This window comes from Micromonospora sp. NPDC049282, from assembly GCF_043197045.1.
Classification (GTDB): domain Bacteria; phylum Actinomycetota; class Actinomycetes; order Mycobacteriales; family Micromonosporaceae; genus Micromonospora.
The window spans coordinates 113393-217613 of the sequence record NZ_JBICSL010000012.1 but is presented as its reverse complement, the minus strand read 5'-3'; the positions used below and the strand labels follow the sequence as shown (position 1 = coordinate 217613).

The 104221-nt window shown below is 73.2% G+C and carries 101 protein-coding genes, 2 tRNA genes and 1 pseudogene (1 of these 104 only partly in view); 59 read left to right on the top strand and 45 right to left on the bottom strand.

All coding sequences use genetic code 11. From position 1 onward, the window contains the following. Positions 1 to 599 precede the first annotated feature (599 nt). Positions 600 to 926: a TraR/DksA C4-type zinc finger protein gene (locus ACGFI2_RS20565; protein ID WP_154937180.1), complete on the top strand. Its 327-nt coding sequence runs from the start codon at positions 600 to 602 to the stop codon at positions 924 to 926. Between the two features lie 245 nt (positions 927 to 1171). Here ACGFI2_RS20565 and ACGFI2_RS20560 read toward each other — a convergent pair whose 3' ends face one another. The 3 genes from ACGFI2_RS20560 to ACGFI2_RS20550 all read right to left on the bottom strand — a co-directional run bounded on the left by ACGFI2_RS20560 (position 1172) and on the right by ACGFI2_RS20550 (position 3117). Continuing rightward, on the bottom strand, positions 1172 to 1582 hold the full coding sequence (locus tag ACGFI2_RS20560; protein WP_393519288.1) for a hypothetical protein: 411 nt from the start codon (positions 1580 to 1582) through the stop codon (positions 1172 to 1174). Between the two features lie 268 nt (positions 1583 to 1850). Next, entirely contained in the window at positions 1851 to 2171 is a 321-nt protein-coding gene (locus ACGFI2_RS20555) for a hypothetical protein (protein ID WP_393519286.1), read from the bottom strand. A gap of 52 nt (positions 2172 to 2223) precedes the next feature. Further along, complete coding sequence (locus ACGFI2_RS20550) at positions 2224 to 3117, bottom strand: NAD(P)H-binding protein (RefSeq protein WP_393519284.1); 894 nt, start codon at positions 3115 to 3117, stop codon at positions 2224 to 2226. Positions 3118 to 3174: 57 nt separating this feature from the next. Here ACGFI2_RS20550 and ACGFI2_RS20545 point away from each other — a divergent pair, with 57 nt between their 5' ends. The 5 genes from ACGFI2_RS20545 (at position 3175) to ACGFI2_RS20525 (ending at position 7177) form a co-directional block, all read left to right on the top strand. Next, the gene (locus tag ACGFI2_RS20545; protein ID WP_393519282.1) at positions 3175 to 3789 is read left to right on the top strand and encodes a TetR/AcrR family transcriptional regulator; all 615 of its coding nucleotides are present in this window, start codon (positions 3175 to 3177) and stop codon (positions 3787 to 3789) included. Positions 3790 to 3969: 180 nt separating this feature from the next. Beyond that, positions 3970 to 4488 carry a ribbon-helix-helix protein, CopG family gene (locus ACGFI2_RS20540; protein ID WP_393519280.1) on the top strand — a complete coding sequence of 173 codons (519 nt, stop codon included), beginning with the start codon at positions 3970 to 3972 and terminating at the stop codon, positions 4486 to 4488. 76 nt (positions 4489 to 4564) lie between these two features. Beyond that, positions 4565 to 5404, top strand: coding sequence for a DUF4097 domain-containing protein (locus ACGFI2_RS20535; RefSeq protein WP_393519278.1), 840 nt, complete (start codon positions 4565 to 4567; stop codon positions 5402 to 5404). A gap of 10 nt (positions 5405 to 5414) precedes the next feature. Beyond that, on the top strand, positions 5415 to 6362 hold the full coding sequence (locus ACGFI2_RS20530) for an ATP-binding cassette domain-containing protein (protein WP_393519276.1): 948 nt from the start codon (positions 5415 to 5417) through the stop codon (positions 6360 to 6362). Continuing rightward, positions 6359 to 7177, top strand: a complete 819-nt coding sequence (locus ACGFI2_RS20525; protein ID WP_393519273.1) for an ABC transporter permease — start codon at positions 6359 to 6361, stop codon at positions 7175 to 7177. Before ACGFI2_RS20530 ends, ACGFI2_RS20525 begins: the two co-directional genes overlap by 4 nt. 32 nt (positions 7178 to 7209) lie before the next feature. Here ACGFI2_RS20525 and ACGFI2_RS20520 read toward each other — a convergent pair whose 3' ends face one another. The 5 genes from ACGFI2_RS20520 to ACGFI2_RS20500 are packed head-to-tail and all read right to left on the bottom strand — an operon-like array spanning position 7210 to position 9941. Continuing rightward, complete coding sequence (locus ACGFI2_RS20520; RefSeq protein ID WP_393519270.1) at positions 7210 to 7704, bottom strand: GNAT family N-acetyltransferase; 495 nt, start codon at positions 7702 to 7704, stop codon at positions 7210 to 7212. Between the two features lie 11 nt (positions 7705 to 7715). Continuing rightward, positions 7716 to 8447 (bottom strand): class I SAM-dependent methyltransferase, encoded by a 732-nt coding sequence (locus tag ACGFI2_RS20515; protein ID WP_393519267.1) that lies wholly within the window; start codon positions 8445 to 8447, stop codon positions 7716 to 7718. A 51-nt stretch (positions 8448 to 8498) separates the two neighbouring features. Next, a complete protein-coding gene (locus ACGFI2_RS20510; RefSeq protein WP_393519264.1) occupies positions 8499 to 9215 on the bottom strand; it encodes a vancomycin high temperature exclusion protein in 717 nt (238 codons plus the stop codon). A gap of 22 nt (positions 9216 to 9237) precedes the next feature. Beyond that, on the bottom strand, positions 9238 to 9600 hold the full coding sequence (locus ACGFI2_RS20505) for a PH domain-containing protein (RefSeq protein ID WP_393519261.1): 363 nt from the start codon (positions 9598 to 9600) through the stop codon (positions 9238 to 9240). 32 nt (positions 9601 to 9632) lie between these two features. Further along, the gene (locus tag ACGFI2_RS20500; protein ID WP_393519259.1) at positions 9633 to 9941 is read right to left on the bottom strand and encodes a 4a-hydroxytetrahydrobiopterin dehydratase; all 309 of its coding nucleotides are present in this window, start codon (positions 9939 to 9941) and stop codon (positions 9633 to 9635) included. A gap of 238 nt (positions 9942 to 10179) precedes the next feature. On the opposite strand from ACGFI2_RS20500, the gene ACGFI2_RS20495 reads away from it, so the two are divergent. Further along, entirely contained in the window at positions 10180 to 10566 is a 387-nt protein-coding gene (locus tag ACGFI2_RS20495; RefSeq protein ID WP_393519256.1) for a (deoxy)nucleoside triphosphate pyrophosphohydrolase, read from the top strand. A gap of 101 nt (positions 10567 to 10667) precedes the next feature. Here ACGFI2_RS20495 and ACGFI2_RS20490 read toward each other — a convergent pair whose 3' ends face one another. From ACGFI2_RS20490 to ACGFI2_RS20465, 6 genes are all read right to left on the bottom strand, one after another. Next, on the bottom strand, positions 10668 to 11738 hold the full coding sequence (locus ACGFI2_RS20490) for a succinate dehydrogenase/fumarate reductase iron-sulfur subunit (RefSeq protein WP_393519253.1): 1071 nt from the start codon (positions 11736 to 11738) through the stop codon (positions 10668 to 10670). After that, entirely contained in the window at positions 11738 to 13651 is a 1914-nt protein-coding gene (locus ACGFI2_RS20485; RefSeq protein ID WP_393519250.1) for a fumarate reductase/succinate dehydrogenase flavoprotein subunit, read from the bottom strand. The genes ACGFI2_RS20490 and ACGFI2_RS20485 overlap by 1 nt, the downstream gene beginning before the upstream one ends. A 10-nt stretch (positions 13652 to 13661) precedes the next feature. After that, positions 13662 to 14468: a hypothetical protein gene (locus tag ACGFI2_RS20480; protein WP_393519247.1), complete on the bottom strand. Its 807-nt coding sequence runs from the start codon at positions 14466 to 14468 to the stop codon at positions 13662 to 13664. Positions 14469 to 14682: 214 nt separating this feature from the next. Further along, positions 14683 to 16107 carry a TldD/PmbA family protein gene (locus tag ACGFI2_RS20475; protein ID WP_393519318.1) on the bottom strand — a complete coding sequence of 475 codons (1425 nt, stop codon included), beginning with the start codon at positions 16105 to 16107 and terminating at the stop codon, positions 14683 to 14685. A gap of 92 nt (positions 16108 to 16199) precedes the next feature. After that, on the bottom strand, positions 16200 to 17633 hold the full coding sequence (locus ACGFI2_RS20470) for a TldD/PmbA family protein (RefSeq protein WP_393519244.1): 1434 nt from the start codon (positions 17631 to 17633) through the stop codon (positions 16200 to 16202). A 33-nt stretch (positions 17634 to 17666) separates the two neighbouring features. After that, on the bottom strand, positions 17667 to 18215 hold the full coding sequence (locus tag ACGFI2_RS20465) for a Uma2 family endonuclease (protein WP_393519241.1): 549 nt from the start codon (positions 18213 to 18215) through the stop codon (positions 17667 to 17669). A gap of 240 nt (positions 18216 to 18455) precedes the next feature. On the opposite strand from ACGFI2_RS20465, the gene ACGFI2_RS20460 reads away from it, so the two are divergent. From ACGFI2_RS20460 to ACGFI2_RS20440, 5 genes are all read left to right on the top strand, one after another. After that, positions 18456 to 19559 (top strand): ABC transporter ATP-binding protein, encoded by a 1104-nt coding sequence (locus ACGFI2_RS20460; RefSeq protein ID WP_393519238.1) that lies wholly within the window; start codon positions 18456 to 18458, stop codon positions 19557 to 19559. Further along, a complete protein-coding gene (locus ACGFI2_RS20455; RefSeq protein WP_393519235.1) occupies positions 19556 to 20632 on the top strand; it encodes an ABC transporter ATP-binding protein in 1077 nt (358 codons plus the stop codon). Before ACGFI2_RS20460 ends, ACGFI2_RS20455 begins: the two co-directional genes overlap by 4 nt. Next, a complete protein-coding gene (locus ACGFI2_RS20450; protein ID WP_393519232.1) occupies positions 20629 to 21633 on the top strand; it encodes an ABC transporter permease in 1005 nt (334 codons plus the stop codon). Before ACGFI2_RS20455 ends, ACGFI2_RS20450 begins: the two co-directional genes overlap by 4 nt. Positions 21634 to 21646: 13 nt before the next feature. Further along, positions 21647 to 22633, top strand: a complete 987-nt coding sequence (locus tag ACGFI2_RS20445; RefSeq protein WP_393519229.1) for an ABC transporter permease — start codon at positions 21647 to 21649, stop codon at positions 22631 to 22633. 91 nt (positions 22634 to 22724) lie between these two features. Further along, a complete protein-coding gene (locus tag ACGFI2_RS20440) occupies positions 22725 to 24470 on the top strand; it encodes an ABC transporter substrate-binding protein (protein ID WP_393519222.1) in 1746 nt (581 codons plus the stop codon). A 90-nt stretch (positions 24471 to 24560) separates the two neighbouring features. Here ACGFI2_RS20440 and ACGFI2_RS20435 read toward each other — a convergent pair whose 3' ends face one another. After that, a complete protein-coding gene (locus ACGFI2_RS20435; protein WP_393519219.1) occupies positions 24561 to 26705 on the bottom strand; it encodes a prolyl oligopeptidase family serine peptidase in 2145 nt (714 codons plus the stop codon). Positions 26706 to 26792: 87 nt separating this feature from the next. Between ACGFI2_RS20435 and mshB the strand changes: the two genes are divergently transcribed. From mshB to ACGFI2_RS20420, 3 genes are all read left to right on the top strand, one after another. Next, entirely contained in the window at positions 26793 to 27716 is a 924-nt protein-coding gene (mshB, locus tag ACGFI2_RS20430; protein ID WP_393519216.1) for an N-acetyl-1-D-myo-inositol-2-amino-2-deoxy-alpha-D-glucopyranoside deacetylase, read from the top strand. Continuing rightward, complete coding sequence (locus ACGFI2_RS20425; protein ID WP_393519213.1) at positions 27713 to 28207, top strand: hypothetical protein; 495 nt, start codon at positions 27713 to 27715, stop codon at positions 28205 to 28207. The genes mshB and ACGFI2_RS20425 overlap by 4 nt, the downstream gene beginning before the upstream one ends. 85 nt (positions 28208 to 28292) lie before the next feature. Then, positions 28293 to 28757: a hypothetical protein gene (locus tag ACGFI2_RS20420; RefSeq protein ID WP_393519210.1), complete on the top strand. Its 465-nt coding sequence runs from the start codon at positions 28293 to 28295 to the stop codon at positions 28755 to 28757. A gap of 2 nt (positions 28758 to 28759) precedes the next feature. On the opposite strand, the gene ACGFI2_RS20415 is transcribed toward ACGFI2_RS20420, so the two are convergent. After that, entirely contained in the window at positions 28760 to 29719 is a 960-nt protein-coding gene (locus ACGFI2_RS20415; RefSeq protein ID WP_393519207.1) for a GNAT family N-acetyltransferase, read from the bottom strand. 79 nt (positions 29720 to 29798) lie between these two features. On the opposite strand from ACGFI2_RS20415, the gene fdxA reads away from it, so the two are divergent. Both fdxA and dapC read left to right on the top strand, forming a co-directional pair. Beyond that, on the top strand, positions 29799 to 30125 hold the full coding sequence (gene fdxA, locus ACGFI2_RS20410) for a ferredoxin (protein WP_007464872.1): 327 nt from the start codon (positions 29799 to 29801) through the stop codon (positions 30123 to 30125). Beyond that, positions 30122 to 31231, top strand: coding sequence for a succinyldiaminopimelate transaminase (dapC, locus tag ACGFI2_RS20405; RefSeq protein ID WP_393519315.1), 1110 nt, complete (start codon positions 30122 to 30124; stop codon positions 31229 to 31231). Before fdxA ends, dapC begins: the two co-directional genes overlap by 4 nt. 44 nt (positions 31232 to 31275) lie before the next feature. Here dapC and ACGFI2_RS20400 read toward each other — a convergent pair whose 3' ends face one another. Further along, complete coding sequence (locus ACGFI2_RS20400) at positions 31276 to 33117, bottom strand: M48 family metallopeptidase (RefSeq protein WP_393519204.1); 1842 nt, start codon at positions 33115 to 33117, stop codon at positions 31276 to 31278. 302 nt (positions 33118 to 33419) lie between these two features. Between ACGFI2_RS20400 and ACGFI2_RS20395 the strand changes: the two genes are divergently transcribed. From ACGFI2_RS20395 to ACGFI2_RS20385, 3 genes are read left to right on the top strand one after another with little or no spacing between them, the layout of a single operon-like run. Further along, positions 33420 to 34445: a prephenate dehydrogenase gene (locus ACGFI2_RS20395; RefSeq protein WP_393519201.1), complete on the top strand. Its 1026-nt coding sequence runs from the start codon at positions 33420 to 33422 to the stop codon at positions 34443 to 34445. A gap of 5 nt (positions 34446 to 34450) precedes the next feature. After that, a complete protein-coding gene (locus tag ACGFI2_RS20390; RefSeq protein ID WP_393519198.1) occupies positions 34451 to 35092 on the top strand; it encodes an SIMPL domain-containing protein in 642 nt (213 codons plus the stop codon). Next, the gene (locus ACGFI2_RS20385; RefSeq protein WP_393519196.1) at positions 35092 to 35739 is read left to right on the top strand and encodes a nucleoside/nucleotide kinase family protein; all 648 of its coding nucleotides are present in this window, start codon (positions 35092 to 35094) and stop codon (positions 35737 to 35739) included. Before ACGFI2_RS20390 ends, ACGFI2_RS20385 begins: the two co-directional genes overlap by 1 nt. A 44-nt stretch (positions 35740 to 35783) precedes the next feature. Here ACGFI2_RS20385 and ACGFI2_RS20380 read toward each other — a convergent pair whose 3' ends face one another. Together ACGFI2_RS20380 and ACGFI2_RS20375 are read right to left on the bottom strand one after the other, a co-directional pair. Continuing rightward, positions 35784 to 38357 carry a hypothetical protein gene (locus ACGFI2_RS20380; RefSeq protein ID WP_393519193.1) on the bottom strand — a complete coding sequence of 858 codons (2574 nt, stop codon included), beginning with the start codon at positions 38355 to 38357 and terminating at the stop codon, positions 35784 to 35786. A 95-nt stretch (positions 38358 to 38452) separates the two neighbouring features. Beyond that, the gene (locus ACGFI2_RS20375; protein WP_393519190.1) at positions 38453 to 39010 is read right to left on the bottom strand and encodes a sugar O-acetyltransferase; all 558 of its coding nucleotides are present in this window, start codon (positions 39008 to 39010) and stop codon (positions 38453 to 38455) included. Between the two features lie 144 nt (positions 39011 to 39154). On the opposite strand from ACGFI2_RS20375, the gene ACGFI2_RS20370 reads away from it, so the two are divergent. Beyond that, positions 39155 to 42487, top strand: coding sequence for a S8 family serine peptidase (locus tag ACGFI2_RS20370; protein ID WP_393519187.1), 3333 nt, complete (start codon positions 39155 to 39157; stop codon positions 42485 to 42487). Between the two features lie 56 nt (positions 42488 to 42543). On the opposite strand, the gene dapD is transcribed toward ACGFI2_RS20370, so the two are convergent. Beyond that, positions 42544 to 43503: a 2,3,4,5-tetrahydropyridine-2,6-dicarboxylate N-succinyltransferase gene (gene dapD, locus ACGFI2_RS20365; protein WP_269690067.1), complete on the bottom strand. Its 960-nt coding sequence runs from the start codon at positions 43501 to 43503 to the stop codon at positions 42544 to 42546. A gap of 101 nt (positions 43504 to 43604) precedes the next feature. Between dapD and dapE the strand changes: the two genes are divergently transcribed. Beyond that, entirely contained in the window at positions 43605 to 44678 is a 1074-nt protein-coding gene (gene dapE, locus ACGFI2_RS20360) for a succinyl-diaminopimelate desuccinylase (protein WP_393519183.1), read from the top strand. 47 nt (positions 44679 to 44725) lie between these two features. On the opposite strand, the gene ACGFI2_RS20355 is transcribed toward dapE, so the two are convergent. After that, positions 44726 to 44887, bottom strand: a complete 162-nt coding sequence (locus ACGFI2_RS20355; protein WP_393519181.1) for a hypothetical protein — start codon at positions 44885 to 44887, stop codon at positions 44726 to 44728. A gap of 157 nt (positions 44888 to 45044) precedes the next feature. On the opposite strand from ACGFI2_RS20355, the gene ACGFI2_RS20350 reads away from it, so the two are divergent. From ACGFI2_RS20350 to ACGFI2_RS20320, 7 genes are all read left to right on the top strand, one after another. Next, on the top strand, positions 45045 to 45911 hold the full coding sequence (locus ACGFI2_RS20350) for a TIGR00730 family Rossman fold protein (RefSeq protein ID WP_393519178.1): 867 nt from the start codon (positions 45045 to 45047) through the stop codon (positions 45909 to 45911). A 1-nt stretch (position 45912) separates the two neighbouring features. Further along, positions 45913 to 46458, top strand: a complete 546-nt coding sequence (locus ACGFI2_RS20345; RefSeq protein ID WP_393519175.1) for a TIGR00730 family Rossman fold protein — start codon at positions 45913 to 45915, stop codon at positions 46456 to 46458. 269 nt (positions 46459 to 46727) lie between these two features. Next, a complete protein-coding gene (locus ACGFI2_RS20340) occupies positions 46728 to 50330 on the top strand; it encodes an ATP-dependent helicase (protein WP_393519313.1) in 3603 nt (1200 codons plus the stop codon). Between the two features lie 28 nt (positions 50331 to 50358). Then, positions 50359 to 53808, top strand: a complete 3450-nt coding sequence (locus ACGFI2_RS20335; RefSeq protein ID WP_393519172.1) for an ATP-dependent helicase — start codon at positions 50359 to 50361, stop codon at positions 53806 to 53808. Between the two features lie 228 nt (positions 53809 to 54036). Next, entirely contained in the window at positions 54037 to 54240 is a 204-nt protein-coding gene (locus ACGFI2_RS20330) for a cold-shock protein (RefSeq protein WP_013288421.1), read from the top strand. Between the two features lie 214 nt (positions 54241 to 54454). Further along, a complete protein-coding gene (locus ACGFI2_RS20325) occupies positions 54455 to 55708 on the top strand; it encodes a DEAD/DEAH box helicase (protein WP_393519169.1) in 1254 nt (417 codons plus the stop codon). A 188-nt stretch (positions 55709 to 55896) separates the two neighbouring features. Beyond that, positions 55897 to 56061 carry a hypothetical protein gene (locus ACGFI2_RS20320; RefSeq protein WP_393519166.1) on the top strand — a complete coding sequence of 55 codons (165 nt, stop codon included), beginning with the start codon at positions 55897 to 55899 and terminating at the stop codon, positions 56059 to 56061. Between the two features lie 359 nt (positions 56062 to 56420). Here the strand turns inward: ACGFI2_RS20320 and ACGFI2_RS20315 are convergent, their stop codons facing one another. Genes ACGFI2_RS20315 through ACGFI2_RS20300 form a run of 4 tightly spaced genes read right to left on the bottom strand, consistent with a single transcriptional unit; the run spans position 56421 to position 59589 of the window. Further along, the gene (locus ACGFI2_RS20315; RefSeq protein ID WP_393519163.1) at positions 56421 to 56876 is read right to left on the bottom strand and encodes an RrF2 family transcriptional regulator; all 456 of its coding nucleotides are present in this window, start codon (positions 56874 to 56876) and stop codon (positions 56421 to 56423) included. 4 nt (positions 56877 to 56880) lie between these two features. Further along, positions 56881 to 57765 carry an ABC transporter permease gene (locus ACGFI2_RS20310; RefSeq protein WP_393519161.1) on the bottom strand — a complete coding sequence of 295 codons (885 nt, stop codon included), beginning with the start codon at positions 57763 to 57765 and terminating at the stop codon, positions 56881 to 56883. Further along, a complete protein-coding gene (locus tag ACGFI2_RS20305) occupies positions 57755 to 58534 on the bottom strand; it encodes an ABC transporter ATP-binding protein (RefSeq protein ID WP_393519159.1) in 780 nt (259 codons plus the stop codon). The genes ACGFI2_RS20310 and ACGFI2_RS20305 overlap by 11 nt, the downstream gene beginning before the upstream one ends. Next, positions 58531 to 59589, bottom strand: a complete 1059-nt coding sequence (locus ACGFI2_RS20300; protein ID WP_393519156.1) for an ABC transporter substrate-binding protein — start codon at positions 59587 to 59589, stop codon at positions 58531 to 58533. The genes ACGFI2_RS20305 and ACGFI2_RS20300 overlap by 4 nt, the downstream gene beginning before the upstream one ends. A gap of 148 nt (positions 59590 to 59737) precedes the next feature. Here ACGFI2_RS20300 and ACGFI2_RS20295 point away from each other — a divergent pair, with 148 nt between their 5' ends. The 3 genes from ACGFI2_RS20295 to nudC all read left to right on the top strand — a co-directional run bounded on the left by ACGFI2_RS20295 (position 59738) and on the right by nudC (position 63458). After that, on the top strand, positions 59738 to 61051 hold the full coding sequence (locus tag ACGFI2_RS20295) for a M16 family metallopeptidase (protein WP_393519153.1): 1314 nt from the start codon (positions 59738 to 59740) through the stop codon (positions 61049 to 61051). A 114-nt stretch (positions 61052 to 61165) separates the two neighbouring features. Next, on the top strand, positions 61166 to 62497 hold the full coding sequence (locus tag ACGFI2_RS20290; protein WP_393519151.1) for a M16 family metallopeptidase: 1332 nt from the start codon (positions 61166 to 61168) through the stop codon (positions 62495 to 62497). A gap of 13 nt (positions 62498 to 62510) precedes the next feature. Further along, entirely contained in the window at positions 62511 to 63458 is a 948-nt protein-coding gene (gene nudC / locus ACGFI2_RS20285) for an NAD(+) diphosphatase (RefSeq protein ID WP_393519148.1), read from the top strand. Between the two features lie 141 nt (positions 63459 to 63599). On the opposite strand, the gene ACGFI2_RS20280 is transcribed toward nudC, so the two are convergent. The 3 genes from ACGFI2_RS20280 to ACGFI2_RS20270 all read right to left on the bottom strand — a co-directional run bounded on the left by ACGFI2_RS20280 (position 63600) and on the right by ACGFI2_RS20270 (position 65346). Then, entirely contained in the window at positions 63600 to 63866 is a 267-nt protein-coding gene (locus ACGFI2_RS20280) for a hypothetical protein (RefSeq protein WP_393519146.1), read from the bottom strand. Between the two features lie 197 nt (positions 63867 to 64063). Next, positions 64064 to 64303 (bottom strand): DUF397 domain-containing protein, encoded by a 240-nt coding sequence (locus tag ACGFI2_RS20275; RefSeq protein ID WP_393519143.1) that lies wholly within the window; start codon positions 64301 to 64303, stop codon positions 64064 to 64066. A gap of 71 nt (positions 64304 to 64374) precedes the next feature. Continuing rightward, the gene (locus ACGFI2_RS20270; protein WP_393519140.1) at positions 64375 to 65346 is read right to left on the bottom strand and encodes a helix-turn-helix domain-containing protein; all 972 of its coding nucleotides are present in this window, start codon (positions 65344 to 65346) and stop codon (positions 64375 to 64377) included. A gap of 202 nt (positions 65347 to 65548) precedes the next feature. Here ACGFI2_RS20270 and ACGFI2_RS20265 point away from each other — a divergent pair, with 202 nt between their 5' ends. Then, complete coding sequence (locus ACGFI2_RS20265; RefSeq protein WP_393519137.1) at positions 65549 to 66814, top strand: MFS transporter; 1266 nt, start codon at positions 65549 to 65551, stop codon at positions 66812 to 66814. A gap of 58 nt (positions 66815 to 66872) precedes the next feature. Here the strand turns inward: ACGFI2_RS20265 and ACGFI2_RS20260 are convergent, their stop codons facing one another. Continuing rightward, positions 66873 to 67115, bottom strand: coding sequence for a mycoredoxin (locus ACGFI2_RS20260; RefSeq protein WP_393519135.1), 243 nt, complete (start codon positions 67113 to 67115; stop codon positions 66873 to 66875). A 90-nt stretch (positions 67116 to 67205) separates the two neighbouring features. On the opposite strand from ACGFI2_RS20260, the gene ACGFI2_RS20255 reads away from it, so the two are divergent. From ACGFI2_RS20255 to ACGFI2_RS20245, 3 genes are all read left to right on the top strand, one after another. Beyond that, positions 67206 to 69353, top strand: coding sequence for an ATP-dependent DNA helicase UvrD2 (locus ACGFI2_RS20255; RefSeq protein ID WP_393519132.1), 2148 nt, complete (start codon positions 67206 to 67208; stop codon positions 69351 to 69353). 136 nt (positions 69354 to 69489) lie between these two features. Beyond that, the gene (locus tag ACGFI2_RS20250) at positions 69490 to 69741 is read left to right on the top strand and encodes a hypothetical protein (RefSeq protein ID WP_393519129.1); all 252 of its coding nucleotides are present in this window, start codon (positions 69490 to 69492) and stop codon (positions 69739 to 69741) included. A 133-nt stretch (positions 69742 to 69874) separates the two neighbouring features. Beyond that, positions 69875 to 70240, top strand: coding sequence for a WhiB family transcriptional regulator (locus tag ACGFI2_RS20245; RefSeq protein WP_393519127.1), 366 nt, complete (start codon positions 69875 to 69877; stop codon positions 70238 to 70240). 305 nt (positions 70241 to 70545) lie between these two features. On the opposite strand, the gene ACGFI2_RS20240 is transcribed toward ACGFI2_RS20245, so the two are convergent. From ACGFI2_RS20240 to ACGFI2_RS20230, 3 genes are all read right to left on the bottom strand, one after another. Continuing rightward, positions 70546 to 71892: an ABC1 kinase family protein gene (locus tag ACGFI2_RS20240; protein ID WP_393519124.1), complete on the bottom strand. Its 1347-nt coding sequence runs from the start codon at positions 71890 to 71892 to the stop codon at positions 70546 to 70548. Between the two features lie 10 nt (positions 71893 to 71902). Continuing rightward, complete coding sequence (locus ACGFI2_RS20235) at positions 71903 to 73015, bottom strand: TOMM precursor leader peptide-binding protein (RefSeq protein ID WP_393519123.1); 1113 nt, start codon at positions 73013 to 73015, stop codon at positions 71903 to 71905. A gap of 181 nt (positions 73016 to 73196) precedes the next feature. Next, positions 73197 to 73364, bottom strand: a complete 168-nt coding sequence (locus ACGFI2_RS20230; protein WP_007464795.1) for a DUF5679 domain-containing protein — start codon at positions 73362 to 73364, stop codon at positions 73197 to 73199. A gap of 474 nt (positions 73365 to 73838) precedes the next feature. Between ACGFI2_RS20230 and ACGFI2_RS20225 the strand changes: the two genes are divergently transcribed. Together ACGFI2_RS20225 and ACGFI2_RS20220 are read left to right on the top strand one after the other, a co-directional pair. Further along, positions 73839 to 74357: a M48 family metallopeptidase gene (locus ACGFI2_RS20225; RefSeq protein ID WP_393519120.1), complete on the top strand. Its 519-nt coding sequence runs from the start codon at positions 73839 to 73841 to the stop codon at positions 74355 to 74357. A gap of 125 nt (positions 74358 to 74482) precedes the next feature. After that, the gene (locus ACGFI2_RS20220; RefSeq protein ID WP_393519117.1) at positions 74483 to 75085 is read left to right on the top strand and encodes a hypothetical protein; all 603 of its coding nucleotides are present in this window, start codon (positions 74483 to 74485) and stop codon (positions 75083 to 75085) included. A 390-nt stretch (positions 75086 to 75475) separates the two neighbouring features. On the opposite strand, the gene ACGFI2_RS20215 is transcribed toward ACGFI2_RS20220, so the two are convergent. After that, on the bottom strand, positions 75476 to 76750 hold the full coding sequence (locus ACGFI2_RS20215) for a zinc-dependent metalloprotease (RefSeq protein ID WP_393519114.1): 1275 nt from the start codon (positions 76748 to 76750) through the stop codon (positions 75476 to 75478). A 115-nt stretch (positions 76751 to 76865) separates the two neighbouring features. On the opposite strand from ACGFI2_RS20215, the gene ACGFI2_RS20210 reads away from it, so the two are divergent. The 5 genes from ACGFI2_RS20210 to ACGFI2_RS20190 all read left to right on the top strand — a co-directional run bounded on the left by ACGFI2_RS20210 (position 76866) and on the right by ACGFI2_RS20190 (position 81720). Further along, a complete protein-coding gene (locus ACGFI2_RS20210; protein ID WP_393519111.1) occupies positions 76866 to 77879 on the top strand; it encodes a PDZ domain-containing protein in 1014 nt (337 codons plus the stop codon). A 126-nt stretch (positions 77880 to 78005) separates the two neighbouring features. After that, complete coding sequence (locus ACGFI2_RS20205; protein ID WP_393519108.1) at positions 78006 to 80990, top strand: UPF0182 family protein; 2985 nt, start codon at positions 78006 to 78008, stop codon at positions 80988 to 80990. 50 nt (positions 80991 to 81040) lie between these two features. Beyond that, a tRNA-Met gene (locus ACGFI2_RS20200) sits at positions 81041 to 81114 on the top strand. Between the two features lie 172 nt (positions 81115 to 81286). Further along, a tRNA-Met gene (locus ACGFI2_RS20195) sits at positions 81287 to 81360 on the top strand. A 108-nt stretch (positions 81361 to 81468) separates the two neighbouring features. Next, positions 81469 to 81720, top strand: a complete 252-nt coding sequence (locus ACGFI2_RS20190; protein ID WP_393519105.1) for a hypothetical protein — start codon at positions 81469 to 81471, stop codon at positions 81718 to 81720. A 67-nt stretch (positions 81721 to 81787) separates the two neighbouring features. Here ACGFI2_RS20190 and ACGFI2_RS20185 read toward each other — a convergent pair whose 3' ends face one another. Next, positions 81788 to 83125 (bottom strand): ABC transporter substrate-binding protein, encoded by a 1338-nt coding sequence (locus ACGFI2_RS20185; RefSeq protein WP_393519103.1) that lies wholly within the window; start codon positions 83123 to 83125, stop codon positions 81788 to 81790. Positions 83126 to 83248: 123 nt separating this feature from the next. Here ACGFI2_RS20185 and ACGFI2_RS20180 point away from each other — a divergent pair, with 123 nt between their 5' ends. The 5 genes and pseudogenes from ACGFI2_RS20180 to ACGFI2_RS20160 all read left to right on the top strand — a co-directional run bounded on the left by ACGFI2_RS20180 (position 83249) and on the right by ACGFI2_RS20160 (position 85894). Beyond that, positions 83249 to 84082: a phosphoribosylaminoimidazolesuccinocarboxamide synthase gene (locus ACGFI2_RS20180; protein ID WP_393519100.1), complete on the top strand. Its 834-nt coding sequence runs from the start codon at positions 83249 to 83251 to the stop codon at positions 84080 to 84082. Positions 84083 to 84251: 169 nt separating this feature from the next. Then, positions 84252 to 84359, top strand: a pseudogene (locus ACGFI2_RS20175) (helix-turn-helix domain-containing protein); the annotation flags it as partial. A gap of 21 nt (positions 84360 to 84380) precedes the next feature. After that, a complete protein-coding gene (locus ACGFI2_RS20170) occupies positions 84381 to 84959 on the top strand; it encodes a DUF5753 domain-containing protein (protein WP_393519311.1) in 579 nt (192 codons plus the stop codon). A 26-nt stretch (positions 84960 to 84985) separates the two neighbouring features. After that, positions 84986 to 85147, top strand: a complete 162-nt coding sequence (locus ACGFI2_RS20165) for a DUF397 domain-containing protein (RefSeq protein WP_393519097.1) — start codon at positions 84986 to 84988, stop codon at positions 85145 to 85147. A 9-nt stretch (positions 85148 to 85156) separates the two neighbouring features. Then, entirely contained in the window at positions 85157 to 85894 is a 738-nt protein-coding gene (locus ACGFI2_RS20160) for a VOC family protein (RefSeq protein ID WP_393519094.1), read from the top strand. Between the two features lie 115 nt (positions 85895 to 86009). Here the strand turns inward: ACGFI2_RS20160 and glpK are convergent, their stop codons facing one another. After that, positions 86010 to 87494, bottom strand: coding sequence for a glycerol kinase GlpK (gene glpK, locus ACGFI2_RS20155; RefSeq protein WP_393519091.1), 1485 nt, complete (start codon positions 87492 to 87494; stop codon positions 86010 to 86012). 65 nt (positions 87495 to 87559) lie between these two features. Between glpK and ACGFI2_RS20150 the strand changes: the two genes are divergently transcribed. Then, positions 87560 to 88498, top strand: coding sequence for a ribose-phosphate diphosphokinase (locus ACGFI2_RS20150; RefSeq protein WP_393519088.1), 939 nt, complete (start codon positions 87560 to 87562; stop codon positions 88496 to 88498). A 24-nt stretch (positions 88499 to 88522) separates the two neighbouring features. On the opposite strand, the gene ACGFI2_RS20145 is transcribed toward ACGFI2_RS20150, so the two are convergent. Then, the gene (locus ACGFI2_RS20145) at positions 88523 to 88990 is read right to left on the bottom strand and encodes an ATP-binding protein (RefSeq protein ID WP_393519085.1); all 468 of its coding nucleotides are present in this window, start codon (positions 88988 to 88990) and stop codon (positions 88523 to 88525) included. A 115-nt stretch (positions 88991 to 89105) separates the two neighbouring features. Here ACGFI2_RS20145 and macS point away from each other — a divergent pair, with 115 nt between their 5' ends. Further along, the gene (gene macS, locus ACGFI2_RS20140) at positions 89106 to 90230 is read left to right on the top strand and encodes a MacS family sensor histidine kinase (RefSeq protein WP_393519082.1); all 1125 of its coding nucleotides are present in this window, start codon (positions 89106 to 89108) and stop codon (positions 90228 to 90230) included. Positions 90231 to 90241: 11 nt separating this feature from the next. Beyond that, entirely contained in the window at positions 90242 to 90874 is a 633-nt protein-coding gene (locus ACGFI2_RS20135) for a response regulator (protein ID WP_393519309.1), read from the top strand. Position 90875: 1 nt separating this feature from the next. On the opposite strand, the gene ACGFI2_RS20130 is transcribed toward ACGFI2_RS20135, so the two are convergent. The 3 genes from ACGFI2_RS20130 to ACGFI2_RS20120 all read right to left on the bottom strand — a co-directional run bounded on the left by ACGFI2_RS20130 (position 90876) and on the right by ACGFI2_RS20120 (position 93267). Continuing rightward, complete coding sequence (locus ACGFI2_RS20130) at positions 90876 to 91448, bottom strand: DUF5709 domain-containing protein (protein WP_393519079.1); 573 nt, start codon at positions 91446 to 91448, stop codon at positions 90876 to 90878. A gap of 80 nt (positions 91449 to 91528) precedes the next feature. Then, complete coding sequence (locus ACGFI2_RS20125; protein ID WP_393519077.1) at positions 91529 to 92209, bottom strand: ATP-binding protein; 681 nt, start codon at positions 92207 to 92209, stop codon at positions 91529 to 91531. Between the two features lie 56 nt (positions 92210 to 92265). Beyond that, positions 92266 to 93267: an SDR family oxidoreductase gene (locus tag ACGFI2_RS20120; protein WP_393519074.1), complete on the bottom strand. Its 1002-nt coding sequence runs from the start codon at positions 93265 to 93267 to the stop codon at positions 92266 to 92268. A 192-nt stretch (positions 93268 to 93459) separates the two neighbouring features. Between ACGFI2_RS20120 and ACGFI2_RS20115 the strand changes: the two genes are divergently transcribed. Then, positions 93460 to 94713, top strand: a complete 1254-nt coding sequence (locus tag ACGFI2_RS20115) for a glycosyltransferase (RefSeq protein WP_393519071.1) — start codon at positions 93460 to 93462, stop codon at positions 94711 to 94713. On the opposite strand, the gene ACGFI2_RS20110 is transcribed toward ACGFI2_RS20115, so the two are convergent. The 4 genes from ACGFI2_RS20110 to aroA form a co-directional block, all read right to left on the bottom strand. Continuing rightward, on the bottom strand, positions 94611 to 95567 hold the full coding sequence (locus ACGFI2_RS20110) for a hypothetical protein (RefSeq protein WP_393519307.1): 957 nt from the start codon (positions 95565 to 95567) through the stop codon (positions 94611 to 94613). The genes ACGFI2_RS20115 and ACGFI2_RS20110 overlap by 103 nt on opposite strands. A 60-nt stretch (positions 95568 to 95627) precedes the next feature. Next, positions 95628 to 96446 (bottom strand): histidinol-phosphatase, encoded by an 819-nt coding sequence (hisN, locus tag ACGFI2_RS20105; RefSeq protein ID WP_393519068.1) that lies wholly within the window; start codon positions 96444 to 96446, stop codon positions 95628 to 95630. 60 nt (positions 96447 to 96506) lie between these two features. Continuing rightward, the gene (rsgA, locus tag ACGFI2_RS20100) at positions 96507 to 97406 is read right to left on the bottom strand and encodes a ribosome small subunit-dependent GTPase A (RefSeq protein WP_393519305.1); all 900 of its coding nucleotides are present in this window, start codon (positions 97404 to 97406) and stop codon (positions 96507 to 96509) included. Between the two features lie 204 nt (positions 97407 to 97610). Next, positions 97611 to 98912: a 3-phosphoshikimate 1-carboxyvinyltransferase gene (aroA, locus tag ACGFI2_RS20095; RefSeq protein WP_393519065.1), complete on the bottom strand. Its 1302-nt coding sequence runs from the start codon at positions 98910 to 98912 to the stop codon at positions 97611 to 97613. A gap of 103 nt (positions 98913 to 99015) precedes the next feature. On the opposite strand from aroA, the gene ACGFI2_RS20090 reads away from it, so the two are divergent. The 5 genes from ACGFI2_RS20090 to rsrA all read left to right on the top strand — a co-directional run bounded on the left by ACGFI2_RS20090 (position 99016) and on the right by rsrA (position 102633). Continuing rightward, positions 99016 to 99723 (top strand): SOS response-associated peptidase, encoded by a 708-nt coding sequence (locus ACGFI2_RS20090; protein ID WP_393519061.1) that lies wholly within the window; start codon positions 99016 to 99018, stop codon positions 99721 to 99723. Between the two features lie 212 nt (positions 99724 to 99935). Next, entirely contained in the window at positions 99936 to 100328 is a 393-nt protein-coding gene (locus tag ACGFI2_RS20085; RefSeq protein ID WP_091068696.1) for a WhiB family transcriptional regulator, read from the top strand. Positions 100329 to 100565: 237 nt separating this feature from the next. Then, the gene (locus tag ACGFI2_RS20080) at positions 100566 to 101177 is read left to right on the top strand and encodes an alpha/beta family hydrolase (RefSeq protein WP_393519057.1); all 612 of its coding nucleotides are present in this window, start codon (positions 100566 to 100568) and stop codon (positions 101175 to 101177) included. 359 nt (positions 101178 to 101536) lie between these two features. Further along, positions 101537 to 102343 (top strand): sigma-70 family RNA polymerase sigma factor, encoded by an 807-nt coding sequence (locus ACGFI2_RS20075; RefSeq protein WP_393519054.1) that lies wholly within the window; start codon positions 101537 to 101539, stop codon positions 102341 to 102343. A 2-nt stretch (positions 102344 to 102345) separates the two neighbouring features. Continuing rightward, positions 102346 to 102633, top strand: coding sequence for a mycothiol system anti-sigma-R factor (gene rsrA, locus ACGFI2_RS20070; RefSeq protein WP_393519052.1), 288 nt, complete (start codon positions 102346 to 102348; stop codon positions 102631 to 102633). 94 nt (positions 102634 to 102727) lie between these two features. Here rsrA and ACGFI2_RS20065 read toward each other — a convergent pair whose 3' ends face one another. Then, complete coding sequence (locus ACGFI2_RS20065; protein WP_370461611.1) at positions 102728 to 102802, bottom strand: 50S ribosomal protein bL37; 75 nt, start codon at positions 102800 to 102802, stop codon at positions 102728 to 102730. A gap of 223 nt (positions 102803 to 103025) precedes the next feature. Here ACGFI2_RS20065 and ACGFI2_RS20060 point away from each other — a divergent pair, with 223 nt between their 5' ends. Both ACGFI2_RS20060 and ACGFI2_RS20055 read left to right on the top strand, forming a co-directional pair. Continuing rightward, positions 103026 to 103241: a biotin/lipoyl-binding carrier protein gene (locus tag ACGFI2_RS20060; RefSeq protein ID WP_091068708.1), complete on the top strand. Its 216-nt coding sequence runs from the start codon at positions 103026 to 103028 to the stop codon at positions 103239 to 103241. After that, positions 103238 to 103750, top strand: coding sequence for a GNAT family N-acetyltransferase (locus ACGFI2_RS20055; protein ID WP_393519048.1), 513 nt, complete (start codon positions 103238 to 103240; stop codon positions 103748 to 103750). The genes ACGFI2_RS20060 and ACGFI2_RS20055 overlap by 4 nt, the downstream gene beginning before the upstream one ends. A gap of 22 nt (positions 103751 to 103772) precedes the next feature. Here the strand turns inward: ACGFI2_RS20055 and ACGFI2_RS20050 are convergent, their stop codons facing one another. Continuing rightward, positions 103773 to 104221, bottom strand: partial view of a TetR/AcrR family transcriptional regulator gene (locus ACGFI2_RS20050; protein WP_393519045.1) — the 3' portion only. 121 nt of this gene lie beyond the right edge of the window; only the last 449 of its 570 coding nucleotides appear in the window; its start codon lies off the right edge, out of view; it ends in the stop codon at positions 103773 to 103775.

Genomic DNA, 104221 nt, shown 5'->3' with positions numbered 1-104221 from the left:
CCCATCGACTGGTCGCTATCAATGGCGAATCTGCCGCAAGGCCACCAACCGGACGCAACGTATAGATCAGATCAAGTTACTGCGGACCGCCCTCTCAGGACCGGAAACATCCGCATCTGCCGCGCAGCGGGCGCGCCGGAAACAGGAGCTTCCGTCACTCTCCGTAGACGTTTGGCGTGTGCATCGGCTCGATCCCCGTGCACGCACGTGCCGATGCGAGGATGTTTGGGTAGCCGACACTCGGACTCGTTGCGGGCCGGTGCAGCACGGTCGTGTCCGGGCGTTTCCCCTTACAGGCAGCTCGCGTTCGCGCTCGGTGACCCCGGTCAACCTGCGGTGGAACGTGCGGCCGGCGTTCCGTTCTTCTTCCCGCACCAACTCGCCGCGTATCAACGGCAACCTACGCTGATCAGCGCCGCCTACGCGCTGTTCCTCGCCGGCACCATCGCACTCTGGCCGGGCGTCGGCCCTCTGGGGCGGCAGTCTGGTGATCTTCGGCCTGTTCGCCCGCGCTTTCCACTACGGCGTCAACACGCTGCAGATACTGTGGGTCGTTCTTCTACTCCCGTGCTGCGGGCTGAGGCCGTTAGGCTACAAATATGGTCCGGGATGAACTGCTGCGGCTGCGAGCGAGGGCGGAGGCGGAGGCGGCGACGCTGGCCCAGGATCTGGAGGCGCTGTTCCTGGCATCGCGGGATTCGAATGCCGACGACGAGCACGACCCGGAGGGCGCCACCATCGGCTTCGAACGCGCCCAGTTGACCGCGCTGCTGGCCGGGGCGCGGGAGCGGATCGCCGACGTTGACGACGCGCTGCGTCGGGTGGACGCGGCGACCTACGGCGTCTGCGAACGATGCGGGCAGCCGATCGGCGATGAACGGCTAGCCGCGCGGCCGTTCGCCCGCTTCTGCATGGCGTGCGCGTAGAGCAGCAAGGAAAGTTCCGCGGGCCACGACCAGAGATGCGCTCAACTGCCGCGATGCGCGCGTCCCTGTCGCGGACCGTGAGGGCCCCCGCGATCCGCCTTGAGGATCATGTCAAGCATCAGGTGGGACGCGACTGTCAAGCTTGTCCCGTGACGGGACAAGCCGGCAGCCGGCGATGCCTGGTCTCGCATGATGGTTGACGAAACGGCGTCGCAGGATGCTTGACGCCGGAGTGGAGATCGGGTTCAGGACTGTGAGCCATGCACCGAACGCCACCAGGCAATGTCGATAACGATCTGTTCCGTTTCGAGGACATCACGCTCGAACGCTTCCACGTCGACGGGCGCGGGCGGCTGATCCATCAGCGCGGTGACCTCATCGGGTAGTCGCACGTTGTGCGCGTCGATGTAGTGCGCGAGCCCTTCTGGCCACACGAAGTGCCTGCCGTCGGTCAGTTCGGTGGATCCGTTGCGGGTGCCGCACAGCCGACACAGTGAGTGGCCCGCCGTGGCCACGAAACAGGTGCCACCACGCAGGTAGTCGCTTACCCGTCGCTGGGTCGCCGGATCGGCTTCGCGGTCCACGAGCAGCGCGGGGTCGGGCCAGTAGCCGATCAGTCGCAATGTCTGGGTGTTGTCTGGCTCGCTGCTCGACACGGGCACCATCGTCGCACGATCGGAGACACCGCCGAGCGTCAAGGATCAGCCGAGGCCGCCGCGTCAACCATCAACCGGAGTCGGACAGATGCCTGGTCTCGCATGATGGTTGACGAAACGGCGTCGCAGGACGCTTGACGCCAGGTCGTGATCGAATACAGGTTGCGCCTTTGGCGTGCCGTCGATCGTAGGGGCTGCGTGGCGCTGGGTGCACCTCGCAATGCTGGAGTCAGCTCGGCCGAGCTTGGTCCGGATGTCTGATGGTGTGTCAGGGATGGCGAAGCAGATCAAGCACGCGTGCTTGCAGTGCTGGTTGCACGCCGCGTTCGGCCATTGCTTTCTGAACGAGTTGAAGATCAGAGCCGTGCACCCGCATGTGGTCGATCAACGGCATGTAGCGGTCCGGGCGATCCCGATAGAGTTCGGAGACTAACCGGAGCTCTGGCCGGACCGCGGGAACCATGTGCTTGCCGCATTGGACTTGAACGTAGTGCTGCCACGGGCCGGCCCCGATGCATTCGAGCGTGTCGGTATCGGCCGGCCGCTCGACGGTGCTTGCCGGCTCGGTCACGCCGTAGTCCTCGATCAACTCTCGCCGGCTGGGCAGCTTGGCGTCGGGCGGGAACTCGTCGCGGGCGGATTCAGGTAACCGGGGGAGGGACTTCCGTGAACGACGTGGCGTGGTCGATGGCCCACTGGCGAAACGTTCGCGCCGGCCTTCCGAGCAGGTCGGAAACCGTGGAGGTGACGTAGGCCGGGCGTCCCGTCGCGGCGTTCCATGCGGCCAGCAGCATGTCCACGGCCGGGCGTGAGGCTTCCGGCATCGTGCGCCGGAACTGGTCGGGCGATAGGTCCTCGAACGTGAGCCGGCGGTCCAGCGCCTCTCCGAGGATGCGCACCTGATCGGCCTGGGTGAGTGACTCGGGGCCGGTCAGGACGTAGTCGCCGCCGACGTGCCCGCCTTCGTGCAGGATCCGCGCGACGACCTCGGCCACGTCCCGATCGTCGACCGGGGCCGTCTCGGCCGCGCCGTACGGCCACCGGATCACGTCGCCGGCGCGGATCGTGGCGGCCCACCACATCAGGGCGTTCGACGCGAACATCCCCGGTCGGATGATCGTCGAGTCGAGTCCGGTGGCCACGATGAGCCGCTCGATCTCGGCGTGCAGCGCCGCCATCGGGTTAGGTTGCTGGAAGAACGGGTGCGGGGTCCGGTGTGGTGCGGACAGGTAGACGACTCGCTGTGCGTGGGTGGCCAGCCGGTCGACGATGGCCGGCGCGGTCTGCGGCGGGGCGGTCCAGACGAGAAAGACCGTGCTGACGGCGTGTAGCGCGGCGTCGAGAGATTCGGGCACCGTGAGATCGCCGGTGACGATCTCGACGTTGGTGGGCAGGGTCGCTGCCGATTCGGCGCGCCGCACGAGGGCGCGGACCGGCGCACCCGCCTCGGTCAGCAGGTCGACCACGGCGCGTCCGACTCGCCCGGTGGCCCCGGTGACGAGGACCGTACGGCTGTCTGTCTCTTTCATGGCCATCATTTAAGCGTTACCGAGTTAAAAAAGCAACCGGGTAACGAATGTTACGGTGACGATGTGAGTGAACCTGTCGGGCTGCGCGCCCGCAAGAAGGTACGAACCCGGGACGCGATTGCTGACGCGGCGATCTCGCTGTTCCTGGCGCGCGGATTCGAGCAGGTGTCGGTATCTGACATCGCCGCGACGGCGGAGGTGTCGAAGCCGACCCTGTTCCGCTACTTCGCCACCAAGGAAGACCTGATCCTGCACCGCTTCGCGGACCACAACGGTGAGGCCGCACGTGTGGTCCGCGACCGGCAAGTTGATGTCGCACCGATGGTGGCGCTGCACCGGCATTTCCGGGCCGGTCTTGAACGCTTCGAGCCGGTGACCGGCCTCAACGATCATCCCGAGGTGGTGGCGTTTCATCGGCTGGTGTTCACCACCCCGAGCCTGGCGGGACGGCTTCTGCGGTACATGCTCGCCGATGAGGAGGCGTTGGCCGGCGTCCTCGCCCCGGGCGTCCGGGGCCGACTGCAAGCCGCCCAGGTGATCGCGGTTCAACGGGTGCTGGCGCGGACCAACTGGCAGAAGATCGCCGACGGGCGGACAGCGCGCGACGTACAACCCGAGGCGTTCGCCGACGCAGATCAGGCATTCTCCCAGCTATGCCACGGAACGGGCAGCTCCTAACCGTCCCGGTCGGACGACCCCGCCGGAGGTCGTGAGGTCATCCACGGCGAGATGGCGCCATGCTGATGCCATCGCTGATCACGGCTCTACCACGGGCTATGTGCTCCATTCCCAGGGATGGTGCCAAGATGATGCCATTCTGGCTTGCGGCGGTGCCAATACGTGTGCCACAGTAGTGCCATGGACTTGACCTCGTATGTGAGCAACCTCGGGCGGGAGTTCGCCGCCCTCGCCGAAGCCGGCGGTGAAGAATCGCGTGCGCTGGTCGAGCGCCTGACCGGGCCGCTGGAGTCGGCGATCCGGATGACCCTGCTGGACGCGCTGTCGGCCGCCGCCGACGAGATCACCCGGGAACTGGCCCCGGGATCGGTGGAGCTGCGGCTGCGCGGTCGCGACCCGGACTTCGTCGTGACGGCGCCGTCCGCCGAGCCGCTCCCTGCCGCGCCCGAGGCGGCCACGGCGCCCGACCTCGACCTGCCGCTCACCGAGGACGGCCCGGTCGCCCGGATCAACGTACGCATGCCCGAGCAGCTCAAGGCCGCGGTGGAGGAGGCCGCGGCCGCCGAGGGGCGTTCGGTCAACGCCTGGCTGGTCCGGGCCGCCGCCGCCGGCCTGCGCGGCGGCGACCGGGAGCCGCGTCCCGAGCCGCCGCACGTCGGGAAGCGGTCCCAGCAACGGTTCACCGGCTGGGTGCACTGACCGCACCGCACCACTTTCCTCTCACGTCCCCCTGACCTGCGGGGACGACCCACCCACCCAGGATGCGGGGACAACCATGCCTGTTTTCGACACGCCCGAATCGATCTCCGTCACGATGGAGCTCGGCGTCGCCTCCGTGCTGATCGCCGCGAGCGACCGCGCCGACACCGTGGTCGAGGTCCGCCCGAGCAACGGCGACGACGAGTCCGACGTGCAGGCCGCCGCGCAGGTACGCGTCGACCTCACCAACGGCACGCTCCAGGTCACCGGCCCGAGGCGCTCCTTCGACTTCTCGAAGAAGAGCAGGTCGGTGGACGTTTCCATCGAACTGCCCAGCGACTCCCGACTCTCCGCCCACCTGCTGATGGGCGACGTCAGCGCCGCCGGCCGGCTCGGTGAGACCCGGGTCAGGACCACCGGCAACGTCCGGCTGGAGCAGACCGGGCCGCTGCGCCTGCACACCGGCGTCGGTCGCATCACCGTCGACGGTGTCACCGGCGACGCGGAGATCTCCACCGGCTCCGGCACGGTGCGGGTCGGCGCCGTCGAGGGCGCCGTGGCGGTCAAGAACTCCAACGGCGACACCACGATCGACGCGGCCACCGGCGACGTACGGGTGCGCAACGCCAACGGCGGCATCGAGGTGGCCCGCGCCGGCGCGGGCGTCGACGCGAAGACCTCCAACGGCGGCATCCGGATCGGCGAGGTGGTGCGCGGCTCGGTCGTGCTCGGCACGGCCATGGGCGACCTGGACATCGGCGTCGCCCAGGGCACCGCCGCGTGGCTGGAGGTCAACACCAGCTTCGGCCAGGTGCACAACCTGCTGGAGAGCACCGCCCGGCCCGGCGGGACCGAGCAGACCGTCGAGGTGCGCGGCCGCACCTCCTACGGCGACATCACCATCCACCGGTCCTGAGGAGGGCACCATGACCACGAATCAGATCGCCGTGACCGGGCTCCGGAAGTCGTTCGGCGACCACGTCGTGCTCGACGGCATCGACCTGCGCGTACCCGAGGGAACGGTCTTCTCGCTGCTCGGCGCGAACGGCGCGGGGAAGACCACCACCGTGAAGATCCTGTCCACCCTGCTCGCCGCCGACGCCGGCGAGGTGCGGGTCGCCGGGCACGACCTCGCCCGCGAGCCGGACGCGGTACGCGCCGCGATCGGCGTCACCGGGCAGTTCTCCGCGGTGGACAAGCTGCTCACCGGCGCGGAGAACCTGCGGCTGATGGCGGACCTGCACCACCTGCCCCGGGAGGAGGGCCGACGCCGCGCCGCCGGGCTGCTCGAACGGTTCGGCCTGACCGAGGCGGCCGGCAAGCCGGCGTCGACCTACTCCGGCGGCATGCTGCGGCGGCTCGACCTGGCGATGACCCTGGTCGGCAGCCCGCGCGTGATCTTCCTGGACGAGCCGACCACCGGGCTGGACCCGCGCAGCCGCCGCGACATGTGGCAGATCGTGCGCGACCTGGTGGCCGGCGGCGTCACCATCTTCCTGACCACGCAATACCTGGAGGAGGCGGACGAGCTGGCCGACCGGGTCGCGGTCCTGGACCACGGCCGGGTGGTCGCCGAGGGCACGCCCGAGGAGTTGAAGCGACGCGTCCCCGGCGGGCACGTCCGGCTGCGGTTCGCCGACCCGCAGGCCCTCGACGCGGCCGTACGGGTGCTCGACCGGGCCACCCGTGACACCGACGCGCTCGCCCTGCGGGTGCCCGGCGACGGCAGCCTGCGCTCGTTGAGGGCGCTGATCGGCGACCTCGACGACCGGGGCGTCGAGGTCGACGAGCTGTCCGTGCACACCCCCGACCTCGACGACGTCTTCCTCGCCCTCACCGGCGACCCCACCGACGAGAAGGTGACCACGCCATGAGCATCTCCGCCCCCGCCGACCTCCGCTTCCACCCGCTGCGCGACTCGGTGACGATGCTGCGCCGCAACCTCAGGCGCATGCTGCGCTATCCGTCGATGACCGTGATGCTCGTCGGAATGCCGGTGGTGTTCCTGCTGCTCTTCGTCTACGTGCTGGGCGGCACGCTGGGCGCCGGGCTCGGGGGCGGCGGCGTGGCCGGCGCGGGTACGCGCGCCGCGTACGCCAACTACGTGGCGCCCGCGATCATCCTGATGACCGTGGCGGCCACGGTCCAGGGCACCGCGATCTCGATCGCCATGGACATGACCGAGGGCATCATCGCCCGGTTCCGCACCATGCACATCGCCCGGGTCTCGGTGCTGACCGGACACGTGCTCGGCAGCATGATCCAGGCGGCGATCAGCCTGGCCGTGGTGATCGGCGTGGCGCTGCTGGTCGGCTTCCGGCCCACCGCCGGGCCGGCCGGCTGGCTGGGCGCGGTCGGTCTCCTCGCGGCGGTGACGTTCGCGCTGGTCTGGCTGGCCGTCGCGCTCGGCCAGGTGAGCGAGAGCGTCGAGACCGCGAGCAACCTGCCCATGCCGTTGATCCTGCTGCCGTTCCTCGGCAGCGGGTTCGTGCCCACCGACTCGATGCCGGCCGGCCTGCGCTGGTTCGCCGAGTACCAGCCGTTCACCCCGATCATCGAGAGCCTGCGCGGCCTGCTGATGAGGGAGCCGATCGGGAACGACGGCTGGATCGCGCTCGGCTGGTGTGCGGTGATCGCGCTCGGCGGGTACCTCTGGTCCCGGCGGCTGTTCAACCGTGAGTCGCGCTAGCCGCCCGGACCCGCGCGAACCCCCGGACCGCGTCAGCGGATCCGGGGGCTGCGCCGTTCGATCAGCGTGACGTCCCGCCAGACGTCGTGGTGACGCCCGATCCGCTCCCGGGTGCCGACGACCCGGAACCCGCGGGCCGCGTGCAGGGCCAGGCTCGCGGTGTTCTCCGGGAACACACCGGACTGGATGGTCCAGACGCCGGCCGCCTCGGTGGAGGCGATCAACGCGTCCAGCAGGGCCCCGCCGACGCCGCGTCCCCGCGCCTCGGGGTGCACGTAGACGGAGTGCTCGACCACCCCGGCGTAGACGCAGCGGTCGGAGACCGCCGAGCAGGCCACCCAGCCCAGCACCCGCCGCGCCGGGTCGAGCGCCACCCACCGGTGCCCGGGCAGGCGGGTGGCGGTGAACCGGGTCCAGCCGGGCGGCTCGGTCTCGAACGTGGCGTTCCCCTCGGCGATGCCGAGGCGGTAGATCTCCAGCACGGCGTCGGCGTGCGTGTCGTCCATCGCGGCAATGGTCACTGTCATCGGAGGGAACGTTATCCGAGGCGGTAGACGGAGATGTGCGCACGGCTCGCCGCGTCGAACGGCGTCCGGTCCCAGTCGGCGTACCGCTCGGCGAGGCGCAGGCCGGCCCGCTCCGCCATCTCGTCGATCTGCTCCGGCCAGGCGTAGCGCATGGCGAACGGCTTGAGGTGCACGCCGTCGGCGTCGAACGTGATCGTCTGCCGCACGAACGTCTGCGCCGCCCGGTCGTACCGGTGCACCCGGATGGTGGCCGAGTCCTCGGTCACCTCGCGGACCTGGACCTGCTCGTCCCGGTCGAAGTCGGCCGGGTCGGGCACGAACGTCTCGATCACGAACGCCCCGCCGGGGGCCAGCACCCGGGCGACGTTGCGCAGGCACGCCGCCTGGCGCTCCGCGTCGACCAGGTTGAACAGCGTGTTGAAGACCAGGAAGACCAGACGGTACGGCCCGGACACCGGGACGTCCGCCATGTCGCCGATGGTGACCGGCATGTTCTCGCCGCCCGGCTTGGCGCGCAGGTGCGCCACCATCTCCGGGGACGCCTCGACGCCCTCCACGGTCAGCCCTCGGGCGGCCAGCGGCAGGGCCACCCGGCCGGTGCCGACGGCCAGTTCGAGCACCGGACCGCCCTCGGCCAGGGGCGCGAGGAAATCGACGGCCGGTGCGGGGTCGGGATTGCCGGGGCCGTCGTAGTTCGCGGCCCAGAGCCGGCCGAAGAGGCCGGGATCGTCGAAGACGGACATCGCGCCAGCAGACCAGCCACCGTCCCCCGTGGACAACCGGATTATCGCCCCTCAGCCGGCCCGCAGGGCGTCGTCCACCCCGGTCTCCCGGCGGCCGAGGTGCACCGGGTCACGGCGGGACAGCACGTCCACCGCGGCCTTCACACCGGCGCCGTACTCCCGGGTGGTGCTGATCCGCCACTGCTCGGCGAACCGGCGGACGGTGTCGTCACCGACGCCGTTGGTCTCGATGCCGGCCTGCCGGCAGAGCGCCACCGCGCGGGGCAGGTGGAACGACTGGGTGACCACGGTGGCCTGCCGTACGCCGAAGACCCGCCGGGCCCGGGCGCACGAGTCGTAGGTGTCGAAGCCGGCGTGGTCGAGCACCACCTTCTCCGCCGGCACGCCCCGGTCGACCAGCCAGCGGCGCATCGCGTCCGGCTCGTCGTAGTCCCAGTTCATGTGGTCGCCGGAGACCAGGACCACCCTGACCTTGCCGCTCGTCCAGAGCTGTCGCGCGATCTCCAGCCGGGCGGCCAGGAACGGCGACGGCGTGCCGTCGGCCTCCACCTTGGCGCCGAGCACCAGCGCCACCGGCGCGTCCGGCACCTCGGCGGCGGAGAACACGTGCCCCCGGGCGTCGCCGCGGATCCAGGCCACGCTCGCCGCGGTCACCACGGCCAGCAGCACCACGCCGGCCGCGGCGACCAGGACCAGCCGGCGGAGCAGGCGTACGGCTCGCCGGTGGGTGGCCCGCCAGGCGCGCCAGCGTGCGATCAGCCCTCGCATGGCGGCGATTGTGCCAGGCCGCTCAGGAGATGTGGTGCAGGATCACGTTGTGCACGTGGTGGGCCTTGTCCGCGCCCCGGAACTCCACCTCGTAGCTGTGCGTGCCGACGTGCACGGCGATCGCCCCGGTGGAGAAGAACGAGCCGCCCCAGGACTTGTTGCTCACCACGCTCACGCTGGTGATCTTCGAGTACGGGATGCTCGTGATGGCGTACCGCTTGCCGACGAACGAGCGGTCCTGGACGATCACCCGCCGGTCGGTCAGGCCGATGAACCCGGTGCCGGTGCCGATCGCGTCGTAGACGGCGATGATCTGTTCACCGGGCAGCAGGCCGCTCTGGATCTGCTGGAACTGTTCCTTGCGGTCGTACGTCGGGCCAGACATGCCCACGACGGTAGGACAGCCGCGCCAGCCGGTCAGCGCTCGGTGACCGCCCGGACCGCGTCCTCGATGCGTGCCGCGAGCAGCACCTCGCCCTCGGTGAGCGGCTCGCCGTCGTCGTGCCCCAGCCGGATCTGGGTCCGGCCGGCCCGGCGGCTGATCTCGGGGCGCAGCCGCAGCGCGTCGGCCACCACGGCCACCCGCTCGGTGAGCGCGGCGTGCTGGGTGTCGTCGAGGACGAGCGTCCGGCGGATCTGCTCACCCTCCCGCGTCCATCCGGACAGCAGAGCGAGCGCGTCGCTGAGGTAGTCGTGCTTCGCCCGGCTGCTGAACAGCACGCGCATCACCGCACCTCCCAGGCGTCGTTGCCGGCTTGTGGCCAAATCGTCGCCATCCCGTGCCCCAGTCGACGCCCTCTAGTCTGTCGTCGCACAGAAGGTGTGTCCACGCCCACACTTCCGTGTTCTGCTGGCCTGATGGCCGACTCAGCTACCCAAACCGCCGATTGATCTGGCACGCTGGTGGTCCGTGCGGACCGAACGGTTTAGCGAGAGTGGGCAGGCCGACCGGCGGGAGCCGAAAGTGGTCGTCGGAGCGGCGATCATCGTGGCCGGCCGGGTCCTCGCCTGCGAACGCTCGGCGCCCCCCGAGGTGGCGGGACGCTGGGAGTTTCCCGGCGGCAAGGTCGAGCCGGGGGAGACCGAGACCGACGCGCTGGCCCGGGAGTGTGCCGAGGAGCTGGGGGTCCGGGTCGAGGTCGGCGCGCGGGTCGGGCGGGACGTCCGGATGGCACACGGCCGGTCCGTCCTGCGGGTCTACGCGGCCCGCCTGCTCCACGGCGACCAGCCGACGGCCCTGGAGCACGCCGAGCTGCGCTGGCTCTCCGCGACCGAGCTGGACACCGTCGACTGGTTGCCGGCCGACGTGCCGATCGTGCCCGCGCTGCGCCCGCTGCTCGCCGGCTGCTGAGCCGCGCGAGACCGGACCCGCGCCGAACCGGACAGCCGGCCCGAAACGGGACGGGGGCCGGCGGCGTGTGCCGCTGGCCCCCGTCATCGTCGCGCCTCCGCTCAGTGCTTCGGCTGGTCCTGCTGCGGGTGGGCGAAGTTGAGATGCTCGGCCGGCAGCGGGAACTCCACGTCGTCGCCGAACGGCGACGGCGCGGCGGCCCGGTCGAAGGTCAACTCCGTCAGCGGCAGCTTGCCGCTGGAGTCGACCGCCGGCGCCGTCGGGTGCGGCACCTCGCGCTGCCAGTTGACGCCCTGCTGGGCCTGGCGCTCGGCGCCGCTGTCGTGCGAGCCGCCGGCGTGGGAGTGCACCCCGCCCTGGGCCGCGCCGGTGGTCACCGCACCGCTGGAATGCCCGCTGGTCGTGCTGGTCTGAGGCACCTGACCCCTCCGGAAGATCTTGTTACCGAGCCACACAAGGGGATCGTACCTGCGGTCCACGACCCGTTCCTTCATGGGGATGATCCCGTTGTCGGTGATCTTGATGTGCTCGGGGCAGACCTCGGTGCAGCACTTGGTGATGTTGCAGAAGCCGAGCCCCATCTCGGACTGCGCGTACTCCTTGCGGTCGGTACGCGCGTCGAGCGGGTGCATGTCCAGCTCGGAGGCCCGGATGAAGAACCGGGGACCGGAGAACGCCGGCTTGTTCTCGTCGTGGTCACGGATCACGTGGCAGACGTTCTGGCACAGGAAGCACTCGATGCACTTGCGGAACTCCTGCGACCGCTCGACGTCGATCTGCTGCATCCGGTAGTCGCCGGGCGCCACGTCGGCCGGGGGTGCGAACGCCGGGGTCTCCCGGGCCTTCTCGTAGTTGAACGAGACGTCGGTGACCAGGTCCCGGATCACCGGGAACGTACGAAGCGGGGTGACCGTGACGGTCTCCGCCTCCTCGAACGTCGACATCCGCGTCATGCACCCCAGCCGCGGCTTGCCGTTGATCTCCATCGAGCAGGAGCCGCACTTGCCGGCCTTGCAGTTCCACCGGCACGCCAGGTCCGGCGCCTCGGTGGCCTGGAGGCGGTGGATGACGTCGAGGACGACCTCGCCCTCGTTCACCTCGACCGTGTAGTCCTGCAGGTCGCCGCCGGTCTCGTCACCCCGCCAGATGCGGAACTGCCGCTTACTTCCCATCAGTTGCTCGCCTCCTCGGTGAGAGCGTCGAACTCGGCGAGCTCCTCATCGGTCAGGTACTTGGACAGCTCGGCCCGGTCGAACAGCCCGATCAACTCCGGCCGCATCGTCGGCAGCGGCTTGTGGGTCAGCCGGACGGTGTCCCCGTCCAGCGCGCAGACCAGGTTGACCCGCCGCCACTTCGGGTCCATCGCCGGGTAGTCCTCCCGGGTGTGCCCGCCGCGCGACTCCTGCCGCTCCAGCGCCGCCTTCGCGGTGCACTCCGAGACCACCAGCATGTTGCGCAGGTCGAGCGCCAGGTGCCAGCCCGGGTTGTAGCGTCGGCCGCCGACCGCGCTCACCTTCGCCACCCGCTCCCGCAGCTCGGCCAGCCGGCCGAGCGCGTCGGCCAGCTCGCCCTCCCGCCGGATGATTCCGACCAGATCGCCCATCACCACCTGCAGGTCCTGCTGGAGCTGGTAGGGGCTCTCCCCGGTGTCGCGCTGCAACGGCGCCAGCGCCGCCTCCACCGCGGCCTCCACCGCCGCCACCGACACCGCCGGGCGTGCGCCGAGCTGATCGGCGTACGTCGCGGCGTGGCCGCCCGCCCGCTTGCCGAAGACCAGCAGGTCGGACAGGGAGTTGCCGCCGAGCCGGTTGGAGCCGTGCATGCCACCGGAGACCTCGCCGGCGGCGAAGAGCCCGCGTACCGTGCCCGCCGCCGCGCCGGAGTCAGGGTCCACCTCGACGCCGCCCATCACGTAGTGACAGGTCGGGCCGACCTCCATCGGCTCCTTCGTGATGTCGACGTCGGCCAGCTCCTTGAACTGGTGGTACATCGACGGCAGCCGGCGACGGATCTCCTCGGCCGACCTCCGGGACGCGATGTCCAGGTAGACGCCGCCGGCCGGCGTACCCCGACCGGCCTTGACCTCGCTGTTGATCGCGCGGGCGACCTCGTCGCGGGGCAGCAGCTCCGGCGGACGCCGGTTGTTGTCCGGGTCGGTGTACCAGCGGTCCGCCTCCTCCTCCGTCTCCGCGTACTGCTTGCGGAAGACGTCGGGGACGTAGTCGAACATGAACCGCTTGCCGTCGGAGTTCTTCAGCACACCGCCGTCGCCGCGTACCGACTCGGTGACCAGGATGCCCTTCACCGAGGGCGGCCAGACCATGCCGGTCGGGTGGAACTGGAGGAACTCCATGTTGATCAGCGTGGCCCCGGCGCGCAGCGCCAGCGCGTGACCGTCCCCGGTGTACTCCCAGGAGTTCGAGGTGACCTTGTAGGACCGGCCGACACCGCCGGTGGCCAGCACCACGGCCGGCGCCTCGAAGAGGATGAACTCGCCGGACTCCCGGTAGTAGCCGAACGCCCCGGCCACCCGGTCACCGTCCAGCAGCAGCTCGGTGATCGTGGTCTCCGAGAAGACCCGGATCCGGGCGTCGTAGCTGCCGAACTCGCGCTTGTCCTCCTGCTGGAGGGAGACGATCTTCTGCTGGAGCGTGCGGATCAGCTCCAGGCCGGTCCGGTCGCCGACGTGCGCCAGGCGCGGGTACTCGTGGCCGCCGAAGTTGCGCTGCGAGATCTTGCCGTCCTTGGTGCGGTCGAAGAGCGCACCGTACGTCTCCAGCTCCCAGATCCGCTGCGGCGACTCCTTGGCGTGCAGCTCGGCCATCCGGAAGTTGTTGAGGAACTTGCCGCCGCGCATGGTGTCCCGGAAGTGCACCTGCCAGTTGTCCCGGGAGTTCACGTTGCCCATCGCGGCCGCCGCGCCGCCCTCGGCCATCACGGTGTGCGCCTTGCCGAACAGCGACTTCGAGATGATCGCGGTCTTCTTGCCGGCCAGCCGGGCCTCGATCGCCGCGCGCAGGCCGGCGCCGCCGGCCCCGATGACGACGACGTCGTAGTGGTGTCGTTCGATTCGCGTCTCAGTCATGTCCAGGCTCTCAGTTGATGAACCGCAGGTCGTTGAACCAGCCGGCCGCCACCGCCATGACGTAGAAGTCGGTCAACGCCAGGGTGCCGAGGGTGATCCAGGCGAGCTGCATGTGCCGGACGTTCAGCCAGGAGATCCCGGTCCACGCCCGGTAGCGCAGCGGGTGCTTGGAGAAGTGCTTGAGCCGCCCGCCGATGATGTGCCGGCAGGAGTGGCAGGAGATCGTGTACGCCCAGAGCATCACGATGTTGACCAGCAGGACGATGTTGCCCAGCCCGAAGCCGAAGCCCTTGGGCGAGTGGAACGCGTAGATGGCGTCGTAGGTGTTGATCAGCGAGATGATCACGGCGGCGTAGAAGAAGTAGCGGTGCAGGTTCTGCCCGAGCAGCGGGAACCGGGTTTCGCCGCTGTAGCTCTGGTGCCCGTCCGGCACCGCGCAGGCCGGCGGCGACAGCCAGAACGACCGGTAGTAGGCCTTGCGGTAGTAGTAGCAGGTCAGCCGGAACAGCAGCAGGAACGGCAGGGTCAGCGCCGCGTCCGGGATGATCCACCAGCCGGGCAGGAAGCTGCCGAAGTGCGAGGAGCCCTCGACGCACCGCTCGGTCACGCAGGGGGAGTAGAACGGCGTCAGGTAGTGGTATTGATCGACCCAGTACCACTTGTGCATGAACACCCGTACGGTCGCGTAGATGACCCAGGCGCTGAGCCCGACCACGGTGACCAGTGGAGCGAGCCACCAGCGGTCGGTCCGCAACGTCTTCGCCGCGATGGCGGCACGCGCCCGCGCACCCCGCGGCCTCGTTGCCGTTGATGTCATTCGAGTCTCCCTGACGTCACTACCCCGTCATTGCGCACGCACGACCACGCCGCGAACCGGCGCGGTCAAGTGACACACGTTACGCCGATCTTCACGGCCCGGCCGCGCAACGCAGTGTCCCGTGTGTCCCGCTGGTTGGAAAGACCCGGGTCATGATCAATACGCGTGACGCGGCGAGCGGCGCGCCGACCGGTCACCTGCACGAGCCGACCGGTCAGCCGGACGCGCCGCCGGTGAAGTTCCACGAGGACAGCCGCACTGCCGGCGCCTCCCACCAGGACCCGTCGACCCGGTCCGGCTGGCGGACCGGATACCGGCCCAGGCCGCGCACCCGCCCCGGGCCCAGCGCGCGCGGGTAGGACTCGGTGAACCGGAAGTCCCGCACCGCCCGGGTGGGCACGCCGTCCTCGACCAGCCAGACGCCGTTACGGGTCAGCCCGGTGACCACCAACTGCTTCGGATCCAGCACCCGCGTGTACCAGAAGTCGCTGACCAGCAGCCCACGCCGCACGCCGGCGACCAGGGCCGCGGTGTCCGGGTCGCCCACCGCGCCGGTCACCCCCGCGACCATCGTCCCGGCCGGACCGCCGACGGTCGCGTCCGCCGCCCGGTCCGCCGGCAGCAGGCGTACGTTGCGCGGGATCGGACCGAAGGTCGACCCGCCGGGCATGCCGTGCCCGGTGGACCCGGCGCCCGCCTCGGCGCCGCTGCGCCGGTCGTACGCCACCGCCCCGGTGGTGCCCGCCTCCACCAGGGTCAACGCCCGCCGGGCCGTGCCCTCCAGGTCGAACGGCAGCGTCGAGGCGTGCAGCGGGTCGTCCACCAGCGTCACCGCCGGGTCGAACTGCGCCGCGCCCGGCTCGGCGAAGGACTGGCGTTCGGCGTACCGCTTGCCGTTGAAGCCGTACCAGGCGAGGTTCTGCAGCAGGTCGGCCACGGCAGCCGGCTCCAGCACCACCTCGTAGCGCCCCGGCGGCAGTTCGACCGGGTCGGCCGCGGCCCGTGCCTTGGCCGCCGCGCGGGCGCCGAGCGCGGCGCCGTCCAGCTCGGCGAGGCGGTCGACGCAGTGCCGGGCCACCCCGTCCGCACCGCCGGTGCGGGCGATGCCGTCCATGGCCGCCTCGGCCGCCCGCCCCACCGCCGAGTGCCCGGCCGAGTTGGCGAACGCGCCGGACCGGTAGGAGGTGCGGCAGTAGCCGGCCGCCTCCAACCCCTCGACCGCGTCCACGAACGCGCGTACCCGGGCGGCCCGCTCGTCGGGCGACGCGAACGCGGTCGCTTCGTCGACGGCCGGGCCGGCGGGCGTCGGGGCCGGCCCGGTCAGCCCCGGCCAGGCCGGGTCGGGCGGGGCGAGCCGGGCCGCCGCCCGGGTCCGCTCGACCAGCGCGGCCAGCCCGTCCGGGTCGACCCGGCTGCCGCCGCCCGCGGCGGTCCGGCCGTCCACGTGCAGCCGCAGCTGCACGGCGGTGCCGGTCTCGGCCACGTTCTGGTGGATGAACGAGTTGGCGAACCGGGTCAGGGCCAGCTCGGAGCGGGTCACCAGCACCTCCGCCTCGGCGGCCGGACCGGCCACCCGGCGGACCAGCTCCACCACCCGGGCGGCGAGGTCCCGCTCGCTCATGCGGTGCCGACTGGGCATGCCCTCACGGCCCTCGCTCCGCTCGGTGCGTTCGGTCATGCGGTGCCGACCGGGCATGCCCTCACGGCCCTCGCTCCGCTCGGTGCGTTCGGTCATGCGCGCACCCCCACCCGGACGCCGCGGAACCGGGCCGGCGCGGCCGGGTGACCGGTGTGCCCGATCTGGCCGGGCTGCCCCTTGCCGCAGTTGGGCGTGCCCCAGGCGACCGTCTCCGAGGAGAGCATGTCCATCGAGCGCCAGAAGACCGGCCCGATGCCGGTGTAGGTCGGGTTGCGCAGCATCCGCCCCCGGCGGCCGTTGCGCACCTCCCAGCCGACCTCGCAGCCGAACTGGAAGTTGAGCCGCTTGTCGTCGATCGACCAGGAGCGGTTGATGTCCATCAGCACCCCGTCGTCGGTGGCCGCGATGATCTCGTCGAGCGTGTGCGGGCCCGGTTCCAGGCCCACGTTCGTCATCCGCACCATCGGCAGCCGGGCCCAGCCGTCGGCGCGTACGCTGCCGCCGTGTCCCAGGCCGGCGACGGCGGCCGAGTCCCGGCCGGCGAGCACGCCGACCCACCGCCCCTCGCGGACCGCGTCCCGGCGGACCGCCGGGGAGCCCTCGTCGTCGAAGCCGAAGCTGCCCAGCGCGCCGGGGATGGTCGGGTCGATGGTCACGTTCATCAGTTCGGAGCCGTAACGCAGCGAGCCGAGGCGGGTCAGGTCGAGCCAGGAGGTGCCGGCGAAGGCCGCCTCCCAGCCGAGGATGCGGTCCAGCTCGATGGCGTGCCCGACCGACTCGTGGATCTGCAGCGCGAGCTGCTCGCCGCCGAGGATCAGATCGGTCTCGCCGGCCGGGCACTCCGGGGCGGTGAGCAGCTCGCGGGACTCCTCGGCGATCCGGGCGGCGTGCGCGGCCAGGTCGAGCGAGGTGACCAGCTCCCAGCCGGTGGTGCCGTACTGCCCGCGGTAGCTCGGGTAGGACCGGCGCTGCGTCTCGCCGTCGCCGATCGAGGTGGCCGAGATGCCGCCGCCGCACTCCCGGATGTGCTGGTCGATCCGGTGGCCCTCGCTGGAGACGAACCACTTCGTGGTGTCCCAGATCTGGTAGATCCCCTCGGCCAGGTCGGCGCCGTGCTCGCGCATCGTGGCCGTGGCGCCGACCAGCAGGTCACCCTTGTCCGACAGCGGCACCCCGAGCGGATCGACCGCGCACTCGGAGGCCCAGCTCGCCACCGCCGCGTCGACCGGCACGAGGTCGATCGGCGGACCCGGGACCCGCGCGCTCGCGGTGGCGATCGCCGCGGCGCGCCGGCCGGCGTCGCGGGCCGCCGCGTCGGACAGCTCGGGTACGGCGTGGAAGCCCCAGCCGGAGCCGACCAGGGCACGCACCCCCAGCCCGATGCTCTCGTGCTGGGCCAGCTCCTCGACGTCGCCGTTGCGCGCCGACATCGACTCGTAGCGACGGTGCATCACCCGGGCGTCCGCGTATCGGGCTCCCGCGTCGAGGGCGGCCTGGACGGCGGCGGTCGCCGCGTCGAATCCCATGCGCCCGACCCTAGGCGAGCGCACCGACATCCGTCAGGGGACGAGGTCCGCGGGCCGGATCGTGGCCCGGACGGGTTCGGTCAGCTCCAGGATGTCGCCGGGCTTGGTCACCGACACCTCCCGGTAGTGCCGCCCCTGCCGTCGGTAGAGGTGCAGTGTGCCGTTCTCCTGCTCGACAAGCAGATACCACTCGATGTCGGCCGCGGCGTAGTAGTGCATCTTGAGCACCTTGTCGGTCGCCGCGTTGCCCGGTGAGACGACCTCACAGACGAGCCGCACGTCCCGCGCCTCGATCATCGGCTCGTCGAAGTCGATCGGCTCGGTGACGACCAGGTCGGGGATGGGGATCCGGCCAGGCTTGAGCCGGACGTTCACCGTCTCCAGCAGTTCCAGGCCCGCGCGCCGGGCCGCGGCTTCGAGCAGGTTGCCGAGGTTCCGCTGGATCCGCTGGTGCCGCGGAGTCGGTGCCGGTGTCACGTGGAGGCTCCCGTCGAAGAGTTCGACGCGTTGTTGCGTCTCGCCGAGAGAGAGGTACTCCTCTTCGGTCCACGGGCCGTCGTGGCCGAACACCGCCGCCGTCATGGCAAACCTCCACCTCGTGTCGGTCGGGATCGTCAACCGCTCACCAGGGACATCGTCGCACCTGCCCTGCGATCGGCATGTCACCACGGTGAGTCACGACTCGCGAACGTCCAGGTGAGGGCTGTTCAGGTCGGAAACCCAGTCGTTACGCTCTGACCGCTGACAGCCCGAGCTTTGTAGCTTATTTTCGCCTCCAGAGGTTTGCTGTAGGTTCTCTTCATCACTGAGGGGGAGGCGGTCATGGGCAGGTCGGAGGCAGTGCCGTCCGGGAAACCGGACCGCCCCGTGGCGCCGGAGCAGCGCTCCGGCGACGACCCCTATCTCCGGGTCCGGGATCTGCGGGTGCGGTTCGACACCGAGGACGGCGTGGTGCGGGCCGTGGACGGGGTGTCGTTCGCCGTGGAGCGGGGTCGCACACTGGGGATCGTGGGCGAGTCCGGCTCCGGCAAGAGCGTCACGTCGTTGGCGATCCTCGGCCTGCACGACTCGAAGCGGGCGGCCGTGTCGGGGGAGATCTCCGTCGGCGGGCGTCAGCTGGTGGGTCTGCCGGACGAGGAGATTCGTCGGTTGCGGGGCCGGGACATGGCGATGATCTTTCAGGACCCGTTGTCGGCCCTGCATCCGTACTACAGCGTCGGTAGGCAGATCGCGGAGGCGTACCGGGTGCATCACCCGAAGGCCGGTCGGCGGGAGGCCCGCACGCGGGCGGTGGACATGTTGGGCCGGGTGGGGATTCCGCAGCCGGAGCGGCGGTTCGATCAGTTTCCGCACGAGTTCTCGGGTGGGATGCGGCAGCGGGCGATGATCGCGATGGCGTTGGTGAACGACCCGGATCTGGTGATCGCTGACGAACCGACCACGGCGTTGGACGTGACGGTGCAGGCGCAGATCCTGGACCTCCTCGCGGATCTGCAGGCGGAGTTCCGGTCGGCGATCATCCTGATCACGCACGACCTGGGTGTGGTCAGCCAGGTGGCCGATGACGTGTTGGTGATGTACGGGGGGCGCGCGGTCGAGCACGGGAGTGTGGCGCGGGTGTTGCGGGCGCCGCAGCATCCGTACACCTGGGGGTTGCTCTCCAGCGTGCCGTCGTTGCACGGCGACGCGGACGCGGACCTGGTGCCGATCCCGGGCAACCCGCCGAGTCTGATCAATCTGCCGTCGGGGTGTGCGTTCCACCCGCGGTGCCGCTACGCCGACGTCAACGGTGACCGCTCGCGGGTCGAGGTGCCCGAGTTGCGCGACGCCGGGCAGCCCGGTCATCTGGTGGCCTGTCACCTGTCGGCGCAGGACCGCACCCGCATCTACCAGCAGGACGTCGCCCAGACGGGAGTGGCGCGATGAACCCCGAGCAGAGTGTGGGCGAGGCGGCCGCGTCCACGCCCGCCACGGTGTCGGCGGCAGCGGCGGAGCCGCTGCTGTCGGTGCGCGGACTGACCAAGCATTTCCCAGTGCGTGACGGGCTGCGGGGGAAGGGTGCGGTGCGGGCGGTCGACGGCCTGGACTTCGACGTGCGCCCCGGCGAGACCCTCGGCCTGGTGGGGGAGTCGGGGTGTGGGAAGACCACGACCGGGCGGATGCTGGTGCGGCTGCTGGAACCCACCGCCGGCACGATCACCTTCGCCGGCCGCGACATCACCCACGCCGGGCGCCGTGACCTACGCGGCCTGCGCCAGGACCTGCAGATCATCTTCCAGGACCCGTACGCGTCGCTGAACCCCCGCCACACCGTCGGGCGGATCGTGGCCATGCCGTTGCAGGTCAACAACATCACCCCACCCGGCGGGGTGAAGAAACGCGTGCAGGAACTCCTCGAACTGGTCGGGCTCAACCCGGAGCACTACAACCGCTACCCGCACGAGTTCTCCGGCGGGCAACGCCAACGCATCGGCATCGCCCGCGCGCTGGCGCTGAAACCGAGACTCATCGTCGCCGACGAACCCGTCTCCGCGTTGGACGTCTCCATCCAGGCCCAGGTCATCAACCTGCTGCGCGACCTGCAACGCGACCTCGACCTGGCCTTCGTGTTCATCGCCCACGACCTCGCCGTGATCCGCCACTTCTGCCACCGCGTCGCCGTCATGTACCTCGGCAAAATCGTCGAGATCGGCGACCGCGACACCATCTACACCCGGCCGCAGCACCCCTACACCCGCGCGCTGCTCTCCGCCATCCCCGACGTCACCACCCTCGGCCCCGCCGGCCGCATCCGCCTCACCGGCGACGTCCCCACCCCGCTCAACCCACCCTCGGGCTGCCGCTTCCGCACCCGCTGCTGGAAAGCCACCGACCGCTGCGCCACCGAGGAACCCGCCCTCACCACCCGCGACGGCGGCACCCAACACACCGCCTGCCACTACCCGGAGAACGGCCCGGTCGGCGTCCCGGCCGGCGAGCCCGTGGAGGTGTCGAAATGAGCCTGTCGCCGGTCGAAGGTGTGGCGCTGGCCGAGATCGAGTCCACCGGTCAGAAGCCGGACGAGGAGAAGCGGCTCGTCGGACGATCCCCGGGCCAACTCGTCTGGGCCCGGCTGCGCCGGGACCGCACCGCCATGATCAGCGGCATCGTGCTGGCGGTGTTCATCCTGGCCGCGCTCGGCGCGCCGTTGCTGCAACGGCTCTACGGCATGTCACCGAACCAGCAGTTCGGCGACATGCTCGACTCCACCGGCATGCCGCTCGGCTACGTCGGCGGGGTCAGCGGTGACCACTGGTTCGGGCTCGAACCCGGCCTCGGCCGGGACATCTTCATCCGGATGATCTACGGCATCCGGACCTCGCTGCTGATCGCGCTCGGCGCCGCGCTGGTCACCACGACCATCGGCGTGGTGCTCGGGATCGTCGCCGGCTTCCTGGGCGGCGTGGTCGACTCCGTGATCGGCTGGATCACCGACGTGGCACTGGCGATGCCGTTCCTCATCTTCGCGCTGGCCGTGGTGCCGACGTTCGCACTGCGCTTCTACGGCCCCCGCGACGCGGTGCCGACCTGGTTCGCGGTCACCACGCTCGTCGTGGTCTTCGCCGCGTTCGGCTGGACCGGCACCGCCCGACTCGTCCGCGGCCAGGTGGTGTCGCTGCGCGAGCGGGAGTTCGTGGAGGCGGCGCGGGCCAGTGGCGCGGGGCTCGGTCACATGCTCTTCCGTCAGCTGCTGCCGAACATCTGGGCCCCGATCCTGGTGGCGTTCTCCCTCGCCGTGCCGTCGTACGTGACCGGCGAGGCGGCGCTGTCGTTCCTCGGCGTCGGGCTGCCCGAGTCGGTGCCGAGCTTCGGCCGGATGATCTACCGCAGCATCGACTACCTGCAGACCGACCCGGCGTACGTCTTCTTCCCTGGCGTCACCATCTTCGCGCTCGTGCTGGCGTTCAACCTCTTCGGCGACGCGCTGCGCGACGCGCTCGACCCGAAGTCGTCACGGTAGGGGGTACGGCGCCATGGTGCGGTTTCTGCTGAAGCGGCTGCTGCTGGCGGTCTCGGTGCTGCTCGCGGTGAGCATCGTCAGCTTCCTGATGTTCTTCGCGTTGCCCCGCGACCCGGTGACCGGCATGTGCCCCAAGAACTGCAACGCGGAACGGCTGGAACGGGTCCGCACCGAGCTGGGGCTCAACGACCCGAAGCCGACGCAGTACGTCAACTACATGAAGGGCATCTTCGTCGGCCGTGACCTGGGCAGCGCGCAGGGCGGCAAGTGCGAGGCGCCCTGCCTCGGCTACTCCTACGTCAACAGCGAGTCGGTGACCGACACCTTCGCCCGGGTGCTGCCGGTGACGTTGAACATCGTGCTCCCGGCGGCGGTGCTCTGGCTGGCGCTCGGGGTGGGGCTCGGGATGATATCCGCGCTCCGGCGGGGGTCGCTGCTCGACCGCATCTCGATCGGGCTCACCCTGACGTTCGCGTCGCTGCAGCTCTACTTCGTCGGCGCGCTGCTGCTGCTGGTCTTCGTGTACTCGCTGCGGATCCTGCCGACGCCGAGGTACGTGCCGTTCCTGGAGAACCCGCTGGAATGGGTGCGCGGCCTGGTGCTGGCCTGGGTGACGCTGGCGTTGCTCTTCTCCGCCATCTACGCCCGGCTGTCCCGGGCCCAGATGCTGGAGACGCTCTCCGAGGACTTCGTCCGGACCGCGCGGGCCAAGGGCGTGGCGAAACGAAAGGTGTACGGACGGCACGCGTTGCGGGCCGCGATCACCCCGATCGTGACCATCGCCGGACTCGACGTGGGTGCGGCGCTCGGCGGCACCGTCATCACCGAGACGACGTTCGGCATCCAGGGGTTGGGGCGTACCGCGGTGGAGGCGGTCCGCCAGGGTGACCTGCCGACCATCATGGCCACGGTGCTGGTTTCGGCGCTCTTCGTGGTGGTGGCGAACATCGTGGTCGACCTGCTCTACGCGTTCATCGACCCGCGGGTGCGGCTCGGCTGACGCCGATCGTTGTGGCCCCGTTATCCGCTCGAAATTTACCGCAGGTCAAAGCTAAGCGAAGCTTTTCTTCATCGGATCCGGAGGAGTGAATATGCGAGCAAGACTCGCCACCGCCATGGGCGGTGCGATGGCACTGGTGGTCGCCCTCAGTGCGTGCAGCAAGAACACCGGCGACAACGGCGACAGCGTGGACAACAACAAGCCCCGCAGCGGCGCCATCGCCACCGACCCGAAGGACTCGCTCGGCCCGGCGGCCGACGTGCCCGGCGCGGCCAAGGGTGGGACCTTCTACATCCTGCGGGAGAGCAAGATCTCGCACTTGGACCCGCAGCGGGTCTACTCGTTCGCCGGCCTGATGGGCAGCCAGCTCTACGCCCGCTTCCTCACCACCTTCAAGGACGACGGCAAGGGCAACGTCACCCTGGTCGGCGACCTGGCCGAGACGCCCGGCAAGAACGTGAACAACGACTGCAAGGTCTGGGAATTCAAGATCAAGCAGGGCGTCAAGTTCGAGGACGGACGGCCGATCACCTCCAAGGAGATCGCGTACGGCATCGCCCGCTCGTTCGACCCGGACCTCACCGGCGGCCCCACCTACCTGCAGGAGTGGCTGGCCGACAGCCCGCAGTACGACACCAAGTGGAACTTCAAGCAGAACAAGACCTCGCTGCCGCCCGGCCTGACCACGCCGGACCCGCAGATGCTGCGTTTCGAGTTCGACAAGCCCCGCTGCGACCTGCCGTTCGCGGTCTCGCTGCCGGCCACCGCGCCGCTGCCGGCGGACAAGGACACCGGCGTCAACCTGGACAACCAGCCGTTCTCGTCCGGGCCGTACCGGTTCACCAAGATCCAGCCCGGCGTGGAGATGGTGCTGGAGCGCAACCCGAACTGGGACCCGGCCACCGACCCGGTGCGGCACGCGTACCCGGACAAGTTCGTCTGGTCCCTCGGCGCGGACAACGCCACCCAGACCAACCGGGTCCTCGCCGGCACCGGCACCGACGCGGCGGCGGTGGCCAGCGGCGGCGTGCCGTCCGAGCTGATCGCGAAGGTCACCGCCGACCCGGCCCTCAAGGCGCGGATGATCGTCGCGGCGACGCCGAACGCCTACCGGCTGAGCATCAACACCACGCGGGTCACCGACGTGTCCGTGCGGCAGGCGATCAACTACGCGATCGACCGCAGCAGCATCACCAAGAACCTCGGCGGCCCGTACGGCGCGGTGCCGCTGACCACGCTGCTGCCCCCGACCACGCTCGGCTACCGGAAGTTCGACGCCTACCCGGCCGGTGAGACCGGTAACCCGGAGAAGGCGAAGGAGGCGCTCGGCGGCAAGGCGGTGAACCTGGTGCTCGGCACCTCGGACGACACCCCGTCGCAGGAGACCGCGACCCAGATCAAGAACGCCCTGGAGAAGGCCGGCTTCACCGTCACCGTCAAGCCGATCCCCGAGGACGGCTACCTCGACTTCGTGAAGAAGAAGAGCAACCCGTGGGACATCTGGGTCGACTCGTGGGCGGCCGACTGGCCCAGCGGCGCCTCGATCCTGCCGGTGCTCTTCGACGGCCGCAGCCTCAAGGCCGAGGGCAACAGCAACACGTCGCAGCTCAACAACGACACCGTCAACGCCGAGTTCGACCGGGTGCTCGCCCTCGACCCGGCCAAGCAGGCCGACGAGTGGAGCAAGCTGGACGAGAAGCTGATGAAGGAGTCGGCGCCCGCGGTGCCGCTCTACAACGAGGTGGTCTCCGTCGCCCACGGTGAGAAGGCCGGCGGCCTCTTCATCGGCAGCATCTTCGGTTGGCCCAGCTTCGTGAACGCCTACGTCAAGCAGTAACCGCTCGGATGTAAGGAGGGGCCCCCTTTCGACACTCAGGTGTTGAGAGGGGGCCCCTTCTCTACGCCAGGCGTTAACGAGGGGTCCTCCTTACATGTGGCGGCGGAGGAAGTCGAGCTCCAGGCGGAGCAGGCGCTCGGACACGCCGCCGGCGGCCAGGTGGCTGGCGCCGGTCAACGGCAGCACCGCGTGCGGGCGGCCGGTGGACAGCAGCGCGGCGGAGAGTCGCAGCGTGTGCGCGGCCAGCACGTTGTCGTCGACCAGGCCGTGCACCAGCAGCATCGGCCGGGCCTCGGCCGGGTCGCCGACCGGTTCGGCGGCCAGCTCGACCAGCGAGTGGTGGGCGTAGACGTCCATGCCGTCCTCCGGCAGGCCCAGGTAACGCTCGCTGTAGGCGGTGTCGTACAGCGCCCAGTCGGTGACCGGCGCGCCCACGATCGCGCACGTGTACAGCTCCGGGTGGCGCAGCACCGCCAGCCCGGCCAGCCAGCCGCCGAACGACCAGCCGCGCACCGCCACCCGGCCCAGGTCCAGGTCGGGGTGCTTGCCGGCGAGCGCGGTCAGCGCGTCCACCTGGTCGGTCAGGATCACGTCCGCCACCCGGCGGTGGATCGCCTTCTCGAACGAGGGCGCGATGCCCGGCGTACCCCGGTTGTCGACGGTCACCACCGCGAAGCCCTGGTCGGCCCACCACTGCCGCTCCAGCCAGGCGCCGCGAGCCGCGATCACCTCCTGGTGGCCGGGCCCGCCGTAGATGTCCACCAGCACCGGCAGCCGGGTGCCCTTGACGTGCTCGGCGGGGTAGAGCACCGCGCTGGGCAGCCGCCGGTCGGTCACCCGCACCAGCGTCGGCCGCGGGGCGTACGAGCTGGTGGCGGCGAGCGAGCGCAACTCGGCCACCTCGCGGTCGTCGTGCCACACCCGCCAGCGGACCCCGGCGTGCTCCAGCGAGGCGACGCCCACCGCCAGCGTGGCCCCGCCGATCGCGGCGGTGTGCCAGCCCGGGTCGCTGCCCATCCGGCGGGCGTCCATCCCGCCGCCGATGGCGGTCCGCACCCGGTAGAGGTGACGCTGGCTGGGTTCCCCCTCGCTCGCCTCCACCAGCAGGTCGGCCGCCGTGCCGGGGCCGGCCGGCAGCCGCCCGACCACCCGCCGCACGTACAGCGAGGGCGGGGTGAGCAGCGTGCCGTCGGCGAACAGGCAGCGGGCGTCGTACCCGTCGTGGGCCAGCTCGCCGCCGACCAGCACCCGCCCGTCGGGCAGGTGCGCCGGGGTGCCCGGAATCGGTTCCACCCAGCGCGGGTCGGCCAGCTCGGCGTGCACCTGCGTCTCCCCGGTGCGCGGGTCCACCGCGAGCACCAGGCCGTGCTGCTGCGAGCGGCGCAGCACCGTGATCAGCGGCCCGCCGTCGGCCCACTCGACCGAGCTGAGGTAGGGGTAGGTCTCCCGGTCCCAGTGCACGTCGACCCAGCCGTCGTCGAGGTCGAGCAGGTGCAGGCTCACCTCCGCGTTCGGCCCGCCCGCCACCGGGTACGCCAGCGACGTCGGCGGGTTCGCCGGCTCGGCCGGGTCGTGCAGGTACCAGCGCGGCAGGCGGGACTCGTCCACCCGGGCGGCCAGCACCGAGCGCCCGTCCGGTGCCCACCAGTAGCCCCGGTAGCGGTGGAACTCCTCGGCCGCGATGTGCTCGGCCAAGCCCCAGGTCACGCCGCTGTCCTCGCCGGCGAGCAGGTTGTCCGTGCCGTCCGGCTCGACCACCCGGAGCTGGCCCCGGCGGACACCCTCGGCGGTGTCGGTGACGTAGGCCAGCCGCTCGCCGGTCGGGTCGGGGCGGGGATCGATCACCGGCCCGACGGCGGCCACCTCGACCACGTCGCCGTGCACGAGGTCGGCCCGGAACAGCCGCCCGGCCAGCGCGAACGCGGCCACCCGCCCGGCGGCGTCGAGCGCGTACGAGCCGATGCCGCCGGAGCTGAGCCGCAGCCGTTCGCGCAGCGCGCGCTCGCCCGGCGCCAGGCGGGCCGGCTCGGCGTCCGTACCCAGCAGCACCGCCGGGTCGGCGACCAGTTGCTCCGCGCCGGTGTCGACGTCGAGCAGCCAGAGCGCGTCGGCCGGGTCCTCCGGTCCCGCCGAGCGCAGGAAGAGCACCCGGGAGCCGTCACCCGCGACGGTCACGGCGCGCGGCGCCCCGTGGCTGAACCGACGGGTACGGGCGGCCAGCTCGGGAAAGTCCACGCCTGCAGATCGTAGGCGGGCTCCGGGCGTGATGTGGCCGACCTGGGTGGACGCATGACCGCCGGACCGGCAGGACCGCCGGTTAGAGTGACGGGCGTGACGACGCTGCCCGACCGACGCCTCCTGCTGGTCCACGCGCACCCCGACGACGAGTCGATCGGCACCGGCTCGACGATGGCGCACTACGCCGCCGCCGGCGCCCACGTCACGCTGGTGACCTGCACGCTGGGCGAGGAAGGCGAGATCCACGTGCCGGAGCTGGCCGGGCTCGCCGCGGCCGAGGCCGACCAGCTCGGTGGCTACCGGATCGCGGAGCTGGCCTCGGCCTGCGCCGCGCTCGGCGTCACCGACCACCGGTTCCTCGGCGGCGCGGGCCGCTACCGCGACTCCGGGATGATGGGGCTGGCCACCAACGACCACCCGCGGGCGTTCTGGCGGGCCGACCTCGACGCCGCCGCCGGGCACCTGCTGGAGGTCATCCGCGAGGTCCGACCCCAGGTCGTGATCACGTACGACCCGAACGGCTTCTACGGCCACCCCGACCACATCCAGGCGCACCGGGTGGCCATGCGCGGGGTGGAGCTGGCCGCGGCCGAGGGGATCGCCCCGGCGAAGGTCTACTGGACGGCCATGCCGCGCAGCGTGCTGGACGCCGGCCTGGAGGCGTTCACCGAGTCGTCGGACAATCCCTTCGCCGGCATCGAGGACGTGGCGGAGCTGCCGTTCGGCACGCCGGACGCGCAGATCGCGGCGCGGATCGACGCCACCGAGCAGCACGCGGCGAAGGAGGCGGCGATGCGCGCCCACGCCACCCAGATCCCGGCCAACTCGTGGCTCTACTCGATCGCCGGCAACTTCGGCGCCGAGTTCATGGGGGTCGAATACTTCACGCTCGGGGTCGGCGAGAAGGGGCCGGGCAACGGCCCGTACGGCTGGGAGGACGACCTCTTCGCCGGGGTGGCGCCGGACGAGCCGGACCGCACCCCGGTCGCGGCGGCCGGCCTCCGGTGACGTTGCCCGCCGTACCCGTGTCGGTCCTTCCCGAGCCGCCGCCGCCCGCGCCGCCCAGCCGGGTGGAGCGGGCGCTCGACCGCGCGTTGCGGGTGGCCGGCGGGCTGGTGACGGTCTGGGCCGGCGTGCTGGCCGCGCTGCTCGACCTGATCTTCGCCACCTGGGCCTGGGAGACGGTGCAGGGCCGGTCCGGCGGCGCGCAGGCGCTGGTCGGCATCGGGCTGGCGGTCGCCGGGATCGCCGCGGTAGCGGCCTCGACGGTGCTGCTGGGCTGGTTCGCGCACTCCTCGACCGGCAGCCGGTGGGCGGTGGCGCTGGCCGCGCTGCCGTGGTTCCTGGTGATCGTGGTGGGCGGGTTTCGCACCACCGAGGGCGACCTGGCGCTGGCCGGCGACAACGTGCTCGGCCTCGCGCTGATCGTGACCGGTGCGGTCACCTTCGCGGTGGTCGGCTTCCGGCAGATCGTGACACCGCCGCCCGCTCACCGGTGAGGTGCTGACGCCGCACCGGTGGCGGTGGTAGACATTCCTGCCAGAGGCTCGCCACGGGTGCGGGCGGTACGGCGGGAGGCGTGCGATGGGTCAGCGGTGGCGTGCGGTGGGTGTGCTGGCGGCCGCGTTGTTCGCGGTCAACGTGGTGGCCCGGCTGGTCATCCGGTTCGCCTTCCCGGACGACGACACCGCAGCCAGCCGGGTCTCGCTGGTGATGTTCCTGGCCATCGGCCTGATCCTGGCCGGCGCCGCGTTCCGCTGGGGCGCCGCCCGGCCGCTCGGGCACTGGGCCGGCGACCTGGCCCTGGCGGTGGTGGTGGCGCTGGCCCTGACCGTGTTCGTCGGCCCGTTGCTGGTCGGGGAGAACCCGTTCGGCGGTGGCGCCGGTCTCTTCTTCGCCCAGATCTGGCTCTATCTCGCGGCCACCGCGGCCGGTGTGCTGGTCGGCTACCTGACCCTCACCGCGCTCGGCCGGGATTTCCGGTCCCGCCAGCTCAAGCGGTACGCCGAGCGGAAGCAGGCCCGGCCCCGGAAGATCGTCCGCCGCTGAGGTCAGGGCGCCACCCGGGTGAGGTAGGTGTGGTGGGTGGTGAAGCCGAGCCGGCGGTAGAGCGCCACCGCGCCGACGTTGCTCTGCTCGACCTGGAGGAACGCGTGCGTGGCGCCCTCGGCCGCGCCCCAGCCGGCCAGGGCGCGCACCACCGCGCCGGCCAGCCCCTGCCGGCGGGCCTCCGGCAGCACCTCGAGCAGGCTCACACCGAGCCACCGGCCCCCACCGGTGACGGTGCCCCGGCCCACCGCGAGCAGCCGGCCGTCGACCCGCAGTTCGGCGAAGCGGATCCGGTCCACCGCGGTGAGCACGTGCCGCGCGGCCTCCGGTAGCCCGCCCTTGCGGTCGGCGGCGACCGCCAGCCAGTCGTCGGCGGGCGCGCCGGGCAGCGCCACCGGCGGCCGGTCGGCGGCGGGCCGCTCCGGCGCGCGGGTCAGGGTGCCGAGCGGGGCGGTCTGGACCAGCACCGGCGGGCGGGACGTCCAGCCGCGCGCGTCCAGTTCCGCGCCGACCGGCGCGGCCAGCGGCAGCGGCGTGTTCACCAGCGCGGGCTGGCCGTGCTCGGCGTACCAGCGTTGCACCGCGTCCAGCGCCTCGGGCAGCGGGCGGTCCGGGTCGCCGATCGGCAGCGCGCTGTTCGCCCGGCCGGTCCAGCCGGCGGCGGCGCGCAGCCGCCAGTCGCCGACGCGCCCGCGTACCGGGGCGGGCCAGGCCTCGTCCGCGGCGGTCTCCAGGGCGATCACGGCGGCGGCGGTCGGCCGGCGGGCCGGCGGCACCCGCTTGGCCCGGTGCACCTGGCCGACCGGTACGCGCAGCGGCCCGCCGTCGGTCGCCAGGGTGATATGGGTCTCGCTCAGCTCGACCAGCTCGCCGAGCGCGTCGGAGAACAGCGGCCGGCCCTCGCGAATCCCCACAATCCGGCGAACCACGATCCGGTGTCCCACGTCCTGCTGTCGGAGCACGATCGACCCCCTCCCCGGCGAGATACTAGGCTCTTACCGTTGCGGATGATCGCGACGAGTCTTGCGGAGGAGAAGACCGGTGACCTACATCATCGCCGAGCCGTGCGTGGATGTGCTCGACAAGGCATGCATCGAGGAGTGCCCGGTCGACTGCATCTACGAGGGCAACCGGATGCTCTACATCCACCCCGACGAGTGCGTCGACTGTGGTGCCTGCGAGCCGGTCTGCCCGGTCGAAGCGATCTTCTACGAGGACGACGTGCCGGAGCAGTGGAAGGACTACACCGGCGCGAACTACGAGTTCTTCGAGGACCTGGGCTCGCCCGGGGGCGCCTCGAAGATCGGCAAGGTGGAGAAGGACGCCACCTTCGTCGCCGCGCAGCCGCCGCGCGGCGAGGGCCACTGAGCCGGCCCACGCCGGTTTCGGCGCGGCTGCCCGAGTTCACCTGGGACACGCTGGACGCCGCGGCCGCCACGGCCGCGGCGCACCCGGGCGGTCTCATCAACCTCTCGATGGGCACGCCGGTCGACCCGGTGCCGCCGCTGATCCGGCAGGCGCTCGCCGACGCGTCGGACGCGCCGGGCTATCCGCTGACCGCGGGCACTCCCACCCTGCGGGACGCCATCGGGGCCTGGGTGGCCCGTGCCTGCGGCGCGGGCGTCGACGGGCTGGGCGTGCTGCCCACGATCGGCTCCAAGGAACTGGTGGCCTGGCTGCCCACGCTGCTCGGGTTCGGCCCTGGTGACGTGGTCGTGGTGCCGTCGGTCGCCTATCCGACGTACGAGGACGGGGCCCGGCTGGCCGGCGCCACCGTCGTGCGCAGCGACTCGCTGACCGCGCTCGGCCCCGATCCCCGGGTCCGCCTGGTCTGGGTCAACTCGCCGGGCAACCCGACCGGCCGGGTGCTGCCCGCCGCCCACCTGCGCAAGGTGGTCGAGTGGGCCCGGGAGCGCGGCGCGGTGGTCGCCAGTGACGAGTGCTACCTGCCGCTGGGCTGGGACGCCGAACCGGTCTCGGTGCTCTCGCCGCAGGTGTGCGGCGGGTCGTACGCGGGCGTGCTGGCGGTGCACTCGCTCTCCAAGCGCTCCAACCTGGCCGGCTACCGGGCCGGCTTCGTGGCCGGCGACCCGGCGTTGACGGCCGAGCTGCTCAAGGTCCGCAAGCACGCCGGCATGATCGTGCCGGCGCCGGTGCAGGCCGCCATGGTGGCCGCGCTCGCCGACCAGGGGCACGCCGACGCCCAGCGGGAGCGCTACCGGGCCCGGCGGGAGACGCTGCGGGCCGCGTTCACCGGCGCCGGCTTCACGGTCGAGCACTCCGAGGCCGGGCTCTACCTCTGGCTGACCCGCGACGAGGACTGCTGGGACACGGTCGACTGGCTGGCCCGGCGCGGCATCCTGGTCGCCGCCGGCGTCTTCTACGGCCCGGCCGGCGCCCGGCATGTGCGGGTGGCCCTGACCGAGTCCGACGCGCACATCGGCGCGGTGGCCGGCCGGCTCGCCGAGTCCTGACCGCCGGCCGCCGGCCCCGTCCAGGGGCCGGCGACCGGCGCGGCTCAGCCGTTGATCCGGCGGAACACCTTCAGCAGCGTGTCCCGGCTGTGCTTCTCCAGGAACTCGCTGGCCATCAGCTCCTGCATCTGCACGGTACGGCCGTCGAACAGCGTCAGCGTGGCCTTCAGCGGCACCTCCCGCCGCACCTCCACCGAGGTGATCTCCTCGTACGGCAGGTAGGGGTGGCGGCCGGCCAGCTCGGCGACCGGCACCGAACCGACAAGCGCGGTCAGCCGCTTCTCGCCCTCGCCGGCCTTGCCCGGGTCGGCGATCAGCACCAGGCCGTTGTCGAGCACCAGCATGTCGTGCTCCCGGCCGTCGATCTTGATGTTGGCCAGCCCGCCGATCAGGTCGGCGTTCCGGGCCGAGGCGCGGGCCTGCACCACCCTGGCGCCGGCCACGTCGACGCCCAGCTCGGTCAGCCGGGCCAGCGCCTCGTCCAGACTCGCCGGGACAACCGCCAGCTTGGCCACGTCGGCCAGGTCCCACGGCTCACCGCCCGGCCCCACCAACCGGGCCGGACCGGACCAGGACAGCTCCCAGCGGGCCTGCCCGGACCGGACCGCCGCGTTGTCCAGCAGCGTCTCCATCGGGCCGGCGAACGCGGCCGCCGCCTCCTTGCGGGTGGCGCCGTCGAAGAACTGCTCGGCGAACTCGCCCAGCCGGCCGGCCCGGACCAGGTCCAGCACCGTCGGCAGGCCCGGCGCGGGGGTGCCGGTGAACCGGCCGGTCGCCCGGTAGATGCCGTCCGCCTGCCGCTGCACGTCGGCGGCGACCGACTCGGCGACGAACTCCGGCCACGGCAGCACGCGCCGGGAGCCGTGCGCGACCACAAGCGCCTGGAGCTGGCGGCCGGCGCCGGCCACGTCGGCGAGCAGCGTCCGCGCCGGCTGGTCGTCCGCCCCCGCCGCGGTCGGCGGGGTGGCCGTCATGGCGGCGACGCGGACGCCGATCGGCGGGTGGGTGTCCCAGCGGGACGGCTCGTGCTCCGGCGCGTTCTCCCGCAGCGCGTCGATCTCGTCGCGCCGGGCGTCGAGCAGCTCGGCGAAGCCGCCGAAGAGGTCGTCCGGGGCCAGCCCGGCCGACCAGCCCGACTCGACGTAGCGGCGCATGTAGAACGACCAGGCGGCGTCCAGCGCCGGCAGCGTGCGCAGGGCCGAGGTGGCCGCCTCGGTGCCGGCGAGCGCCACCGACGCCCGGTCCGCCTCCAGTTCCTGGCGACGCGAGGCGGCGTTGTCCACCATCAGGTAGAGCATCGCGTAGCCCTTGAACACCCAGCCGACCGGGTTGCGCGGGCTGATCCGCTCGATCGTCTCCCCGATGGCCAGCCGACCCCGGTACGCCACCCCGCCGAGCCGGGCGTGCCGGCCGGAGTAGTGGCCGAGTTCGTGCGCGAGCACCGAGCGGAGCTGATCCATGCGCATGGCCTGGAGCAGCGGCAGCCCGACGTAGAGCGTGCGCCGGCCGCCGACCAGGCCGAGCAGCCGACTCTGCTCGCTGACCGCCGCGTTCACCTCGGGCACCAGCCGGATCTCGTCCGGCGCCCGGGTGCCGACCGCGGCGGCCAGCTCGCGCACGGTGGCCCAGAGCCGGGGCGCCGCCCGCTCGTCCAGGACCAGGCCGGGTGCCGGCTCGTGCTTCGTACGGATCGCCTTCCACATCCCGACGCCCACCGCGCCCAGCGCGACCACCAGCGGCAGCAGCAGCTTTCCGGTGATCACGCCGGTGGTGTGGCTGAACAGCCAGACCCCGAGCGCGATCACGGCGGCGAGCTGGAGCAGCGCGACGACGTAGAAACCGATCAACATGACCACCGAGGCGAGCGCCCGGTACGTCGCGGACATGAGTGTCCCTCCCCCGTTGACGAAGGCCCGACCGGTCGTTCCGGTCGAGCCGCCGGAGGACCGTACGACGCGGCCCCCGTACGGACATCCACCGTCCGGACGGATCGATCTCCACCGACGATCCGTTAAGGCGGGGCCCCCTCTTGACGCTTCCGGTAGAGGCGGGGCCCCTTCTTGACAACAGGTGTCAAGAAGGGGCCCCGCCGTACACCCGGTCCTCGGCGGGAGGGGCGATATCCTCGGCGGGACTTCCCGCGGGGCCGCCCGGGCTCCGCCGACGACGGAGACGCCGAGGTGGACCGATGGTGGGCGAGGCCGGCGGGCTGGCACGCGCGGCGGTGGTCGGCACCGGGCTGATCGGCGGGTCGGTGCTGTTGCGGCTCCGCGCCGCCGGGCTCGACGTCGCCGCCTGGGACCCGGACCCGGTGGCCCGGCGGCAGGTGCGCGAACGGGGCGTCGCGGCTCCCGGCGAGGTCGAGGAGGCGGTCGCCGGTCGGGACGTGGTGTTCGTCTGCGGCCCGCTGCCCACGCTGCCGGCCACGCTGGCCCGGGTGGCCGCGGCCACCGACGACCGGTGTGTGCTCACCGACGTGGGCAGCGTCAAGGCGGAGGTGACCACCGCCGCCACTTCGCAGGGGCTCGGGCACCGGTTCGTGCCGGGCCACCCGATGGCCGGCGCCGATCGGGCCGGTCTGAGCGCGGCGGGCCCGGAGCTGCTCGACGGCGCGGCCTGGGTGCTCTGCCCGGGCCCGACCGGGGTGGACGCGTTCCGCCGGCTCACCGCGCTGCTGGTCGACGCCTTCCACGCCCGGGTGGTGCCGATGTCGGCCCCGGAGCACGACGCCGCCGCCGCGCTCGCCTCGCACGTGCCGCACCTGCTGGCCGGCGCGCTGGCCGGCACGGTGCAGCGTTCGGCGTTGCGGGACGCGGTGCTGGCGCTGGCCGCCGGCAGCTTCTCCGACGGCACCCGGGTCGCCGGGGGCCCGCCCGAGCGGACCGCGAACATGCTGCTCGGCAACCGGGACCAGGTGCTGACCGAGCTGGCGGAGGTGGGCGCCTTCCTGGACGACCTGGCCGGCGCCCTGCGGGCCGGGGACGCCGCGGCGCTGGCCGGGCGGCTGGCCGAGGCCCGCACGGCGCGGACCGCGCTGCGGGGCCGCGCGTTCACCGCGCACCGGCGGGAGTTCCCGGCCGGCGCGGACCGTGCGGTCGAGCTGGCCTACCTGCGCGACCTGGGCGCGGCCGGAGGCCACCTGACCGGGTGCCGGGTGGTCGCCGACGCGGTCGAGTACACCGCGCACCTGCCGGCGACCCCGCCGTTAGGCTGAGCGGCATGGCGGACGCACCGGTCGTGGCGGTACGCGGCGAGGCCTACCGGGAGGTCGCTCCCGAGCTGGCCCGGTTCACGGTGACCGCGGTCGCCCGGGACCGGGATCGGGAGACCACGCTGACCCGGCTGGCCGAACGGGCCGCCGCGGTGCGGGCGCTGCTCGACGCGGCCGAGCCGGCCGTGGACCGGCGGGAGGCCGGGCAGGTCAACGTCTGGCCGGTGACGAAGCGTGCGGGTGACCGCGTGGTGGCCTGGCAGGGCAGCGTCAGCACCACGGTCACGGTCACCGACTTCACCTCGCTCGGCGAGCTGATGCTCCGACTGGCCGACCACGAGCAGGTCGAGGTGGCCGGTCCGGTGTGGTCGCTGCGGCCGGACAGCCCGGCCCACCGGGAGGCGCGGCACGCCGCGATCGCCGACGCCCTGGCCCGCGCGCGGGAATACGCCGAGGCGCTGGGCGCCCGCGTCACCGCGCTGCGCGAGCTGGCCGACACCGGCCTGACCGCGGCCCCGCCGATGCTGGCCAAGGCGGCGTACGCCCGGTCCGGCGAGTCCGTGCCGGAGCTGGAGCTGGATCCGGCGCCGCAGCCGGTGCAGGCGGCGGTCGAGGCGCGCTTCACCATCAGCGAGCCGGTGCTCGGCTGATGCCGCCGGCTCAGGTGCTCGCGCTCGACGAGCTGGTCGCCCGCGCGCGGGCGCTCGCCGAGGACGGCCCGCGGCAGTTGCTCGGCATCGCCGGCGCGCCCGGCGTGGGCAAGTCCACCCTGGCCGAACGGGTCGTCGCCGAGGTCGGCCCGACCGCCCGGCTGGTGCCGATGGACGGCTTCCACCTGGCCGGTTCGGCACTGGCCCGGCTGGGGCGGGCGGCGCGCAAGGGCGCGCCGGACACGTTCGACGTGAACGGTTTCGTGGCCACCCTGCGCCGGCTGCGGCGGCTGGAGCCGACCTCGGTGTGGGTGCCGGAGTTTCGCCGCGACCTGGAGGAGCCGGTCGCCGGCGCGATCGAGGTGCCGCCCGCGGTGCGATTGGTGGTCACCGAGGGCAACTACCTGCTGCTGCGGGACGACCCGTGGGAGGAGGTGCGCTCGCTGCTGCACCAGGCGTGGTTCCTCGACCTGGACGCCGAGCTGCGGTTGCGCCGCCTGACCGCCCGGCACGAGACCCACGGGAAGTCGCCGGAGCAGGCCCGCGCCTGGGCGCTCGGTAGCGACGAGGAGAACGCGCGGCTGGTCGCCGGCACGGCCGCGCACGCCGACCTGGTGGTCCGGCTGGCCGACCCGCCGCAGGGCTGACGACCGGCGCGGCGGCGGCCGGCCGATCGGGTGGCGTGCCACGCTCAGCCGGCTCCCGGGCGGGGTGACGGCACGCTCCGGCGCAGCAGGCGGGCCACCACGGCCCGCTCGCGGGCGAACTCCACCGCGTCCGGATAGCCGCTGTGGCTGCGGATGGGCGGGTCGGCCACCTCCCCGCCGGACGGGTGCAGCGCCTCCGGGTCGGTGACCGGCACGTCCCGCTGCCCGGCGCTGACCTGCCAGCCGAGCGGGTCGGTGTCCCGCCAGAAGTTGGTCCAGGCGACGTGCCCACCGGGCCAGGTGACCGCCCGGGCCAGGGTGCGCAGTCGCTCCGGCCCGAAGTAGGACGGGAAGACCCGGCCGTAGAGGCGGGTGAGCTGGCAGCCGTAGGAGAAGAACCAGGTCCGCCGCCGCCACCGCCTGGGCAGTTGCAGCAGCACCGCCGCGCAGATGACGGTGCCCTGGCTGTGCCCGGAGAGGATCACGCCGTCCATCCGGTCCGGGTGCTGCGGCGGCAGCGCCAGCAGCCCGGCCACCCGGGTCTGGAGTTCCGGCACGGCCCGCTCGGCGTAGCTGGGCGGGGCGAGCGGGTGCGCGGCCCGCGGCCAGAACGTGCACACGTCCCAGATCACGCCGACCGAGCGGCGTACCGAGTCGGTGCGGTAGATGAGCAACCCGAGCGCGCTCGTCACCACCGGCAGCCAGCCGAGCACGGCGTCACCGAGTTCGGCGGTCCAGTGGATCACGGTCTGCCAGCCGGCCGGGGAGAGCGGGTCGGGCCGGTGGCCGGAGAGCGCGGCGGTGCAGCAGAGGGTGATCAGGACCGCGGACACCGCGGCGTAGCAGCCGATCAGCCGGACCGCGTGCTCGCCCACCAGCCGGTGCAGCGCCCGGTAGGTGCTGACGTCGCGGCAGCGGCGCAGGTCGTGCGCGGAGAGGCCGCCGGCGGAGGTGAGCCCGGCGTACTCCGCGCGGCGCAGGCCGTGCAGCAGGACCGCTGCCCGGACCAGCAGCCCGAGCAGGGTGATCAGCCCGATCACGCAGGCCAGCCCGGCCCAGAAGACGGCGAGCGGCGGCACCACCGGGCTCGGGTGGCCGGGCTCGTCCGGGCCGGCCAGCCGCTCGCTCACCCAGTAGACCAGCCCGGCGCAGTACGCGACGGCCATCATCCAGCCGAAGCCGGCGATGACCGCCGGCGCGCAGCCGTGCCAGGCCAAACCGGTGTACGCGCCGAGCGGCTGGGTCGGCACGGCGGGCCGGAGCCGGGGCAGCAGCAGCCCGGCGACGGCCACCGCGATGGCGGGGCCGACGAGCATCCAGGTGTGCAGCCCGGCCGGCGCGGCGGGCAGGGCGGGCAGGCCGCGTTCGATCCAGACCACCGCGAGTGGCAGCAGCGCGGCGGCGGCCACCGGCCCGGCCAGCGCCCGCCGACCGGAGCGGTTCGCGGCGCCGATGGCCACCAGCAGCAGCACCTGGTAGGTGACGAGCCAGGCGAGCGCGGTCTCGTAGCCGGGCAGCGGGCGCGCGGCGTCGCACCCGGCGAGGCCCGGCGTGGTCGCGCACCCGACCGGGAGCCGGTAGGTGGTCAGCGGAGGACCGGCCGGACCGTCGGGGAGCAGCAGGAGGACGAACGTGCCGACCAGCCCGAGCCCGGTGAGCGCCGCCACCGCGGCGCTCCACCGGCCCAGCGGGGTGGCGCCCTGGCGTCGGCTGAGCCAGGGGCGGCCGACCGCGACGACGGCGATGGTCACCACGGTGGCGAACAGCAGCACGGTCGGCCAGGCGACCGCGGCCCGCAGGCCGCGCGGCGGATCCATGATCAGCACTGCTCCGACCGGTACGGCGGCGGCGGCCACCGCTCCGGTGCACAGGTGCAACACGGCGGCCCGGCGCAACTGGCCCTCCCCGTTCCAGAACGTCGGGTCCTGCAGTGGGTTCTCCAGCGGCTCGGGCGGCTCCGCCGGCCCGTCGTCGTGGCCGGTCGGCCGGTGGCGCGGCTCGGCCGGCATCTCCGCCTCGTACTGGTAGGTGCGCCAGGCGAGCACGCCGATGGCGCCCAGCACGAGCAGCGGCAGCAGCAGCCCGAGGGCCAGCGTGCGGGTGCCCTGACGCCACCAGGGGTCGCCGAGGAACTCCCACGGTCCGGGGATCTGGCCGAGACACTCCCGGCTCACGCACTGCCAGCCGACCAGGTCCACCCCGATGCCGGTCACGGTGATCACCAGGGTGCAGGTCAGGCTCAGGCAGAACAGCCGGATGAGCCAGGCGGTGATGCCGGACCGGCTGGCCCAGCGCTCGCGGTCCGGGTCGGCCGGGATGCCGGCCCGGGCGTGCAGCGCGACGTTGGCCAGGGCGAAGGGCAGCAGCAGCGTCCAGAGGGCCCGCTCGATGTCCCGCCGGGTCCGCGCGCCGGAGGTCAGCTTCCCCCAGCTGTACGCCTCGACGCTGATCGGGTCGTCCCGGGCGCCGGCGGGCGAGCGGTAGAAACCGGTGACCTGTCCGCCGGCCACCAGCCCGGGCGGCTTGCCGCCGGCCCTCGCTCCGGGGTCGAGACCCAGCAGCTGACCCGGCGGGGTGTTCGACACCCCGTGCACCCGTAGTTCCAGCACGCGCTCCATCGCGGCCTCCCCAGGGTGAGCATCTCACTACTCAGAGTGCACCGTGATTCGGGAATTCGCATCCCCCTGAGGGGTTGTTTCAGCAGCTCAGGACGTTAGGGAAGGGTTCTGATCGGGCGGGCGGGGTTACCTACCGCCACCACGTTCGCGGGAAGGTCGCGGGTCACCACCGCGCCCGCGCCGACCACCGTGTTGTCGCCGACGTTCACCCCGGCGAGCACGATCACGCCGCCGCCGAGCCAGGCGTTGTCGCCGATGGTGATCGGCTCGGCCGCCTCCCACTTGGCCCGGCGGGCCTCGGGCTCCACCGGGTGGGTGGCGGTGAGTAGTTGCACGTTCGGTCCGATCTGGACGTCCGCGCCGATGCTGATCCGGGCGACGTCGAGGAAGATCGCGTTGAAGTTGACGAAGCTGCGTGCTCCGATGTGGGTCTGGTAGCCGTAGTCGCAGTGGAACGGTGGCCGGACCCAGGCGTCCTCGCCGAGCGAGCCGAGCAGTTCGCGCAGGGCGGCGGCGCGGCCCTGCGGGTCGTCGGCGGAGCCGCGGTTGAAGCGTTCGGTGAGTCGGGCCGCGCGATCCAGGTCGGCGACGATCGCCGGATCGTCGGCGAGGTAGAGCTCGCCGGCCAGCATCCGGTCCTTCATGGAGGTCATCGGGGGATCATCCCGGGTTCGGCATCTGAATTGGAGCCGATCGGATCGGAATGGCGACTTCCGGTTACATACCCGGTATGTAATTCTGATAGCCCGCGTCGATGTGTTCCTCATCGACGATGACGCCTCACGGAGGAGAAAAGGTTGCCCCGGAACCGCAGAAAACTGGCCGCGCTCGGCCTCACCCTGGGCCTGGCGCTCGGCCTGCCGGTGCCCGCACACGCCGCCGCCCCGGCGGCGCCGACCGGCACGCCCGCCCGCACCGGGCCGGCCGGACACCCCGCCACCGTCACCCTGATCACCGGCGACCAGGTCACCGTCGCCGACGGCGGCCGTGCGGCGGTCCGCCCCGGCGCCGGCCGCGCCAAGCTCCAGTTCCTGGTCCGCCGGGAGAAGACCGGTCTCAGCGTGGTGCCGCAGGACGCGCTGGCGCTGGTCCGGTCCGGCCGGCTCGACCCGCGCCTGTTCGACGTCACCGGGCTGATCGCGGCCGGCTACGACGACGCGCACCGCGACAGCACGCCGCTGCTGGTGTCGTACCGCCCGGGGGTGGCCCGGCGGGCGACGGCCCCGCTGGCCGGCACCCGGGTGACCCGCGACCTGCCGGCGATCGGCGGCGCGGCGCTCGCCGCGGCCAAGTCCGACGCGGGCGCGCTCTGGCGGGCCGTCGGCGCGGGCCGTTCCGGCGCCCGGCTCGACGCGGCGGGGGGTGTCGACCGGATCTGGCTGGACGGCCGCCGACGGGTGGCGCTCGACCACAGTGTGCCGCAGATCGGCGCGCCGGCCGCCTGGGCCGCCGGCTGGACCGGCAAGGGGGTGAAGGTCGCGGTGCTCGACACCGGCGTCGACCTCACCCACCCGGACCTGGCCGGCAAGGTCGCCGAGTCACGCAACTTCAGCGAGGAGGCGAACCCGGACGACATCGTCGGGCACGGCACCCACGTCGCCTCGATCATCGCCGGCAGCGGAGCCGCCTCCGGCGGGAAGTACCGGGGTGTCGCCCCGGACGCCACGCTGCTGTCCGGAAAGGTCTGCGAGGAGTTCGGCTGCACCGAGTCGGCGATCCTGGCCGGCATGCAGTGGGCCGCGGCCGAGCAGCACGCCACCGTGGTCAACCTGAGCCTGGGCGGCTGGGACACCCCGGAGGTCGATCCGCTGGAGCAGGCGGTCGACACGCTCACCGCGCAGACCGGAACGCTCTTCGTGGTCGCCGCCGGCAACGACGGCGCCGACGGCTCGGTCGGCTCGCCGTCCACGGCCGACGCCGCGCTGTCCGTCGGCGCCGTCGACCGGAACGACGAGCTGGCCGACTTCTCCAGCCGCGGGCCACGGGTCGGTGACGGGGCCATCAAGCCGGACATCACCGCACCGGGGGTGGACATCGTGGCCGCCCGCGCCGCCCACGGCCAGATCGGCGACCCGGTGGGGGACAAGTACGTCTCCCTCTCCGGCACCTCGATGGCGACCCCGCACGTGGCCGGCGCGGTGGCGCTGATCGCCCAGCAGCACCCCGGTTGGAACGCGGGCCGCTACAAGGCCACCCTGATGGCCTCCGCCCGGCCGCACCCGGAACAGACCGCGTTCCAGCAGGGGGCCGGCCGGGTCGACGTGGCCCACGCGATCACCGAGCAGGTGACCAGCGAACCGCCGTCGGTGTCGTTCGGCGTCGCGCTCTGGCCGCACGCCGACGACAAGCCGATCAGCCGAACCGTCACCTACCGCAACGGTGGCGCCGCCGCGCTCACGCTCGATCTGGGCACCGAGTTCACCGGCCCGGGCGGGCGGACCGCGCCGGCCGGCATGGTCACCCTCAGCGCGACCCGGCTCACCGTCCCGGCCGGCGGCACCGCCCAGGTGACCGTCGTGGTGGACACCCGGCTCGGCGCCGACGGCTACTGGACCGGCCGGCTGACCGCCCGGTCCGGCGACACCGTCGCGGTGACCCCGCTGGCGGTCAACCGGGAGGTGGAGAGCTACGACCTGACGGTGACCCACCGCAACCGGGCCGGCGCCCTCACCGGCAGCTTCTACACCACCCTGATCGGGCTGGCCGACGCCGCCACCTGGGACCTGTTCGACGCCGACGGCGAGGTCACCGTCCGGGTGCCCAAGGGCCGGTACGGGGTGCAGAGCCTGCTCTTCGTCGACGGCGACCAGGGCTGGTCGGAGATCTCCATGCTGACCCAGCCGGAGCTGGTGGTGAAGGGCAACCAGCGGCTCGACCTGGACGCCCGACGGGGGAAGCCGGTGCGCAGCACCGTGCCGCAGCGCGGCGCCGCCCCGCTGCTCATCGACTTCACCGCCGCCTGGGGCTTCGGCGACTACTACAACAGTTTCGGGCTCTGGACGGACAGCTTCGACGGCCTCTACTCGGCCCAACTCGGCCGCAACGTCTCCGACAAGGTCTTCGTCGGCGCGCTGGCCAGCCAGTGGGCGGAAGCGAAGGCGCCGGCGAGCAGCCCGTACTTCTACGCCCTGAACGAGATGTTCCCCGGCCGGTTCCCGACCGGATTCGTCCGGCACTACCGACCCGCCGACCTGGCCACCGTCACCAACCGGTTCGCGGCCGGCTACGGCGGGGAGACGGAACGGATCATCTTCCCGGAGCCCGACTACAACATGGGCGGCTCGGCGGTCGGCCTGCCGGTGCCGGTGCCGGGCAAGCGGGTCGAGCACTTCACCACCGCCCGGACGCGCTGGAGCACCGAACTGGACTTCGGCAAGCGGGCCGAGGAAGGCTGGCTCGACGTGCAGGCGGTGCTGGAGTCCGGGCCCAGCCGTTACCGGGCCGGCCACAGCTACGCCGAGGTCTGGAACAACGCGCCGTTCGGCCCGTCCTTCCCGCGGCCGCGCTGGCCGGAACAGGGCATCACCCGCACCGGGAACACGGTGGTGGTCTCGCTGCCGGTGCACAGCGACGCGGCCGGGCACCCGGGCGGTTCGCTCAACGACACCGAACGCACCGCGATCTACCGCAACGGCAAGCTGGTCGACGAGATCGAAGCCGCCGGGTACGGCGAGTTCGAGGTGCCTCCGGGCGTCGCGAACTACCGGGTCGACACGCTGGCGAAGCGCAGCTTCACCGACCTGAGCACCGAGGTCTCGGCGAGTTGGACGTTCCGCTCGAAGCGGGTGCCGGGCGACGAGCCGGCGCGGCTGCCGGCGATGGCGGTCCGGTTCGCCCCGCCGCTCTCGGTGGACGGCACCGCGCCGGCCGGCCGGACGTTCACCGTCCCGGTGACGGTGCAGCGCCAGCCCGGCGCACCGGCCGGCAAGGTCGCGGCGCTCACCGTCGACGTCTCCTACGACGGCGGGAAGACGTGGCGGAAGGCGACCCTGAAGAAGCAGGGCGCGGGCTGGACCGCCACCGTCCGGCACCCGGCCGGGCCCGGCTACGTGTCGCTGCGAGCCTCCGCCCGCGACGACGCCGGCAACACGGTGACCCAGCGGATCATTCAGGCGTACCGCCTGCGGTGAGTCCGACCGTCCGGGTCCGCGGCGATCACGCCGCGGACCCGGACGGGGACGACGTGCTAGTCGTTGGCGTGCAGGGCGGCGTTCAGCTCGATGCCCCGGCCGGTGCGCGGCCGCGCCTCCAGCGCGCCGGTCACCGAGTTGCGCCAGAACAGCAGCCCGTCCACACCGGAGAGCTCGCGGGCCTTGACCACCCGGCCGTCCGGCAGGGTGACCTTGGAACCGGCGGTGACGTAGCAGCCGGCCTCCACCACGCAGTCGTCGCCGAGCGAGATGCCGATGCCGGCGTTCGCGCCGACCAGGCTGCGCTCGCCGATGCGCACCTTGTCGGTGCCGCCGCCGGACAGCGTGCCCATGATCGAGGCGCCCGCGCCGACGTCGGAGCCGTCGCCCACCACCACGCCCTGCACGATCCGCCCCTCGACCATCGAGGTGCCCAGCGTGCCGGCGTTGAAGTTGCAGAAGCCCTCGTGCATCACGGTGGTGCCGGCGGCCAGGTGCGCGCCGAGCCGGACCCGGTCCGCGTCGGCGATCCGCACGCCGGCCGGCACCACGTAGTCGGTCATCCGCGGGAACTTGTCCACCCCGTAGACCGCCAGGTGGCGGCCGGCGGCCCGCTCGATGACGCGCAGCTCGTCCACCCGCTCCGGCGGGCACGGACCGGCCGAGGTCCAGGCCACGTTCGCCAGCTTGCCGAAGATGCCGTCGAGGTTCAGCTCGTTGGGCCGCACCAGGCGGTGGGAGAGCAGGTGCAACCGCAGGTACGCGTCGGCGGCGTCCTTGATCGGGTCGTCCAACGAGCCGATCACCGTGGTCACCTCGACGGTACGCAGGCCGGGCAGCGCCCGCTCACCGATCGCACCCGGCGGCAGGTCCAGCACGTCGGCCTGGTCCTCCCCGGGCACCAGGGGCAGCTCGCCGAGACCCAGCTTGCCGGTCGGGTACCAGGTGTCGAGCACCTGGTCGTCGGCGGTGACGGTGGCCAGGCCGATGCCCCAGGCGGATGGTGCGGACGTCACGGTGTCACCTCTCGTTCGGCGGCGGCGTCCGCCGCTGCTCGCGGCCGCGGGCGCGGAACGTGTGCCTCGCGCCCACCGAGGATGACGGTACCGTGCGAGACATGCAGAACCCGTTGACCCCCGAGGTCCTGGCCGATCCGGTGGCGCTGACCCGTGCCCTGGTCGACATCGAGTCGGTGTCCCTCAACGAGAAGGCGATCACCGACTGCGTCGAGGAGGTGCTGCGCGGCGTACCGCACCTGCGCACCTATCGACACTCGAACACCGTGATGGCCCGCACCGAGCTGGGCCGGGCGCAGCGGGTGGTGCTCGCCGGGCACCTGGACACCGTCCCGCTCAACGGCAACTTCCCGTCGACCATGCGCGGCGACCTGATGTACGGCTGCGGCACCTCGGACATGAAGTCCGGGGTCGCGTTCGCGCTGCACCTGGCCGTGACGCTGCCCGATCCGCGCTACGACGTCACCTACTTCTTCTACGAGGCCGAGGAGATCGAGTCGCGCTACAACGGCCTCACCCTGGTGGGCCAGACCCACCCCGAGTGGCTCCAGGCCGACTTCGCGGTGCTGCTGGAGCCCACCTACGGGATCGTCGAGGCGGGCTGCCAGGGCACGATGCGGGCGGTCGTCACCACACACGGCGAGCGGGCCCACGCGGCCCGGTCCTGGCACGGGGTGAACGCCATCCACGGCGCCGGGGAGGTGCTGCGCCGCCTCGGCGCGTACGAGGCACGTCGGGTGACCATCGAGGGCTGCGACTACCGCGAGGGCCTCAACGCGACCGGGATCACCGGTGGGGTGGCCGGCAACGTCATCCCCGACCGCTGCGAGATCGAGATCAACTACCGGTACGCCCCGGACCGCGACCCGGCGGGAGCCGAGGCCCACCTGCGCGAGGTCTTCGCCGGCTTCGACCTGAGGGTGACCGACGCGGCGGCCGGCGCGACCCCGGGGCTGGACAACCCGGCCGCGCAGGAGTTCCTGGCCGCGGTCGGCGCCGCGCCGATCGGCAAGTTCGGCTGGACCGACGTGGCGCGGTTCGCCGCGATGGGCATTCCGGCGCTGAACTTCGGACCCGGTGACCCGAACCTGGCCCACCACAAGGACGAGCACGTCGAGCTGACCAAGATCCGTGACGGCGCGGCCACCCTGCACCGCTGGCTCGCCTCGGCCTGACCCGCATCGATCCGGGGCCCGCGCCCGGCATCGCGGGCCCCGGATCGTCAGACGCTCGTGCTCAGCGGAGTGTCCGCCTCGTCGGTCGCACCGGTCGGCTCGGCGCGGTGGGCCTCCATCATCCGGGCGCGGCGGCGCTCGGCCACCACGTCGTGGATCCGCCGCTGCATCTGCCGGCGGATCCGGATCATCTCGCTGCTGCTGATCAAAACGCTGGCTCCTCCCCCGAAGGCGCGTCTCCCAGGCATACCGGGTATGTGAATAGTAAGACGTACCAGCGAGCGAATTAGTTGCCTTGATCGCAAAGATTTTCTCCGGCTCGCCGGCCTGCGCGCCGCTTCGCCATCGCTCCACTACGGTGGCTCCATGAGCGAGAGCAGCGGGAGGCCGGCTGAGCAGGGGCCGCGGACGGAGCGGCACCGGGGAGCGGTCACGCTGCGCAACCGGGCGATCCCGAACAGCACCGCGGACCAGCGGCTGCTCGACTCCCGGGGACGCAGCGACTGGAAGACCAAGGACGCCTGGCGGGCCCTGCGGATCCTGTCCGAGTTCGTCGAGGGGTTCGACACGCTCGCCGACCTGCCGCCCGCGGTAAGCGTCTTCGGCTCGGCCCGCAGCAAGCCGGACAGCCCGGAGTGCCTGCTGGCCGAGGAGCTGGGCGGCGCGCTGGCCCGGGCCGGCTACGCGGTGATCACCGGCGGTGGGCCGGGCGTGATGGAGGCCGCCAACCGGGGCGCCGGCGAGGCCGGTGGCCTCTCCGTCGGGCTCGGCATCGAGCTGCCGTTCGAGCAGGGCCTCAACGACTGGGTCGACCTCGCCATCGACTTCCGCTACTTCTTCGCCCGTAAGACCATGTTCGTCAAGTACGCCCAGGCGTTCGTGGTGCTGCCCGGCGGTTTCGGCACCATGGACGAACTCTTCGAGGCGCTCACCCTGGTGCAGACCGGCAAGGTGACCCGGTTCCCGGTCGTGCTGATGGGCGCCGACTACTGGGGCGGCCTGCTCGACTGGCTGCGCGACACCATGGCCGCCGAAGGCAAGATCGGGCCGGGCGACCTCGACCTGATCCGCGTCACCGACGACGTCAACGAGGCGGTCCGGCACATCGTGGAGGCCGAGGCCGTGCTCTCCGCCGAGCAGGAGGCGGTCCGCGAGGAGGCGGTCGCCCGGGCGGCCGCCGACCAGCAGGCCGCCGCCGAGGCCGCGCCCGAGGGCCCGGGCGGGCCACGCTGAGATGGCAGACGTCTGCGTGTTCTGCGCGTCCTCACGTACCCTCGACGCCCGCTGGCTGGCGCTCGCCACCGAGACCGGCACGGAGCTGGCCCGGCGCGGGCACACGGTGGTGAGCGGCGGTGGCTGCGTCGGGATGATGGGCGCGGTCGCGGACGGTGCGCGGACCGCCGGCGGCCGCACGGTGGGCGTCATCCCGCAGTCCCTGGTCGACCTGGAGGTGGCCGACCTGGCCGCCGACGAGCTGCTGGTCACCGACGGCATGGCGAGTCGCAAGACGCTGATGATCGACAAGTCGGACGCCTTCGTCACGCTGCCCGGTGGGCTGGGCACGCTCGACGAGCTGTTCGAGGTCTGGACCACCGCCACCCTGACCCTGCACGCCAAGCCGATGGTGCTGGTCGACGCCGAGGGTTTCTACCAGCCGCTGCTCGACTGGCTCGGCACCCTGGCCGACCGCAACTTCCTCAAGCCGGCCGGTCTCGACCTGCTGATGGTCGCCGACAGCGTGCCCGCCGCGCTCGACCTCATCGACGCCCGCCTGACCTGAGGCGTCCCTCGCCCCGCTTGACCTGAGGCGTCTCTCGCCCTGTCCGTGCGCTTGATCGACACCACTTCGCCGAGGTGGCTGTATGGCGGGCTCGACGATGGCACCACTTCGGCGAGGCGGTGTTGATCGAGGAGCTGGATACCGCCACCTCGGCGAGCTGGTGGCAGCGCCGGGCCGGTGCGGGCGGGTGCGGCAGGCGCCGGGTGAGCTGCGGCGTGTGGGGCGGTGTCGGTTTCCGGGTGTCGTACCGGCGTGGTGGGATGTCGGTGATGCAGGCGTACCGGTTGGTGCGCCGGCCCGGCGGCGCGGGGGCGGGGGTCACCCACGACGCCGGGGCGGGGCAGGGGGTGGGCCGGTCCGACGGGCCGGCCGTGACGGAGCCGCGATCCGGGGGGTCGGCGGGCGATGCCGCGCACCCCTCGACCGAGCCCGCGACGCCGGTGAGCAGCACGATCGCCGCGCACTCCACATCGGTGCGTCGTCGGGCCGACCCGGTGCAGGCCGAGGTCGTCGCGCACACCGACGGGCCGATGCTGGTCGTGGGCGGTCCCGGCACCGGGAAGACCGCCACCCTGGTCGAGGCGGTCGCCGCCCGGGTGGCCGAGGGCGTCGACCCGGAGCGCGTCCTGGTGCTCACCTTCGGCCGGCGCGGCGCCACCGAGCTGCGCCGGCGGATCGAGGCACGGATCGCCGGGGACGGGCACCGCGTGGTCCGCGAGCCGCTGGTCCGCACGTTCCCGGCGTACGCCTTCGGGCTGCTCCGCCGTGCCGCCGCCGAGCGGGGTGAGCCCTCGCCGCGGCTGCTCACCGGCCCGGAGCAGGATCTGATCATTCGCGAGCTGCTCGACGTGGTCGGCGAGGAGCCCGGCGACGACCCGGTCGGCTGGCCGGAGGACCTGCTCCCCGCGCTGCGTACCCGGGCGTTCGCCCAGCAGCTCCGCGACCTGCTGATGCGGGCCGCCGAGCGGGGGGTCGGTCCGGTCGAGCTGGCCCGGCTCGGCGAGAAGCTGGGCCGCGCCGACTGGCCGGCCGCCGCCCGCTTCCTCCGGGAGTACGTCGCCGTGCTCGCGCTGCGCGACGTGAGCAACCGGGGCTCGGTCGCGTACGACCCGGCGGAGCTGGTGCGGGCCGCCACCGGCATGCTGCTCGACGACCCCGAGCTGCTCGCCGCCGAGCGCCGCCGCCTGACCCACGTCTACGTCGACGAGCTGGCCGACACGGACCCGGCCCAGGTGGACCTGCTGGCCGTGGTGACCGGGGGCGGCAAGTCCCTGGTCGCGTTCGCCGACCCGGACTCGTCCACGTACGCGTTCCGCGGCGCCGACCCGGCCGCGGTCGGCACGTTCCCGCACCGGTTCCGGACCGCCTCCGGCGCGCCGGCCGCCCAGGTCGTGCTGACCACCTCCTACCGGGCCGGTCCGGAGCTGCTGGGGGCGACCGCCCGGCTGGCCCGCCGGCTCCGCGGCCCGGCGGCGCACCGGCGGCTGCGCCCGCTCCCGGACGTGCCGGCCGGCGCGGTGGAGGTCCGCACCTTCCGCTCGGCCACCAGCGAGTCGGCCTGGCTGGCCCACGCGCTGCGCGAGGCACACCTGCTCGACGGGGTGCCCTGGTCCCGGATGGCGGTGCTGGTCCGGTCCACCGGACGGCAGCTCCCGTCGCTGCGGCGCGCCCTGCACACCGCAGGCGTGCCGACCGTGGTGCACGGCGAGGACCTGCCGCTGCACCTCCAGCCGGCGGTGGCCCCGCTGCTGCTCCTGCTCCGCTGCGCGCTCGACCTCGACCGGCTGGACGAGGAGGCGGCCGTCGCGCTGCTGCACTCGCCGCTGGGCAGCGCCGACCCACTGGCCGAGCGGCGGCTGCGGCAGGGGCTGCGGGCGCTCGCGCTGGCCGGCGGCGACCGCCGCCCCTCCGGCGAGCTGCTGGTCGAGGCGCTGCGCGACCCGGCCGAGCTGGCCACCATCGAGCGGCGCTGGGCGGCGCCCGCGCAGGCCGTGGCGCACCTGCTGGCGACCGCCCGGCAGGCCGCCGACACGCCCGGCGCCACCGTGGAGGACGTGCTCTGGGCGGTGTGGCGGGACAGCGGGCTGGCCGAGCGCTGGGCCGGGGCGATCACCCGCGGCCGGGCGGCCACCGGCGAGCACGAGACGGCCCAGCGCTGGCGGGCCGAGGCCGCCGACCGCGACCTGGACGCCGTGCTGGTGCTCTTCGACGCGGCGGCCCGGTTCACCGACCGGTTGCCGGGGGCGCGCACCGAGGTCTTCCTCGACCACGTGCTCGGCCAGGAGCTGCCGGCCGACACGCTCGCCGCCGCCGCCGACCGGGGCGAGGCGGTACGCCTGCTGACCGCGCACGCCGCCAAGGGGCTGGAGTGGGACCTGGTCGCCGTCGCCGGGGTGCAGGAGGGTGTCTGGCCGGACCTGCGGCTGCGCGGCAGCCTGCTCGGCTCCGAACGGCTGGTCGACGTGCTCGCCGGCCGGGCCGACGGGGCCGGGCTGCGGGCCAGCCTGGTCGGGCAGACGTCGGCGTTGCTGGACGAGGAACGGCGGCTGTTCCACGTCGCGGTCAGCCGGGCCCGGCGCCGGCTGGTGGTCACCGCGGTCGCCTCCGCCGCGGTCGGCGGTGACGACCACGAGGAGCAGCCGAGCCGCTTCCTGCACGAACTCGCCGCCGGCGATCCGCCCGCCACCGGAGCGGGCGGCACCACCCCACCGACCCCGAACGACGGCGGCCCGAACGGTACGACCCCGGACGACGGCGGCCCGAACGGGGACGGCCGGGGCCGGGCGACGCTCGGCGGGGGACAGGCGGCGGACGGGCCGGCGCCGCACGGCGACGAACATCCCCAGGACGGGCCGCCCGGCGTGCTCCCGGTGACCCTGCCGCCGCGCGGGCTCACGCTGTCCGCGCTGGTGGCGGAGCTGCGTACCGCGATCACCGACCTGGCGGCGCCGATCACCAGGCGGCACGCGGCGGCGGGCGAGCTGGCCCGGCTGGCCGCCGCCGGGGTGCCCGGCGCGCACCCGGACGACTGGTGGGGGTTGCGCGGCCTCTCCGACGACCGGCCGCTTGTCGACGACGGCGAGCCGGTACGGGTCACGCCGTCGGCCATGGAGAGCGCGCTGCGGTGCAGCCTGCGCTGGCTGCTGGAACGGCACGGCGGCAGCGGGCCGGCCAGCGCGGCGCAGGGCGTCGGCAACCTGGTGCACGCCGCCGCGATGCTGGCCGAGGACGCGAGCGTCGACCGGGAGGCGCTGCTGGAGTACGTGGCCGCCCGGTTCGACGCGATCGAGCTGGCCGCCCGCTGGATGGTCGGCCCGGAACGGCAGCGGGCCGAGGCGATGGTCGACAAGCTGCTGCGCTGGCTGGCCGGCAACCCGCGTCGGCTGCTCGCCATCGAGCACGAGTTCGCGGTCCGCCTCGACGACCCGGCCCGGCCGATCGAGCTGACCGGCCGGGTCGACCGGCTGGAGGTCGACGCCGAGGGCCGGCTCGTGGTGATCGACCTGAAGACCGGCAAGTCCACCGCGGTCACCGAGCGGGAGGTCGCCGAGCATCCGCAGCTCGGCGCCTACCAGGCGGCGGTCGAGGCGGGCGGGTTCGCCGAGTTCGGCGAGGAGTCCGGCGGCGCGGCGCTGGTGCAGCTCGGCACCGGCGCGAAGGACGCCCGGGAGCAGGCCCAGGCCGCGGCCGGCGAGGGTCCGGAGGCCGGCTGGGCCACCGCGCTGGTCCGCCGGACCGCCGAGACGATGGCCGCCTCCACCTTCGCCGCCGTGGCCAACTCGAAGTGCCGGGTCTGCCCGGTACGCACCAGCTGCCCGGTCTCCGGCCAGGGCCGCCAGGTGGTCGAGCCGCCCCCGGAGAGTCAGCCGTGAGCGCGCGGAGTCGAACGAGGACCGGACCATGACGACGCAGCCGGCGCTGTTCGGCGCCACCGGCACGCCCACGCCCCGGGCCGCCGACGCGGGCCCCCGCTACACGCCTGTCGAACTGGCCCGGCTGCTCCGGCTGCCCGCGCCCACCCGGGAGCAGGCCGCGATCATCGCGGCGCCGGTGGAACCGCTGCTGGTGGTCGCGGGCGCCGGCTCGGGCAAGACCGAGACGATGGCCGCCCGGGTGGTCTGGCTGGTCGCCAACGCGTACGTGCGTCCCGAGCACATCCTCGGGCTCACCTTCACCCGGAAGGCGGCCGGCGAGCTGGCGCACCGGGTGCGGACCCGTCTCGACCAGCTCATCCGCCGGCTGGGCCGGCCGGGCCGGGACCCGCGCGACGACCCGTTCGCGGGCGAGCCGACGGTGTCGACCTACCACTCGTACGCCGGGCGGATCGTCACCGAGCACGGGCTGCGCGCCGGGTACGAGCCGACCACCCGGCTGCTCACCGAGGCGTCCCGCTGGCAGCTGGTCGACCTGCTGGTGCGCAACTACGACGGGGACATGTCGGAGGTGGACCGGATGCCGTCCACCGTCACCGACGCGGTGCTGGCCCTCGCCGGCGAGCTGGACGAGCACCTGGTCGACCCGGACGAGCTGGCCGGCTGGACCGGCCGCTTCTTCGCCGAGGTGCAGTCGCACCCCGGCCGGGTCTACGCCGACGTGCGTAAGGCGCTCCAGCTCCAGCGGACCCGGCTGAAGCTGCTGCCGCTGGTCCGGGCGTACGGCCGGCGCAAGGACGACTTCGAGGCGATGGACTTCGCCGACCAGCTGGCCCGGGCGGCGCGGGTGGCCCGGGACCACCCGGGCGTGGGCGTGATCGAGCGGGACCGGTTCCGGGTGGTGCTGCTCGACGAGTACCAGGACACCAGCCACGCCCAGGTGGTGCTGCTCAACGCGCTCTTCGGCGGCGGCCACCCGGTCACCGCGGTGGGCGACCCCTGCCAGTCCATCTACGGCTGGCGCGGGGCCAGCGCCGGCACGCTCGACCGGTTCCCCCGGGAGTTCGCCCGCGCCGACGGCACGCCCGCCGACGTGCTCGGCCTCACCACGAGCTGGCGCAACCGGCCGGAGATCCTCGGCGTCGCCAACGCGCTCTCGGTGCCGTTGCGGGCGGCCGGCGCGCGGGTGCCCGAGCTGCACGCCGCGCTCAGCGTCCGCGACCCGATCCCGCACCGCACACCCGGCGGGCGGGCCGGCGGCACCGTGCACTGCGCGCTGCTGCCGACGTACGCCGACGAGGCCGACTGGATCGCCGACAGCGTGCTGGCGGCCTGGCGGGGCGCGGCCGGGATGCCGGGCGCGCTGCCTGAGCACATCCCGGCGGACCGCCGGCCGACCACCGCGGTGCTGGTGCGGCTGCGCAGCCAGATCCCGGCGATCGAGGCCGCGCTGCGGGCCCGAGGGCTGCCGGTGGACGTGGTCGGGCTCGGCGGCCTGCTGGACACCCCTGAGGTACGGGACGTGGTCTGCACCCTGCGGGTGCTCGCCGACCCGACCGACGGGGCGGCGCTGCTGCGGCTGCTCACCGGCGCACGCTGGCGGATCGGCCCGCGTGACCTGGTCGCGCTGCACCGGCGGGCCCGGACCATCGCCCGCAGCCGCCGGGAGCTGGCCGGGGACGACGGTCCGGAGATCGTGGTGGACGTGCTGGACGAGGCGACCCTGGTCGAGGCGCTGGCCGATCTCGGGCCGGCGCAGGCGTACTCGGCGGAGGGGTTCGTGCGGCTGCGGTCGTACGGGATGGAGCTGGCGCTGTTGCGTTACCGGCTGGACCAGTCCCTGCCGGAGCTGATCGCGGACATCGAGCGGAGCATCGGGCTGGACGTCGAGGTGGCGGTGCGGGCCGGCCGGGACGGCGCCGGGGACGCCGGGCTGGCCCGCGCCCACCTGGACGCGCTCGGTGACGTCGCGGCCAGGTTCAGCGGCGAGACGCCCGGCGCCACGCTTGCCGGTTTCCTCGCCTACCTGGCCGCCGCCGAGGACGAGGAGCGCGGGCTGTCGCCGGGCGAGGTCGAGGTGGTGGCGGGCGCGGTGCAGGTGCTCACCGCGCACGCCGCGAAGGGCCTGGAGTGGGACGTGGTGGCGGTGGCCGGGTTGACCCGGGGGGTCTGGCCGGGTCCGGTGCGCAACTCCGACCACTGGCTGGGCGGGCTCGGCGTGCTGCCGTTCCCGCTGCGCGGCGACGCGGACGGGCTGCCCGAGCTGGCCCTGCCGGAGGCGGCGGACCAGCGTGGCGTGGCCCGCGCGCTGGCCGAGTTCACCGACGCGTGGCGGGCGCACGACGAGCGGGAGGAGCGCCGGCTGGCGTACGTGGCGGTGACCCGGCCCCGCCGGCTGCTGCTCTGCTCCGGTTACTGGTGGGGGGAGGGGACGAAGCGGTTCCGCGGGCCGTCGGTGTTCCTCCGCGAGGTGCACGACGCCGGCCCGGCCGGCGCCGGGCACGTGGTCGACGCCTGGGCGCCGGAGCCGGCCGGGGACGCGGTGAACCCGACCACCGAGACGGTGTCGCGGGCGGAGTGGCCGGCCGACCCGCTCGGCGGCCGCCGGCCGGCGTTGACCGAGGCGGCGGCGCTGGTCCGCCGGCACCTCGCCGACCCGGACGCGGCCCGCCGCGAGGCGGCCCTGCTGGCCACCGTCGCCGGAAGCGCCGTCCCGGTGGCCGGAGCCGGCGTGACCGACACCGGCGGGGCGGCGACCGGGGCCGAGGTGGCGGTCCCGGCGGATCCGGAGGTGGCCCGGTGGCGGCGGGAGGCCGACCTGCTCCTCGCCGAGCGGGCGGAGCTGGCCCGCCGGGCCGAGGCGGTCGAGGTGGAACTGCCCGGGCAGCTCTCGGTGACCCAGCTGGTGGCGTTGCGTCGCGACCCCGAGGCGCTGGCCCGTACGCTGCGCCGCCCGATGCCCAGCGAGCCCAGCCCGTACGCGCGGCGGGGCACCGCCTTCCACGCCTGGCTGGAGCAGCGCTTCGGCGCCGACCGGCTGCTGGACGTGGACGAGCTGCCCGGCGCGGCCGACGACGGCGCGGCGTCGGACGACGCGCTGACCGAGTTGCAGGAGCGTTTCCTGGCCAGCGAGTGGGCCGACCGGGTGCCGGTGGAGGTGGAGGTGCCGTTCGCCACGGTGATCGCCGGCGTGGTGGTCCGGGGCCGGATGGACGCGGTCTTCGCCCGCCCGGGCGGGCGCTACGACGTGGTCGACTGGAAGACCGGCCGGCAGCCCGCCGGGCGGGAGGCCGAGGCGGCGGCGGTGCAACTGGCGGTCTACCGGCTGGCCTGGGCGGAGCTGGCGGGCGTGCCGGTGGACCGGGTCGGCGCGGCGTTCCACTACGTCCGGGACGCGGTGACGGTCCGCCCGACCGACCTGCTCGACGCCGGAGGGCTGACCGGCCTGGTGGCCGCCGTGCCGGAATTTTCGACGTGATCTCCCCACCGGGCGAGATCCGTGGTACGTTGTCCTCGTTGCAGTTTTGGTTTCCAGAGACTCTGTGTGCGCCTGGCGGATTGTAGCCCCAGGCGCTCTTTGTTGTGTCCGGAGTTCTCCGGGCGGGGCGACCAGCAGCGACAGGCACGCCACGCAGCAATGCGTGGGGTGCTCCTCTCCGGCCCGCAACACGTGCGGGCCGACCGTTCCGTCAAGGAGACGAAACACATGGCAATTGGCACCGTGAAGTGGTTCAACGCTGACAAGGGCTTCGGCTTCATCACCCCGGACGACGGCGGCGCTGACGTCTTCGCCCACTTCTCGGCGATCCAGACCTCTGGCTACCGGAGCCTGGACGAGAACCAGCGGGTCGAGTTCGAGGTGACCCAGGGCCAGAAGGGCCCGCAGGCGGAGAACATCCGCCCGCTCTGATCTTTCAGATCGACCGGCACCACCACCACGCCCCGCCGGGCGTGGTGCACGGGCCGGCCCGCCGCGCCGCCCTCCCGCAAGCCGGGACGTGGTGCGCCGAGGCGGGCCGGCCCGTACCTTTTCGGTTCGTGCTTGTGATCGCCGGTCACGCCGGTGACGCGCCGCTGGTCGGCGCCCTTCCTCGACACGTGCCGCCTCGAGGAAGGCTTTCCGCATGACCACGACCCTGCCCACTTTCGCCGCCACCGGCCTGGCCCCGGCGCTCGTCTCCGAGCTGGTCGCCCAGGGCATCACCGCGCCGTTCCCGATCCAGTCGGCCACCCTGCCCGACTCGCTGGCCGGCCGGGACGTGCTCGGCCGCGGCCGGACCGGCTCCGGCAAGACGCTCGCGTTCGGGCTGCCGCTGCTGCACCGTACGGCCGGCCACCGGGCCCGCCCCGGCCGCCCGCTCGCCCTGGTGCTGGTGCCCACCCGGGAACTGGCCGCGCAGGTGACCGCCGCGCTCACCCCGTACGCCGCCGCGCTCGGGCTGCGCTGCACCACCGTGGTCGGCGGGCTCTCGCTGACCCGGCAGGCGGACGCGCTGCGCGCCGGCGTCGAGGTGCTGGTGGCCACGCCGGGCCGGCTGCACGACCTGATCGACCGGGGTTCGGCCCGGCTGGACCAGGTGGCCATCACCGTGCTGGACGAGGCGGACCAGATGGCCGACATGGGCTTCCTGCCGCAGGTGACGAAGCTGCTGGAGCAGGTCGCTCCGGGCGGGCAGCGGATGCTCTTCTCGGCCACCCTGGACCGGGGCGTGGACCGGCTGGTCCGCCGGTTCCTGGCCGACCCGGTCACGCACTCCGTCGACCCGGGCACCGCGACGGTCACCGCGATGACGCACCATGTGCTGCACCTGGAGCCGGAGGACAAGCCGGACGCGCTGGCGAACATCGCCGCCCGGGAGGGCCGCACCATCGTCTTCATCGCCACCAAGCACCGCGCCGACCGGGTGGCCCGCCAGTTGCTGGCCAAGGGCGTACGCGCGGCGGCGCTGCACGGCGGCAAGTCGCAGCCGCAGCGCACCCGGATCCTGGAGCAGTTCCGCACCGGTCAGGTCACCGCGCTGGTGGCCACCGACGTGGCGGCCCGCGGCATTCACGTCGACGGGCTGGACCTGGTGGTCAACGCCGACCCGCCCACGGAGGCGAAGGACTACCTGCACCGCGGCGGCCGGACCGCGCGGGCCGGGGAGTCGGGCACCGTGGTCACCCTGGTGCTGCCGGAGCAGCGTCGCGACGTGGCCCGGCTGATGACCACCGCGGGGATCAACCCGAAGACCACCCGGGTACGCGCCGGCGACGCGGAGCTGGGTCGGCTGACCGGGGCGCGGGAGCCCTCCGGCACGCCGGTGACCATCACGCCGCCGGCCGCCGCGCACCCCGCCCCGGGCACCCGCCCCCGCCGGCGGCCGCGCCGCCGCTGACCGGCGGTTTCCGGTGGCCGTCCCCGGCCAGTAGTCGCCCGGCGTCGCCGACCGGTCGCTTCGTGCTGCCTCGCTGAGTCGGGGATCAGCGGATGTTCAGTCGGATGGCCGACTGTCCGCCGTCGCCGTGGCGACGATGCTGGGTCCCGGGCGGTCCGGAGGGGCTGGCCGGATGCGGAGGGGCGACCATGGCGGGTGACGCCGGCCCGGGCGGGGCCCGGGAGGTGCTGCTGGTGCTCGCGGTCGCGGGCGCCGGCCTGGCGCTCGCCGTGGTGGCCGCGTTCGGCCCCTGGCATCCGGCCGTGGACGGTCCGCAGGACCATGGCGCGGCCCGCACCTTCAACTCCGGCTGACCTCGGAGGGTGCGGGCGCGGCAACCTCGTCATGGCCACCGGGTGCGTCACCCTGCGTGACGTCCGGTGTGGGTGGGTCGGTCGCTGACGAGCGGTATGACTCACAGGTATAAATATTCCTCACCGTCATACGGCTTCGCCGCGATGTCTCTTCCGGCGGGACCTCCGCCAGGCCGGCGGCCGTCGGGCCACCGGGCGCGGCGGTCCCACGGCGGTGCGCGAGCAGCCGAGCGGGGCCCCGGCACCGGGCCCCGCTCGGCGTCCGCCGCCGCGCCAGGCCGGACCGCCGCGCCAGGCCGGACCGCCGCGCCAGGCCGGACCGCCGCGCCAGGCCGGACCGCCGCGCCAGGCCGGCCGGGTCAGGGCGCCGGCGCGCGGTCCGCCAGCAGGTCCGCCAGCGTGGTGCGGTCCACCACCAGCGCGATCGCGCCGTCCACCGCCAGCCAGACGTCCCGCAGCCCAGTGGCCACCCCGTGGTAGCCGGTCCGGTCGGCGGGCATGCCCCGGACGCTGGTCAGCGCGCCGCCGACGGCGCGCAGCACGTCGCCGACGCTGATCTCGGCGGGTGGCCGGGTCAACGCGTACCCGCCCTCGGTGCCGCGGTGACTGTGCAGCAACCCGGCCCGTCGCAGGTCGAGCAGGATCCCCTGGAGGAAGCTGAGCGGGATGTCCTGGCTGTCGGCCAGGCTCGCCGCCTTGACCAGCTCGCCGCCGCCGGAATCCTGGCCGCCGGACCCCTCGGGGTCGGTGGAGCCGGCGTCGGCGACGGCGAGCATGGCCCGGAGCGCGTAGTCGGCGCGCGCGGAGATGTACACGACGTCAGTTGCCGGCCTGGTCCAGCACGCCCCAACGGCGGCGGATCGCCTTGTCGGCCGCGCCGAACGCGGAGTCCACCAGCAGGCCGACCACCAGGATGACGATCATGATGGCCATCAGCCGGGGGGCCTCGCTCAACTCCCGGGCGTAGGTGAGCTGCGCGCCGATCGAGGTGCGGGTGGCGATGACCACCAGCAGCTCACCGGCCATCAGGCTGCGCCAGGCGAACGCCCAGCCCTGCTTGAGCCCGGCCACGATGGCGGGCAGCGCGGCGGGCGCGATCACGTACCGGTAGAGGTTCAGCCCGCGGGCGCCGAGGTTGCGGCCGGCGCGGACCAGCAGTGGCGGCACGTAGTCGACGCCGTGGATGACGCCGTTGGCGACCGACGGCGCGGCGCCGAGCACCACCACGAAGAAGATCGCCTGCTCGCTGAGCTGGAACAGCAGGATGGCCAGCGGGAACCAGGCGATCGACGGCATGGTCTGCAACGCGGTGATCATCGAGCCGAGCGCGGCCCGGAGCACCTTCACCCGGGCCACCCCGAGGCCGAGCAGCAGGCCGACCGCGACCGCGGCGGAGAATCCGACGACCGCGCGGCGGGCGGTGGTGGCCAGCCCTTCCCAGAGCGCGGAACTGACCAGGTAGTGACCGAGGTCGGCGAAGACCACGCCGGGGCCGGGCAGCGCCCACGGCTCCTTCCAGCCGCTCCAGACGACGGCCTGCCAGACGGCGATCGCCAGGGCCAGCGCGGCGAACTTGGGCCAGGTGGCCGACCAGAGCCGGCGCAGCCGGGACGGGCCCTTCTCCCGGCCGGCGATCTCCAGCGCGTCGAGGCCGGAGATCTCCGCGTCGCTCCGCGCCGAACCGGCGAGGGTGTCACTGGCCATGCCGGCCCACCTCCTTGCGCAGCCGGTCGGTGACCTCGGCGGCGATGGCCGAGACCTCCGGCGAGTCGATCCGCCGGGGCCGTGGCACGTCGACCCGGGTGGAGTAGATGATCCGGCCGGGCCGGCTGGAGAGCAGCACGATCCGGTCGGCGAGCCGGGCCGCCTCACGGACGTTGTGCGTGACGAACAGGACGGTGAGCTTGCGCTCGCCCCAGATCCGCTCCAGCTCGTCGTGCAGGATGTCCCGCGTCATCGCGTCGAGCGCGCCGAACGGCTCGTCCATCAGCAGCACCGGGGTGTCGAGCGCGAGCGTGCGGGCCAGCGCGACCCGCTGCCGCATGCCGCCGGAGAGCTGGTGCGGGCGCTTGCGGCCGAAGTCGGACAGGTGGACCGTACGCAGCAGCTCGGCGACCCGCTCCTTGCGCTGGTCGCGGGGGAGCCCGCGCAGCTTCAGCGGCACCTCGACGTTGCCCTCGACGGTCGACCACGGGAACAGCGCCGGCTCCTGGAACATCAGGCCCGGGTTGACGCCCTCACCCAGCTCGATCGCGCCGCCGCTGACCCGGTCCAGGCCGGCGACCAGGTTGAGCAGCGTGCTCTTGCCGCAGCCGGACGCGCCGACCAGGCAGACGAACTCGCCCGGCGCGACGTCCAGCGACAGCCCGTCCAGCGCCAGGACGGCCTGTTCGCCCTGGCCGTACACCTTGGTCACGCCGCGCAGCGCGATCGAGCCGGTCGCGCTGCGCGGGGTGGTCGTGGTCGACGTCACGGCTGGGTGACCTCGGGCTTGCCCTCGGCCTTCAGCACCTCGTTGAGGAACTTCAGGTCGTAGAGGCCGTTCAGGTCGACCGGCTGGGTCAGCTCGACCGCGACGGCGTGGTCCAGGCCGGCCTTCAGCGAGGACGCGATCGGGTCGTTGGTGAACTCCAGCGTCGGCCAGGCCTGCTTGATCAGCTTGATGTCCAGCGGCTTGCCGGTGATCTTGCCGATGTGCGCGGAGATGGCCTGCTGCGCCTCGTCCGGCTTGGTGTTGACGAACTCGTTGGCCGCGACCTGCCCCTCGACCAGCTTCTTCACCGCGTCCGGGTGCGCCTTGAGGAACTTGGTGCTGACCAGCAGGTTGGTGATGACGAACTTCTTGTCCGGCCAGAGGTCGCGCTCGTCGACCAGCACCTTGCCGCCGGCGTTGACCAGCCGGGAGACGAACGGCTCCGGCACCCACGCGCCGTCGATGGCGCCGCTGCCGAAGGTTTCGACGGTCTGCGCGTTCTCCTGCGGGACGACCTTGACGTCGCCGCCGCCCTCCTTGGTGGTCGTCAGGCCCTTCTCCTTGAGCCAGTAGCGCAGTGCGACGTCCTGGGTGTTGCCGAGCTGCGGGGTGGCGATCTTCTTGCCGCGCAACTGCTCCGCCGAGGTGATGCCGGGCTTGACCACGAGCGCGACGCCGCCGGACGCGGCGCCCGAGACCACCCGGACCGCCTCGCCCTTCGACTTGGAGAAGGCGTTCACGGTCGGGTTCGGACCGATGTACGTGGCGTCGAGCGCGCCGGAGAAGACCGCCTCGATGGCGGCCGGGCCGGCGTTGAAGGTCTTCGTCTCCAGCGTGACGTCGCTGCCCAGCTTCTCCTTGAAGATCCCCTTCTCGACGCCGACCACGGCCGGCGCGTGGGTGATGTTGGGGAAGTAGCCGAGGCGCAGCGTCACCGGACCGGAGCCGCCGGCGTCGCTGTCGTCGCCGCAGGCGGCGGTGGTGCCGAGCGTGGCCGCGCCGACCGCGGCCAGGGTGGCCAGCGTGACCAGGCGGCGCAGGGGGAGCCGTCTCATCGAATGTCCAATCCGCAGTATTCCTATTTAGTTGGTAGGAAGACTGGGGCAGGACGGGGGCGTCGTCAAGACCCGTCCCGCATCTGTCCACCGTTCGGCCACGGCACACCGCCGGTGCGGCCGGTGCGGAGGCGCTAGTGTCGATCGCGTGCCGACCCGGAGAGCCAGGATTCCCGCCACCAAGTACCCGGTCGAGCGGTTCGCCCTCGACAACGGCCTGCGAGTGGTGCTCACTCCCGACCGCAGCGCCCCGGTGATCGGGGTGGCGGTGGTCTACGACGTCGGCATCCGATCCGAGCCGCAGGGACGCACCGGCTTCGCCCACCTCTTCGAGCACCTGATGTTCCAGGGCTCGGAGAACCTGGAGAAGCTGGCCCACTTCCGGCACGTGCAGGGCGCCGGCGGCACCTTCAACGGCTCCACCCACCTGGACTACACCGACTACTTCGAGACGCTGCCGAGCAACGCCCTGGAACGGGCGCTCTTCCTCGAGGCCGACCGGATGCGCGGCCCCCGGCTGACCCAGGAGAACCTGCGCAACCAGGTCGACGTGGTCAAGGAGGAGATCCGGGTCAACGTGCTCAACCGGCCGTACGGCGGGTTCCCCTGGCTGACGCTGCCCCCGGTGATGTTCGACACCTTCCCCAACGCGCACGACGGCTACGGCTCCTTCGACGACCTGGAGTCGGCGACCGTGGCCGACGCGGCCGACTTCTTCCGCCGCTACTACGCCAGCGGCAACGCGGTGCTCGCGGTCAGCGGCGACATCGACGTGGCCGAGGCGACCGCGCTCATCGAACGGCACTTCGGCGACGTGCCGGCCCGCCCCGCCCCGGAGCGGCCCGACTTCACCGAGCCGGACCTGACCGGCGAGCGGCGCAGCACGTACACCGACGCGCTGGCCCCGCTGCCGGCCGTGGCGGGCGCCTGGCGGGTGCCCGACCCGGTGGCCGACTTCGCCGGCTACCTGCCCTACGTGGTCCTGGCCGAGGTGCTCACCGACGGCGACGCGTCCCGGCTGGTCGAGCGCCTGGTGCAGCGGGACCGCACGGTCACCAGCGTCGGCGGCTACCTCGGCTTCATGGGCGACCCGTTCGACGTGCGCGACCCCACCGCGCTGCTGCTGCAGGCGCACCTGCCGCCCGGCGGCGACGTGGACAAGGTGCTGCGCACGGTCGACGAGGAGCTGGACCGGCTGGCCACCGACGGGCTGGTCGAGGGTGAGCTGGCGCGTACCCAGGCCCGGATGGCCACCCACCTGCTGCGGGACACCGACGCGGTGCTCGGCCGGGCGCTGCGGATGGCGGTGCTGGAACAGCAACGCGGCGAACCGGGGCTGCTCAACGAGCTGCCCCGGCTGGTCGGCGCGGTCACCGAGGAGCAGGTCCGCGCCGCCGCCGCCACGCTGCGCCCCGAGCGCCGCGCGTCCGTCGAGGTCGTGGCCGCCGGAGGTGCCAGGTGAGCGCGAGGAGTGAGCCGATTTTGCGAGCCCCGCAGTCGCGAACGGAGATGGCTCAGTGAGCGCGAGGAGTGAGCCGATTTTGCGAGCCCCGCAGTCGCGAACGGAGATGGCTCAGTGAGCGCCCCCACCACCGTCCGGCCGCTGCCGGCGCTCGGCCCCAACCGGCGGCTCACCGTGCCGAAGCAGGCCGAGCGCACGCTCGGCAACGGCCTCACCGTGATCGCGGTACGCCGCCCCGCCGTACCCCTGTTCGAGCTGCGGCTCTGGATGCCGTTCGGGCGGGCCCACCTGGCTCGCGGCGCGATGCTGGCGCAGACCATGCTGGCCGGCACCGAGGCGCACAGCGCCACCGAGATCGCCGCGGAGCTGCAGAAGGTCGGCGGCGGCCTCTCCGCCGGCCTCGACCCGGACCGGCTGATGCTCTCCGGCGCGGGCCTGGTGACCGGGCTGGACCGGATGTTGGAGCTGCTCGCCGAGGTGCTCACCGGCGCCAACTATCCGGGCGACTGGGTGGCGACCGAGCGGGACCGGCTGGTCGACCGGATCCAGGTCGCCCAGAGCCAGCCCGCCCACCTGGCCCGGACGGCGCTGCTCAAGCGGGTCTACGGCCGGCACCCGTACGCGGTGCAGATGCCCGAGCCCGAGCAGGTCCGGGCGGTCCGGCCGGCCGCGCTGCGCCGGCTGCACGCCGAGCGGGTGCACCCGGCCGGCGCGGTGCTGGTGCTCGTCGGCGACGTGCGGCCGGAGCAGGCGCTGGACGCGGCCGAGGCGGCGCTGGCCGGCTGGCGGGGGGACGGTCACGTCGCCGAGCTGCCGCCCGCCCCGCCGCTGGAGCCGGGGCCGCTGCTGCTTGTCGACCGTCCCGGCTCGGTGCAGTCGTCGCTGCGCCTGGCGCTGCCCGCGGTGCCCCGCACGCATCCCGACCACGCGGCGCTGCAACTGGCGAACCTGATCTTCGGCGGCTACTTCTCCTCCCGCTGGGTGGAGAACATCCGCGAGGACAAGGGCTACACGTACGGGCCGCACTCGCTGGTCGAGCACTCGGTGGCCGGCTCGGTGCTGGTCGCCGGCGCCGAGGTGGCCACCGAGGTGACCGCGCCGGCGCTGCTGGAGACCAGCTACGAGCTGGGCCGGCTGGCCACCGTGCCGCCGAAGCCGGAGGAGTTGGAGCAGGCCCGCCAGTACGCGCTCGGCACGCTCCAGCTCGGCATGTCCACCCAGGCCGGTCTCGCCTCGCTGACCAGCGCGTACGCCGGCAACGGGCTGCGCCTGGACTTCCTCACCGAGCACGCCGCCCGGCTGGCCGCCGCGACCGTGGACGACGTCGCGGAGGCGGCCGCCCGCTACCTCGCCCCGGCGCACGCGGTGACCGTGGTGCTCGGCGACGCGGCCCGGGTGGCCGACTCGCTCGCGGCGCTGGCGCCGGTTCGTACGGAAACGCTGTGAGAGCGGAACCCCGGTGAGTGGCGAGCCCGCGCCGCCGCTGGCCCGGTCCACGCTGGACCGGGCCGCGCACCGGCGCACCGACCCGGCCTGGCTGGCCGAGGCGTGGGAGCAGGCCCGGGTGCTGGTGCTGGACTCGGCCGACGGGGGCCGTGCCCTGGTGCGCGGCGAGGGGGCGCCGCCGGAGCTGGTCCTGGTCGGCTCCGGTGAACTGCCCGAGGTGCCCCGCTCGGTGCCGATGTTCCTCGGCCTGGAGCCGGACGGGGTGCCGGTCTTCGCGGCGGACGGGCCGCTGCCGGCAGTGCCGGACGCCCACCGGGTCCACCTGCGCGAGGTCGGCCACCTGATGACCGACCGGGACGCGGGGCTGTTCACCACCGCGTTGGCGTTGCTCAACTGGCACCTCCGGCACGGCTACTCGGCGGCCACCGGGCAGCCGACCCGGGTCGACGAGGCCGGCTGGTCCCGGATCGACCCGGGCGGCCACCGGACCTGGCCGCGTACCGACCCGGCGATGATCGTGCTGGTGCACGACGGGGTGGACGGACCGGAGGGTCGTTGCCTGCTGGGCAACAACGTCGCCTGGCCGAGCAGCCCCGGCGTGCGCCGCTACTCCTGCCTGGCCGGCTACGTCGAGCCCGGCGAGTCGGCCGAGGCCGCCGTGCTGCGCGAGGTCCGCGAGGAGGTCGGCGTCGCGGTCGAGGAGATCGGGTACGTGTCCAGCCAGGCGTGGCCGTTCCCGGGCTCGCTGATGCTCGGCTTCCTGGCCCGGGCCGACGCCGACGAGGAGATCCGGGTCGACCCGACCGAGATCGCGCACGCGCGCTGGTTCAGCCGGCGGGAGATCGGCGCGGCGCTGGCCGGCGAGCCGGTGTCGGTGGACGGCGGGGACCGCCTGCTCCTGCCGCCGCCGTCGTCGATCGCGCTCTTCCTGGTGCACCGCTGGCTCGACGGCCACTGCTGACCTCGGTGCGGACGCGGTCCCGGCCCGGACCGTCGTTGCCGCGGCGGTCGCGGGCCGGGAACACGGGCCGTCGTGGCCGGGTGAGGCGTGGAGCGCGGCGGGGGAGCCGGTCCGGCCACGACGGACGTCAGCGGCCGGTCATCAGCCGTCCCAGCGGTACGGGCGACCGGGGGCGGACTCCTCGATGGGCAGCACCTTGACCCGGTGCCGACCGGCGCGTACCGCGCCGACGGCGGACAGCGCCCGGGCGAGCAGGAGGGCGGCGTCCCGGTCCTCGGCGTGGACGACCTGGCGGCGTGGCTCCGGCGCGCGGGTCTCGTCCCGCAGGCGACTCCCGCCGGCCCAGGCGGCGGCGATGTCGGCGTCGGCGGCGCTACGGATCTCGGTGCGGACGATCAGGAACCGCATGGTGTCCCCCGGAGACGGACGGATACGCGGTGGAACTTCCACGTCACTCCAGGCGTCATCGTACGCTCGCGTGTCGTCTCAGCAAGTGAAACCGGCCGGCTCGACCGTTCGGGGGACCCCAGGTCAGCACGGTTGTCGCGGGTGGACGTGCGAGGGGCCGCCGGCGTCACGCCGACGGCCCCCGGGCACTCGCCGGATCAGTTCAGGTCGAACTGGCCGTTCTTCGCTCCGGCGATGAAGCCGAGCCAGCCGGCCCGGTTGAACAGCAGCACCGGCCCGCTCGGGTCCTTGCTGTCGCGCAGCGCCATGGTCGCCGGCCCGGTGCCGAGCGGTGCGACCTCGACGCAGTTCGAGGTCTGGCTGCGGGTGCTCTTGCGCCAGGCGGCGCCGGCGAGGTGCCCCGAGCGGGCGGTCGAGCTGTGGCGGATCTCGTTCATGGTGTCCTGCTCCTGATGAGGTGCTCCGATGGGTACGAGCGACGCCGGCGCCGGACGGTGTCCGCCGGGGATCACCGTTCCGTCGTGAGGCGCCCCGAGTCCGGGCGGCGCTGGGTCGGCGCCGTTGCCGGCCCGTGCGCCACGGTGGACTCGACTGCCGTGCCGGTCAGCCGTCCCGTCGCTTCGATCAACCAGGAGAGGGTGTCCGATGCGGAGAGTGCCGACGAGCATAGCCACTCGTACACCACTTTATAGCGATTTAGGGTGTCAGCCTCGGTCGACATGACGTCGGTGAACCCACTTTCGATCGCCAACGTCTCCGGATCGAGGGGATCGGCGAACCGATAGACCGAGAAGGCGGTCGGCGGAAGGTACCAGTCGCCCACCCGCGTGTCCCGCAGCAACAGCCGCAGCTCCACGTTCGGCAGCAGGGCCAGTTCGCACAGGTGCACGAGCTGCTCGTGCAGCACCTCCGGCGGCCCCGCCCGGCGGCCCAGCGCGGCCTCCTCCAGCACCGCGGTGTACCGGGGCACGTGGGTCAACAGGGACTGGCGCGCCTGCCGGGCGGCCACCTCGGTCTCCGGGTCCTCCGGGTCCGGGTCACCCGCCTCCTCCGCCACCCGGGCCGCGGACAGGATCCGGTGCCGGGCGTACCCGGGCGTCTGCAACAGGCCCGGCACCAGCACCGGGTTGTACTCGGAGATCTCCGCGCAGCCCGCCTCCAGCTCGGCGAAGGCGCGCTGCTGCTGGGTCATCACCGGGAAGTTGCGCAGCCAGCCCCGCATGTCGCCGGCCTCGTGGGTGATCCCGGTCAGCTCCGCGCGCAGTTCCTCGTCGGCGCCGTAGAGCGTCAGCAGCACGTCGACGTCGTCCGGGTCGGGGCGGCTGCGGCCGTTCTCCAACCGGGACAGTTTGGATGCGGAGGCCCAACCGATCCGCTCGATGACCTGGTCACCGGTGAGACCGGCCTGTTCACGGAGCCGGCGCAGCTCGATGCCGAGGCGGCGACGACGCAGAAACGGGCCTGGTGCGGCAGGAGGCACGGCGTCCTCTTTCCCGTCGACCGTCGCAAGACGCGACGGTAACTGTATGGAATTCGCCCCCCACGGCCAGTATGGACGGCGCGACCGGTGTCGGCGGGTCCGGCGAGGGCGTGTCACGAGACAAAAAGAGGACTGTGGAGAGCGCCTTCATCCGGCGCCCGCCCCCGACGCGCCCACGGGCGCACCCTGCCGGAGGGAACCGATGCGCACCGTCCTGCGCCGCCCCGACTTCCGCCTGCTCTTCACCGCGATGGTGGCGAGCATGGCGGCGGAGTCGATCCTGTTGCTCGCCCTGGCCGTCTGGGTGAAGGACCTGACCGGCTCGGACAGCATGGCCGGGGCGACCGTCTTCGCCGTCATCGCGCCGATGGCGTTCGCCCCGCTGGTGGGCTGGGTGGTCGACCGTTACCGCCGGCGGCCCTTCTTCATCGCCGCGAACCTGGTCGCCGCCGTGCTGCTCGGCCCGCTGCTCACGGTGCGGGACCGGACCGACGTGTGGATCATCTACCTGGTGGCGGCGCTCTACGGCCTCTCCTCGATCACGGTGACCGCCGTGCTCAACGGGCTGATCCGCCACCTGGTGCCGGCCGACCTGCTGGCCGACGCGAACGGTGCGCTCCAGACCGTCCGGCAGGGGCTGCGGCTGGTCGGGCCGCTCGCCGGGGCCGGCATCTACGCCGCCGTCGGCGGCTGGCTGCTGGTCACCCTGGCCATGGGCGGGTTCCTCGCCGCCGCGGCGGTGGTCGGCCTGCTCCGGGCGGACGAGGGCGTGCCGCCGGCCCCCGGGCGCCACTGGCCGACGGGTGTGGGGGCCGGGCTGCGCCACCTGGCCCGCGAGGCGGCGCTGCGCCGGGCGCTGGTCGGCTACGGGCTCGGCTCGCTGGTGATGGGCTTCACCGAGTCACTGATCTTCGCGTACGTCGATCTGGGTCTGCGTCGCGACGCCGCGTTCGTCGGCGTGCTGGTCATGGTGCAGGGCGTCGGCGGCCTGATCGGCGGCCTGCTCTCGGCCGCCGTGGTCCGCCGGCTCGGTGAGCTCGGCGCGCTGGCCGTCGGGGTGACGTTCTTCGGCCCGGCCGCGCTGGCGCTGGCGTACCCCCGGCTCTGGCTCGGGGTGGTGGCGCTGCTGCTGGCCGGCGTCTCGCTGCCGCTGACCATGGTGGGGCTGCACACGCTGGTCCAGCGTTGGACGCCGCCGGGGCTGCTGGGTCGGGTCACCGCCGCGTCGAAGGCGCTGATCAGCGGGCCGCAGGCGGTCTCCATCGGCACCGGCGCGCTGCTCGTCGGCGTGTTCGACTACCGGCTGCTGTTCGTGCTGGTCGGCGCGATCACCACGGCTGCCGGCCTCTACCTCTGGCGGGGCCGCGGGCTCACCCCGCCGGGCGCCGGGCCGGCCCGCGTGCCGGGCCCCCGCCGGCCGCTCGACGGCGAGATGCTCGCCACCGCCCACCGGCGTCGCTCGCGCTGACCGGACGACGAGCGGCCGCACCCCGGTGGGGTACGGCCGCTCGGCAGGTGCGGTCAGGTCAGCCGGGAAGCGCGGCGAGGTGCTGCTTGACCTGGTTGATCGAGGGGTTGGTCAGGGCGCTGCCGTCGGCGAAGCGCAGCGTCGGCACGGTCTGGTTGCCGCCGTTCACACCCATCACGAACTCCGCGGCCGCGGAGTCCTGCTCGATGTCGACCACCTCGTACGCGATGCCCTCCCGGTCGAGCTGCGACTTCAGCCGGTGGCAGTAGCCGCACCACGGGGTGGAATACATCGTCAGCATGGTCTGGTCCTCCAAGGGTGGCTCGCGCCCGGTCCGATCAGGCCAGGCTAACCGCTGCAACGTCGGACGGGGCTGGGATGATTCCCTGCTGTGGGGGTTCACTCAGCGGCGGAACGGGTGCTGACCGGCCTGGATCCGGAGCAGCGGTCCGCGGTCACCGCCCCGGCCGGCCCGGTCTGCATCCTGGCCGGCGCCGGGACCGGCAAGACCCGGGCGGTGACCTCGCGGATCGCCTACCGGGCACTGACCGGCGACATCGCCGCCCGGCACGTGTTGGCGGTCACGTTCACCGCCCGCGCCGCGGCCGAGATGCGAAGCCGTCTCACCGTGCTCGGGGTGCAGGGTGTGCAGGCGCGCACCTTCCACGCCGCGGCGCTGCGCCAGGTCCGCTACTTCGCCCCCCGGCTGCTGGCCGGCCGGGCCATGCCGGAGCTGCTGGACAGCAAGGTGCGGGTGGTCACGCTGGCCGCCGCCAAGGTGGGCCTGCGCGCCGACCGGGCCGCCGCCCGCGACCTGGCCGCGGAGATCGAGTGGGCCAAGTCCTCGCTGGTCGAGCCGGACGAATACGCGGTGGCCGCGGCCAAGGCGCTGCGCGAGACGCCGTACGAGCCGGCCCGGGTGGCCGAGGTGTTCACCGCGTACGAGCGGCTCAAGCGCGGCAACGGGGTGATCGACTTCGAGGACATGCTGCGCGCGGCGGTGTGGGGGATCGAGGAACACCCGGACGTCGCCGAGCAGGTGCGCAACCAGTACCGGCACTTCGTCGTCGACGAGTACCAGGACGTCAACCCGCTCCAGCAGCGGCTGCTGGACGTCTGGCTCGGCGGGCGGGACGACCTCACCGTGGTCGGCGACGCCAGCCAGACCATCTACTCGTTCACCGGCGCGACCTCGTCCTACCTGGTCGACTTCCCGCGCCACCACCGCGGCGCGACCGTGGTCCGGCTGGTCCGCGACTACCGCTCCACCCCCCAGGTGGTCGGCCTGGCCAACGCGGTGATCTCGGCGGCCCGGGGCGCCGAGGCGCGGTTGCGGCTGGAGCTGCACGGCCAGCGCCGGCCCGGCCCCGAACCGGAGCTGCGGATCTTCACCGACGAGCCGGCCGAGGCCAACGCCGTCGCCGCCCGCTGCCGGGCGCTGGTGGCCGCCGGCACCCCGGCGCGGGAGATCGCGGTGCTGTTCCGCACCAACGCGCAGTCCGAGGCGTACGAGAAGGCGCTCTCCGAGGCCGAGGTGCCGTACGTGCTCCAGGGCGCGGAGCGGTTCTTCGAGCGGCCCGAGGTGCGCCAGGCGATGATTGCCCTGCGCGCGGCCACCCGCTCCGTCCCGGGGGAGACGCCGCTGAGGGCGGCCGTGGTGGAGGGGCTCGCCGCGGTCGGCTGGGCGCCGGGCGCGCCCCCGGCCGGCGGCGCCGCGCGCGAACGCTGGGAGGCGCTCGCCGCGCTGGTCCAGCTCGCCGAGGAGTACGCGGCCACCCCCGACATCCAGCCGATCGGGGAGGCCGGCGCCGTGGAGCGGCCGGTGACGCTGGCCGGCTTCACCGAGGAACTGGCCCGGCGGGCCGCCCAGCAGCACGTGCCCACCGTGGAGGGGGTGACGCTGGCCTCGCTGCACTCGGCCAAGGGCCTGGAGTGGGACGCGGTGTTCCTGGTCGGCCTGGCCGAGGGCACGTTGCCCACGTCGTACGCGAAGACGCCGGAGCAGGTCGAGGAGGAGCGGCGGCTGCTCTACGTCGGGATCACCCGGGCCCGGGAGTGGCTCTGGCTGTCGTACGCGGCGGCGCGTTCGCCCGGTGGGCGGGCCCGGCGGCCGTCGCGCTTCCTGCCCCAGCTCGACCGCTCCGGCGGCGGCGAGCGGGCCGGCGCGGGCCCGGCCCGGCGGGCGGAGCGGCGGCGACCGCAGGTGGTCTCCTGCCGGATCTGCGGCGCCACGCTGCTCGCCGGCGCCGACCGGAAGCTCGGCCGCTGCCCGACCTGCCCGTCGGACCTGGACGAGGAGCTGTACGAGCGGCTGCACGAGTGGCGGCAGCGGGTGGCCGGCGCGCAGAAGGTGCCGGCGTACGTGGTCTTCACCGACGCCACGCTCACCGCGCTGGCGGAGCGGAAGCCGGGACGCACCGAGGAACTGGTCGCGATCGCCGGGATCGGGCCCCGCAAGGTGGGCCTGTACGGGGACACCGTGCTGGCTCTGGTGGCCGGCGCGACGGTGGACGACGTCTGCCCACAGAAAAGTTTCTAAATCTGGCCGTAAATCGTTTGCCCTCCCCTGTGGGCGAGGAATAGCCTCAGGACACACCTCGCGAGCGGCGCTGTTCTGGCTGCTCACGGGGGATGAGTCCACGGTCGGCACGAGGAAGGTCAGGGAGGTGGCACCAATGGAGATTTACATCTACGAGCGTCCGGCGGCTATGCCAGCTGCCGGCGTTCCCCTGTCGTCCGTCCGGGTGGCCCTTGCCGCTCGACCGTCGGCTCCGCAGGTGCACCAGGCCCAGGTTCAGGCCGAGCTGAACCTGACCGTTGCACCGCTGAACGGAGTCGAGGGGACCAGTGGCTTCACGGGCATGGGCATCGGCGCCAAGAAGCGCACTGATGTCCGCGGCGTTCCACCTCGAGGTAGACCGGTCTGATCCACAGACCACCGGCTCACCTCGAGGCCGCGGAACCCGCACACCGGGATCCGCGGCCTCAGTTTTTTTGTACCGCCGCCGTACGTCGGAAATGCGATCCACGAGATCGAAGTGAGAGAGAGGTGACCGGAGGATGAGTCTGGCGTTGGCCCCACTCGACGTGAGCGTCGAGGTGGAGGCGGACCTGCCCTGCCGGAAGTTCGACCCCGACCTGTGGTTCTCCGACTCGCCCGCCGAGCTCGAGCTGGCCAAGTCGCTCTGCGGGGACTGCCCGCTGCGCGTCGAGTGCCTGGCCGGGGCGGTGGAGCGGGCCGAGCCCTGGGGCGTCTGGGGCGGCGAGATCTTCGAGCGTGGCGCGGTCGTCCCGCGCAAGCGGCCCCGTGGCCGTCCGCGCAAGGAGGACCTCGCCCGTGACGCCCAGCTCCGGGTCGAGGCGGAGGCGCGACTGGCGGCCAGCGGGCTGTCCGAGTCGCGTAACACCGTCCGGCTGGCAGCCTGACACACCTGCGTTCCACGACCGACCGATGCCGGTGTCCCTCCACCGGCCGACCTGAGAGAGAAACCCATGCTGCACCTGCCGAACGGAACCGAGATGCAACTACTCCACGAAGCGTTGTCGAGGGCTCGAATGCCCCGGCCTCAGGCCGGTCGCACCACCACGAGCACTGAGGCAACCCGTTCCGCCCGTACCGTCGCCATGCGGAGTCGCGGCCAGTCGGCCCGCGACCTGGGCGTTCTCTAGATCGACCCATTCAGGAAGGGGCGGTGACCGGATGGTCACCGCCCCTTCGGCGTGCTTCGCGCTCAGGCCACCGGGGCGAAGCCGGGCAGCCAGCGTTCCAGGATCGTCCGGTAGGACGCCTTCGCCTCCAACTGGCAGAGCACCCCGATCGAACCCAGCGTGACCCGGTGGATCATCAGGTAGGACGGCGGCAGGTTGAGCTGCCGGCTGAGCTGGTAGGCGGCCGAGCGAGGGCTGGCCAGCCGGGCCGCCTCGGCCCGCAGCCAGGCCCGGGTGAAGCGGAACTCGTCGGACGCGATCGGCTCCAGCATGGGCCGGAGGAAGTCGAGGACCGCCGTGGCGTCGATCGGCTCGCTCCGGCTGACGAAGCCCTCGTCGCGCAGCCCTTCCACCACCCCGTCGGCGTCCCCGCGCAGCGCGAGCGCGGCGATCCGGCCGATCGGCTCCGGCGTGCCCTCCGGCATCCGGGCCACCGCGCCGAAGTCGATCACACCGAGCCGGCCGTCCGGCAGCAGCCGGAAGTTGCCCGGGTGCGGGTCGGCGTGCAGCAGCCCGGCCCGCTCCGGCGCGGAGAGGTGCAGCTCGGCCATCAGCCGGCCGGCCTCGTTCCGCTGCTCCTCGGTGCCCTCCCGGATGATCTCGGACAGCGGGATGCCCTCGACCCACTCGGTGATCAGCACCCGGGGCGCGGCGTCGAGCACCTCCGGGATGAAGATGTCCGGATCGTCCGCGTACGCGGCGGCGAACGCCCGCTGCGACTCGGCCTCCAGCTCGTAGTCCAGCTCCTCGGTGATCCGCTCCCGTAGCTCGGCCAGGAGCGGCTTGACGTCCAGCCCTGGCTGGATCGCCCGGAACATCCCGCCCAGGCGGGAGAGCTGCTTGAGGTCGGCGAGCAGGGCGTCGCCGGCACCCGGGTACTGGATCTTCACGGCCACGTCCCGGTGCCGCGGGCCGCCGTTCGGCCCGTATCCCGGGTCGCGCCACACCGCCCGGTGCACCTGGCCGATGCTGGCCGCGGCGGCCGGGACGTCGTCGAAGGAGACGAACCGGTCCCGCCAGTCCGGCCCGAGCTGCTCGGCGAGCACCTTGTGCACGGTCGCCACCGGCAGCGGCGGGGCGGCCTCCTGGAGCTTGGTGAGCGCCTGCCGGTAGGGCGCGGCGACCTCCTCGGGCAGCGCCGCCTCGAAGACCGACAGGGCCTGGCCGAACTTCATCGCCCCGCCCTTGAGCTGCCCGAGGACGCTGAACAACTGCTCGGCGGTGCGCTGCTGGATCTCGGCGGAGATGACGTCGGACGCGAGCCCGGTGACCCGCTTGCCCATGCCGAGGACGGTTCGACCGGCGAATCCGAGCGGCAGGGCGGCGAGTTTGGCGGTGCGGGACACGGCCCGCCGCGGGATGTCGGTCACCCGACCATTGTTACCGACGCGAGGGGCCCGCTGCTGCCGTGCGGCCGGGAGCGGGCCGGGCCGACCGGATCGGGCGACGCCCACAGCACCCGCACGAGGGGTGTGGTGACCAGCGGCGGCGCCGGAGACGACCGGCGCCGCTGACCTCCACCGCCGTGCCGAGCGTCTCCGGGGTGCCGCCGTCGAGCTGGGCCAGCGCCTCGGCCGCCGCGAAGGCGGCCGCGGCGAGCCGGGTGGTGGCCGTGCAGGCCGGATCGCCGCCGTCGGCCGCGAGCTGGGCGGCGAGCGCCGGCCAGGCCGGGTCCCGGTCGCCGCGGTGCAGGTCGAGGCAGCGCAGGCAGGGGCCGGCGGGCGGACGCACCAGCGGCCCGACCACGGGCACGCCGCCGCGCAGGTCGAGCAGGAGGTGGGGCTGTCGGCGGCGGGCGTAGCCGGCGGCGAGCAGCTCGGCCGGGCGACCGACGCCGAGCTGCACCACCAGGTCGGGCCGGGCCGTCCGCAGCGGGCCGGTGGCGGTGCCGGGCGCGCACCGGCCCAGCGCCGCGCGTACCGCCGGGGCCAGTGCCCGGCCCAGCTCCGTGTCGGCCAGGCCGGTCCCGACCAGGTCGCCGGCGCGGACCGGGCCGGACAGATCGGGTACCACGTGCCCGACCCCGGCCTGGGCCAGCGCGACGGCGACCGCGGCGCCGAGCCGGCCCGAGCCGGTGATCAGCACCCGCGCGCCCCGCCGGTGGCGCAGCAGCCGGGCCGGTGTGCCGGGCAGGTGGGGGGTGGCGAGGGCCAGAGCCTCGGCCTCCGCGACCAGCCGGGCCCGGAGCGGTCCGGCGAGGTCGCGGGGGAGCAGCGTCTGCGCCGGTACGACCAGACCGGCGGCCCGGAGCGCGTCGAGCAGGGCACGTGCCTCGTCCGGCGGGACCCGGGCGGCGGTGGCCGCGGCCAGCACGGCTCGCTCGCTGCGGGTGCCGTCGAGCAGGTCGAGCAGGTGGGTGGTGCCCGGGGTGGAGACCTCGAGCAGCACCGCCGGGCCGGGCTCCAGGCCGAGCTGGAGGGTGCGCCGGTCACGCCAGAGGCGGGTCAGGCCGGGCAGCAGGGTGGGGCGGATGAGCGGCGTCGACTGGGTCACACCACGAATGGTGACCGTGTCCGCGCACTCAGTCGTTCGTTGTCCACAGGCGCGGCGCGCCATGGCCAGTCTTGTCCACAGGACACTGCCGGTTTTCCACAACCGGCGGGTAACCGTGTCGGATCCGCGACGGGGGAGGGGCGGCCGGCGGCCACCCCTCCCCCGCACGAACCCGGACGGGTCAGACCTTGGCCTTGCCCAGGATGCGGTTCACTGTTGTGCCGCACACCGGGCACTTGCCCTTGGCCATGTTCATGCCGGTCTTCGAGACCTCCACGTGCCCCTCGAAGTCCCGCTTCTCCTTGCACTTGACGCAGTAACCGTTGTAGGTCTGGGCCTGGTCGGCCACGGTAGCCTCCTCGTCTCGTCCGCCGGAGGTGTCCCGGCGGGTCTCCCTGCGGCGGGCCACGGGTGGCGCCGGCGCCGGGTTTCTCCGCGGTCAGTCTCCTGACCGCTGGTTGGCGGACCCTACCCAGGACTGGGCGGTTCCATGTCAGCTGCACGCCGACTCTGTGAGTAAGTCGACGACGAGAGTGTGCATGCCGAATAACGTCGGATAAGTCAGTTTCGCGAGGACACGCCGGTTAAATGCGCTCAGATCCCCTTCACGTGGCCCCCACGCCGACGACCCGTCGTAGATCATTTAACGTCAGGACCGGCCGAGAGGTGATGGTCAACTACCGCCGCAAAGAATTTTTTTGGGACTCCTGACCACCAACCGTGACTTTCCGGGCGCGTGTCGTCGTGTTGACTCTTGCGGACTCCTGGTCAGTACGCATTACCTTTCCCTCGTGACAGTCAACCGAGGCTGCGCGGCGCGGTAATGGCCGTGGCGCGGAAGCCCGTCGTCGAGGTGCGGCGCAGTCAGCGCCGGCGACGCACGGTGTCCGCGTACCGGGACGGCGAGCGCGTGGTCGTGCTCATCCCCGACCAGTTCTCCCGCGCCGAGGAGAGCGAGTGGGTCGACCGGATGCTGGCCAGGCTGGCTGCCCGCGAGGGCCGCTTCGCCCGCTCGGACGCCGAGCTGCTCGCCCGGGCCTGTCGCCTCATCGCGCTCTACCTGTCGGACCACGGGTCCACCGCCGAGCCGGCGAGCGTGCGCTGGGTGACCAACCAGAACGGCCGCTGGGGCTCCTGCACCCCGGCCGACCGCACCATCCGGATCTCCCACCGGATCCAGGACATGCCCGACTGGGTGATCGACTACGTCCTCCTCCACGAGCTGGCACACCTGATCGTTCCCAGTCACAACGCCACATTCTGGTCCCTGGTCGCCCGCTACCCGAAGGCCGAGCGGGCCCGCGGCTACCTGGAGGGCGTGGCCGCCACCGCCGGCGTCTGACCCCTCGTCCCGGGTGCGCCCGCCACCACGCCGAGATGGCGCTGTCCCGCCCGCCCGGACCGGACCATCTCGCCGAGCTGGTGTGGATCAAGGCGGGACCACCCGCGCGGGGTTAGGGTCGGCGGATGGTCCGACGTGTGGTGGTGGCGTTGCTCGGCGCGGTGACCTGGTCGCCGCCGGGGATCGAGTCGGCGCGGTGGCGCACCGCCCTCGCCGAGGACGTGGTGGACCTGCTGGCCACGCTGAACGAGGTGGAGACCGCGGTGGCGGTCACGCCCGCCGACCGCTGGCTGGCCGACGCGGTGGTCTGGCCGGGCACCGCCGTGTACGAGGTGCCGGAGCCCACCCCGAACGCGGTGTTCACCGTGCTCGCCGGCTACGACCAGGCGGCCGTGGTCGCCGCCGACGCGCCCGACGTGCCCGGACTGACGCTCGGCAAGCTGCTCCGCCCGCTGTCCAGCCGCCCGGTGGCGGTCGCCCCGGTGGAGGGGAGCGGGCCGGGCCTGCTCGGGGTGGCCGCGCGGCTGCCCGTACCGGAGTGGTTGCCGGCGCTGGATCTCGACACGACCGCGCCGGCCGAGGTGCGGGCCGCGGCGCCCCGGCCCGGGGACGTGGCGGTCACCGCGGGGTGGCGTCGGCTGCGTGGCCCGGCCGACCTCGGCGCCCTCGACCCGGCCTTCGAGGGCTGGGACGCGACCCGGGCGTTGCTCTCCGGCCGCCCCGGCTGACCGCTCGACGCGTCCGCCGCGCGTGCCGGCCTGGCTGGTCGGGCCGCGCGTGCCGGCCTGGCTGGTCGCGCCGCCGCGCCGGCCCGGCGGTCGTCCGCGTGCCGCCCCGGGCGGCAGAGGAAGGATCGGCCCGTCCGCGCCTAGGAACTTGATGACGTGGACGAGTCGCGGATCTGGCGATTCGCGGATCGGCATCGGCATCGGCATCGGGGACCCGTGGCGGTGAGTCGTTCACGTCATCACGTTCCTGGTCACCGCGGGTTCTCCTGGCCGGCGGACGGGAGCCAGGCGACAGCCCCGCGGACCCGGTGAGCACGACGGTCGGCGAACCACGGGATGCGACGGGGCCCGCACGGAGAACCGTGCGGGCCCCGACCTGCGTCTCCGGGATCAGGACTGCTTGCCGTCGTCCTCGCCCGGGGTCGGCTCCTCCGGCCCACCGGGCGCGGAGAAGTCGAAGTTCGCCAGCTCGTCGTCCAGATCGCTGGAGGTCGCCGCGAACGCCTCGGGGGCGGCGAAGTCGTCGTCCGAGGGGAGCAGGTCGGGGTGGCCCCACACCGCGTCCCGGCCGGCGATGCCACGCTGCTCGGTCAGCGCCGCCCAGAGCACGGTCGCCTCGCGCAGCCGGCGCGGCCGCAGTTCCAGGCCGACAAGCGCGGCGAACGTCTGCTCCGCCGGGCCGCCCGCGGCCCGGCGACGGCGGAACGCCTCGCCGAGGCTCACCACGTTGGGCAGGCGGTCGCCGGCGGCGCTGTCCACCACGTGGCACACCCAGCCCTCGACCAGGGCGAGGACGGTCTCCAGCCGGGCCAGCGAGGCCTTCTGCGCCGGGGTGTCCTCGGGGGTGAAGATGCCCTCCAGGGCGATCGCCTGCATCGACTCGGGGTCGGTCGGGTCGACCCGGCCCATCGCCTCCTCGATCGCCTCCCGGTTGACCCGGATGCCGGCGGCGTAGTTCTCCACCGCCGTGAGCACGTGGCCGCGCAGCCACGGCACGTGCTGGAAGAGCCGCTGGTGGGCGGCCTCGCGCAGGGCCACGTAGAGGCGTACCTCGTCCTCCGGCAGCTCCAGGCCCTCGCCGTACGCCTTGATGTTGGCGGGGACGAGCGCGGCGGCGCCGGCGGGCCCCAGCGGCAGGCCGATGTCGCCGGCGGAGAGCACCTCGGCGGCGAGCGAGCCGAGCGCCTGGCCGAGCTGGCCGCCGAAGAGCGCGCCGCCCAGCGTGGCGACCATCGACTGCATCGGGCCGAGCTGGGCCCGCGCCTCCTCCGGCACCAGGTCGCCCATCGCGCCGACCATCCGGCTGGCCACCGGGTCGCAGAGCTTGCGCCACACGTCGAGCGTCTTGAAGATCCACTCGTTGCGGTTCCAGGCGACCGACGAGCGGATGCCGGAGGGCCACGAGGTCGCCGGCTCCAGCCAGAGGTCGGCGATCCGGAGCGCCTCCTCCACCGCGTTGCGTTCGAACGGCGAGACCGCCGGGTCGCCGGCGGCGGCGAGCTGGCTCGCGGCCACCTGCCGGGCGAGGTCCCAGTTGACCGGCCCGCTGCCCGGCGCCGACAGCAGGTGCTGCAACTGCGACATGAACTGCTGCATCTGCGCGGGATCGTTGGGGTCTGGTGGTTGACCACCCGGGAGCGCGAAGCCGAACGGAATATCAGGCACGACCTCTACGGTACGCGGGCCCCGCCGCAGGTCGTGCCCGTCGGTGTTGCGCTGAGGGCGAAGTCCGCCGGTCACCGCGCCGGACGGCACGGCACGGATCGGTACGCTCTGGCGCATGAGACGTCGCGGCGTGACCGTCCTGCTCGGTGCTCTGCTCACCGCACTGCTCAGCGTCGGCGTGCTGAGCGTGCCCCTGCCGTACGTGGTGCTCGGCCCCGGCCCGACCGTCAACACGCTCGGCAGTGAGAACGGCAAGGAGGTCATCCAGGTCACCGGCCGCGCGACGTCCAGCTCCGCCGGGCAGCTCCGGCTCACCACGGTCGGGGTGCAGCCCACGGTCCGGCTCCGGTCGGCGCTGGCCGGCTGGTTCTCCTCGGACGAGGCGGTGGTGCCGCGGGAGCTGGTCTACCCGCCGGGCGAGTCGCAGGAGGAGGTCGAGAAGCGCAACGCGGAGGATTTCCAGAACTCGCAGACCAGCGCCGAGACGGCAGCGCTGCGTGAGCTGGGCTATCCGATCCGGGTGCTGGTCAAGACCGTCACCCCGGGCGGGCCGTCGGCGGACGCGCTGCGGGCGGACGACGTGCTCACCTCGGTCGACGGCACGCCGGTGACGAGCGCGGCCAGGCTCACCGAGCTGATCCGGGCCAAGCCGGCCGGCACCGCGTTGCGGATCGGCTACACCCGGGGCGGCACCCCGGGCACCGCCACGGTGACCAGCCGCGAGCAGGACGGCCGGCCGCGCATCGGGGTCGAGATCGACCAGCAGCAGCCACACCCGTTCACCCTCAAGATCGACCTCGCGGACATCGGCGGACCGAGCGCCGGCCTGATGTTCACCCTGGGCATCATCGACAAGCTGGAGCCGGCGGACCTGACCGGCGGGAAGATCGTCGCCGGCACCGGGACCATCGACGACGAGGGCCGGGTCGGCCCGATCGGCGGCATCGCGCAGAAGCTGGTCGGCGCCAAGGAAGCCGGCGCGAAGGTCTTCCTGGTCCCCGCGGACAACTGTGCCGAGGCGGTCCGCAACCCGCAGCCGGGTCTGCCGCTGCTCCGGGTCGCGACGCTCGACGACGCGCTCAAGGCGCTGGAGACGCTGCGCGCCGGGGGACAGCCGACGCGCTGCTGAGCGGGACCGGTCATCGGCCCCGGGCGATCGTGACGTGACCTTGACCCGACGTGTTCAGGAACACCCCGTACTCTTGGGTGCCTGGTCGGAGCCGATCACATCAAACGTGCGGAGCCAATAGTGGTCATGCGTAGCAGTCCCCTGCCGAGGATGAGCCGACGCGGACGCGTCACCATCGGGGTCCTGGTCGGGGTGTTCGTGTTGCTCACCCTGCTCGGGTGGGGGGTCAACGCCTGGACCGACTGGCTCTGGTTCGACGAGGTCCGCTACACCCAGGTCTTCACCGGCGTGCTCGCCACCCGACTGCTGCTGTTCCTGGTGGTCGGAGTCGGTCTGGCGCTGATCGTCGGCGGCAACCTCTGGCTGGCCCACCGGCTGCGGCCCCGGATGCGCCCGCACTCCGCCGAGCAGGCCACGCTGGAGCGCTACCGGATGCTGCTGAGCCCGCGGCTCGGCACCTGGATCGCCCTGGTCTCCGCCGTGATCGGTCTCTTCGCCGGGCTCTCCGCGCAGACCCGATGGGCCCAGTGGCTGCTGTTCCGCAACGGCGGCAACTTCGGCGTCAAGGACCCCGAGTTCGGCGTCGACATCGGCTTCTACGTCTTCCAGCTCCCGTTCTGGCGCTACGTGCTCGGCGTCGGCTTCACCGCGGTGGTGCTGGCCCTGCTCGGCGCGCTGGCCGTGCACTACATCTTCGGCGGGGTGCGCCTGCAGGGCATCGGCGACCGGATGACCAACGCCGCCCGCGCCCACCTCAGCTCGCTGGTGGCCGTCTTCGTCCTGCTCAAGGCCGTCGCCTACGTGCTCGACCGGCGGGCCATGCTGCTGGAGTACAACGAGGGCGCCAAGCTCTACGGCGCCGGCTACGCCGACGTGAACGCGCTGCTCCCGGCGAAGGAGATCCTCGCCTGGATCTCCGTCCTGGTGGCCCTCGCGATCATCGTGTTCTCCAACGCGGTGATGCGGAACCTGGTCTGGCCCGGCATCTCGCTGGCCCTGCTGGGCGTCTCCGCGGTCGCGATCGGCGGCATCTACCCGTGGGCCGTGCAGACGTTCGAGGTGAAGCCGAGCGCCCGGGACAAGGAGGCGCCGTACATCGAACGCAGCATCAAGGCGACCAGGTCCGCGTTCAGCCTCGAAGGGACGAAGGCCACACCGTACGCGGCCAGCAATCTCGTGCCACCCGCCAGCCTGGCCACCGACACCTCGGTCGTGTCGAACATCCGGTTGCTCGACCCGCAGCTGGTCTCCGAGACCTACACGCAGCTGCAGCAGGTGCGTGGCTTCTACGACTTCGGCTCGAAGCTGGACATCGACAGGTACGCGGTCAAGGAGAAGACCTCCGACTACGTGGTCGGCGTCCGTGAGATCAACTACGGCGAGCTGACCGACCAGCAGAGCAACTGGATCAACCGGCACACCGTCTACACCCACGGCTACGGCCTGGTCGCCGCCCCGGCGAACCAGGTGGTCTGCGGTGGCCAGCCGTACTTCGTTTCCGGCTTCCTCGGCGAGAAGGCACAGGAGGCGTGCTCCTCGCCGACCGAGGAGATCCCGGCCCAGCAGCCGCGGATCTACTACGGCGAGCGGATGGAGCCCGACGACTACGCGATCGTGGGGCAGAACGGCGACCGCAACGTCGAGTTCGACCGGCCCACCCAGACCGGCGGCGAGCAGTACTACACCTACAGCGGCGAGGGCGGCGTCAAGATCGGCTCGTTCCCGCGGCGGCTGCTCTACGCGATCAAGGAGCAGGAGTCGAACTTCCTGCTCTCCGAGGCGGTCAACGAGAACTCGAAGCTGCTCTACGTGCGCAACCCGCGCGACCGGGTGGAGAAGGTCGCGCCGTTCCTCACCCTCGACGGCGACCCCTACCCGGCGGTGGTGAACGGCCGCGTCCTGTGGATCATCGACGGCTACACCACGGCGGCCACCTACCCGTACGCCGAGCGGGTCAACCTGCAGGCGGAGACGACCGACGAGCTGACCGGCCGGGGCACGTTCCAGCTCGCCCGGGAGAACGTCAACTACATCCGCAACTCGGTGAAGGCGACCGTCGACGCGTACGACGGCACGGTCAAGCTCTACTCGTACGACGACTCGGACCCGGTGCTGAAGGCGTGGAACAAGGCGTTCGGTGGCGACCTCGTGCTGCCCAAGGGGGACATCCCGGCGGAGCTGGCCGAGCACTTCCGCTACCCGGCCGACCTGTTCAAGGTGCAGCGCAACCTGCTCACCAAGTTCCACGTCACCGACCCCGGCGACTTCTACTCCGGCCAGGACTTCTGGCAGGTGCCGAACGTGCCGGACGCGCCGGACAGCGGGCAGAAGCAGCCGCCCTACTACCTGTTCACGCAGTTCCCCGGGCAGGAGGGGCCACGGTTCCAGCTGACCTCCGCGGTCACCCCGAACGGGCGGCAGAACCTCGCCGCGCTGGTTTCCGGCTCGTACGTGGACGGGCAGCCGCGCCTGGAGGTCCTGGAGCTGCCGGACCAGACCCGGATCTCCGGGCCGACCCAGGTGCACCAGCAGATGACCAACAACGGCGACATCCGGCAGCAGCTCAACCTGCTCTCCTCCAACCAGGCCCAGGTGCAGTACGGCAACCTGCTGTCGCTGCCGTTCGCCGACGGCATGCTCTACGTCGAGCCGGTCTACGTGAAGAGCAGCAGCCAGGACGCGTACCCGCTGTTGCAGAAGGTGCTGCTCTCGTACGGTGACGGCGGTTCGTACGTGGTGCTCGCCAACAACCTGAGCGACGGCATCAAGCAGTTGGTCGAGCAGGGCAAGCGGGCGGGGTCGGTCAGCCCGCCGCCGACCGACGACGGCGGCAATCCGCCACCGTCCGGGGGCAACAACAGCACCCCGCCGCCGCTCACCGGCGAGCTGGCCGACGCGGCCGGCAAGGTGCAGAGCGCCATCGCCGAGGTCAAGGCCGCGCAGGCGTCCGGCGACTTCGAGCGGTACGGGCGGGCGTTGAAGACGCTGGACGAGGCGATGACCGCGTTCCAGCAGGCGCAGGCTGCGGCGCGCGGGTCCGCCACGCCTTCCGGCAGCGCGTCGCCGTCGGCGCCGGCCTCGGCTTCGCCCGCGCCGTCAGCGAGCGGCTGACGCCCCGTTTTGCGCCGCGTCGGGTCGGTGCGCTACGGTTAACGAGCCGACGCGGGGTGGAGCAGCTCGGTAGCTCGCTGGGCTCATAACCCAGAGGTCGCAGGTTCAAATCCTGTCCCCGCTACTCGTGACGAAGGCCCCGGAGTTCGCTCCGGGGCCTTCGTCGTTCTCCGTCTCGCGGGCTCGCCGGAACATGGTCCGGCGCCAGTTCGGCGAGGGGGTGGAGTCGGTGCCGGCGGAAACCGGGGACCCGGCTGATCTCCACGGTCGGGATGCGATAGGCTCTTACCTGTCGACGCGGGGTGGAGCAGCTCGGTAGCTCGCTGGGCTCATAACCCAGAGGTCGCAGGTTCAAATCCTGTCCCCGCTACGTGATCGCGAAAGGCCCCGGAGGAAATCTCCGGGGCCTTTCGCCGTATCCGGATCTTTCCGCGGCGTCCGACGTGCTCCGGTTGCGTGCCTCGGCGAGGATGGGGGCATGGCTGGATTGAACAGATGGTGGGGCCGCCTGGGCGCGGTCATCGGTACGGTCGTGCTCTCGGTCTTCGTGCCGGTCGCGGCCTGGGCGTCGACCGGCACCGGCGAGATCGTGGTGGAGGCCGCGCGCCGGCGCTCCCGGGGCGGCGGCTTCGGCATCCTCAGCCTGCTCTGCTGCCTCGTGGTGGTCGGCGGGATCGTGCTGCTGGTGCTGAGGTTGATGAGAAACCGGCGGAACCGCCCGCCGCGCTGACGCACGGCTCCCGGGGTGTCAAGCGGGGGCCCTTCCTCTACCGAATGCGTTAAGAAGGGGCCCCGCCTCACCCTGCGGCGAGGGCGGCGTTCGCGCGGGCCATGAATCGTGAGGTCGCGGTGCGGGCGCCGGCCCGCTTGCCGCGGATGCTCTCGGCCGCGTCGATCAGCAGGGACCGCACCCTGGCGTGCCCCGTCGGTGGCGGCGCGGGCGCCGGGCCGGCCAGTTCGTCCAGCTCCGCGCCCAGGGCCGCCACCCGCTTCTCGGCCCGGTCGGTCACGCCGTCGATGACGTGCGTGCGGACCTGGGTGTTGGGGTTGAGCCCGCGTTCCACGCCGAGGATCCGGCCGGCCGCCACGTTCGTGGTCAAGAAGTTGAGCACGTCCACCACCACGCCGGGGTGGCGGGTGCCGCGGAAGCCGGCCCAGTACATCGACGCCCGCGCCCACTGGGCGGCCGGCGTGCCGGGGAAGGCCACGGCGCCCAGGTCGTCCTCGGTCAGGCGTTGCAGCTCCGGAAGCTGGTGCGACCAGGCGAAGGACGCCGCGGTGTGCCCGGTGACCACGAGCTGGCGGGCCAGCTCGCCGGTGTCCGCCTGCTCGACCAGGGCGGCGCTCGGGGTGGCCCGGTCGAAGCGGGCGACCTCCCAGAACTCGAACCAGGCGAGCAGCTCGGCGGAGCCGAAGCCGAGCTGCCGCCCCTGGTACAGCTCGCTGCCCTGGCCACGTAGCCAGAGCCAGAGCGCCCGGTAGTCACCGGAGGGGTCCATGGTGCCGGCCACCCGGTTGCCGGAGGCCCGGGTGACGCGGGCGGCCCAGCGGGCGTACTCCTTCCAGGACATCCCGGTGCGCGGCTCCGGCTGGCCCAGCCGGCGCAGCAGGTCCCGGTTGAAGACCAGCGCCGCGTTGGTCTGCGCGGCGGGCACCGCCACGGTCCGCTCGTCCACCCGGCCGTAGCGGGCCAACTGCTCCGGCAGGCCGCGCAGCTCCAGCCGGTCGTCGGTGGTGTAGCGGGTGAGGTCGAGCAGGATCTCGCGGCGGTCGTACTCGGTGAGCAGGCTGTCGTCGATCTGGAACAGGTCGGGCACGTTGCCGCCGGCGGCCTGGGTGGCGAGACGGTCGTAGTAGCCGGTCAGGCCCTGCCAGGTGATCCGGAAGCTGACCCGGGGGTTCTGCTGGGTGTAGAGACGCAGCGCCTGCTCGGTGGCCTGGGCGCGGCGGTTGCCGCCCCACCAGAACACCGACAGCTCGATCGGGCCGTCGTCCGCCGCGGCCTCGTCCTCCGCCGGGCTGCAACCGGCCAGCCCGCCGCTCAGCCCGACGGCGAGCAGCGGCAGGCCGGTGAGCGCGCCGAGGAACCGTCGCCGGTCGAGGCCGGGACGGGGTACGGACCGTTGAGCGCGCACGGTTCTCTCCGATGATGGGCTGGACGGATCATTCCACCGGCCCCGGTCGGGGGTGTCAACGCCGGGTGGAGCGGCCGGCGGGCACGCCGGACGGCGTACACCGCTCATGGTGTACTTACCGCCGTGGAACTTCTGCACTCGGGCAAGGTCCGGGACGTCTACGCCGACGGCGCGGACCTGATCCTGGTCGCCTCCGACCGCGTCTCCATCTACGACGTGGTGCTGCCGACCCCGATCCCGGACAAGGGCCGCCTGCTCACCGCGCTCTCGCTGTGGTGGTTCGAGCAGTTGTCCGACCTGGTGCCGAACCACGTCGTCTCCGCCACCGACGTGCCGGCGGAGTTCGCCGGCCGGGCGATCCGGTGCCGGCGGTTGGAGATGGTGCCGGTCGAGTGCGTGGCCCGGGGCTACCTGACCGGCGGCGGCCTCGCCGAGTACGAGCGCAGCGGCTCGGTCTCCGGCGTACCGCTGCCCCGGGGCCTGGTGGAGGCGTCGATCCTGCCCGAGCCGATCTTCACGCCGTCGACCAAGGCGCCCAAGGGCGAGCACGACGAGCCGATCACCTACGACCAGGTGGTCGACAAGGTGGGGCCGGAGACCGCGGAGCGGCTGCGGGAGATCACCATCGACGTCTACCGGCGGGGCGCGGAGATCGCCGCGGACCGGGGCATCCTGATCGCCGACACCAAGCTGGAGCTGGGCTGGGCCCCGGACGGCACGCTGGTCCTCGGCGACGAGCTGCTCACCTCCGACTCGTCCCGGTTCTGGCCGGCGGAGTCCTACCAGCCCGGGCGGGCCCAGTTCTCCTTCGACAAGCAGTACGTGCGGGACTGGGCGGTCGCGAGCGGCTGGGACAAGCTCCCGCCGGCGCCCGAGGTGCCGGCCGACGTGATCGAGGCGACCCGCGCCCGTTACGTGGAGGCGTACGAGAAGCTGACCGGCAACCGCTGGCACTGACCGCGATACCCCCATCTGCCCGTACCTGCTGGACCCGCCGGGGGTAACCGTCGAGGATGAACCCGTCACTCTCGGTTGCTCTCGGGATGGTCGGATGAACAGCGACATGTGGATCAGGGCGCTCAAGGCGGCGCGGGCCGGTGCGGGCGTCTCGTAGGAGGCGCTCGCGGAGTTGATCAGGTGGAGTCCGTCCACCGTCGCGGCGATCGAGACCGGCCGGCGCCGGCCGACCCCGCAGTTCGCCGAGGCCGCCGACACGGCACTGGAAACCGGCGGTCTGCTGGCCGAGCTGCTGGCGGTGGCCGCCCGGCAGGAGTCGCCGACCTGGTTCGCGCCGTGGCGGAGCATCGAAACCGAGGCGCTCAGCCTCCGCACGTCGCAGCCGTCGCTGGTGCCCGGCCTGCTCCAGACCGAGGCGTACGCGCACGCGGTGCTGCGCGCCCAGGGCACCCATACGCCCGAGCAGGTCGACCAGTTGGTGGGCGCCCGGATGGTCCGGCAGGAGCTGCTGACCGGGCCGTTCCCGAAGCAGTTCACCGCCGTCATCGACGAGACCGCGTTGCGCCGGGTGGTCGGCGACCGGGACGTGCACCAGACCCAGTGTGAGCGGCTGGTCGAGCTGGCCGCGCTGCCGCACATCCGGCTCTACGTGGTGCCCGACGGGGTGGGCGCGCATCCGGGCCTGGCCGGCGGCTTCGTGCTGGCCACGCTGCCGGGCGGCGACGAGGTGGCCTATGTGGACGGCGTCTTCGGTCACGTCGTGGACCGGCCGGACGCCGTCTCTATCATGAGGACGATGTGGGACACGCTGCTCGGCGAGGCGCTGCCCGCCGGCGTGTCCGTCGAGCTGATCGGAAAGCTGGTGAACGAGCTGTGAACACTGCCTCCACCCCCCGGTGGCGCGTGTCGAGCCGGTCCGGCAACGGCGGCGACACCTGCGTCGAGGTCGCCGACAACCTGCCCGGCCGGGTGCTGGTGCGCGACTCCAAGGATCGCGCCGGCGGCACCCTCGGCTTCGCCCCGGCCGCCTGGCGGGCCTTCGTCGCGCAGGTCAAGGTCGTTTAGTCTCGTCGCATGTCGACGAGGCTCGTGCAGATCAACATGAAGGCCCGGGAGGACGCCGCGCTGGGCGGCTTCTGGGCGAAGGTGCTCGGCTGGGGGATCTCCAGCGAGGGGCCCGGTGTGACCAACCTCGAACCCGAGGGCTTCGTCTACCCCGACCCGGTCGCCGTCTGCATCGACCTCGTCGTCTCGTCGGAACCGAAGACGGTGAAGAACCGGGTGCACGTCGACCTCGCCACCAGCTCGGCGGCCCACCAGGCGGAGGTGGTCGCGCGCCTGACGGAGCTGGGCGCGACGCGCGCCGACATCGGCCAGGGCGACGTCCCGTGGACGGTCATGGCCGACCCCGAGGGCAACGAGTTCTGCGTGCTGGAGCCCCGCCCGATCTACCGGGACACCGGGCCGATCGCCGCCGTGGTGGTCGACTGCACGGACCCGCGGGAGATGGCCCGCTTCTGGGGCGAGGCGACGGACTGGACCGTGCACGAGGTGACCGACCGGCACGCCTCACTGCGTTCCGCCGCAGGTGTCGGCCCCTACCTGGAGTTCGTCCGCACCCCCGACCCGAAGACGGTGTGGAACCGCGTCCACCTCGACGTCCGCCCCTATCCGGGCGACGACATAACGGCCGAGGCGGCCCGGCTGGAGACGCTCGGCGCCACCCCGGTCGAGCTGGCCCGCCCCGACATCCCGTGGAAGGTCATGACCGACCCCGAGGGCAACGAGTTCTGCCTCCTCACCCCGGCCTGACCGCCCCCGCTCCACCTCACCCGCGATCTTGCACTTCCGGCCCGCGATCCGTTCGGAATGTCCCAAAAGCGGGGACAGCAAGTGCAAGATCGCCGGGGAGGGAGGGCGGGCGGACCTAGTCCTCCCAGTCCAGGGTGCGTTGCACGGCCTTGTGCCACTGGCGCAGCTGGTGCTGGCGGTGGGTCGGGTCCATGGCGGGCTCCCACTGCGCGTCGGAGCGCCACTTGTCCCGCAGCGTGGCCAGGTCGGGCCAGAAGCCGACGGCCAGGCCGGCCGCGTACGCGGCGCCGAGGCAGGTGGTCTCGGTGATCCGCGAGCGCACCACCGGCACGTCGAGTACGTCGGCGAGGAACTGCATCAACAGCGCATTGCCGGTCATCCCGCCGTCCACCCGCAGCCGGCGCAGCGCGACGTCGGAGTCGGCGTTCATCGCGTCCACCACCTCACGGGTCTGGAACGCGGACGCCTCCAGCACCGCCCGGGCCAGGTGGCCCTTGGTGATGTAGCCGGTCAGGCCGGCGATCACGCCCCGGGCGTCGCTGCGCCAGTGCGGCGCGAACAGGCCGGAGAAGGCCGGCACCACGTAGCAGCCGCCGTTGTCGTCGACCGTGCGGGCCAACTCCTCGACCTGACCGGCGGCGGAGATCAGGCCGAGGTTGTCGCGCAGCCACTGCACCAGCGAGCCGGTGACCGCGATCGCGCCCTCCAGCGCGTACGTGGCCGGTTGCCCCTCGATCCGGTAGGCCACGGTGGTGAGCAGGCCGTGTCGCGACGGCACCGGGCTCGCGCCGGTGTTGAGCAGCAGGAAGCTGCCGGTGCCGTAGGTGCACTTGGCCTCGCCGGGTTGGAAGCAGGTCTGCCCGAACAGCGCGGCCTGCTGGTCGCCGAGCGCGCTGGCCACCGGCACCCCGGCGAGGACGCCCCCGGCGGTGCCGTAGACCTCGGCCGAGCAGCGGATCTCGGGCAGCATCGCGGCCGGGATCCGCAGCGCGTCGAGCAACTCCGGCGCCCAGTCGAGGGTCTCCAGGTCCATCAGCAGGGTGCGGCTGGCATTCGTCACGTCGGTGACGTGCCGCCCGGTCAGCTTCCAGATGAGCCAGCTGTCCATGGTGCCGAACAGCACCTCGCCCCGCTCGGCGCGCTCGCGCAGCCCGTCGGTGTGGTCGAGCAGCCAGCGCAGCTTCGGCCCGGCGAAGTAGGTGGCCAGGGTCAGGCCGGTGCGGGCGCGCAGCCGGTCGGCGTCGTACGCCTCGCCCAGCTCGCGCAGCAGCGGGCCGGTGCGGGTGTCCTGCCAGACGATCGCGTTGGCCACCGGCCGGCCGGTGGCCCGGTCCCAGACCACGGTGGTCTCCCGCTGGTTGGTGAGGCCCACCGCGGCCAGTTGCTCGGGGCCGATGTCGGCGCTCGCCAGCGCCTCCCGCACCACGTGCTCGACGTTGGTCCAGATCTCCTCGGCGTCGTGCTCGACCCAGCCGGGTCGCGGGAAGATCTGCCGGTGTTCGCGTTGGGCCACCGCGACGGTCTCGCCGCCCCGGTCGAAGACGAGGCACCGCGAGGAGGTGGTGCCCTGGTCGATGGCGGCGACGAACTCTCCGGTCACGCAGGCACCGTACCCGCCGGGAGCGTCCCCCGTCTCCCGCCGACCGCCCCGTACGATCACCAGACGTGCGTGACATTGCCGTGTTCAGCGGGACCGCCCACCCGGACCTCGCCGCCGAGATCTGCGCCCACCTCGCCGTCCCGCTGCACCCGGTGCGGGTGTCCCGGTTCGCCAACGACTGCCTCGAGGTGCAGTTGCAGGCGAACTGCCGGGAGCGGGACGTCTTCCTCATCCAGCCGCTGGTGCCGCCGGTGCAGGAGCACCTGGTCGAGCTGCTGCTCATGATCGACGCCGCCCGGGGCGCCTCGGCCGGCCGGATCACCGTGGTGCTGCCGCACTACGCGTACGCCCGGTCGGACAAGAAGGACGCGCCGCGGATCTCCATCGGCGGGCGGCTCGTCGCCGACCTGCTCACCTCGGCCGGCGCACACCGGGTGCTGGCCATGACGCTGCACTCGCCGCAGGTGCACGGCTTCTTCAGCGTCCCGGTGGACCACCTGCACGCGCTGCGTGAGCTGGCCGCCCACTTCCGGGGCCACGACCTGAGCAACGCGGTGGTGGTCTCGCCGGACCTGGGCAACGCCAAGGAGGCGGCGGCGTTCGCCCGGATGCTCGGCACCCCGGTGGCGGCCGGCGCGAAGCAACGATTCAGCGACGATCGGGTGCAGATCAGCGCGATCATCGGGGAGGTGGCGGACCGGGACGTGATCGTGCTGGACGACGAGATCGCCAAGGGCAGCACGGTGGTCGAGCTGATCTCGCACCTGCGGGAGCGGCAGGTCCGCTCGATCCGGCTGGCCTGCACGCACGGGCTCTTCTCCAGCGGCGCGCTGGAGCGGCTGAGCGCGCAGGAGGGGGTGCTGGAGATCGTCTGCACCAACACGGTGCCGATCCCGGCCGAGAAGCGGGTGCCGAAGCTGGAGGTGCTCTCGGTGGCGCCGGCGCTGGCCGAGGCGATGCGGCGGATCCACAACGGCGAGTCGGTGAGCGCGCTCTTCGGATGAGGCGCGGGGCGGCCCGGTGGCCGGTCAGCCGTCCCGCGGGCGGGTGAGCGGCTGCCGCGCGGCCAACGCCGCGGTGATCCGGACGACCGTGCCGGCGTCGCCGGTCTCGACCTCCATCGTGTCGCTCAGCTCCCGGGCCAGCCAGAGGCCCCAGCCGCCGGCGGTTTCCGGGGGCGGCCGGTCGCGGTCACGCAGCCGTCGTTCGCTGATCCCCTGCCCGTGGTCGGCGACCTCGCAGACCAGGTCGCCGCCGCGCAGCCAGAGCCGTAGCCGGCCCTGCCCGCCGCCGTGCCGGACCGCGTTGGTGATCAGCTCGTTGACCGCCAGCACGAAGTCGTCCAGCCGCTGCCCGGCGAGCCCTGCCGCGCGCACGCAGGAGGTGACCGAGTGCCGCAGCTCGGTCACCTGGGCCTGATCGAAGGCCTCGGCGATCAGAAGGGAAGGTTCGATGGGCACAACCGTACGCGGTGCGGGGAGTTCTGCGTTTGTCATGACCCCGTCCCGGCGATGGCTCTCGACGACTTTCGCGGCTTTTCCACCGTACGTCAGGATTTCTCGGCCCGCACCCGGCGGCCCGCGCGTGACCGGCTGTGGCAGGGTGACGCCCATGCCGTCGTCCTCCGGCCTGGAAGGCCCGTTCTGGCGGTCCATCGCGGTGTTCCGGTTCGCCTCGCTCGGGTACGTCGTGGTGCTCGTGCTGCGCGACGGCGGCGAGTACGCGCACCCGGTGGCCGCCGGCGCCGTCCTGCTGGGGATGCTGGCCTGGAGCGGAGTGACGGCGGTCGGCTACCGACGCCCGGCCGGGCGTCGCTGGCCGCTGCTCCTGGCCGACCTCGGCGTGGTGCTGGGGATCATCCTGGCCACGCCGTGGGTGGTCGGTCGCCCGGCGCTCGCCGCCGGGGTGCCGGTCCTGACCTCGGCCTGGCTGGCCGGGCCGGTGCTGGCCTGGGCGGTCTCCGGCGGCCGGCGGCGTGGCACGGTGGCCGCGCTGGTGCTCGGCGGCGCCGACCTGGCCACCCGGGACCCGATCAACCCGTCGGCGTTCACCGGGGCGATCCTGCTGCTGCTCGCCGGCGTGGTGGTCGGGCACGTGGGCCGGCTGGTCGTCGAGGCGGAGGCCCGGTTGCAGCGGGCGGTGGAGCTGGAGGCCGCCACCCGGGAGCGGGAGCGGCTGGCCCGCGACATCCACGACTCGGTGCTCCAGGTCCTGGCGCTGGTCCGGCGGCGCGGCGCCGACCTGGACGGCGAGGCGGCCGAGCTGGCCCGGCTGGCCGGGGAGCAGGAGGCCGCGTTGCGGTCGCTGATCGGCCGGGCGGGCGCCGAGCCGGAGCGGGCCGGGGCCGACCGGGACCTGCGCGACCTGCTCGACCGCTACGCCTCGGCGGCGGTGCAGGTGGCCGCGCCGGCCACCCCGGTGCCGCTGCCCGCGCGGGCGGCCGGCGAACTGGCCGCGGCGGTCGGCGCGGCGCTGGACAACGTGACCCGGCACGCCGGCGGGCGGGCCTGGGTGCTGATCGAGGACGAGGAGGAGACGGTGACCGTCTCGGTACGCGACGAGGGGCCGGGGATCCCGGACGGGCGGCTGGCGGAGGCCGCGGCGCAGGGCCGGCTCGGGGTGGCCCAGTCCATCCGGGGTCGGGTGACGGACCTGGGCGGCGAGGTGCGGATCGTCTCCGCCCCGGGCGCCGGGACCGAGATCGAGCTGACCGTGCCGAGGAGCCGGCGGCGGTGAGCATCCGGGTGATGGTGGTCGACGACCACCCGATGTGGCGGGAGGGGGTGGCCCGCGACCTCACCGAGGCCGGCCTCGACGTGGTGGCGACCAGCGGCGAGGGGCGGCAGGCGGTCCGGGTGGCCGCGGCGGCCCGTCCCGACCTGGTCGTGCTCGACCTGCAACTGCCGGACGTCTCCGGCGTCGAGGTGGTCCGAGGGCTGCGCGCCGCGTTGCCCGAGGTGCGGGTGCTCATGCTCTCGGCCAGCGGCGAGCCGCAGAGCGTGCTGGACGCGGTCAAGGCCGGCGCCACCGGCTATCTGGTCAAGTCGGCCGCGCCGGCCGAGTTCCTCGACGCGGTGCGCCGCACCGCCGCGGGCGAGCCGGTGTTCACGCCGGGACTGGCCGGGTTGGTGCTGGGCGAATATCGCCGGCTGGCCGCCGCGCCGCCGGCCCCGCACGACGACGCGCCCCGGCTCACCGAGCGGGAGACCGAGGTGCTGCGGCTGGTCGCCAAGGGGCTGTCCTACAAGCAGATCGCCGAGCGGCTCCGGCTGTCCCACCGGACCGTGCAGAACCACGTGCAGAACACCCTGGGCAAGCTCCAGCTGCACAACCGGGTCGAGTTGACCCGGTACGCCATCGAGCGGGGCCTGGACGGGTGAGTCAGCTCGCCTCGGGCGGCTGGGTCTCGTGCACCGCCAGCTCCTCGGCGGTGGCTCCGCCGCCGGCGGCGCCGGCGTCGTAGGCGACGTTGTCGGTCTCCTGGTCGGTGTGCGCGCCCTCGTCCGGTTCGACCAGCCGGCCCACCTCGTGGTCGGCGACGGTGCCGAGCTGGCCGTGGTCGTAGATCGAGACCGGGGAGTGCGGGTCGGAGACCGGGCCCGGGTCGATCACGTCCGCGTCGAGCTGGGCCTGCGCGGCGGCCTCCTCGCTGTCCGCCTCGGCCGCGATCGCCGGGTCGACGGTGCCGGCGAGCGGGTCGTCGGCGGGACGCTCGTACTGCTCGCGGTCGAGCTTGTAGTCCAGCGATTCGCCGTCGAGCTGCTCCTCGGCCGTGGTGCCGAACCGGTCGACGGCGACCGGGGTGCGGTCGCCGGGGATCTGGGCCGGCTCCGGGCCGTCCGCCTCGCGCCCGGTCAGCACGTCGTCGTTGGCGGTCGAGTCGTCGTCGGCGGTGTCGGGCAGGCCCTCCGCCTCGGGGTCGGACACGGGGGTGGGGTACTCGTCGTCGCGCATGGGGGTGAATTACCCACTGCGTTGACCGCATTAACCGCGACCGAGCGGGTGGATCGGGAGCAAGAGGGCGAAATCCCGCCTCAGTTGCGGAAGGCCGCCTCGTCCTCGGCGTACAGCACGCACCAGACCACCTTCCCGTCGGGCAGCGGCGTGCTGCCCCAGTGCCGGGCCACGGTGTCGATGAGCAGCAGCCCACGGCCGCCGACCGAGTCGACCGGGGCCGGCCCGGCGTACGCGGGACGCCCGACGGCGTGGTCCCGGACCGCCGCGTGCAGGGCGTCGCCACGCTGCGCGAGCCGGAGCGTCATCGGGGTCAGCGCGTGCGCGACCACGTTGTTGACCATCTCGGTGACCGCGATGCAGGCGGGCTCGACCAGCTCCGGCAGGCCCCACCGGGCGCACCCGTCGACGATCAGCGATCGGGCCTCGCGCGCGGCCTCCGCCACCGGGGGCAGCTCGGCCTCGATCAGTTCGGGCGCCGCCGCCGGTCGGGGCGCCGGCGAGCCGGCCGGGTCGAACAGCAACTCGGTGGCCGGCCAGTCGGCGACCTCGCGGCGGACCTCGTCGAGCACGTCGCGTACGCCCGGTTCCTGGATCCGGACGCCGGACAGGTCGACCAGCACCGGACCCGGCCGCTGCCAGATCCGGGCGAGCAGCGCGTCACGCACGGACTCGGCCCCGGCCCGGTTGAGCACACCGGTCAACCTGACCGTCGCGGAGGATTCGTCGGTCTCGACCAGGCAACGCGCGTCCGTCGGCATGATCGTCCCATTGTGCACGTCGCTCCCGGCGCGCGCATCAGTCCGGTCGACGGGACTCATGATCGCGTCGTCCGGGAACGCCTGTTGATCGCCGCGACGGTGCCGACCGCGGTGCCGGCGGCGGCCAGGCCGAACGCCGCCGTCAACCGCAGCAGTTGGCCGCGCCGGCCGGACCAGCCATCGGTCCGCTCGGCCGCCGCGTCGGGCGTGAAGACGTTGCCGGTGGCGTCCAAGCGTACGCCGGGACCGAACTGGGTCCGCGCGGTGTACCAGCCGAGCGCCCGCTCGGCCAGCGCCGGGGCGAGCCGCCACTGGAGCCCCATCAGCCGCGCCGCACCGCCCGCGTACGCCTCGCGTCGCGGCCGGCGCAGCAGCCGGACCATCGTCTCGGCCACCATCTCCGGCGGGTAGACCGGGGGCGGCGGGGTCAGCTCCCGCCCGGTGTGGTTGGCCGCGTGCCGGAAGAACGGGGTGTCGATGCTGGCCGGCAGCACGGTGCAGAGCGAGATGTTCCCCCGGCCGGTCACCCGCAGCTCCTGCCGTACCGTGTCGGTCAGCCCGCGGATCGCGTGCTTGGTGGCGTTGTACGCCGACTGGTAGGGCATGGCCACCTCGGCCAGCACGGACGCGTTGTTGATCAGCACCCCGCCGCCGGCCGCGGTGAGCCACGGCAGCGCGGCCCGGGTCCCGTGCACGGTGCCGAGCAGGTTCACCTCGACCACCCGGCGGAACTCGGCGACCGGGATCTCGTCGAACAACCCCACCGTGCCCACGGCCGCGTTGTTGATCCAGGCGTCGATCCGGCCGGACTCGTCCGCCGCCCGCGCCGCCAGCAGTTCCACCGCATCCGGATCGGTCACGTCGGTGGGCACCACGAGGGCCTGCCCGCCCAGTTCCCGGCAGTGCTCGGCGACGCGCCGCAACGCCGCCTCGCTCCGGGCGGCCAGCACCACGGTGGCGCCCCGGCCGGCCAGCGCGTAGGCGGTGGCCGCACCGATGCCGCTGGAGGCACCGGTGATGACGACGGTGGCGTCGGCGAGACTGCGGGTGAGCGGCATTCCCCGGCGGTACCCCGGAGCGGGCCGGTCATGCCGGTGCGGCGGCCGCTGATCGGGTTCGGTCGGACCCGGTGTCCCGTGAACGGGACGACGGTCAGCGTGGCGATCTGCCAGGTTTGGGGCCACCGGGGCCGGGTTAATGGGACGCTCTATCGGGAGACCCAGCTACCGAGCAACGCATGGAGGTGCACCATGCGCGTCGGCCTTGTTTGCGCGCACGCCGGCTCGTCCACCGACGGTCCCACCGTCGGGACTCAGGAGCACATTGCGCGCGTGGCGGCTGAACTCGCCGCCCGGGGCCACGAGGTCCGCGTGTACGAGCGCCGCGACGCGGCCACCCAACCGGCCCTGGCCGAGCTGGACGGCTACCGCCTGGAGCGGGTGCCGGTCGGGCCGCCCGACCCGCTGCCCACCGGCGAGCTGGTGCCCTACGTCGTCGAGTTCGGCCGCTGGCTCGCCGGCGAATGGGCCGGCGACTGGACCCCCGAGGTCGTGCACGGACACTACTGGGTGGGCGGGCTGGCCGCCGCGCACGCGGTCCGCGCCACCGACATCCCGGTGGTGCAGACGTTCCACTCGCTCGGCGTCGAGCAGCTACGCCACCTCGGCCGCGACTACACCGGGCCGGGCCAGCGGATCCCGCTGGAACGGGCGCTGACCAGGGCCGTGGACGTCGCGGTCGCCCAGTGCAACGACGAGGTCGACGAACTGACCCGGATGGGCCTGCAACGGACCTCCGTGGCGATGGTGCCCACCGGCGTGGACACCGGATACTTCCACCCCGACGGCGAGGCGGCCCCCCGGGACCAGCGACCGCGCATCCTCTCCGTGGGCGGGCTCGCGCCCGGACACGGCCACGACGACCTGATCCGGGCGATGCGCGTGGTCGGCGACGCGGAGCTGGTGATCGCCGGCGGCCCGCCGGCCGAGCGGCTGGCCGGGCACGCGGAGGCGCGCCGGCTGCGCGAGCTGGCCGAGCGGGCCGGGGTGGCCGAGCGGATCCAACTCGTCGGCGCGGTGCCGCACGACCAGATGGCCACCTGGTACCGCTCCGCGGACGTGGTGGCCTGCACCCCGCACTACTCATCCGCCGGTCGGGTGTCGCTGGAGGCGATGGCCTGCGGCGTGCCGGTGGTCGGCTACGCCATGGGCGGCATCGCCGACGCGGTGGTCGACGAGGTGACCGGCAAGCTGGTCCCGCCCGGCGACGTGCGCACCCTCGGGGTCACCCTGCGCCGGATGCTCACCGACAACGCCGGCCGGTTCGCGTACGGGCACGCGGCGGTGGACCGGGTCCGGTGCAGCTACACCTGGGAACGCACCGCCGCCGCCCTGGAGCGGCTCTACGAGCGGGTGATCGGCCGCCGCCGGCCGGCCATGCCGGTGGAGCCGACGCCGCCGATCGAGGTGGTCGTCTCCGAACGCGGGCCGGTCGAGGCGGCCTGAGCCGGCACCACCCCGGCGCCGATCATCGCCGGCCCCCGGTCCCGGGTGATCACGTGGTGGTGCTGTGGCTCGGCGTACCGGGTCAGGCCCACCACGGCCGCCAGCGTGACCAGGAAGCCGAGCCCGGCCAGCCACTCCCGGCCGGGCCAGATCTTGTCGTTGAGCAGCAGCAACCCGACGATCGCCGCGGGCACCGCGCCGGCCGCGTCCATCGCGGCCACCGCCGCCGTGGTCGACCCGCGTTGCATGGCCAGGCCGAGCAGCAACTGGCCGACGACCGAGTGGGCGATCAGCAGGTAGAGCAGCGGGTCACGGACGAACGCCTCCGCCGAATCCGCGGAGGCGAGCGGACGGGCCGCCACCGCGGCGGCCGAGAACGCCATCCCGGCCAGCGACCCGAGCACCACCGAACCGAGCGCGCCGTGCAGCCGGGCGGCGAAGAAACCCGACCCGGCGATCACCCCGAGCGCCGCCACCAGGCCGACCAGCCCGGCGGTGCCGAGCTGCCGGGACGGCGCCGGCTCGGCCGACAGCACCAGCGCGGTGATCCCGCCGAACAGCAGCACCAGCAGCACCAGCTCGGCGGCCGGCAGGCGCCACTTGAGCACCAGCACGCCGAGCACGGCGGTCACCCCGAGCCCGGCCGCCACGGACGCCTGGACCAGGAACAACGGCAGGTCACGGCGGGCCAGGAAGGCCAGCACGAAGCCGACGACCTGGCAGGCCAACCCGATCAGGTACGTCCGGTGGCCGGCCAGCCGCAGCAGCAGCCCCGGGTCGAAGGTGTGGTGCACGGTGGTCCGCGCGGCGGCCACCGACTGGAGGAGGTTGGCGAAGCCGTACGCGACGATCATCGCCGCGAGGAAGCACCAACCGGAGGAGACCACCTGGCGAGGATAGAGGCTCGCACCGGGTCAGCGCTCGGCCGGCCGGCCGAGCCGGCGCAGGATGTCCTCGTGCAGCGGGCCGTTGCTGGCCACGGCGCTGATGTCGGCGGATTCGGCGCCGGCCGGCGCGGGCCGCCCGGCCAGGTCGGTGAACCGGCCACCGGCCTCGGTGACGATCGGCACCAGCGCGGCGATGTCCCACAGCGACAGCTCCGGCTCCACCATCACGTCCAGTGCCCCCTCGGCCAGCAGCATGTAGCCGTAGAAGTCGCCGTACGCCCGGCTGCGCCAGGTGTCCCGCATGAGCTGGAGCATCGCGTCCAGCCGGCCGGCCTGTTCCCAACCGGTCAGCGAGGAGTAGCAGACGCTCGCGTCGGCCAGCGCCGTGACGCCCGAGACCTGGATCGGCGCGCCGTCCGCCGGGCCGGCGCCGGCGAACGCGCCCGCGCCGAGCGCGCCCCACCAGCGTCGGCCCAGCGCCGGCGCGGAGACCAGGCCGAGCACCGGCCGGTCGTGCTCCAGCAGCGCGATCAGCGTGGCCCAGACCGGTACGCCCCGGACGAAGTTCTTCGTCCCGTCGATCGGGTCGACCACCCAGCGCCGCCCGTCCGGGCCGGCCGAGGGCTGTGCGCCGTACTCCTCGCCGAGCAGGCCGTCGGTGGGGCGGTGGGTGGCCAGCAGCGCGCGGATCTCCCGCTCCACGGCGGTGTCCGCGTCGGAGACCGGCGTCAGGTCTGGCTTCGACTCCACCCGCAGGTCGAGCGCGCGGAACCGGGCCGACGAGACCGCGTCCGCGGCGTCGGCGAGCAGGTGGGCGAGGGCGAGGTCGTCGGCGTACCCGGTCATGGCCGACACGCTAGCGCCGCCGCGGTGGCCGGTGCCGGTGGGTGCCCGGCGGTCCGCCGGTCAGGAACCGGCGAGCGGGTCGCCGGGGTTGCGCTCGGGCTCGCGCGCGTCGCCCTCGCCGCTGCGCGACGCCAGCAACCGACGGTACGAGGCGAGCCGGCGCGGGTCCGCCCGGCCGGCCGCCACCCAGGCGTCAAGCGCGCAGGTCGCCTCGTCGGCGGTGTGCGGGCAGTTGGCCGGGCAGTCGACGGTCGCCTCGACCAGGTCGGAGAACCCGTGCAGCAGGCTCTCCGCGGAGACGTGCGCCAGCCCGAAGCTGCGCACGCCGGGGGTGTCGACGATCCAGCCCGGATCGCCGCCGGCGCCCGGACCGGGTGTCGGCGGCAGCCGCAGCGCCACCGCGCTGGTCGAGGTGTGCCGCCCCCGGCCGATCGCGCTGACCGTGCCGACCGCCCGTTCCGCCTCCGGAACCAGGCGGTTGACCAGGGTCGACTTGCCCACGCCGGAGTGGCCCACCATGACCGAGACGCGGCCGGCGAGCAGCGTGCGCAGGTCGGCCAGCTCGGAACCCGGTCGGATCAGCACGTACGGCAGCTCCAGCTCGGTGTAGTAGCCGAGCACCGCCTCCGGGCCGGCCAGGTCCGCCTTGGTGAGGCAGAGCAACGGCTCGACGCCGGCGTCGTACGCGGCCACCAGGCAGCGGTCGATGAACCCGGTGCGCGGCGGCGGGTCGGCCAGCGCGCTGACGATCACCAGCTGGTCGGCGTTCGCCACCACCACCCGCTCCAGCCGGCCCTCGGCGGTGGTGTCGTCGTCGTCGGCGGTGCGGCGCAGCACGGAGGTGCGCTCGGCGATGCGCACGATGCGGGCCAGCGCGCCGGACGCGCCGGAGACGTCACCGACCAGCCCCACCCGGTCGCCCACCACGACCGACTTGCGGCCCAGCTCGCGGGCGCGCATCGCGGTGACGACCGGATCGTCGAGGCCGGCGTCGGGCCGGACGCAGGTGTAGCGCCCCCGGTCGACCGCGATGACGAACCCGTCGACCGCGTCGTCGTGCCGGGGCCGGGTGCGGGTGCGGGGCCGCGACGACCGGCCGGGGCGCACCCGGACGTCGTCCTCGTCGTACTCCCGCCGCCTGGTCGCCAGGACGTCCCCCCGCTGTCAGTTCTTGCCGGTCACCATCCCCGACCATAGTGCCGGGAACTCCGGCATGGTCTTCGAGGTGCACGTCACGTCGTCGACCTCGATGCCGGGGACGGCCAGCCCGGCCACCGCCGCGGCGTGCGCCATCCGGTGGTCGGCGTGCGTCCGGAAGGTCCCGCCGCGCAGCGGGCGGGGACGAATCTCCAGGCCGTCGCGGGTCTCGGTGAGGTCGGCGCCCAGTGCGGTGAACTCCGTGGCCAGCGCGGTGACCCGGTCGGTCTCGTGGCCCCGGATGTGGCTGACCCCGGTCAGCCGGGACGGCGTGTCGGCCAGCAGGGCGAGCGCGGTCAGCACCGGGGTCAGCTCGCCGACGTCGGAGAGGTCGGCGTCCAGCCCGCGCACCACGCCGGTGCCGCGCACCCGCAGCCCGTCGGTGCCGAGCGTCGCCTCGCCGCCCATCCGCTGCAGCAGCTCGCGCAGGCGCTCCACCGGCTGGAGGCTGCTGCGCGGCCAGCCCTGGAGGGTGACCTCGCCGCCGGTGACCAGGGCGGCGGCGAAGAACGGCGCGGCGCCGGAGAGGTCGGGCTCGATCTCCCAGCCGCGCCCGGTGAGCGGGCCGGGCTCGACCACCCAGACGTCCGGCGTGGTGTCGTCCACCGCGGCCCCGGCGGCGCGCAGCATCTGCACGGTCATCCGCACGTGCGGCGCGGAGGGCACCGGCGGGCCCTCGTGCCGGACCACCACGCCCCGGTCGAAGCGGGGCGCGGCCAGCAGCAGCCCGGAGACGAGCTGGCTGGACGCGGAGGCGTCGATGACCACCTCGCCGCCGGTCACCCGGCCGGCGCCGAGCACGACCAGCGGCAGGCTGCCGACCGGCGGGGCGTCGATGCGGACGCCGAGGGTGCGCAGCGCGTCGATCAGCGGACCGAGCGGGCGGGTGCGGGCGTACGGGTCGCCGTCGAACGTGACCCGGCCCGCGGCCAGCCCGGCCACCGGGGGCAGGAAGCGCATCACGGTGCCGGCCAGGCCGACGTCGATGTGCGCCGGGCCGACCGGCGGGTGCGGCCGGACCAGCCAGCGGTCGTCGTCGGAGATCGACATGTGCGAGCCCAGCTCGCGCAGGCCGCCGGCCATCAGCTCGGTGTCCCGGGCGCGCAGTGGCCGGTCGAGCGTCGACGGCCCGCTGGCCAGCGCGGCGAGCACCAGGGCCCGGGCGGTCATCGACTTGGAGCCGGGCAGGCGCAGCGTCGCGGCGACCGGGTCGCTCGCGGTCGGCGCGGTCCACGGCTGCGGCGGACGCGTAGCGGTCAGATTCCCCACGCTCACATTCTGCCAACCCGACGGGCCCGGTGGGACCGGTCGGCGGGCCTGCTCCCGCTGGGCGGGACAGCCGGAACGGCCGGGTGGGGCTAGCGTGGGCGCCATGTGCGGGAGGTACGCGACGACCCGGAGCGCGGGCGACCTGAGCGCGCTGTTCGAGTCGGTCGACTCGACCGGCGAGGTCGGGCCCGACTTCAACGTCGCGCCGACCGATCCCGCGCCGCTGGTCCGGCTCGCGCCCGAGGGGCACCGGGTGCTCTCCCTCGGCCGCTGGGGGCTGCTCCCACCCTGGTCCCGCAGCGCGACCGGCGCCGCCCGGATGATCAACGCGCGGGCCGAGACGGTCGCCACCAGCCGGGCCTACGCCCCGTCGTTCGCCCGCCGCCGCTGCCTGGTCCCGGCCGACGGGTGGTACGAGTGGGTGCGCCGTCCCGAGGGCCGCCGGCAGCCCTACTTCATGACCCCGCGCGACGGCTCCGTGCTGGCGTTCGCGGGCATCTGGTCGATCTGGGAGGCGGCCGGGTCGACCCGGCTCACGTTCAGCGTGCTGACCACCGCGGCGCTCGGCGAACTGGCCGAGGTGCACGACCGGATGCCGCTGCTGCTGCCCCGGGAGCGCTGGGCGTCCTGGCTCGGCCCGACCGACGAGCCCGCCGCGTTGCTCGTCCCGCCCGACGCCGGGCAGCTCGCCGGGTTGGAGATCCGGCCGGTGTCGCCGGCCGTCGGCGACGTCCGCAACGACGGTCCGGAGCTGATCTCGCGGGTCGTTCCGGCGGGCGTGGAGGCCCCTTCCGAACCGACGTTGTTCTGATCACGCTCAGCACATTGTCGAGTGCTGATTTGCCGGGGTTGCGCCTGAATCGTCGCCCGGCTGTTTAGTCATGTTTACCGAAGACACTTGTCCCCGCGTGCGCCAGTGCGATAGAACACAGCGCCGGTGATGGGCGTCCGTTCGCACGGGGCGAATGACACTCATCGATCTCTAGCAAGATCTTCGCCGGTCCCACGGGGGAGGTGGGTGTATTGACACGGGCACGCATGCCGCGCCCGCACGAGGTGGCCGCCGCGCGGCGTGATCCGCGACTGCTGCGGGCCTTGCGCGAACGACGCCAGGACGAGGCGTGGCGCACCAGGGGAACCTGCCAGAGCGTCGATCCGGAGACGTTCTTTCCGGCACCCAACGAGCCGGCCGACGCGGCGGTGGCGCTCTGCCGCACCTGCGACGTCCAGGGCTCCTGCCTGGCCTGGGCGCTGGAGGTGGGCGACTGCCACGGCGTCTGGGGCGGCACCACGCCGCGTGAGCGCCGGGCCATGCTCGTCGCCTGGCGCAGCGAGGTGCAGCCGGATCCGGACGCGGTCGACGAGCCCGGTCCGCCGGTGCGCGACCGCCTGCTCACGCTGGTGCCGTTGAGCTGACGCCGACCGCGGTCGCCCGCTCCGGCCAGGGCCGCAGCGGGTGACCTCGGCGGTTCGGGTCGTCCGAGCGGCGGCGACGGCATTCCCGCGCTTCGAGCGGGCGTAGGACGTCGGCGCGCGGGTGGGTCGGCCAGGGCCGTGTCGTGCCGGGGTGGCTTCCACGCGCGGGTGAACCCGATGGGGAGCGCGTCCGCGCGCTGCTCTCGTCGGGTCGGCCGGCATGCGCAGAATGGGCCGGTGCGGCACGACGAGATCGACACACCGAGGGGACCGGCCCGGATCCGGCTCGACCCGCCCGTGCCGGCCGGGGGCACCGTGCTGGTGCTGGGCCACGGCGCGGGCGGCGACGTCGACGCGCCCGACCTGCTGGCAGTCCGCGACGCGGTGCGTGGGACCGGGGCGGGAGTGGCGCTGGTGACCCAGCCCTACCGGGTCGCCGGCCGCCGCGCGCCCGCACCGGCCGGGCACCTCGACGAGGCGTGGACGGCGGTGCTGGCCGAGCTGCGCCGGCGCCTGCCGGCGGCCGACCGCTGGGTGGTCGGCGGCCGGTCCAGCGGCGCCCGGGTGGCCTGCCGGACCGCCGTCGCGGTCGGGGCGTCCGGCATCGTGACGCTGGCGTTTCCGCTGCACCCGCCCGGACGGCCGGAACGCTCCCGGGCCGACGAGCTGCGCACCGGCCTGCCGACGCTCGTGGTCAACGGCGACCGGGACCCGTTCGGCGTGCCCGACCCCGCGTCCGGGGTCGAGGTGGTGGTCCGGCCGGGGGAGCGGCACGACCTGCGCCGCGACCCGGCCGGCACCGCCGAGGTGGTGCGGGAGTGGCTCGCGGCCCGGGGTTGGCTGCGTTGACAGTGGGGGGGATGCCGCACGGGCGCCGGGTCGGGCGCGCGTGACCGTCGCTCCTGGCGGTCGTTGCACCGGTTGGTGCCGTCCGCCCGGCTCGGGCGGGGCCGGGACCACCCTCCCAGGCCCTTCCTGGTCCCAGCGTCGGTCGCGGCCGGAGCTGGGGCCGGGAACGGGTGACCGCTTCGAGATCCTGGTACGAGACGGCCCTCCTGGGGGCCGTTCGCTACCAAGATCTCTTCGGTTCCGGAGAGGTGGACCGAACGCGGTCCCCACGGCGGCGAACCCGTCCGGTGGAATGCGGTGGCCCGTGGTCCGCGTTGACCCCGTTGGAACGACATTGCCAGCGGCGAGGGGGGTGACCGGTGCCGATCGAGACACGGAGCCGGGAGCGGGACGAACGGGACGAACGGCAGCTCCGGCGGCTGCTCGACGCGCCGGAGTGGCCCGCGGCGGCGTCGGCCGTGAGCACCGGCACACACTCGGGAAGTGAATCTGCCGGCAGGCAGGTACGCGTATCCTCGGCGGGAAAGCATCCGACGCGAGGGGATGTGCGGTTGACCACCGAGAAGACGGACGAGCGCAGGGCCCGCTTCGAGCGGGACGCGATGCCCTTCGTCGACCAGCTCTACGCTGCCGGGCTGCGGATGACCCGCAACCCGGCGGACGCGGAGGACCTGGTCCAGGAGACCTACCTGAAGGCGTACGCGGCCTTCCACCAGTTCGAGCAGGGCACCAACCTGAAGGCCTGGCTGTACCGGATCCTGACCAACACCTACATCAACTCCTACCGGAAGCGGCAGCGCCAGCCGGTCCAGGCGCCGACCGACGAGATCACCGACTGGCAGCTCGCCGAGGCGGAGTCGCACACGTCCAGCGGCCTGCGCTCGGCCGAGACCGAGGCGCTCGACCGGCTGGCGGACAGTGACATCAAGGAGGCCCTCCAGCAGCTGCCGGAGGAGTTCCGCCTGGCGGTCTACCTGACCGACGTCGAGGGCTTCTCCTACAAGGAGGTCGCCGACATCATGGGCACGCCGATCGGCACCGTGATGTCCCGCCTACACCGCGGCCGACGCAATCTGCGGAAGCTCCTGGAGCGATACGCGGCGGAGCGCGGGTTCAGCGCCGCGCCGTCGAAGGGTTCGACCGCCGCCGCCGGCCGGGAGGTGTGACCGTGAGCTGTGGACAACCGCACGAGACGGACTGCCACGAGGTGCTCGCCGAGGTCTACCTCTACCTCGACCTGGAGTGCGCCGAGGAGCGCCGGGTGCTGATCCGGCACCACCTGGACGAGTGCGGGCCGTGCCTGCGCGAGTACGGCATCGAGCAGGAGGTCAAGGCGCTGGTCGCCCGTTGCTGCGGCAACGAGGCCGCGCCCGAGAAGCTGCGCGAGCGACTGCGGCTGCGGCTGACCGAGCTGGTGGTGTTCGAGACCAGCGAGTCCCGCGAGCTGGCCGACTGACGCCGGCGACCGATCTTCAGACCGGTGGCCCGGGTCCGCAAGGACCCGGGCCACCGGTGTGTCCGGCCCGAGGGCCGGCATCGCTGATCGGTGATCAGGAGTTGGGGCGCTTGCCGTGGTTGGCGGCGCTCTTCTTCCGGGCCTTCTTCTTCCGGGCCTTCTTCGCCATGCTCTGCCTCCTTGTGCTGGTCACGGTCCGGCCGCGGGCGAGCGCGGCGGAGGTCGCGTGCGGCCGGCGGATCGCCGGGCGCCGACCCGCACGATGCTAGTGCCGCCGGTCCCGCGCCGGGCGCGGTGGGGCCGCGTCGCGGGCCGGTGGTCAGCGGTTCGGCGTGACCGGCGTCATGGTTGGATACGTTCGCAGGACCGTCGGACAGAGGGAGGGCCGGTAGATGGCCGAGGAGATCCGCGCCGAGATGGTGGCGAACGTCTGGAAGGTCGTCGCGTCGGCCGGGGACACCGTGTCCGAGGGCGACACGCTGGTGATCCTGGAGTCGATGAAGATGGAGATCCCGGTGGTCGCCGAGTCCGACGGCGTGGTGCAGCAGCTGGCGGTGAACGAGGGCGACGTGGTGCAGGACGGCGACCTGATCGCGGTGATCGGTTGACCGGCCCGCTCGTCCGCCGCGCCGAGCCGGCGGACTTCCCGGCGGTGGCCCGCCTGACGGTGGCCGCGTACGAGGCGGACGGCCAGCTCAAGGGCGAGACCGGGTACGCGCCGGTGCTCGCCGACGTGGCCGGTCGGGCGGCGACCGGTGAGGTGCTGGTCGCCGTGGACGAGGCCACCGGCGCGGTGCTCGGCGCGGTGACGTTCGTGCTGCCGGGCACCCCGTACGCGGAACTCGCCGGGCCCGGCGAGGCCGAGTTCCGGATGCTGGCGGTCGATCCGGCCGCGCAGGGCCGGGGCGCGGGCGCGGCGCTGGCACGGGCGTGCGTGGCGCGTGCCGCCGAGCTGGGCTGCGCGGCGGTGGTGATCTGCGTACGCGCCGGCATGGCGGCGGGCGCGCGGCGTCTCTACGACCGGCTCGGGTTCGTCCGCGCGCCGGAGAAGGACTGGGCCCCGGTGCCCGGGATCGAGCTGCTCGGCCTGCGTCTGGATCTGACCGCCGCGCGCTGAGCGGGCCCGCGCCACCGTCGGCTCAGTCGCCGTCGCCGATCTTGGCGAGCAGCTCGTCGGCCACCTCGAGGGCGATCTTCTTGCGCTCCTCGTCGGTGACGCCCGGGGCGCGTACCGCGAACCAGCTGCTGTGCACCGCGAACAGGGTGAGCGCGGCGCGAAGCTGGGCGGCGGGGGACTCGTCGCCGCGGCTCAGCTCGGCGGCCAGCCGCATCATCCGGTCGCGCATCTGCTGGCCGGCGGAGAGGCTCTTGAGCACGGTCTGGTTCTGCTCGAAGAACCGCATCACCTTGGGCAGCTCGCCGGCGAACATCGCGTCCGCGTACCGGCTGATCAGCGTGCGTCGGGTCGCCAGGGTGGCGGGCTGTCCGGCGGCCCAGGCGATCAGCTCGTCCATCCGGCGCAGCCGGTCGTCGACGAAGCTGGTGACGATCTCGTCCTTGCTCCTGAAGTGGTAGTAGAGCGCGGCCT

What these genes read in the sequence shown, in the direction of transcription:
- ACGFI2_RS20565 (WP_154937180.1), top strand. Translation starts at nt 600, where the DNA reads ATGGTCCGGGATGAACTGCTGCGGCTGCGAGCGAGGGCGGAGGCGGAG.
- ACGFI2_RS20550 (WP_393519284.1), bottom strand. Translation starts at nt 3,117, where the DNA reads ATGGCCATGAAAGAGACAGACAGCCGTACGGTCCTCGTCACCGGGGCC.
- ACGFI2_RS20540 (WP_393519280.1), top strand. Translation starts at nt 3,970, where the DNA reads ATGGACTTGACCTCGTATGTGAGCAACCTCGGGCGGGAGTTCGCCGCC.
- ACGFI2_RS20535 (WP_393519278.1), top strand. Translation starts at nt 4,565, where the DNA reads ATGCCTGTTTTCGACACGCCCGAATCGATCTCCGTCACGATGGAGCTC.
- ACGFI2_RS20530 (WP_393519276.1), top strand. Translation starts at nt 5,415, where the DNA reads ATGACCACGAATCAGATCGCCGTGACCGGGCTCCGGAAGTCGTTCGGC.
- ACGFI2_RS20525 (WP_393519273.1), top strand. Translation starts at nt 6,359, where the DNA reads ATGAGCATCTCCGCCCCCGCCGACCTCCGCTTCCACCCGCTGCGCGAC.
- ACGFI2_RS20520 (WP_393519270.1), bottom strand. Translation starts at nt 7,704, where the DNA reads ATGACAGTGACCATTGCCGCGATGGACGACACGCACGCCGACGCCGTG.
- ACGFI2_RS20515 (WP_393519267.1), bottom strand. Translation starts at nt 8,447, where the DNA reads ATGTCCGTCTTCGACGATCCCGGCCTCTTCGGCCGGCTCTGGGCCGCG.
- ACGFI2_RS20510 (WP_393519264.1), bottom strand. Translation starts at nt 9,215, where the DNA reads ATGCGAGGGCTGATCGCACGCTGGCGCGCCTGGCGGGCCACCCACCGG.
- ACGFI2_RS20505 (WP_393519261.1), bottom strand. Translation starts at nt 9,600, where the DNA reads ATGTCTGGCCCGACGTACGACCGCAAGGAACAGTTCCAGCAGATCCAG.
- ACGFI2_RS20500 (WP_393519259.1), bottom strand. Translation starts at nt 9,941, where the DNA reads ATGCGCGTGCTGTTCAGCAGCCGGGCGAAGCACGACTACCTCAGCGAC.
- ACGFI2_RS20490 (WP_393519253.1), bottom strand. Translation starts at nt 11,738, where the DNA reads ATGGGAAGTAAGCGGCAGTTCCGCATCTGGCGGGGTGACGAGACCGGC.
- ACGFI2_RS20485 (WP_393519250.1), bottom strand. Translation starts at nt 13,651, where the DNA reads ATGACTGAGACGCGAATCGAACGACACCACTACGACGTCGTCGTCATC.
- ACGFI2_RS20480 (WP_393519247.1), bottom strand. Translation starts at nt 14,468, where the DNA reads ATGACATCAACGGCAACGAGGCCGCGGGGTGCGCGGGCGCGTGCCGCC.
- ACGFI2_RS20475 (WP_393519318.1), bottom strand. Translation starts at nt 16,107, where the DNA reads ATGCCCAGTCGGCACCGCATGAGCGAGCGGGACCTCGCCGCCCGGGTG.
- ACGFI2_RS20470 (WP_393519244.1), bottom strand. Translation starts at nt 17,633, where the DNA reads ATGGGATTCGACGCGGCGACCGCCGCCGTCCAGGCCGCCCTCGACGCG.
- ACGFI2_RS20465 (WP_393519241.1), bottom strand. Translation starts at nt 18,215, where the DNA reads ATGACGGCGGCGGTGTTCGGCCACGACGGCCCGTGGACCGAAGAGGAG.
- ACGFI2_RS20460 (WP_393519238.1), top strand. Translation starts at nt 18,456, where the DNA reads ATGGGCAGGTCGGAGGCAGTGCCGTCCGGGAAACCGGACCGCCCCGTG.
- ACGFI2_RS20455 (WP_393519235.1), top strand. Translation starts at nt 19,556, where the DNA reads ATGAACCCCGAGCAGAGTGTGGGCGAGGCGGCCGCGTCCACGCCCGCC.
- ACGFI2_RS20450 (WP_393519232.1), top strand. Translation starts at nt 20,629, where the DNA reads ATGAGCCTGTCGCCGGTCGAAGGTGTGGCGCTGGCCGAGATCGAGTCC.
- ACGFI2_RS20445 (WP_393519229.1), top strand. Translation starts at nt 21,647, where the DNA reads ATGGTGCGGTTTCTGCTGAAGCGGCTGCTGCTGGCGGTCTCGGTGCTG.
- ACGFI2_RS20440 (WP_393519222.1), top strand. Translation starts at nt 22,725, where the DNA reads ATGCGAGCAAGACTCGCCACCGCCATGGGCGGTGCGATGGCACTGGTG.
- ACGFI2_RS20420 (WP_393519210.1), top strand. Translation starts at nt 28,293, where the DNA reads ATGGGTCAGCGGTGGCGTGCGGTGGGTGTGCTGGCGGCCGCGTTGTTC.
- ACGFI2_RS20400 (WP_393519204.1), bottom strand. Translation starts at nt 33,117, where the DNA reads ATGTCCGCGACGTACCGGGCGCTCGCCTCGGTGGTCATGTTGATCGGT.
- ACGFI2_RS20395 (WP_393519201.1), top strand. Translation starts at nt 33,420, where the DNA reads ATGGTGGGCGAGGCCGGCGGGCTGGCACGCGCGGCGGTGGTCGGCACC.
- ACGFI2_RS20390 (WP_393519198.1), top strand. Translation starts at nt 34,451, where the DNA reads ATGGCGGACGCACCGGTCGTGGCGGTACGCGGCGAGGCCTACCGGGAG.
- ACGFI2_RS20385 (WP_393519196.1), top strand. Translation starts at nt 35,092, where the DNA reads ATGCCGCCGGCTCAGGTGCTCGCGCTCGACGAGCTGGTCGCCCGCGCG.
- ACGFI2_RS20380 (WP_393519193.1), bottom strand. Translation starts at nt 38,357, where the DNA reads ATGGAGCGCGTGCTGGAACTACGGGTGCACGGGGTGTCGAACACCCCG.
- ACGFI2_RS20375 (WP_393519190.1), bottom strand. Translation starts at nt 39,010, where the DNA reads ATGACCTCCATGAAGGACCGGATGCTGGCCGGCGAGCTCTACCTCGCC.
- dapE (WP_393519183.1), top strand. Translation starts at nt 43,605, where the DNA reads ATGCAGAACCCGTTGACCCCCGAGGTCCTGGCCGATCCGGTGGCGCTG.
- ACGFI2_RS20350 (WP_393519178.1), top strand. Translation starts at nt 45,045, where the DNA reads ATGAGCGAGAGCAGCGGGAGGCCGGCTGAGCAGGGGCCGCGGACGGAG.
- ACGFI2_RS20345 (WP_393519175.1), top strand. Translation starts at nt 45,913, where the DNA reads ATGGCAGACGTCTGCGTGTTCTGCGCGTCCTCACGTACCCTCGACGCC.
- ACGFI2_RS20340 (WP_393519313.1), top strand. Translation starts at nt 46,728, where the DNA reads ATGCAGGCGTACCGGTTGGTGCGCCGGCCCGGCGGCGCGGGGGCGGGG.
- ACGFI2_RS20335 (WP_393519172.1), top strand. Translation starts at nt 50,359, where the DNA reads ATGACGACGCAGCCGGCGCTGTTCGGCGCCACCGGCACGCCCACGCCC.
- ACGFI2_RS20330 (WP_013288421.1), top strand. Translation starts at nt 54,037, where the DNA reads ATGGCAATTGGCACCGTGAAGTGGTTCAACGCTGACAAGGGCTTCGGC.
- ACGFI2_RS20325 (WP_393519169.1), top strand. Translation starts at nt 54,455, where the DNA reads ATGACCACGACCCTGCCCACTTTCGCCGCCACCGGCCTGGCCCCGGCG.
- ACGFI2_RS20320 (WP_393519166.1), top strand. Translation starts at nt 55,897, where the DNA reads ATGGCGGGTGACGCCGGCCCGGGCGGGGCCCGGGAGGTGCTGCTGGTG.
- ACGFI2_RS20310 (WP_393519161.1), bottom strand. Translation starts at nt 57,765, where the DNA reads ATGGCCAGTGACACCCTCGCCGGTTCGGCGCGGAGCGACGCGGAGATC.
- ACGFI2_RS20300 (WP_393519156.1), bottom strand. Translation starts at nt 59,589, where the DNA reads ATGAGACGGCTCCCCCTGCGCCGCCTGGTCACGCTGGCCACCCTGGCC.
- ACGFI2_RS20280 (WP_393519146.1), bottom strand. Translation starts at nt 63,866, where the DNA reads ATGCGGTTCCTGATCGTCCGCACCGAGATCCGTAGCGCCGCCGACGCC.
- ACGFI2_RS20275 (WP_393519143.1), bottom strand. Translation starts at nt 64,303, where the DNA reads ATGAACGAGATCCGCCACAGCTCGACCGCCCGCTCGGGGCACCTCGCC.
- ACGFI2_RS20265 (WP_393519137.1), top strand. Translation starts at nt 65,549, where the DNA reads ATGCGCACCGTCCTGCGCCGCCCCGACTTCCGCCTGCTCTTCACCGCG.
- ACGFI2_RS20260 (WP_393519135.1), bottom strand. Translation starts at nt 67,115, where the DNA reads ATGCTGACGATGTATTCCACCCCGTGGTGCGGCTACTGCCACCGGCTG.
- ACGFI2_RS20250 (WP_393519129.1), top strand. Translation starts at nt 69,490, where the DNA reads ATGGAGATTTACATCTACGAGCGTCCGGCGGCTATGCCAGCTGCCGGC.
- ACGFI2_RS20245 (WP_393519127.1), top strand. Translation starts at nt 69,875, where the DNA reads ATGAGTCTGGCGTTGGCCCCACTCGACGTGAGCGTCGAGGTGGAGGCG.
- ACGFI2_RS20225 (WP_393519120.1), top strand. Translation starts at nt 73,839, where the DNA reads ATGGCCGTGGCGCGGAAGCCCGTCGTCGAGGTGCGGCGCAGTCAGCGC.
- ACGFI2_RS20220 (WP_393519117.1), top strand. Translation starts at nt 74,483, where the DNA reads ATGGTCCGACGTGTGGTGGTGGCGTTGCTCGGCGCGGTGACCTGGTCG.
- ACGFI2_RS20210 (WP_393519111.1), top strand. Translation starts at nt 76,866, where the DNA reads ATGAGACGTCGCGGCGTGACCGTCCTGCTCGGTGCTCTGCTCACCGCA.
- ACGFI2_RS20205 (WP_393519108.1), top strand. Translation starts at nt 78,006, where the DNA reads ATGCGTAGCAGTCCCCTGCCGAGGATGAGCCGACGCGGACGCGTCACC.
- ACGFI2_RS20190 (WP_393519105.1), top strand. Translation starts at nt 81,469, where the DNA reads ATGGCTGGATTGAACAGATGGTGGGGCCGCCTGGGCGCGGTCATCGGT.
- ACGFI2_RS20160 (WP_393519094.1), top strand. Translation starts at nt 85,157, where the DNA reads ATGTCGACGAGGCTCGTGCAGATCAACATGAAGGCCCGGGAGGACGCC.
- ACGFI2_RS20145 (WP_393519085.1), bottom strand. Translation starts at nt 88,990, where the DNA reads ATGACAAACGCAGAACTCCCCGCACCGCGTACGGTTGTGCCCATCGAA.
- macS (WP_393519082.1), top strand. Translation starts at nt 89,106, where the DNA reads ATGCCGTCGTCCTCCGGCCTGGAAGGCCCGTTCTGGCGGTCCATCGCG.
- ACGFI2_RS20135 (WP_393519309.1), top strand. Translation starts at nt 90,242, where the DNA reads ATGGTGGTCGACGACCACCCGATGTGGCGGGAGGGGGTGGCCCGCGAC.
- ACGFI2_RS20130 (WP_393519079.1), bottom strand. Translation starts at nt 91,448, where the DNA reads ATGCGCGACGACGAGTACCCCACCCCCGTGTCCGACCCCGAGGCGGAG.
- ACGFI2_RS20125 (WP_393519077.1), bottom strand. Translation starts at nt 92,209, where the DNA reads ATGCCGACGGACGCGCGTTGCCTGGTCGAGACCGACGAATCCTCCGCG.
- ACGFI2_RS20120 (WP_393519074.1), bottom strand. Translation starts at nt 93,267, where the DNA reads ATGCCGCTCACCCGCAGTCTCGCCGACGCCACCGTCGTCATCACCGGT.
- ACGFI2_RS20115 (WP_393519071.1), top strand. Translation starts at nt 93,460, where the DNA reads ATGCGCGTCGGCCTTGTTTGCGCGCACGCCGGCTCGTCCACCGACGGT.
- ACGFI2_RS20110 (WP_393519307.1), bottom strand. Translation starts at nt 95,567, where the DNA reads ATGATCGTCGCGTACGGCTTCGCCAACCTCCTCCAGTCGGTGGCCGCC.
- hisN (WP_393519068.1), bottom strand. Translation starts at nt 96,446, where the DNA reads ATGACCGGGTACGCCGACGACCTCGCCCTCGCCCACCTGCTCGCCGAC.
- rsgA (WP_393519305.1), bottom strand. Translation starts at nt 97,406, where the DNA reads ATGCGCGCCCGCGAGCTGGGCCGCAAGTCGGTCGTGGTGGGCGACCGG.
- ACGFI2_RS20090 (WP_393519061.1), top strand. Translation starts at nt 99,016, where the DNA reads ATGTGCGGGAGGTACGCGACGACCCGGAGCGCGGGCGACCTGAGCGCG.
- ACGFI2_RS20060 (WP_091068708.1), top strand. Translation starts at nt 103,026, where the DNA reads ATGGCCGAGGAGATCCGCGCCGAGATGGTGGCGAACGTCTGGAAGGTC.